Source organism: Melioribacteraceae bacterium, assembly GCA_030584085.1.
Lineage (GTDB): Bacteria > Bacteroidota > Ignavibacteria > Ignavibacteriales > Melioribacteraceae > SURF-28.
In genome coordinates this window covers 57,672-173,014 of the sequence record CP129490.1, presented here as the reverse complement: position 1 = coordinate 173,014, position 115,343 = coordinate 57,672, and the positions used below count along the sequence as shown (strand labels likewise).

Below are 115,343 nucleotides of genomic sequence, written 5' to 3'. Positions count from 1 at the left end.
AATTTATTTGTCAAGGAAGTTGTCAATGAAATGACTTCGAAAGCGGGACAAAAATGTACGGCTATACGCAGAACAATAGTTCCGAAAAATTTAATGCCTCAAGTGACTGAAGCAATAAAAGAAAGATTAATAAAAATAAAAATAGGTGATCCTTCAAACAGAGAAACCAGAATGGGCTCACTTGGCGGAAAAAGATATGTTGAACTGTTAAAAGAAAAAATCGAGTTACTTAAACAATCGATGGAAGTTTTATATGAAGGCAATGAAAAATTTCACAGCAAAGATTCATCATTCGTAAACCCGGTTTTGCTAAAGTGTAATGATCCGCATAACAATTCATCACCGCATGAAATTGAAGCGTTTGGACCTGTAAATACGATAATGCCATATAATTCGTTTGAAGATGCAATTAAAATTGTAAATCTAGGACAAGGCAGTTTAGTTGCATCTATATTTACAGCGGACTCTACGATTGCCGAAAAATTTGTACTTGGTTGCGGTTCATTTCATGGAAGAATTAATATTATAAACAAAGAATGCGCTAAAGAATCAACCGGGCATGGTTCCCCGCTTCCTCATATGACGCATGGCGGTCCTGGGCGTGCCGGCGGCGGTGAAGAACTTGGCGGTATAAGAAGTGTCTTAAAATATATGCAGAGAGTTGCTCTTCAAGGTCATCCGACAATGTTAACAAAGGTTAGCGGACAGTATTTAAAAGGTGCTGAATACAAACACGATAAAATTCACCCGTTCAGAAAATATTTTGAAGAATTGGAAATTGGTGAAACATTAATCTCACCAAGAAGAACTGTTACCGAAGCGGATATCGTAAATTTTGCCGGTGTAAGCGGAGATTATTTTTATGCCCACATGGATGATATTGCCGCCAAAGAATCTATGTTTGAAAAACGAGTTGCACATGGATACTTTGTGTTATCAGCAGCAGCCGGATTGTTTGTTCACCCGGCTAAAGGTCCTGTTCTTGCAAATTATGGTTTAGAAAATCTTCGGTTTATCAAACCGGTATACATTGGTGATACGATACAGGCGTATCTTACTTGTAAAAGAAAAACATATAAAGAAAAACGTCAACCCGAGGATACGCCAAACGGAGTTGTTGAGTGGTACGTTGAAGTAAAAAATCAAGAAGATGAGATTGTTGCCGTTTACACAATACTTACACTTGTGGAAAGAAAAGAAGATAACTAAATTGATTATTCAGTTTTCAATAGAATATGAACTATAAAGAGGAGTTAGATGAAAAATATAATAATAAATTTACTACTTGGAGTTTTTATTGTTTCATTAACTTATGCCCAAAACGATCAACCACGATTGAGTCCAAAAGCTTCTATCTCTCAAGTTATTGGATATACAGAAGTTACTATCAATTACAGCAGACCGGGTGTAAAAGAGCGTACTGTTTGGGGAGAATTGGTTCCCTATGATAAAGTTTGGAGAACCGGGGCTAATGAGGCGACCACTATAGAATTTAACAACGATGTAAGAATTGAAGGAAATGAAGTACCAAAAGGAAAATATAGCTTGTTTACAATTCCCGGGGAAATGGAATGGACAATCATTTTGAATAAGGAATGGGAACAATGGGGCGCTTTTAAATATAGTGAAGCCGCAGATCAACTCAGATTTAAAGTTAAACCGCAAAAAAGTGAATTCACCGAACGTCTGACATTCTCAGTAGATTACCTTTCGCCTTATTCGGCAAATATTGTTTTGGAATGGAACGAGATAGAAGTTTCGTTCAAAATAGAAACAAATTAAATATCTAATTTTCGGGACGAGTTACGGCTTGTCCCTATTTTATTTAATCCCTCCAAGTTGAACAATTTTTCGTAATTTTTGTTTAATAATATAAGTCATCATTAAACTCATTATAGATTAAAACAATTTTATGAAAAAATTTGATATACCCGATCATTATAGAAGTTCGATAATTTCCACAATTAAAGAACTGCGAAAGATAAACGATCCGCGCAAAAAAGATTTTACACCAACCGAATTAGATTTTGGTCCGATTAAATTTTTTATAGCTCGTCATTTCGGATTCTGTTACGGCGTCGAAAACGCTATAGAAATTGCATACAGAACAGTCGAAGAAAATCCCGACAAAAGAATTTTTCTTTTAAGCGAAATGATACATAATCCTGGGGTCAATGAAGATTTACAGAAACGTGGTATTAATTTTATAATGGATACTGAAGGAAATCATTATTTCAAATGGGAAGAAATTACAAGTGATGACATAGTATTAATTCCAGCATTTGGAACTACACTCGAAATTGAAAAGAAACTTAAACATATGGGAATTCCTACAGAACGATACGATACAACATGTCCGTTTGTTGAAAAAGTTTGGAACCGTGCTTATGAATTAGGAGAGAAAGATTATACAGTTGTAATTCACGGTAAACATAACCACGAAGAAACTCGCGCAACATTTTCACACTCAGTTAGAAATGCCAAGTCAGTTATTGTTAGAGATATAAAAGAAACTGAGATTTTAGCAAATATAATTCTGGGTAAAATTCCCCTATTGGATTTTTATACATTCTTCAAGGGAAAATATTCGGATGGATTCGATGTTTACAAAGATCTAATGAAAGTCGGAGTTGTAAATCAAACAACAATGTTAGCAACAGAAACTCAAGAGATTGCAGATTTACTGAAACGAACGATGTCGGATAAATATGGTGAGGAAAACATCAAAGACCATTTTGCGGATACAAGAGATACGTTGTGCTATGCTACCAATGATAATCAATCAGCAACTTATGGTTTGATGGAAACGAGTGCTGATTTGGCTATTGTTGTCGGCGGATATAATAGTTCCAATACATCACACATAGTAGAATTACTAGAATCCAAGTTTCCGACATACTTCATTAATAATGCAGCCAAAATTCTTTCGGAAAAATCTATTAGACATTTCAACATTCATTCAAAAGAAGAAAAGACAACCGGTAAATACCTTCCCGAAGAAGAACCGATTAAAATAGTTTTAACCAGCGGTGCATCTTGTCCGGATGCTTATGTTGATGAAGTACTTACCAGAATTTTATCTTTTTATAATGATGTAAAATCGATTGAAGAAGTTATCAAGAGCTTTAAGCAGTAATTCTTACATTTATTGGCAGACAAATCCAACGTCTTTACGATTAATTCAATAACCGGAATATTAACCTATCCGATCCCAAAGTTTAATGCTTGGAATCTTACGGAAGTGTGAATCGTAAGTTATTAATGTTGAACCGGTTTCAAAAACATGTGCGGCAATCCAGAGGTCATTAATGGGAATCGGAGAACCTTTCATTTTTAATTGATGCTTTACGTGTGCAAAGAATTCGGATGTTTCGATTGTTGCGTTAATAATCTCAACAGAGGGTTTTTCAAAAAAGCGAGTTAAAATATTTTTGTTTTCCTGCTCCTTACTACCACCCTTAAATCCACTTAGTAATTCGCCGATTACAAACACAGAAAAGAAAACGATATCCGAATTTTCAATTTCCTTCAAAACTTTTTCATCACCGGCGAGCAAATTACTATATGCATTTGTGTCCAACAGTACTTTTTTCACTTCCAATCGTCCTCGTTCACTTTACTAAATTCCTCGGTTCTTTTTTGGAATTGTTTTAGTTCCCGCTTATCCCAGACACCTAAAAACTCTTGAAACTCATTTCCCTTCTTATTTTGTTGGGAGCGAATTCCGAAGTGCTCTTCAAGAATTAACTTAATAGTCTGATTTAAACTTGTACCCTTTTCCTTTGCTCGTCTAGTTAGATACTGGTACAATTTATTATTCATGTTATGTAATGTTATCGATTTCATTTGGATAGTGAACCATTTATGGATCAATTTGGTTCAAAAGTAGTTAATTATTATTTAAAAATAAACGTAAATCGATGTGAACTAACCCAAATCTTCTTTGGTTAATTAGTGAATTTCCAATGTAAAACAATGGTTAAACCAAATCAGCCAAAGAACTATAGTTCGGATCAAACAATCTTCTGTAAGATCTCATCGCAAATGAATCAGTCATTCCCGCAATATTATCACAAATTAATCTGGCTCGTTCGAATTTATCTGAACTATTTACAACTATTTTGTGACTGAATTCGGGAATTAATTTCATGCCGGAAATTTTTTCAATATAATTTTCGCGCATTACACTAAAAAAGTTGGTTAACATGTAATCGCCTTTAGATTCCATTTGATGCAGTTGTGTTGACTTAAAAACAAGATCGACAGCAATATTTTTATAGAAGTTTGCTTTCTCTAAACAACTATTGTCAACTACTAAAACATATTTATAACGATTGGTTTTATCATCAAGAAAAGTTTTGCGTTCTTTGATTGAACATGCTTGTATAAAATCACCAACTTGCGAACCGAGTTTTGGTTTATACTTACTTTCTTTTATCCAATTAATCAGTTCTTCTAGATAATTAATTTCATTCTTATTTAGTGAAGTGCTGTTTCCATAATTAACTAGTTTTGCTATGTTAATAAATCCGCCGGTAATACTATCTTGAATATCATTAATAGCATAAGCGGTATCATCTGCCCAATCCATAATTTGGCATTCAATACTTCTGAATGAATCAGCTTCCTCGCCGTGAGCAAATTTTTCATGGATATCTATTCCACCGAATACAAAATTCAAGTACTCTTTGTGATTATCATATACATAATGATTGAGAGGATTTTCAAGTTCGCTAAATAAACTTTTATATTTTAGAATGCTGTCTAAAAAGGCACGGCATGGATTCATTCCTTTACGTGAATCTTCGGTTCTATAAAGCGTTTCCGTAATAATGCGAAGAGTTTGGGCATTTCCTTCAAAGCCGCCGTATTCTTTCATCAATTTATGAAGTGTTCGTTCACCGGCATGACCGAATGGCGGATGACCCAAATCATGTGCAAGACATGCAGATTCAACTAGGTCGGGATCAATAAAATAATCTTCACTAAAGAAATCTTTTTCATGATGTTGAATGAAATTGCAGATTGATCTTCCGATTTGTGCAACTTCAATTGAGTGAGTTAATCTCGTTCTATAAAAATCATATTCACCCGGCAAAAATACTTGGGTTTTACCTTGCAGTCGCCTAAACTCCGATGAATGGATGATTCTATCTCTATCAATTTGAAATGCATTTCTATAGTCATTTTCCCGTTTACTATCATACAGACGCTCAGTATCAAAATCAGTATAAAATTTGTTGTTCATATTTTACTCAATTGATATGATTAACTGATTTAATTTAAGAAAAGTCCATTTTATATTCATTTTTAATATAGATCGAGTCTAATTCGCACATCTTCGCCGAAAAGTGAATTCGTGTAGCAAAAACAACCACAAACCTAATCGTAAAATCTTTTCAAGTTAATCATAAGATTTGCTCTAACACATCGAAAACACACTACATAGATTTGTCTCAAGAAATTTAATAAATGAATTTTATTCCAAAAACAGAGAAGGAACAAATCAAATGAAGTCATTCAACAAATACTTACTTCTAATAGTAATGCTTCTGACAATAACGACTTATTCACAAGTAAGAAAGGAGTGGGGATTTGGTATTTCGATTGGTGATCCAACGGGATTAACTGCAAAGTATAATGTTAATCAAATAAACGCATGGAACTTCAATTTAGGTAGTTCATATTTCGGCGGGTTAAGAATCGGAGCTGATTATTTATGGCATTTCAACGCATTCAACTCCAGATACGTCGCAATGCATGCCGGATTTGGGGGAGTACTTGGGTTCGGAACTGGTAAATCATTTTTTTACAAAGATAGAGGAGATCTTTTCTATATAAGAGATCGCGGTGTTGGAGTTGCTGTCCGCGGTATTGTAGGTATAGATTTTTATCCTGGTTCATCACCTTTCGAGATTTACTTTGAATTAGGACCACTTTTAGGTTTTATACCTAAAACCGGGGGAGCATTAGATCTTGCTTTAGGATTTCGCTTTTATCCTTAAGCAATAATTATATAATGAAAACAAAAAAGGAGTATCACAATGAAAAAGCACATTAAATCATTGCTATATATAATATTAACTACGTTTATTCTTGTCGCTTGTAGTGAAGATAGCGATTCAAATCCGATTGATGGAAATGGAAATGAGACAATAGTAAAAGGTCGTGTAACTGATAATGACGGCTATGGAGACGGATTGAATAAAGTAAGTGCCGGAGTGGAAGGAGCAACAGTTACAACTGCTGAAATTACATCAAGCGGTACACTTGTGACAACATCCGAAACAAGTGTTCAAACCGACGCAAATGGAGTTTTTGAAATCAATACTAACTCGACAGGTAAATCAAATGTAGTTATCTACGCCACAAAAGGAAGTAGTGAATGGAAAGCTATCATTAGTTCTGAGTTATCAGCTTCAAATGATAACTATTGTCCTCCACTGAATACCGAAACAACAGCTGAAGCTGATGTTTACGCTGAGGTTGTTTCCGACAATAAGGCGAATGTAGTTAGTTATCATGACGTTGCTTTTCATATAAGTAGTGAGCTTGCAGCAAAAATTAAAAGCGGTGTAATAACAAACACTGAAGTAAAAAATGCAATAGTTGCAAAAGCCGAAGCGCGTGCTGCCGCTATAACAAACTCACATTATGGATACTCAAACGCACAATATGAAGAAGCAAAATCCGTAGATGAAAGCTCTCAAAAGGAATTTGAACGTGATCTTTATTTTAGCAGTGATACTGAAGCATCTTACAGAACTGCTTGGGAAAAATACTATAATGCAAGGGTCAATGGTTATATCAATACTTCTATTTCGATGACTCATTATGCTCAAACTGAGGAAATCTCAGGCAAGGCAATGTTGAAATTCAATAGCAACATTGAATCAAATTCACAATTTGAGATGGCAAAACGAAACGCATATTTTAAAGCGAAATTAATTGCCAAAGCAATGCTCGAAGAACATGAAAAAGCCGGTGCAAGCGAACAGCATCGTCAAAATGTTGAAGAAGAAAACAATAACTTATTGCTTGCTATAAGAAATTCAACTTCGATAAGCGGAATTTCACAAGCATACGCAGATTACCGATCATCAATTAAATCAAATGTTAAGTCATCATTCAGTTCGATTTCAACTTCCCTTACAGTTGTCGAAACTGCAATTGAAACCTCATTAAAATCTACATTTGATTCTTCGGTTGCTGCTGCGGCTAATATTCAAGCTTTGATTACTGCATATACTACATTTTATGCAAGTATAAATGCGACGGTCTCCAGTGAGCTATCATTACCAAATTCGACACAAATTCAAGCAATAGCAAATATCTATTCCATGATTTATATGCAATCATAAATTCTCATAAACCTCCCCCCTCTATAAGCCAAGCCCGTCACATGACGGGCTTTTATTTTTTCTCATCTTAAAATTATTTTCGTAAATTCACTCAGATATAGTTAATTGATTGGATTTATGAATATTTTTTCCATTATACCAACCATTGCTTTATTAATTAATGGATTTGTTGCGATTTATATCTTTGCACAAAAGAGAAAAAATCGAATTAATAGAGCATATATTTATTATTCGATAAATCTTTCGTTTTGGATTTTTTGCGAGATAATACTTCGGCAAGATATTCCATCAGATTATATTCCTCTTATTTTTAAATTAGCTTCAATTGCCTGGCTGTCAATTGGATTCTGGTTTCTAAATTTTACTTATGAATTCATCGATAGAAGAAAAGATTGGATTTTTTATTTTCTTCTCGCTTTAACTGTATCAGCGGTTGCACTTTCAATTCTTACAGATTTGGTATTCGACGGCTATAACAATTATTACTGGGGTCCTGATGAAGATATTGGTCCGATGTTTATCCCGCTTGTTATGTTGGTTATCACCTTTCCGGGCAGTTTTTCTTTATATCTCATTTACAAAAAGGCTGCTGATTCTAACAATGAACTGCTGAAAAAATCAGCTCCGCTTATCATAACAGGCTCTTTAGTTTCACTTATTATAGCATTAATTTCTAATGTACTGCTGCCTTACATATTACATCAAAGAACATCTTTTCAAATTGCCGAATCAATAAGCGTTATTCAATCTATCTTCATATTTGTTGCTGTTTATAAGTATAGATTATTTGGTCTGGGTATCGAAGACCTTTCCTATAACATTTTTAGTTCAATGTCGGACGGAATAATCATTACCGACTCAGCCAGAAAAATTTTACACATGAATAAAAGCGCTGAAAAAGTTTTTGATACTCAATTATCAAAAGTTCGTTATAAGGAAATTAGTTCTCTAATAAATGGATTAGAATTTCTCAATGATAATACAACGGAAGAAAGAGAGTTATTGTTTAATGACCAAATTAAACATATCGCGTTAACTAAAAATCATATATACCAATCGGAAGTATATATTGGATGTATGCTGTTAGTACAAGATATTACCGAAAGAAGAATTACTGAAAAAAAATTAATAGAAAGTGAAGCAACATTTTCAACTCTTTTTGAATCAGCCCCGGATGCTTTAATAGTTGTAGATGATGAAGGAATTATAAATCAAATAAATGAACAAGTTGAAAAACTGTTTGGATATTCCCGCGATGAGTTGATTGGAAATACTATCAATGTATTGATTCCGCCTAAATATCACGAGGTTCATACCCAACATATTAAAAATTATCAGCAGCAGCGTCGTAAACGAGAAATGGGAGCACATTTAGAACTATTCGGTTTGAAAAAGGACAAAAATGAATTTCCGGTTGATGTTATGGTTAGCCCAATTACGATATTTAATAAAAATTATACGCTGACTACAATCAGAGACATCACTGAACGCAAATTATCTGAAAAGCAACTTCTAGAAAGCGAAAAGAGGTTCAGAACAATTTTTGAATTACTTCCCCATGGAATAGTTAAAACAGATGTTGAAGGAACAATAGTAGTTGCAAATGCCGCTTTTGCCAGAATGCACGGATTTAACGTTGAAGAAATTGTCGGCACTAAAATCTGGGAACTTCAGGCAAAAGAAGATGATGTTGACTACATGAAATTATTTATTGAAAAAGCAATTAAAGGTAAGGTGAATCCGCAAACTGAGTTTGTAAAGCGAAGGACAAAAGATAATAATATTATTGATGTTCAAGTTGATTGGAGTTATAACAAAGATGAGGATGGAAATATAAATAGATTTATTGCAATAGTAACCGACATAACCGAAAGAAAAAAAATTGAAAATGACATTAGAAAGAAACGTTTATTACTAAGTCAGGCAGAACAACTTGCGCATTTAGGAAGTTGGGAATGGGATATCGCGAAAGATCAACTTTATTGGTCAGACGAACTCTATAGAATATTTGGTGTTGACAAAAACACATTTACTCCAACTTATGAGAAGTTTATAAACATGCTACACCCTGACGGGAAAGAGGAAGTTTTACAAAATGTTCAAAACTCAATCAAAACTGCGAGGCCTTTTTTCCATTTCGAAAAAATCGTTAGACCAAATGGGGAGATAAGAATATTATCTACAAGAGGAATTATACAAACTAATTCTAAAAATGAAGTGATTGGAATGTATGGTTCTTGTCTGGATGTAACCGAATTCAAAAAAATTGAAGCAGATCTTTTAAAATCACAAAAACAATTACGCGCTTTATCCGCAAGTTTACAATCTACAAGAGAAGAAGAAAGAACTAGAATTGCCAGAGAAATACATGACGAACTTGGGCAAGTTCTAACCGCAATTAATATGGATATCGGTCTATTAATTGATGATTTAGAAAATAATGTAAAACTCCCAAAGGAAGTCCTTCTTAATAATCTTAAACCGATTGAAAAATTAATTGAAAAGTTAATTAAATCTGTACAAGATATTTCAACAGAACTTCGTCCGGATGTGCTCGATCATCTAGGTTTAATACCCGCCCTTGAGTGGCACCTCAAAGAATTTGAAAGACGATTTAAGATTGACACAAAACTTGAAAAATTAATTGATGATTTAGAAATTGATAATGATAAAAAAGTCGGCATATTTAGGGTTTTTCAAGAAGCTCTCACCAATGTCGCCAGACATTCGAAAGCCACCGAAGTAAATGTAATACTTGAAGAAAATGATAATAAATTCAGCATGAAAATTATTGATAACGGAATAGGCATTAATGAAGAATCAATTGATGATGTTGCATCAATCGGAATTATTGGGATGAAAGAGCGAGTGAGTTTATTAAGTGGATCTATTTCGATAACCGAAAATTCTAACGGCGGAACATTAGTTGAAGTTCTAGTACCAATTAACTAAAAGGAAATTTATATGAGAATAATTCTCGTTGATGATCACGAATTAATACGTGAGGGACTTAAAAAGGTAATCGCAAAAGAATCCGATATTGATGTTATTGGAGAAGCTCAAAATGCTGACGAAATGTTCGAGCTTTTATCTAAAAATAAAATTGATATCGTCATTCTAGATATTACTCTTCCGGGAAGAAGCGGTTTAGATTTAATAAGTGAAATAAAAACACATTATCCCGACACCCGGATATTAATTTTAAGTATGCATCCGGAAGATAGATTTGCGGTTAGAGCACTTAGAGCCGGTGCTTTTGGATTTATAACAAAAGGCACCGCTTCAAAAATTTTAATAGAAGCCTTAAGAAAAATTGCTGACGGAAGAAAATATATCACACCGACACTGGCAGAACACTTAGCTTTGGAGTTGGATGTTGATCATGATAAACCCCTGCATGAAAATTTATCAAATCGTGAATTTGAAGTTATGCGTTTAATTGCCGAGGGGAAATCTGTAAGCGAAATTGCTGAAATGCTTTTTATAAGTGTGAATACTGTCACATCTTATAGATCTAGAATAATGGAAAAAATGAAAATGAAAACTAATGCGGAAATTATCAGATATGCGATTGAGCAAAATCTGATTACATAAAAATTATTACACTTCGGTAAAACTAATAAGTAGTCGAAATAACCGCATAATATTCGTTGTAATTACCGCAACTCACTTCTAAAAATCTCTACACAAAAACCAATAATTCGACACTAGACAGAGCCAAAGAAAAACCAATATCTTTATCAGTAATTTTTGGGGTAATTGATGAAAGTTTTAATAGCAGATAGATCTTCAAAAATAAGAGAGCGAATTAAAGAATTAGTAAATGATGCTTATACAAATCCCGAAATTTTCGAGACGAACTCTTTTCATGAAGCCATTAAAGAAATCAATTCTCAGAAACCGGAGATAATAATAACCGATATTGATCTTGAAAATGGTTCGGGTCTAAACCTACTCCGGTCTATACGAAATCAAGATTCAAAATCATTAAAAATTATTTTTACCAATCAGTTAAAATATAATTTCGAGGAAATCAGCAAGCAATTAGGGGCGGACTATTTCTTATACAAAGGGCATGATATTGTTAAGATAAAAAATGTAATTAATGATTTTAGATCAATTTTTTTTCAAACTTCATCCGAACAGAATATATCAACCAAATAGTTTTAATTTGTTAGCAAGGATTTTTAAATAGATTCTTGTCTCCCCCCAAATAAATATCTTCCAAAATTCCTTCAAAAAAGATTAAATAATCACTCGTTTTTTTCGATAATAAATGAAAGTATAAAGTAATAGAACGAAAAAGATGAAGAAACTTTTTAATATTGTGTTTTTAGTAATACTCACAAATTTAAGTGCTCAAGAAACGATAAAACTAATGACTTATAATTTGCTTAATTATCCGGGTAGTACTTCCGAGACAAGAAATCCATATTTTCAAAAAACGTTAAAATATGTACAGCCACAAATATTAGTCGTTCAAGAAGTTATTTCTCAAGAAAGTATTGATGAGTTTTATACTGAGGTATTAAAACCGATTCCTCAAAATTATAAGGCAGGGTCATTTATCAATGGACCGGATTCGGACAACGGTATTTATTATGACTCAACCAAATTTGAGTTTATTAGTAATATCCCGATTACAACAGAGCTTCGGGATATCAATCAATTTACACTTTATCATCCTCATAGTACCGATACTTTAATAATTTATTCGGTTCACCTAAAATCAAGCACAGGTTCAACAAATCAGCAGCAACGATTAGCTGAGGTTGACAGCTTAATTAAAGTAACTTCCACTTTTTCGTCAAATAAATATTACATGGTCGTCGGCGACTTTAACTTTTATTCATCAAACGAACCTGCATACGTTAAATTATTAGACCAATCTCAAACCGGATATTTTATTGATCCAATTACAGTAAGTGGAACTTGGAATAGCCCATTAAATGCTTCACAACATACACAAAGTACTCGAACTGCAGCATTTGGCGGGGGTACTATCGGTGGACTGGATGATCGGTTTGATCTTATACTATTTTCACAATCAATTAATGATTTTGGTGGCATTACATATGTCGATAATTCGTACGTTAACTTCGGAAACGATGGGAATCATTATGATCTTGAGTTAATTGATTTACCAAACTCAGCGGTACCCGATTCAATTGCTGAAGCACTTTATTATGCTAGTGATCATTTACCTGTAATTGCTGAATTTGTTTTTGAAAATGCACTCCCCGTTGAATTGAATATGTTCGAAGGATATGTGTCTAATAAAGATGTCATTCTTGAATGGGAAACGGCAACGGAAACCAATAACTACGGTTTCCAAGTTCAAAGGACAAAGGAAAAAGTCCAAAGTGAAAATCATTGGGAAGAAATAGGTTTTGTGCAAGGATACGGGACAACAAGTTCACCGAAGAGTTATTCATTTACTGATCCTCTTGATCTTAATCATAATCTTACTCGAATTGATTATAGATTAAAACAAATAGATAACGACGGAATATTTGCTTATTCAAAAATTGTAACTGTTGATTTAACTTCAATTACTTCTGTTGATGATGAAGTTATTTATGAGTTTGTATTGGAACAAAATTATCCGAATCCATTTAATCCAAGTACAACAATAAAATTTACAATCCCAAGCGTAGTGGACGCAAAATTTGCGTCCACTACAACAAAACTAGTTGTATATGACATCCTCGGAAGAGAGGTTGCAACGCTTGTAAACCAAAAACTACAGCCGGGCAATCACGAAGTACAATTTGATGCAAGCGATCTTTCAAGCGGAATGTATTTTTATAAGTTAACCAACGGTAAATTTTCCAAGATAAAAAAGTTGATGCTGCTAAAATAGTATCAAATGAACGGAATCCTAATTATCGATTTTTTCCTCAAATTATTTCTTTTCCTTTGGAACTCCAAATAGTATATTACGTCTTATTTGCCTAAAGTTTATAAATTTTTTAAGGTAATAAGATGTTTCGATTTATAATCGCAATAACGTTCTTAGGCATAATATCCCTTGCTCAAATCCAAAAAAGCGGCAATCTTCAGACTCATATCGACAGCATCATCACTAATATGCCGGATGTTGTTGGTGGAAATGAATATCAACATCCAACTATAGAACAATTAAGTAATTGGGGTGAAATAATTGACAGCATTTTAGCTACAAATTATGCTGATGCCCATTCATTAGCATCTAGTCTTTCCTATCGAATTACTGAATTTATTGATAATTCAGTTTCGCCAAATAAAACATATTATGTACTTCAAAACAATCCCAACGGAACAAATTACTGGGGCACTTATATTTTTAATCCCGCTCCAGATAGGGCACAACTAGTGATTCAAAGTCCGCATCCAAAAAAAGATTTCAATACAGGTAAACAAGGATTTTTTGTTTTTAGAGAAGTCGGAGCCCGTTCATTTTTCTTGAGCGGAACAAGTAGATGCAGTAGTACCGATACAACAACCTGTGATGGAAGAACATCCGTTTGTAATGGGAGCAATATCTTAGAAGCTTACAAAATATCTGATCAAGCCCATACAACAACTGGTACTTTCCAAAGAACAACCGAAAGATTGTTTAACGCTAATAATCAATTAATATTTATTCAACTTCATGGTTTCGGAAAAGGAGAGTCCGATCCGTACGTTATAATGAGTAATGGTGTTCAAGACGACACACCGCCGGATGATTATTTATCGGACTTAAAGGATAATTTGCTGATTGAAGACGATTCCCTAACATTCAAGATTGCACACATAGATACAACATGGGATAGGTTACTTGGAACTACAAACACCCAAGGGAGATTTATTAACGGAAGCGGTGATCCATGTGATGATAACGCAACTATCAATACCGGACAATTTCTACACCTTGAACAAGAAAAAACTAAACTAAGAGATAATCAAACCGGTTGGGCAAAAATGGCAAATGCGATAGCCGCAACTTTCCCCGAAGTTTCTTTACCTGTTGAACTAACTTCTTTTGAAGGATACCTTACGGAAGACAGAATATTACTTGAATGGGAAACCGCAACGGAAATCAATAACTACGGATTCGAAGTGCAGAAGTCAGAAGATAGAATCCAGAATTCAGAAGAAAGCTGGGAAGCTATCGGATTCGTTCATGGACACGGTACAACAAACTCGCCGAAGTATTATGAATTTACGGATTCCGAATTGCCGTATTCTGAAGAGGTACGTTATAGATTAAAACAAATTGATAATGATGGGACTTTTGATTATTCAAAAATTGTAACTGTTGATCTGACAACAATTACAGATATTGATGATGAACTGATTTATGAATTTACATTAGATCAAAATTATCCGAATCCATTCAATCCAAGTACAACTATAAGATTTACAGTGCCAAACGTAGGGACAAGTCGCGACTTGTCCCTACAGACAAGCTTAATCGTATATGATATACTTGGTAGAGAAATCGCAATATTATTAAATGAAAAACTTAATTCTGGGAATTATGAAGTAACCTTTGACGCCAGCCATTTAACGAGCGGAATGTATTTATATAAATTAATTCACGGTAATTTTGAAGCAACTAAAAAGTTATTATTTGTCAAGTAATTTGAGAATTTCATAAAATTTATTCCAATATTTTTAAATTTGCATTAGCTATTCCGCATAGCATTAACATGCGATTGCAAACAGCTTATAATTAAGACATATTGTCTCCAAAGAATCGTGAAAATAATTTTAGCATACAAAAATGGGTTGGAGGTTGCTTTGAAAAAAATAATAATTCCCGTTATTTCTGTTTTGCTCTTTTTGTTCACAGGATGTGGTCACACAAACGAACTTGCAAATTATGATTTGCAATCAAAAACATTTCACTTTGAAGATGGAATTGCAGGCGGTGCACAGCAAGTAGCGGTGGACTTTACAACTCCTTTAGGAACCAAAAAAAGTTTGTTCTCTTCCGGAGGATTCAGTGCAGCATTAGATGTAGCTGAAGCAATCGGTTCCGTTGCATCGGCAATTGTCTCATCAGAAACTTCCGAAAAACTACGTAATGCAATCGATATGAATCAAATGGCATATTACGTTTCTGAAGGTATTGAAAATACTCTTGTAAGATATTACGATATACAAAGTGTTGAATCGGTTAGCGAACAGCCAATGTTCATCGTCGAAACAATTCTAACAAAGTGTCAATTAGGTTCAAACGAAACCGGAGTTGGAGTTTTGGTCGAAGCAACTTCACGTATAATTGATAGAACCACAGCAACAGTTGTTTGGGAATATGAGGGAAGCAATGTAGTTCCGATCAAAGAATCGGGACATAGTTTCGATAGAACCGTGAATACTGTTTCAAGTGTTATAGGAGCCGCTCAACTATCAAATCTTTCCGAGGAAGAAATTCAAGCGAGTGTTTATGATGCTGCATCAGGAGCAGGGGCTTTAATTGCTGAAGTACTCAGAGAAGATATATCCGAAATTAGATCGAATAAATAGAAAAGAATATTTTTTATTTTGCCCGGGAGTAGTTAACTTTTCAACTAAAAATGAAAAAGATTCTACTCCTTTTATTATTTCTTAGCATATCTCTCCACGCGCAATACCAATTAAAATCAAAACACTTAATTGATCCGGCAAAAAACATCGGGTATGTAGATAGCTGTGCAAACTTTTGGATGCCCACCTGGGATTTAATTCGCGGCGGGTTTTATACAAATATTAGTAAATCAGGCGGAGTACTTTCTTCTTGGGGAACTAACAAAGACATGCTTACACAGTCCCGCAATGCATATGGTTTAACGCGAGCATATCAGATGACCGGGAAATTGGAGTACCTTAATCGAGCTAAAGAAGCGTTAGAATTCATGTACGAACATGCATGGGATGAAGATCATGGTGGCTGGTTTAATTCGCTTGATCGAGACGGAAATCCAAATAATATAAATCAAAATAAGACTGCTTTCTATCAACATTACGCTCTTCTTGGGATTGCAGCATATTACGAAGCAACAGGCGATACATCAGCTCTCAATTGGCTGATGAAGGGTTATCAAAACAACGAAGATAAACTTTGGGACGATGATCCTCAGTATTTCGGCTACTATGATACCGTATCTCGAAATTGGAATACCAAATCCGGTAAAAGTTTTAACGCCACAGTTGATGCAATTACAACACATTTGCTTCATTTATATTTAATGACAAACGATCAAAAATATTTAACTAAACTGGAATTGGTCGCTCAAAACATGCTTGAACATTTAGTTGAGAGCATGGATCAACAAGCTATTGGGTTTGCCGAAGAGTATAATTCAATGTGGGAAATAAATGAAAATGAAACTCTCACTTTGATGGGACATGTTCTAAAAACCGCTTGGTGCTTTGCGAGAATTTATCACTATAATAATAATGAAGAATATTTATCCGCCGCTGAAAAACTGATTGACGATGTATTAGCAAAGGGTTATGATAACGAACTTGGCGGACCATATAAAGATTATGATAGATTAACAGGTGAAATGCAAATGTGGAATAATCCAGATACCGCAAAAGCTTGGTGGCAAATGGAACAAGCGGTTGTTGCTGGATTACAAATGTATGAGTTAACAAATAATGAAAAATATTTACAAATGGCTGACGAAACAAATGACTTTTTTATGAAATATTTTGTTGATCATGAGTATGGCGAAGTATATGAAAATCGAACTCGTTATGGTGGTGAAACATGGGGGGAACACAAAGGAAGCGGAGGAAAAGCCGGGTATCATTCAATTGAACTTGGTTATTACAATTATCTTTACGGCAACTTCTTTCTTACACATGATTTAACTCCTCTCTACTATAATTTTGACCCTGTTGATTTTGAAAGAATAATTAATCTAAATCCTGTCGCCCTTACTTCAACAACATTGATGATATCTGATGTTTTTCTTGACGGACAGTTTTATTCTGATTTTGATCCCGAAAATAGAACACTAAAAATTCCCGCCGGAGTTGGTGGTGAGTTCGAAGTAATTTATGAAGCAACGATTCCGGTTGGTGTTGACGAACTGGAACAATTAGCAATAGAATTTGAGTTATTACAAAATTATCCGAATCCGTTTAATCCAACAACGACAATAAAATTTGCACTACCAAACGTAGGGACAAGTCGCGACTTGTCCCTACAGACGAATTTAATCGTGTATGATATTCTCGGTAGAGAAGTCGCAACACTTGTTAATACAAAGCTGCAATCCGGTAATCATGAAGTAAAATTTGACGGAAGTAATCTTTCAAGCGGAGTCTATTTTTATAAACTTGACGTTGATAATATTTATAGCGCAATCAAAAAAATGATGCTAATAAAATAGGTTAACACTTATTCAGGATCTAAGATATCTCCGGAATTAATATCCCGGTGGGAAGTCTTTTAATATTTTGATGTGTTTTAAAGTATAGTCTAAACCGAGTTTATCAACAACTCGTTTTATTCTTCTAAATCCCTCGCCGTAAGTTCGATTTTCATTTGTTTTTGTTTTATAAATAATAAATCGTGAATAATCATCATCAAATTGGTTGTGATACAGATAAGACGCCAGCTCCGCACTTCCTTCGGAGAATTGTGGTTTTAATTTTTGTTTAGCATACAAATATTGCCATACATGCATCAATTCATGTGCGGCAACTGCTTCAAATTCTTTTTTCGGCATTCCGTTAAGAATATAAATGGTAATCTCTCTTTCGATAATTTGATCATTCGAAGTAACAAATTTATATTCAGCAAATCCTCTCGGATCACTTCTATCGGCATCAATTTCGTTTGTAATTTTTTTCAACTCATTTTTATCAACAAGTTTTAAGTTGATTGACTCATACTCAATCTCTACTCCAAACTTCTCTAATGATTCTCGAACTTCCGCTAAAACCGATTTTGCTTTACCGGTATTACTTATAGCCGTTGACTCACAAATTCCACAAATAACTCTTCCGTCATTATACTTAGAACCACCGCCGGTCAGTTTGCCTGAAATATATCTGCCGCAATAATCACACTTCGATTCATTTAGTTGATGGGTTATATGATATTTATTCCCCCAATAATCGGAAATATAGCTCCCTTTAATCACTTCACCGCAAAGATCACATCGTAATGCGATGTTGTCTAGAAAACATTTTTCATGATACCTCTTTCCATCTTTCTCAATAAATTGACCTATTAGTGGTTTACTGCAAAACGAACATTTTTCGACTATAAAATTTTCATAACATTCGGGATGATAATTCTTCTCCTCTACAGAAACATACCGGTCTTCTATTTTTTTGCCACAATGATCACAATTAATTGTCTGTCCATCAACGGTGATAATAATCAAAAGGAGAATAAATATTTTAGAGAGGTTATTTATCATAAATGAAAATTAGTTTGATTAATCTATTATTGCAATTTTTGAGTGATAAATTAGAACTTTTTTAATACAGTTCATGTCTATTTGAAACCGGGAATTTGGACTAAAGTTGCTGCGGCTGGCTGGGGAGCTGCGGCTTCAGTGCTTTGGTCTGAAACCCTTCTCTAATTGATTCCCACCCAATTATCCATTATATTAACGAGTGTTCACAAACATTTGGCTAAAAAGATGAAAAAGGGCGAAAAAACAAAAGATATGATCCTTTCGGAATCCCTCAAATTGTTTTCACAGAATGGATTTGCAGGAAGTTCTGTACGGGATATTTCCTCTGCGGTCGGATTAAGAGAAAGCGCGATTTACAATCACTTCAGTTCAAAAAAAGCTATACTTACCGAAATTATTGAGAAGCTTGGTCGATCAACCGCAGGACTTAATTTGCTTGACGATGAACTTATTAATTTACTTAGTAAACCACAAAAGTTCATGCAAACTTTTTCTGAAGTGCTCTTAAGAAAGTGGAGTGCTATTGAAGAAATTCGTTTTTTCAATTTAGTGCTAAAAGAAAACGGAACCGAAAATAACGGAACAAGCATTTCAATAAATTCACTTATTGAAGATGCACAAAAAGTTTGGATAATGATTTTTACCGAAATGCAGAATCATAAATTCATTAAGAAAGGAAACCCGGAAATTTTTGCCAATGAATTTATAGCACCTTTATTTTTTATCCGCATGAAATTTTTATTGAATGAAGCTGATATTGATCTAAAATCTGCAATTAAAAATGCAAACGAACATTCCGAATTTTTCTGGGAAAGTGTTAAGAGATAATCATGAATTCAATTCCAACGTTAGAAGATATTAAAGAAGCCGTAAAAAGAATCAGTGTCGCGGTAAACTACACTCCGATCTTAACTAGTAAATTAATTGATGAAATTTGCGGATGTAAAGTATTCTTCAAGTGCGAAAATTTTCAGAAGGTTGGTGCGTTTAAATTTAGAGGAGCTTACAATACAATTGCTTCACTTTCAAAGGAAGAATTACAAAAAGGAGTTGTAACACATTCATCAGGCAATCATGCGGCGGCTTTAACATTAGCTGCTAAAATGAACAACACGACAGCTTATATAGTTATGCCAAAAACCGCTCCGGAAATAAAGAAGATAGCCGTACAATCATATGGTGGTAAAATTACCTTTTGTGAGCCCACTCTAAAATCACGAGAAGAAACTGCTCAAAAAATCATAGATGAAACAGGTGCTGTGTTAATTCATCCGTTTAATAATTATTCGATAATAGCCGGACAAGCAACATCAGCCTACGAATTAATCAATGATTCAAAATTACTTGATTATATTCTAACTCCGGTTGGCGGCGGAGGTTTATTAAGCGGAACTGCACTTTCAACAAATTATTTGTCGCCTAACACAAAAGTTATCGGCTGCGAACCGGAAGGCGCCGATGATGCTTTTCGATCGTTGCGTGATGGTAAAATTTATCCCTCTGAAAATCCCAAAACAATTTGTGATGGTTTGTTGACGTCTCTCGGCGATAAAACATTTGAGATTATCAACAAATTTGTGTACGAAATAATCACCGTAAGCGATGATAAAACAATTGAAGCAATGCGATTAATTTGGGAAAGAATGAAAATTATAATTGAGCCATCTTCTGCAGTACCGCTTGCAGTTGTTATGAACAACAAATCAAAGTTTGAAAACAAATCTGTCGGAATAATAATTTCCGGCGGCAATGTTGATTTGAATAACCTTCCCTTCTGATGAAATCTATAAAGCATTATAAAAACCAAACTGTTAGAGACCTTGCCTGGGTAATCGGTTCTCCTCCGCTAATAAGCAATGATGAGAATGATGCGTTTCTTGAAAAAGAATTCTTTACAATTGAATTTGAAAAGCTCATTCCTCATTTGAATGAACTTGATAACAATCCACTGAAATTAGTTGAGCATGTAAACAACGGGAACACACATTTACTTGGAAAATATTTTGAATCACTTGTAGAATATTGGTTGGAATACAGCGATTGCAAAAAACTACTTGCTCATAATCTTCAAGTATTCAAAGGACGAAGCACAATCGGAGAGTTTGATTTTGTTTATAGGGATCTAACCGACAATAAAGTTTATCATCTTGAATGTGCAGGTAAATTTTATATTGCTCAAAATAATGTTCCCGAGGATTCAAATTTTATCGGACCTAATTCAATTGATAATCTTGATAGAAAAATCAGCAAAATTGTAAACGAACAAATACTACTTGGTCAAACGGAAGAAGGAAGAGAAGCATTATTAATCGACGATATCGAGGAAGAAGTAATCCCCAAAATATTATTTAAAGGGTATATCTTTTATTATGCTGATTTATTTTTTAATAATTCATTTATAATTCCAAAACACTCAAATCCGGATCATCCGAAAGGTTGGTGGATTTATGCAAAAGATATTGACTATTTCCTATCACAAAAAAATAGCAATTGGTTGGTTGTAGATAGAGCTAATTGGATTTCGAAAGTAATTACATTTAATGATTCTTCGGTTTTTACAAATAATGAGTTGACGAATAAATTGAAAAATTACTTTTCAAAAAATACTTATCCTCTTCTTATCGCTGAATTAAATAATATTGGTAAGAATTATTATGAGGAAATCTCAAGAGGTTTTATAGTTCATGATACTTGGCCGGAAATAAATTTATAGCAAACTTTGCATCTCTGCGTCTTTTCGATTAAAAAAGTGAGAACATATTCCACGAAGAGCTAAACGACTTCCTTCCATGAGAAAAGTAATAGAGAACTCCGACCGAAAGCAAAAAATTATATACTGAATTTCCTATCTGCGAGATCGTTCTAAAATTTATTGGCACGTTAATCATGTAGAGGGTATGTCGAAAGTAGTTAATAAATTTATGAGAACTTAATTATCTTTAGCCTCGTCTTAATTGTGTCTTCTCAATATTGTATTGGTAGCGGTTTATGTCTTTTATAATGCAGTTAACTTTAGCTTTACTAATTTATTTTATCGTTGAGTTTTATTTCTACAAACGTTTTAAAAATTCAATTGCAAAACTCTTTCCCAATATAAACAAATCGAGACTTAAGAAAATCATCCGGACTATTATAATCTTTACAAATCTTTATCCGGTAATACTTGTAATTTATTTTGTTTATTTAATGATTTCCGGTGCCGAGAGAATGTCGGCAATTGAAAATTCGTTTTTCGATTGGCAGCTTGTTTATCCTTTTTGGACTTCCGTCTTAATAATTGTACAAAGTATTGTTTTTCTTCTGCCTATCGATATATTGAGAATTCTTGCGTTTCCATTTTATAAAAAAAACAGAGAAGCCGTCAGAAGAAAAATTTCAATACTGACATTATTTGTAATAATTGCAGCTATAATTTATGTTCCGTCAAGAATTGCCTACGATTATAATTTTGTCTCAACAAGAGTAACCACACTTAATGTTGAAAATTTACCCGAAAGTTTACGGGGATTTAAAATTGCTCTCATTGCCGATACCCAAGCTGATTGGTACACTGATGAAGCCCGGCTTAATAATTACATCGAAAGTGTTAATGATTCAAATCCGGATTTGGTTTTAATCGCGGGTGATATAATAACAAGTACTCCAAGATATATTCAACAAGGAGCTGACGCATTCAAAAGATTAACTGCTCAATATGGAGCTTATACATGTGTAGGTGATCATGATAATTGGGCATATAGAAGTGATCATCCGAGAAGTTTAAGAGAAATATCAGCCGCTCTTGAATTTGCCGGAGTTGAAATGGTCGATAATGATAGACGCGTTATTAATGTTGACTCTTCAACAATAGGAATTACATTTGTTACTTACACCTATTCAAGAAGAATAACTCAATCCGATCTTGAATTTTTAGTAAATGGCAACGGAAAGCATGATGTTGATATCTTCTTAACTCATCAACCCAACGAATCTCTAATCGAAATAACCTCAAAATTGGGTTATGATTTATTTGCTGCCGGACATACACACGGCGGGCAATTAACACTTCTATTTCCTTATATTAATTTAACACCAACATTAATCGAAACAAATTATGTAAAAGGTGACTTTTATTTGAACGATATGATGATTATTGTAAATCGTGGACTTGGTATGTCTGTTGCTCCGATTCGTTACAACTCAACACCGGAGGTAACAATTATAGTATTACAAAATAAAGAATAACACTGGGGGAATTGATGTTCAAATCTGTAAAATTATTTTTCGTTTTTTTATATGTAATAATTCCAAACTTTCTCTATTCACAAGCTGTTTCAGTACAAACAAAACCAAAATTAACGATTGAACAAATCATGCAAGACACGAAATGGACCGGAGAAGTTTCTAGTACAATCTGGTGGTCTGAGGATGGGAAACAAATTTATTTTAAGTGGAATCCCGGAGATGCCGAAGCTGAATCCACTTATGTTGTTGATCGAGACGGTAACGGATTAAGAAAATTATCAATAGAAGATCGAAAAAAAATAATCCCGGAAAGAGGCAGTTACAATAAAGACAGAACTAAAAAGGTTTACCTAAAAAATAATGATATATTTTTGTTGGATATACCATCAATGTATATTCGGCAAGTAACAAATACAACTGAACGCGAATCATCTCCCACTTTTTCGCATGACGAAACGAAAATTCTTTTTTTAAGAAACAGCAATTTATTTTCGATTGAACTTGAAAGCGGATTACTAACACAACTAACTGATTTTAGACAAGGAAATAAACCGAAAGATAAAGCCAAAACCGATAGAGAAAAATGGTTGGAAAAGGAAGAGTTATCTCTTATTCAAATTCTTAAAGAGAGGAAGGAAGAAAAAGAACAGAAGAAAAAGGGAGATCAGTTGTTGGCTCCAAAACGTCCGAAAGAAATTTTTGTGGGCAATAAATCGGTCGATAATGTTTTTCTTTCACCAAACGAAGATTTTATAACATTTGTTACAATTGAGTATCCAACCGATCATAAATACACGGACGTGCCTAATTATGTAACCGAATCGGGATACACAGAAGATATAAGCGCGAGAGCAAAAGTCGGATCACCGGAATCAAAATACGAACTCGGGGTTTACGATATTAAAAATGATACGGTTTATTTTGTTGATAGAAAACAGATTCCGGGTATTTATGACAAACCCAATTTCAAAAAAGAAAACAAAGATGATAAATATGATGAGACAAGAGAAGTTTATTATTACGGTCCATTCTATTCCGACGACGGCAAACATTCTGATGTTTTAATCCGTTCTATGGACAATAAAGATAGATGGATTATGCATTTTACTCCATCGAATGCTACACTTACTTTATTAGACAGACAAAGAGATGAAGCTTGGATTGGCGGTCCCGGTATTTCCGGTTGGAAATCGGGAGATACTCATCATGGTTGGATGCCGGACAGTAAACATATTTGGTATCAATCGGAAGAATCCGGTTACTCTCATCTTTACACAATTAACGTCGAAACAGGAAACAAGAAACAATTAACAGAAGGAGATTTTGAAATTACCGGAACCGCTAGAAGTAATGCAGCCGGAACCGGACCAACAATTTCAAATGACGGTAAGTGGTGGTATTTTATTTCAAGTGAAGTTAGTCCCTTTGTCAGAGATTTCTATAGAATGCCTATCAATGGCGGTGAACGAGAGCGAATAACTTACTTACATGGTAATCATCAAGTTTATATTTCTCCAGATCAATCAATGCTGGCAATCCGATATTCTGAATCCAATAAACCTTGGCAGTTATATTTAATGGAAAATAAACCCGGTGCGGAAATGAAACAAGTAACTTTTGGTGGAACCCAAGAGTTTCATTCTTATCCATGGATAAAACCTGAGATTGTTTGGTTTGATGCTGAAGACGGAAAGAAAGTACCGGGGAGAATTTACCAACCGAAGGAAGAAAATAAAAACGGTGCAGCTGTAATTTTTGTTCATGGAGCCGGTTACTTGCAAAATGTTCATGATTGGTGGAGCAGTTATTCACGTGAATATATGTTTCATCATTTACTCGCCGATGAAGGTTATACAGTTTTAGATATTGACTATAGAGGAAGCGCAGGTTACGGAAGAGATTGGCGAACCGATATTTACAGACATATGGGTGGAAAAGATTTATCCGATCAAGTTGACGGTGCAAAATTTTTAATTGAGAATTATAATATAGATCCGGATAGAATTGGAATATACGGCGGTTCTTACGGTGGATTCCTTACATTGTTTGCATTATTCAACCACGGGGATATATTTAAATCCGGTGCGGCGTTAAGATCCGTAACTGATTGGGCACATTATAATCATCCTTATACGGCAAATATATTGAACACTCCGCAAGAGGATACATTAGCTTATAAACGTAGTTCACCGATTTATTTTGCCGAAGGTTTGCAAGGGCATTTATTGATTTGTCACGGTATGGTTGATGTGAACGTACATTTTCAAGATGTTGTTCGATTAACACAAAGATTAATCGAATTAGGAAAAGATAATTGGGAGTTAGCAGTTTACCCGATGGAAGATCACAGTTTCGTTGAACCAAGCAGTTGGGTTGATGAATATAAGAGAATTTATAAATTATTTGAGAGAACATTGAGGTAAAAAGATTGTGCACCTCAAATCCTTTTTCAATAACTAACTTTTGTCATTCCGAAGGAGTCGTTTTTTACGAGTGAGGAATCTCTAGATAATATGTAAATGAAAGACTTGAGATTCTTCACTTAACTCCGTTTCATTCGAAATGACTAAATTAAATTATGAAATCACATCACATACAAACTACAAAAACAGCAAGATATTTTACTCTTGGCGAACTAAATGATTCGACGAGAGAAATTGTGTTTGTGTTTCACGGTTATGCACAACTTGCGGAAGATTTTATTCAAAACTTTACAACTATTCATTCGGACGATCGTTTTATAATTGCACCGGAAGGATTGAACAAATTTTATTTCAAAGGATTTCGGGGAAACGTTGGTGCAAGTTGGATGACTAAAGAGGACCGCGAAAACGAAATTAATGATTATATAAATTTTCTAAATAACATTTACTCAGAATATTCTTCAAACATTAACGCCAATACAAAAATCACTCTTTTCGGATTTTCACAAGGTTGCGCAACCGCTTCACGCTGGTTTGTAAATAATCATTTCAAAAATGCCGACTTGATACTATGGGGAAGTTTTATCCCACCGGATATAGATTATGATATACTACGTTCAAAACTGACAAGAAAATTAAAAATTGTAATTGGCGATGAAGATGAATTTATATCTGAAGAAAGGATTAAGCAAGGTGAAGAAATTTTAATTAAAGAAAACATCACTTTCGAAATAAAAAAATACCCGGGCAAACATGATGTTCAACCCGGGTTATTTAATGAGTTAAAACTATTTTAATAAACTATTGTTCGGCTAATGGTTTACTTTTCTTTTTCCACTTTGGAATAAATATTAACAAAAATACGATAACAATAATTGCAATTGCGACGTACCAATAGATCGGAGTTTCTGCTCCATACATACCTTCCCAATTATTAATTGCTGTTTGTATAGTATCTCTTTGTTCGGTGGTTATCATTTCATTATCAATAAGAACAGGTATCCAAGTTGTTCTTAATTGTTCCGTCCAAACTGAATCTTCGAATGTTATATAAGATTCTTGGCTGCCCGAAATTTTTTCATTTTCGATAAACTCTAAAACATTGTTGGTAAATTCATTTCCGTTGCTAAAAGGAGTTACCTTAAGATTGTTGGATCTAAATACTTGATAAACTCTCTCCCAAATCTCGCGATCAAGTCTTTGATTCCATTGTGCAAAAAGATTTGTGATATAAGCAACCTCGCCGGCTTTTTCACCTTTGTCCATATATACATCAGCTAACTTTGGACCTATCCTTTTCCACATGTTATGAAATTGTATTTGTTCTTCTTTTACTTCTCCTAAATCTTCAGCATTAAGTTGAGTTGCCTTTAGAAATTCCATGTTATCACGGATAGTCTTTTCGATATTATACAACAGATTTCCGGTTTCTACTTTTTCAAAAACTTGTTGTCTTTCTGCTTCGTTTAACGACATTGGACTTTTTACAAAGTCGGAAAGAAGACTATCAACAATACTTCTTACCAGTTCATCACGTTCCTTAAGCGATTGTCTAAGATTTGCTACTAGTCTTTTTAGTTCGTTGATAGATTGAGCATCTTTACCGCCAATAGATTGATACTCTTTTATTTTCGAAAGCAGTTCGGTGTTTTTTTCATTTAAAATTTCCAATTCACTTTTTAGAGTAACAACTTCCGTTTGAAGTGTTTCAATTTGTGTGAAGTCTTCTCTTCTTAAATCTATAGCCTCCTGAAGTTTTGAAAAGGTTGAATTATAGTTTTCCGGATACATACTTTTATCCAGAAGATCTTTTTCGGCAAGATGTTTTTGTTTAAGTGAGTTAATTGTATTCCTTAAAGAATCGAGTTCTGCTAAAGATTTTGCATTATGTATATCAAGACGCAACTGAGCTATTTCATCTTTAAAACTCTCAACTTTTTGATAATCAGATTGAGCAATGGCAACGCCGGTCATTACAAACAGCATCAAGATAATTTTTATAGTCTTCATATTATTTCCTCTTTGATCCTTTGCTATCGATGATATATGTAATTTCATTATCAACTAATTCTATATTAGGCGTGCGTTGATTAAAAGCTGGATTCGTCATTCCCTCTTTTGAAATAAAGATTTTATTTGTTTGAACAAATGCACCCTCGTCTATTATAAAAACATATACGTTCATAAAACCTTGTGAAGTCATTAAGTAATTACCGAGATTATCGCGTATTATTCTCAACTCTCTACCGGGAACAATAACCGAATCGCCTAGTTCGGTTCTAAATAACGCAGATGCATTGAACTCTGTTGAATATCTTTCAATAGCAACATTTCCGTTATCGTCTGTTGCAACAACGCTTTCGATAGGCCAAGCAAAATTAGCCGGCTCAAGCTTTATAGAGCTGCATGATGCTAATAAGAACACTAGCATCACTAAAAAAAACATTTTAATTGCTTTCATTTTTCTTCCCTTTTGAATGACACCGTTTTAATGTAATAAAGAAATTTCTATTTACAAACCTTCAAAATAGTTACGACTAATTCTTTCATTTAATAATCGACATTTTTTTCGTTTTCGTTTCACCATCCGCTTTAAGTTGATAAAAATAATTCCCGGATGAAAGATTTTCTCCGTTGAATTCTATTTTGTGATTTCCCGGTAAAGCATGTTTATCTATAAGAGTTGAAATTCTTTTCCCAAGAACATCATAAACTGTTAATGAAACATCACTTTCTTTTTTCAACTCGAATTCTATGGAAGTTTGTGGATTAAATGGATTTGGATAATTCTGTTTAAGATCAAAGCCAAGCGGAACAGAAACATCACCGATTATTGAAGTCGGAATATTTGTATTATATACCTCGTAGTTATAATTAACAAAAGTGGGATAGTCATAAACCGTATAACTGCACTCTAAAACTTGATCATTATCTGCATCCCAAATAACCGGATAGCTGTAATAATAATTCGCATTATTTCTCTCAAAGAGGATTTGCCCGTTTGTTATATCAAATATTTTAAAAGATTGACGGTAAAGTTCCGGTGAGCCATAATGTGATAGGACATAAAACTCAACTATATTATCTCCTGTTAAGTCAACACCTAAAGAATAAATTGAATATCCTGCTTGAATTTCTTCGGTCGTAAAACTGTACTGACATTGCGGTGTTGATGAATAATAACTATCCATAATTTTAAATGTGGATTCATCGATTAAATAAAACTTGTAATCCCACTCCCCGCCAATTTCCGAAAACGCAATCCATCCGGAATAAAAATAGACTGAAGTAGCGCTTGAACTCCATTCTTGCTGCCATTGGGCTTTAGTATTAAAGTATAAACCGGTAACTAATAATAAATAAAGGAACGTTTTCTTCATTTCATCACCTCTTGATGCTTTTTAGCATATACAAAACTACAAAAAAAAGCATCACCAAAAATTGATGATGCTTAATTATAAATCTTTATCTCAGATTTAGTATCTACAAATCAACAATTGCCATCAAGTAAAACCATGTCGAGTTATCGGGACCTAAATTTTGTTTAAAAATCTCTCCGGGTAAGAATAGTCCAGCACCGGCTTCAAAATCCAAATAGTCATTATAATTGTATGTCAGTACTAAATCTATTTCAGTACCAAATTTGTTAGAAGCTGAGCCGTCATTTAGAATATAATCTTCGGCAGAATTAAATAAATGTAAAGCTGTTTTGATTTTTAATTTTTCTACTTGTAAACCTGCTTTTAAGTGTAAATCCATTAAGCCGACACCAAAAGTATATCTGGGAAAGTAATCCATATAACCAAGATATTTATGTCCGGCACCAAACCATCTATTAAACTCTTTGTATTCATTATCGGTTGGATTATCATCGCCACTGTAGTAATCAATTCCAGCACCAATCCAAGGTTTAATTTCTGAGTCAAAGGTATAGTTTGCATTATAACCTATAAAGAATGCCGATAAACTTTGTAGTCCGTCTTCCCTTTCATCACCAAACTGTGAAATAAATTCTGCTTGATGTGAAAGACCGCCAATTCCGCCTATTAAATATGCACCGGCAGCAAAGGCATTAAACGGGTATGAAGTTGATGCCGAACTACGATAAATAAAAAACGGTTGCAACTTGTACCCTTCTATAAAATTAAATTCGCCAAAAGCGCCAATTACATTTTCATCAAGTGAATCTTCGGGAAAACCGCTTTCGGCTGTACGGAATGCAAACAAATCGAGTGTTGTTTTACATTTGGTGCAGAAATCAATTTGCAGAGTTAAGCCGTCAAAACTTCGTCCGATGTTATTCCAATTGTTTCTTGCCATTATTCTTTCAGTTCCGTAAGAAGCTTCCATTCTTCCAGCTTTAATGTTTAAAGGAAGATCAAAAAGCTTATCGACCTGAAGATAAACCTGATGGATATCAACATTTTTTGTATTCGAAATCGTACCGGGTTCTTCACCGAATGCTCTTGAATCTTGTAGTTGGAAAAATGCCGTTAAGTTTTCGATTGGCTTGAATTTTACACCCAATCGCGAGCGCATTTCACCGTAAGTTTGGAAATCCGTTGGGCTGTTGAAGTCTTTATTATCTAAGAAAAATCGAGGTCTAATTTGACCTGAAAATTGTAATGTTTCTTGTGCTGAAGCAGAGATATATAAAAGAAGTAAAATTAGATAGAAATATTTCATCTTTCTCCTTCATTTTAGAATTTGAAAGATGAAATATATCTATAAGGAGTCAGGAATAAAAATATAAGTTGTCTATTTTAGTTGCTATAGTCCTAATTTCAAACCGACAAAAAATTCTCTACCCGGCTGCGGGAATCCGTATTCTGTTTCGTAATAAATATCTGCTAAATTATTCACTCTAACGTACAAAGTATAGTTATCGAAAATTGTATGTGATGCTCTCACGTTTGCTAGCAGGTAATTATCCATCTCAACAAATTCTCTTGAATCAGCATCGACACCGTATTTTCCGCCGACAAAGAAAAGCTCCGCACGAAGTTCTGTTCCAAAACTAAATCGATAATTCGGAACAATTGACAACACGTGTTCCGGACGATATTCTAATATTTCATTTTGTGCATCATCGGAAACATTTTTAGCCGATAGATATGTATAAGCTAGATTCATACTCAAATTATCTACGTTAAGATTAAATCCAATTTCAGCGCCTTTCATTTCAGCTTTCCCGATGTTTTGATATTGTCTTAAACCATCTTCTAAGATCACTAGATTAATTAATTCATTTATTGAGCTATAAAAAATGTTTCCGTTCAATAATATATCGGTGCTTAATTTGTAATTGATACCGAGTTCGCTGTTTATACTTTCTTCAACATTTAGATTAGGATTTGATAAATCTCGTCCCACAGTTTGACTGTAAAATTCTTTTAATGTCGGAAAACGATTTTTCTTGGATGCGTTTATATGAAGTGATATATCATCATTTACTTTATAACTCAATCCGACAAAACCGTTAATTGATGAACCGGGTTCTCTTAAACCACTACCGTTAGAAAAAATAGGTGTAAGTAAATCATATCCAATAGCAGCAACAGCAGATACTTTTTCGCTAACATTTATATCTTGTTCAATTCCACCGCTGAAAAGAGATGCTTCATAACTTGAAAATCCTTCGTTAAAATTTCCTTCCTCTTTGTGAACATCTTTTTTCCAAGAAAGTGAGATTCTTGTCAGACCAAAATTCAAAGCATTAATATCATTAAGTAAATTTATTCCGAAAGAATGATCGTCATAAGTTGATTGAAAAGCATATTTCATATCTTGAGTTGTAAATGTATCATCATCATAAGAATCTAGAACATTTTTGTATGTATCGTAGAAAATATTTCCCTTAAATCTAAATGACGAACCGATGCCTGAACTGAACATTAAGTTATTTGTTGTTTTACGCCATTCACTATAACGCCAGTAACGCGGACGAGTTGTATAAACATCCGTCGGCACGCCTTTTTCATTATCTACAATCATTAATGAGTAAGCAAGATTAATATTATGAAAATTGTTTATACCAACCTTCAACATTCCACCGATATTTTCATAATCACTATTATTTCTTCTTCCCCCGTCTTCGTTTTGATAATTACTTTGTGTTTCGGGAATATCAAATCCATCTGATTTTGAATATCCGGCATTTATGGAGTAAAACATTTTTCCAAATCCGCCACTTAAACCGAATGATGTTCTGTGCGCCGCACCGGACTCTAATTCAAGTGAAACTGTTTTATCCATTCTATCTTTTGTGATAAAATTTACCGTGCCACCCATTGAGTTTGAGCCGTATGCAAGTGAAGGCATTCCTTTTGATACAGTAATTTTTTCGATTGAGCTTTTCGGTAAGTTGCTTAAATCAACCAAGCCGGAATATGGTTCATAGATAGGGACACCGTCTAAGAAAACTGCAACTTGTCGCTGATCATATCCACGCATATATATTCTTGATTCGTTTTTTGATGTAGTTGTGATATATAGTCCCGGTATATATTTAAGGGGATCAGTTGCGTTATAACCATCGGTTTGATTAATTTCGTTTAGCTTTACATCAACAATCGAAGATGAATTTACCAAACTGCTGTTAGATGATGTGACAATTACTTCTCCGAGATTATAATTCTTAAGTGAGTCTTGCTGCGCATACATAATTGTTATAAGTGAAAATAGTAAAATTAGTTTCTTCATTTTATTCCTCATTGATTCGATTATTAGTTACTAAGTTTTCTGGTTTTTGTAATAGTGGATAAATTATCTTTGCCATTTGTTCGGCAGGATTTTTTAATACACTTTTCATTGAATTGTTTTCTTTTCTTACTTTATTAAATTCTGTTTTTATATTCGGAAGTATCTCCTCGGCTTTACTAAAGACATTTTCAAATTCTTCTAATCCTCTTTTTTTCCAAAATGCTTTAACGTTCTCTCGGTCTGTCTTTCGGTTTAATAATGTAATGGAACTTATAATTACGACTGCTCGGCAAAACATTCCGAGTCCGTTTAATAATGCTTCTGCCGAATATGAAATCCCGAATAATTGATTGTTTTGTTCACCGATTATCATAGGTTGTATTACTACTACTATTGCGAACAAAAAGTATATCGACTTTCTTCCGAATAATCGAAGCAGACTTATATCAATTTGTGAATAGACAACCATTACAATTACCGAAAGCGGAATTACAAACTCTGCCGGAAGAATAATTGCAGATAACACAACTAGTCCGATCAAGTATTTCATTTTTCATTCTCCATTAAATTCTGTATTTGTCTGCCTACCGAGTAACCAAATGATGCCGATAGTCCACCAAGTGTTAAATGAACTAATGGCACTGACAACAATGCAATTAGAACAATATTTTCGGCTAGACCGATTTTGTTTGTAAAACTCAAAACAAGTTCATAGTAAACTTTATATATATCCATCCCGAGAAATACCGCTTGCATTATAAGTCCATGAAGCAAAGTATAAATCATTACGGCACCGCCGGTTATAATGCAAGTAACTCTGTTAAATCCGAATCTGTTTAATATAATTTCTGCTATAAGTGATTCTATTAATATTGCTACAAACGGAGTAATGTTAAAACCTACACCAAGAAATAATCTGAATGTTGCAGTAACAATACCGAGCAATATTAATGAACCTTTATAATTAAGAACTGATCTTGCGGAAACTAATACTAGTATGGCAACAAGTGACATTATTGCACCGCGGAAAGGTATTTTTGATGCATGAAGAAATGTGCCTATTGATATTTCGGCTAATCCCCATACAGCCGCAAATACAGCAGTATTAATCAAATTGCTTTCGGATAGTTTTTCTATTTTGAATAATTTTCGCATTCTCTTTTTCCATCATCTATTCCTCTTTTATGAGTATCCCCCTTCTCTTGCCGGTAGAGAAGGGGTTGGAGGAATGAGTTTAAAACAAAAAACCTCATCCGGAGATGAGGTTTAAATAGATTACTGATCAAATTGACCAGCTAATATTTCCTCTTTCTCCTTTCCAATTCATCCCTTATTATTGGGACTCGGGAGGTGTCATGATTTCTCATTACACCCTTACGGCTTTTAATCTTAGGAATGCTTCCCTTAGATCTTCAGCTCGGAGATAAAATTTATTTTCTACTAATTATTTATTAACGAGTTATTCCCTTAAAAATTATTCTAATTATTAACTTCTAAATTCCCGCTAAAACATTTGTGAATGACGAACACTTTTTAACTTTTCAATTCCTTTTCAATATCGATATCGTCATGTACTTCTTTCATCGAGGTTTTTAATTCTCTTATTCCTTTTCCAATACCTTTAGCAAGTTCAGGTAATTTCTTTCCGCCAAAAAGCAAAAGTAAAGCAAACACAATTATCAAAATTTCAGTAGCGCCAAATGATCCGAACATTTATACCTCTTAATTTTTAATTTTGTTATTGAATGAAAACGACAATGCTTTATTGCCAGTCAATTCACACACTTTTATACATCTACCACAATTGAAACAGTATGGATAAAGGTTTTTCTCTTTTGGGTTTAATTCAAGCGGACAATTATTACCGCATGGTTCAGCGTTAGCAGTACAATCACATGTGTCTGCATCATGATTTATATGCATGGTATATTTAGTTTTGAATAGCGCTAAAGTTGCACCAACCGGACAGAAATATTTACACCAATATCTTTTACCGATTATAACTTCCGTTAAAAATACAATTATGAAAACTATAGAACACACTCCAATTCCAAGACCAATTATTGCCGAGAATATTTCAGAAGAGATTATACCCGGCATTGAGATCCAAGTGAAAAGAGGAATTCCTATAACAAGAGTAATTAGAATAAGCAATGCATAAATAATCCAATAAACGTAAGGTTTCGGATTAACATTACTTTTTCTTTTTCCATTAAAAATTTTTCTTTGAATTTTCTTTAGCCAACGCGGTTCAAGTAATTCGAGCAGTGTGTTGTATGGGCACATCCAGCTGCAGAATACCCTTCCAAATACTAAAGCGAGACCAATTGGAATTAAAGCGGCAATTAATAATGGTAAATAAAACTCCTTTGAAAGTACAATAGTTTGAACCATCATAGCGGGATCAACAATATCCAAGTCCCAGAAACTTATCGAATACATATTCCCGATTATATATCGAATATCAAACAAAATTAATATTGGGATAGAAATCAGAAACAGTATTGAAAATATTTGAACTGATTTTCTGTACTTATTTAGATTTTTATAAAACTTTGTCGATTTAGACATTATGGTAACTCTTCACAATAATCGCCGAACCTTCAACAGGGCAAACTTGTTCACAAATACCGCAGCCAATACAATGTTCTTCAATTACTTTTGGATACATCTCATCTTCAAGAATAATTGCTTTACGGAAAATCGGACAATTCTCAAAACATGCTCTGCAAATTATTCCCACATATGGCATACAAGTGTTTTCGTTAATTTCCGCCATTCCCATTCTGATTTTTTCTTTTTCAACGAGATTATTATCCAATGCACCTGTTGGACATACGGGCGGACACAACATACATACATAACAAGGTATATCTCTTGCATTTATAATCGGGGTGCCGAAACTTTTTCCATATTCAATCCCAGCTGTAATAATGCTATCGTAAGGACAAACTTGCAGGCACTTATTGCACTTGATGCATTTATTTAGGAATTCTTTTTCCGGAACAGCTCCCGGAGGGCGAAGCGGTGAAACATCACTTACTGCTTTTTCAATATAGTTGAGAATGAAGTTCAGCATTTTGAAAATCTATATTAGTTCGCTCTTGCTATTTCAAATTCTTCATCAGCCGAAACGAAAGTTGGATATGTACCAATTACTCCGTCAAATGTAGAGTTAATAAATCTTCCCAAATCTCTTAACTGATCATTTGATTCGGCTTCAACAAGAACGATAATATTTTCTTTTTTATAAATACCGTGTGTTGTAACGTTTGGAATTTTTTGTAATTCTAAAACAACATCGTTAATTTTTTCTTCATCAACTTTTACGATCATACTTGCTATAATCATCACTTATACTCCTTACAATAGCGTGCCGGGATTGCTTGTAACAATCCCAGCACAAGGGTTAACTATACTTTTTCGAGTCTACAAGCAGCAACTTTATACTCAGGTTCTTTTGAACCAGGATCTACCGCATCGATTGTTAAAATGTTCGTCAAGCTTTCAGGCCAATGCCAAGGGACAAAAATTGTTCCTTTGCGTGGTCTGTCAATAACTTTTGCTTCAACAATCAGTGAGCCGCGTTTTGTAACCATTCTTACCTTATCTCTTGTAGCTACACCAAGTTCTTTTGCATCTTCAGGATTGATTTCTACATAAGGTCGGGGCGCTGCCCTCACTAACTCGGGAACTTGGCCTGTCATTGACATTGTATGCCATTGTTCAAGAATACGCCCCGTTGTTAATGCTATCGGATATTCAGGAGAGGTTTGTTCTTCGGGACCTTTATCCGGACGAGCAAATACTACTGCTCTGCCATCAGGTTTTGTATAGAAATACATACGTTTACCTGCTGCTTTATCTTTAGGGAAGTATGGATCACCTTCTGTAAATCTGTGAGTAGTACCAGGATGATCTTCCGAAGGAACCGGCCATCTTAAACCACGAACTTTTTTAAGTCGTGTATAAGTTGCACCTGTTAAATCCATATCCGTTCCTTTAGTTGTCTTCAGATATTCATTCCAAATTGCTTCGGCTGATGTAAAGTGTTCGAAGTTTTTACCATAGCCCATTCGTTTAGCAATGTCTGCAAGAATAAATGCATCCCATCTTGCTTCACCGGCTGGAGCTAATGCCTTTGCCATATGTTGTGATCTTCTTTCTGTACATCCGTAAACACCTTCTTTTTCTCCCCAGAAAGCAGCTGGTAGAACTACGTCTGCCATTTGAGAAGTTTCGGTCGGATGGAATGATTCTGCAACAACCATAAATGCGTCTTCCATTCCTTTTAGATACTTGTTTAGGTTTGGGAGAGATTGTGCCGGACTTGTGCAAAGAATATATATACCTTTTATTTCTCCTTTTGCTAACCCCTCAAACATTGCGACGGTATGTTTACCCGGAGCAGGCTGAATGTTTTCTGCGGGGACATTCCATATTTCAGCTATTTCTTTTCTGTGCTTTTCATTTGCGACAGCTCTATGTCCAGGTAAAAGGTGGCATAAACCACCGCCTTCTCTCACACCACCACATGCATTTGGTTGACCGGTTAATGAGAATGAATCGCAGCCGTCTTTACCGATCTTACCTGTTAGTAAGTGTAAGTTATGAATAAGGTTGTTCAGGAATACACCGGCAACTCTTTGATTAACACCCATACACCACATTGTCATAACACGAGGAGTTTCACCAAACAATTTAGCCGCTTTAACAATATCTTCAGCATTTACACCACATTGTTTTGCTGCATACTCAGGTGTGTATTTTTCTAAGAACTTTTTGTAATCTTCAAAAGTAATCGGGTTAGTGCCGTCACTAAAGTTTACGCTATCTTTAATGAATTGTTCATCTGTATAACCATTATCAATAAGTATCTTTGCTATGGCATTCATTATTGCAAGATCATAGCCCGGAATTACTTGTAAGTGTAAGTCTGCAATTTTGTTGGTTGGTGTTTTTCTTGGATCAATTATTACAACTTTTACATTCGGATTTTGCTTTTTACGAGCAACAAGTCTGTCATATATTACAGGATGTGCTTCGGCTGTATTACTTCCTACCAACAAAAACATATCGCATTTTTCAATATCATCATAAGTACCAACCGGTTCATCCGCACCAAATGTTGTTGTATAACCGCCAACAGCACTTGCCATACATAAACGAGGATTTCCTTCCACGTTGTTTGTTCCGATATGACCTTTGAATAATTTGTTTGCTACATAAGTTTCTTCTGTTTCTGCTTGACCTGAACCATAAAAAGCAAGCGCATCTGGACCATGTTTTTCTTTAATTTCAGTAAACTTTGATGCTACTAGATCTAGTGCTTCATCCCATGTAGCACGTGTAAGTTTACCATTTTTGCGGATCATCGGATAGAGTAAACGATTCTTTGCTGTAATCATTTTATTTAGATAAAATCCTTTCACGCAAAGCAATCCACTATTTACCGTATTTTCCTTGTCTCCTCTTATTCCGAAAGGCTGACCATCTTTGACGCCGAGCATAACACCGCATCCTACACCGCATAATCTACAAACGGATTTATGCCACATTACACCTTTGCTGTCTTGTACAAACTGATCTTTGTCGATTCCGGTTGCAGCAAAAACTTTGCTATTGAAGACTGAACCAACTCCGAGTGTTGTAGCAGCGGCAGTTAATGCAGATGCTCTTAAAAAATCTCTTCTACTTAAACTCATTTAGTTTCCTCCAATAAGGCTGTTAATCGTTGTGAAATTTTAAAGTGTGACCATTATGACAATCAAAACAACTTGTGAATTTAGAATTGTCAAAGGAATCAAGTTGCCCGGCATGACAACCGCCACATTGTGCATCTGTACCTTTTGGATAAAATGTTTCTTCTCCGTCACCATGACAAATGTAACATCCAAAATTTACTGTGCCATGTCTACTTGCTTGCCAATCTTCAAAAATATCAGGTGTTGTTTCTGCGTGACATTCTTGGCATCCGACAGTCCAATCAACATCAGCATGTTTTTCCGATTGTTGATTGTCCATAAAGCCAAGGGAAACAATCCCCAAAGCAAGTATGAAGAGAACTACTAAATAGACTTTTTTCATCTTTACATTCCTTTTTTATTAGAATACAAATGTTATTGTTGTTTTCAATTCGTATGCAGCTTTATCAAATTTATCGTTACCGTTAATTAAGTATTGTGCACCTGTTCCGGGAATAAAATAACCGCCCATAAAGGACAATGTAAGTTTGTCTAATAATTTATAATCTGTTTTGAAATCGATTTCCATACCTATGTCGTCAGCACTCTTTGTTAAATCAGGTCCGGCAGCAGTCCATGCATAAATTGGTTGAGTAGCTTTTAGATATGTAAATGAAGTGTAGAAATTCCATTTAGCAGTAATTTTGAACAATGCATTTACTTGTATTGCTGTTGTGTTTTCTAATTCTCTATATGCTCTAATGTTTGGAGCACCTAAACCTTGAGGAGTAATTCCTTCTTCATCAGGCATAATTGAATCTTCCCATACTTCGGTTAGGTTGAAGAAACCGGCTGTTCTAAGTTTATTTACGTTTCCTTTTCCGGATGTAGGATCATCATCACCGGAACCCATTCCGCCAACCAACCCAATTGTTACCGCATCGGATACGGCGTAATTCATTTTTAGATAGAAGTTATAACCTGCTAAATCACCATTGTTGATGTCATATTTAAGCGGATCAACACCACTGCCATTTGAAGTATTTAGGAATCCTTTGTGTGTTGTGTTAGCAATATCATCTTTACCGAATAAGTAGTTAGCTTCATACACTAAGCTGAGTTTATCTAGTTTTGAAGAACCGGAAACACCAATAATTCCCAATGAGGTAACTTGAGGAGTAAATCTTGGTCTGTTATAATTTAAGCCGTCGATTGTATATGTTGTTGAATCTGCAGTACCGGCATCATTATAATACATACCAAATATTTCAAGATTTGTAGTGCTGAATTTTGTTGTGTAAGATGCTAAAAATAAATTCGCATCTCTCGGATCGTTGTTACCATAAGGTAATGCACCATCAGGTTTTACATCCGAAATTCCGTTTACGCCTTCATAAATTTTTGCCCAGCCAAGTTTCAATTTGCTTTCGCCTATCGAAATATCACCGGTGATACCGTCATAATTGTTATCAAGTACTAATTTGTTACCTGCCGACCAGTTAAAACGACCAACTGAGAATGCAGTGCTAAGTGGATCTAAATTAAACCATAAGTAAGCTTGATCAACATGAAGCATGTAGTGAGTGTCTTTACCATCAAAAAGACCACTTGCACCACGATAAGTTGGTGGTTCATTATCAACTCCCCACCATCCTTGTCCTAAATCTAATCTTGTAACAGCTTTAATATCGGGACCATAGTTTGCGGCTAAGTTTAATCGTAGCATTTGTACAATGTAGTGATCTTCGTAAGGAACAGCGCCTAATCTAAAATCATTTTGAAATTGGCCCCATGCTGTGTAAACGCCATTAAGTTTGAATTCTACTTTCTTTTCATCCTGTGCTGATAAATTAAGTATCGTTAATGCGAAAAGAACTAAAGTTAGTGTAAGTACTCTTTTCATCTATACTCTCCTTATTTATAATGTGGTTAATTAAGTGAGCAAAAGAGACAATTATAATGCCATCTAAATTCGAGTCAAATATCTAGTTTTTAGTTAATTCTATCGATTTTACGATACCTTTAGCCTTTTATAGAGGGCGAAAAAACGTCAACAGACAAAAGTTCGTCAGAGCTAAATTATATCGTATTTTTTCATTTTGTCACGAAGAGTTGTGCGTTTGAGTCTCAAAAATTCGGCAGCTTTCGTCTGATTGCGTTCAGCCTTTTCAAGTGCCCAATTTATAGCTTCAATTTCGATATTATCAACTATTTGGGTTAGATCAACGGAGTCGTTGAAATTAAAGGACATCCCATTAGATCTTTTTTGTCCGCAAATCAGATCTTCCGGAATTATTGATTTGGTTATTACCTTTTCTTTTGTAAGAGCGGTTAATCTATAAATTGCATTTTCAAGCTGGCGAATATTTCCGGGCCAATCGAAACAAGAAATCAATTCAATTGCTTCAGGTGTAAATCTAAGATCACTTCTACCTGATTTTTTAACAAAGTGATCAACCAACAAAGGAATGTCTTCTTTTCTTTCTCTTAATGATGGAATTCTCATCGGTATTACTCTAAGACGGTAATACAAGTCTTCTCTAAATTGATTCTTTTTTACTTGTTCCCAAAGATCAACTTTGGTGGCACATATTACTCTAACATCTACTTTAATTGGTTTTGAACTGCCGACTTTTTCAAATTCTTTTTCTTGTAAAACACGCAATAGTTTTACTTGAGAACTCATAGGAATATCATCAACGTCATCAAGAAAAAGTGAACCGCCGTTTGCTAATTCAAAACGTCCTTGCTTTTCTTTGTACGCACCGGTAAAAGCACCTTTAACATGACCAAACAATTCACTTTCCAGAAGCGAATCATTTAATGCGGCACAGCTTAATTTTACAAATGGTTTCTCTTTTCTTGGGCTGTTATAATGAATTGCATTTGCTACAATTTCTTTTCCGGTTCCGCTTTCACCTTCTATTAAAACCGACATCTCGCTTGCACTTATCATCTCAATTTGATCGAACAATTCAATCATGGGTTTTGATTTGCCAACGAGGTTGTGAAAAGAATATCTTTCTTCTAACCGTTTTCTTAAAGATATGTTTTCATCGAGTAAGGATTTTACTTTTTCATATTTCTGGATGAGCAGAAGTAATTGTTCTGAAGAGAAAGGTTTTGTTATGTAATCGTAAGCACCTTTTTTCATTGCATCTACAGCCGATTCAATTGTTCCGAATGCGGTTATCATAATCACGGCTATATTTCTATTAATTGATTTTACTTTATCCAATACTTCAAAGCCATCCATTTCAGGCATTCGTATATCAGTCACGACTACATCAACGTTATTTTTTTCAATATAACTTAACGCTAAGATTGATGATGCAAAGGATTCTACATCATACCCGGCTTTACGCAGAGCATCGGTCATCGTTATTCGTTTTGTTTTTTCATCATCAACAACTACAATGTTCATCACTTCTCCATTTCAAGACTTTCTGCTTCTTGTTTTACGATCACATTTTCTTCATTAAAAAATGGCAGCATTATTGTTATTTCCGAACCTTCATCAAGTTTACTGTTAAACTCAATTTTACCGGCATGTTCACTAATTACGTTATAGGCAAGATAAAGACCCAAACCTGTTCCGTTATTTTTTTGTTTAGTTGTAAAGAAGGGATTAAAAACTTTTGCTTGGTCTTCTTCGGAAACCCCAACTCCGGTATCTTTTACAACAATTTTTACGTCTTTATTATTTTCTAAATAGGTTTCTATAGTTATGGAACCATCATGCTCAATAGCATCAAAAGAATTAAGAATTAAGTTCACAAATACTTGACTCAGATAATGAGTTTCACCATAAATAAAGAGTGGTTTGTGATTATATCTTTTTTGAATCGCCACACCTTTTTTCTTCAGCTTAAATTTTGTCAACTCAATTGCATCGTCTATTACATCGTGAATATTTACTTTTACTTTTTCATCAGAATGTGGTTTTGCATAATCGAGAAGTCTTCTTACTAGAACTTCTATTTTAAAAAGTCCCTCCATTGCAAGCGGAAGATATTCTTCTGCCTGATCTTTATTATCCAAATCACCCAATACCATTCTGATACAATTCTGAATTCCATCAAGCGGATTATTAATTTCATGCGCAACGCCGGAAACAAATTGTCCGATTGCCGCCATCTTTTCTGATTGCATTAATTGACGTTGTGCCATCTTCAATTTTTCGTATGCCATCTTGATTTCAATTGTACGCTCTTTAATTTTTTTCTCTAATTCTTCATTTGCTTTCTTAAGTTGTTTTTCTAGTTCTACTTTTTCTGTTACATCCTGGCTTACTAAAACAACTCCCTTAAAATTTCCTTCATCATCTTTCACAACACTGTAATTATTATCAAAGTATCTTCCCTTAGATTTTATCATCTTATGTCTTGTGGCGTATTCACCTGAGTGAAACGCTTTTAGATCATCTAGAACTTTCCCATGTATTCTTTCAGTATGACATTGCAAAATTGAAGTCCCAAGTCTTTCCTCACTACATATTCCTCGTATTTCTTCGCCCGCATTGTTTACAAAAGCAAATCTGTTTTCATGATCAACATATACAACACCAACTTCTAAACTATCAAGTATATCGACAAGGTTTCTTTTATCAAGAAATTTTGAATCGGGCATACAAACTCCTTATTTATACTGCAAGGTCTTATTATAAATTACAATTAATGCAAAATTTATTCCAAGTGCAATATACAAAAGTCTATAATGAGATAATAAATTCTGATTTGTAAGATGGTCTTCAGATTTAAATAATCTTAATCTAATCCCTATTCTAAAAGTTTTCTTAAAAGTACAAATTCAGCAATTTTTTCAACTTTCCCGAAATGTAAAAGCTGAAATAGCCAACAAGAAGTCCGATCAAAAGATTAAGTATTCCAAAAACTATCAGAATAAATTCTAGTGGTAGTTGAGAAATTGGATCGAGCAAAAATACTCCTCGCAGCATATTCTTATATGTGATAAAGATATGTGTGCCCCAGACAAATCCATGAGCTACTATACCATGTAGAAAAGTATAAAGCAATAAAACAATGCCCGTTGTAATGGAAGCTTTTTTAAAGTCTTTTATAGATGAGAAAATAATTTCAGCCAATATACCTTGCACGACAACTGCAATTAATGCCGAATGAAGTATCGTTCCGAAATAAGCAGCTTTTAGGATAGCGGCTATGAATACAAGAAAAAGTAATGATCCGAAGAAATTAGCTTCTCCTCTTGTTAACACAATAAAAAATACAGAAAAGGATGTTAACACTATTCCTCTTACCGGTAACGAGTAAACTGAAATGAAGTCGCCGATAAAAATTTCACTTACACCCCAAAGTATTGCAAAGATTATTACAAAGATAATTTGTTGATTTCTGTTCATGGCAGTAAACTCAATTTGTTAATAAACGAATTTTATTTTTTATTTTGCCATTCAAAATATAAGGCTCCCCGGCAGGAACTGGAGAGCCTTGCTTATCCCACAAACAGGAAGACGTGTTCTAGCCTAGTATTTCCAGAACGGTTCTCCCTTTAATTTTAACTCAACTGCTTGCTTTGTGAATGCTTCAGTATCTTTTTTGTTTCTATCAAGATAAAACTGATACAAACTATCATTTGCTTCTTTATACTTTGTACCTTGATAATGCTCTTTATCATTATATCGTTTTACCCAAAGCTGCCACTGTTTATCGGATAGTAATCCGGCTTGATAAGCTGTCTCAACATTTTGATAGATACGTTCCCAATAGTCAGGATTATTATTATATACAACTGGTGTAGTATTTGAATGTGAATTTATACCCCAGGCATTACCGGGAATATCATAAAGTGCAAACGGAATGAACTTTTCTGGATGATTTGATTCAACCCATCTTTTTGCTTCCGGATCACCTTTTTCTGCTGCCCAAGTTAACATTTCAACCATAGCTTCTTGCATTTCCCATACGCCATGCCATTGAGTATAATCCGCCCCCATCATTTCTGCACCATGTCTAAATCTTCTGCCTTCATGATGCCAAGCTTTATAAAGCATGTCTTCTGGAACTTCGTCCCAGCCATTAAGAACGGGATCTGAATAAAACTTATCGTTCAATTCAAGTCTATCAACTATTCCATTAGCAGTAAGTTTTTTATTCCATCTAACAAATTCTCTTCTCATTTCATTGTATTGTAGATTTACTAAATCTGCAGTAAGCAAATAGACTTCGACAAAATCCGATGAGTGACATTTCTTACATACTGATTCCATTCTACCTCGTTTCATTTGCCAATCACCAAGATTTTCATCATCCCAAACTGTTCTGTAACTCCATGGAGCTTGAGATTCCCAAGCTAAACGAGCACTAACGTTGTGAGTCATTGGTTGATTTCCATCCGAATCCATATGACATGTAGTACATACCGGAACATCGATTGGAATCTCATCATGATCATTCGATGTAAATGAAAGATCCATATTTTTCTCGGTAGCTCTAAAAATATTACCGTGTTTAGATTCAAGATAAATTTCTATGTGCGGGTGATCCGGGCCAACATGACATTCGCCACATGTTTCAGGCTGGCGGGCAACTGCTTTACTAAATGTATGTTTTGCATGACAAGCATCGCATTCGCCAACACTGCCGTCCGGCCACATATTACCTATATTATGGCATTGTTCACAACCATGTTTTGTTGCCATTGGGAATTCAAATACAGCTCTATCACCGTTGCTTATTAACCAAAATTGATGAGCATGTTTACTATTTGTGAACTCAGCAACTTCTGTTTCGTGACATTCGGCACAATCTTTTGGTGTTGGATGTTTTGCCACAAGAAGATCACTTTCGGGACAATAAAATGCATCAAACTCGCCTTCTTGTGCAGTGTGACAATCAATACAGCTTATATTCTGTTCGGCATGAACACTTTGTTTCCAATGTTCAATAGCTTTAACCGCAACACCTTTGCTGGTATGACAATCAACACATCTTTTGTTAACACCACTTATTTCAATAATCGGCTCAGCACTTACCGAATGTTTCATTTCAACACCGGCGACTATAATAAGAATTACTACAAGGAGAATACTAAAAATCCCCACTATCATTTTCTGTGTTTGCAATGAATCTTTTTCAGCCATGGAAGAACTCTCCGTTAATTACTTTTATAATTAATAAACTAACATTTCATATAGTGTGAAGAATATAAACAGTACAGCAAATAAACTTCCGAAGAAGTAATGCACTTTTACATTTGGCAGTTTCTTTCGTAGGAACTCATCTATAAATGGCCAGAATGTCCCGACAATTATGAACACTGCTATTAGATAAATGCCAAATTTGACAGGTAAAAATTTTAGTAAAGAATAAACACCGTAGAAATACCATTCGGGTTTAATATGGTTTGGAGTTACTGCGGGGTTTGCAGGTTCACCTAACCCGGGAGGCAGTATTACGGCAAGTGAACTTATTACTACCAAAATAAATAAACCCACTATCAGTGTATGATAAAAATGTTCTGGATAGAATGGATAAGTTTTTTCCTCTTCTTCTCTTCCTTCAAGTTTGGATACGCCATGAAGACGGACCATAACAATATGCACCATAAGTAATATGAATAGAATTATCGGGGCAAATACAATGTGAAGATTAAAGAAACGAGTTAGTGTATTAGCAGTTACATCAGACCCGCCTCGTATTAACTCAAGAATAGGCACGCCGATAAACGGAATTTCTTTAATCATATTAGTGCCGACTGTAGCGGCCCAATAAGAAAGCTGATTATATACAAGCGAGTAACCGGTAAAGCAAAGTGTAAGGGTTGCTAAAAAAATTAACACACCGATTACCCAATTAATCTCCCTTGGATTACGATAACCGCGTGTGAAAAAGACTCTAACCATATGAAGAAAAATGGCTATTACCATTAAGTTAGAACCCCATCTATGCAATCCTCTAACATAAAATCCCATTCTAACTTCTTCCGTAATGTATCGAACACTTTCATAAGCCATCTCAGGAGACGGTATATAATAAAACGTTAGAAGAATTCCGGTTACTACTTGTATAAAAAAAAGAATCAAAGGAGTGGCGCCAAGTGCATAGTACCAATATTTCATGTGGCTTGGAATCGGTTCACTAAAAATTTCTTTAACTACTTCAGAAGTCTTTTCGGTATCAATCGGTATTCGTTCTAAAAGCCAGCTTTTGAAATTTTTCATCATGATAATCCTCTACTAGTTTCTTCCATCCACATATAAACTAGATTACCATCTACTTCTACTTTAAATTCATCTAATGCTCTGGGTGGGGGTCCGCTTACCACTTCGCCGGCAGGACTGAATACGCCTTGATGACATGCGCAATAAAATCTATCACGATGTCCTTCCCATTTAATTTTACAGCCGAGGTGTGTACATATCGCGGAAAATACTTTGAAGCCATCGTTGGTTCTTACAAGAAATAAATCTTGAGTACCATAACTAACTTCTTTTGCTTCGCCAATTTTTAATTCATCAAGTTTTCCTACCAAAAGTTTGCGGAGCTTTTTGTCTTTCTGCTCAGGGAAAACAAATCTAAATCCATTAACCAGTAAAACGCCAAAACTTGCAACTAAGCCACCGCCAAAAAGAGATTTAGTTAGAAAATCTCTTCTGGATTTTTTCTTATCGTCATTATCCAACTTAAAATCCTCCGGATATTTTGAATAACCATTACTAAGAGATGTGAATATCCCAATATTTATGCCATGTGAGTTTTTAATCGAAAACGTTGGTTAAATAAAGTATTTGCACCGATTAGGAGAAAAAATGAATTTGTGGCATGATTAAAAATCGTCAGTTTACGGGTTTACGTCTATTTTCATGAAATACACATTTTCATATAAACACTACTAATACTTGTTCGATGATGTGGTTAGAAATTGGTGCGTTATATGCGCAATAATGTGTAACATAGTTAATTGGAGACAAAATGAAATTTAACAACTCAATTTATTTTTCGATTTTAAGATCATCATTAGTTCCAGTAGTTGTATGGCTAGTGTTAATTGGAACTTCCTTATATATGAATCTCAAGCAAACTGAAGATCATTTTTCTGATCTGGTTGAAGATCAAGCTAGAGTAATGTTTGAACATATAGAAATAACAAGAACGTGGAACTCACAACACGGTGGTGTTTATGTTTATGTTAACGACAAAATAAAGCCAAACGAATATTTGGAAGACCCTGCAAGAGATATTGTTACATCCGACGGAAAGCTGTTGACTAAAATCAATCCAGCGTTTATGACAAGAATAATCTCAAATGTTGCCCAAGATGAAGGGGCAACTGGTTTTCATATCACAAGTCTTAATCCCATTAGACCGGCAAACAAACCTGATGAATGGGAGTCTAGAGCTTTACAATCTTTTGAAGAAGGGAATGAAGAAAGTTTTGAGCTGATTGAAAATAAAAACGAATCCGTATTCAGATACATGAAGCCTCTACTAGTTAAACAAGGCTGTATGACATGTCATGAAAAACAAGGATACAAAGTTGGAGAAATAAGAGGAGGAATATCCGTCACGCTTCCGGCTTCAAGTTTCTTTGCAGCCGCTAACAGTCAAAAATATTCTATTGTATTACTGCATATAGGAATCTTCTTGTTTGGTTTTATCGGAATTGTGGTTTATCAGTTCAGATTGCATAAAACTACATTCGCTCTTGATAATCTTTTACTAAAAGGTATCAGCTCTGTTGCCGAACATGATCTTAAGGATTTAAAAAACGCGCTTCAAAGATTATCTGACGGAGACTTGACCGTGAATTTTGAAGTAACTGCAGAACCTTCCAAACTCAACTTAAAGGGTAATGAAAGCAAGATAGAAAACGCATACAATATGATGGTTTCCCAATTACAGGAATCAAGTGATTCATTCAAAAAGACTATGAGCAATCTTAGAAAGTTAGTTGAGAAAACAAGAATAAACGTTCACGAAGTCAACACTGGATCGGGTCAACTGAAGATCATTTCCGAGCAAACAAAAATAGCTTCCGATCATATAGCTGAAGCCGTAAACAGATTAACAATAGGAATCGGCAAACAGAACGAAGATATTTTGCTTGTTAATAATTCGGTCGATCAAATGTCCTCCGGCATAAACGGAATAGCCGAGGGAGCTAAAGATCAAGCCAATTCAATCAATACATCAAACAAGCTTGTCGGTGAAATGGAAAGTATCGTTCGGGTAGTAAATAAAAATGTACAAGAAGGTTATGAAAAATCCGATGAAGGTAAAACCGTTTCTCTTAACGGTGTTACAACTATAAAAGAAACAATTACCGGTATGAATAACATAAAAGAGAAAGTAGATTATTCTACTGAGAAAGTTAAAAAGATGAGCGAACACTCCGAACAAATTGGATTAATAATCGAAACTATAGAAGAGATAGCTTCTCAAACAAATCTGCTTGCCTTAAATGCTGCAATTGAAGCTGCCCGCGCCGGTGAGCATGGAAGAGGCTTTGCCGTGGTCGCCGATGAAGTTTTCAAATTAGCGGAGAAGTCTTCTAAAGCAACTAAGGAAATCGGAGAGTTAATAAAAGATATTCAAAAAACTATTGACGAAGCATTTACCGCGATGAACCAAGGACATAAAGAAGTGGAGAAAGGAGTTATCTTAGCTGAAGATGCCGGAAAAGCATTCTTCTCAATTAACGATGTTATGCAAAACTTAAGTATAAAGATGAAATTGATTCAGGATGATTGCCAGATTCTTTCTAAATCTTCTATAGAGCTAGTTGAAAATACCGAGAATGTTTCTGCCGTAGTTGAAGAATATTCCGCTTCCACAGTTCAATTAGTTCAAAACTCAGATTCTATTGAAAAGAATCTCCAGAGTATTGCTTATGTGAGTAAGGATAATAACACAAGCGTTTTGGAAGTAGCCTCGGCAACAGAAGAGATGAATAGTCAATTTGAAAAGATTACAAACTTTGTCGCATCATTGAACAATATGTCAAACAACCTTAACGAACTAATAGATAATTTTAAGATCGATGAAAACGAAACTCATGGTTTGAACAAAAGTGAAAAGAATTTTGTCGCTATTAAATCTGAACAAGTAGTTTAAAAAATTAAGTATGTTTCTCTTCAGTATTAAATTGCTGTAAAAGAAACATACTTTTTTCATTTATAATTCATTATACTATTTGCAATAACCACCCATTTTTCTGTCCCTAAGTCTCTCCCATTATATATTTTCTGCTTCAGTAGAATTCTTTCTTAATTCACGACATACTTGTTTTGCTAATTCACTTATTTCTCTTTGTAAGTTAAACTCATATAACTATTTTATGTTTTTTAAACCAACTCATCCTCCTTTTATTCCCCCTTCTCTTTCCAAGACTTGCCCGACGACAGGCGGGGAAGGGGGCTAGGGGGTTGAGTTTATTTCGACATCCTAAACATAATTGCGAATAGTAATTATTTCTACCCGCATTTAATCTCTACTTCTTATTTCACAGTCTCTGCTAGTAGCAATTAATTTTCTACAAACTCATCAAACAATTGCTGCAAGTATGCTTTATTATCATCAACAAATAAAATATTGTTCCGCGTGAAGTCTTCTTTTGATGTTCTCTCAGAACCCCAGTTCTCTTTAATATCATTGTATTTGGTAACCGATAAAATAAATGCGGAGAGCTCTATTTCAAGTCCTTTCTTCTCTTTTGCTATTTTTTCTTTCAGAGATTCGTTGATTTCCTTCACTTGTTTTGTGCAGAATAAAACCTTCGGGTGATTAAAATTCGTCATCATTCTTATTCCTTTCGGATCTAAGAAATAGATATACTGCTTTTTATCTTTCACTACCCATAAAATAAAATCGGGGAAAAACGAGGAACTTTCCAAAAAGAAACCAACTCCTCGCTGCGATAAGTTCCTCAATAAAAATATTTCAATCCCTGTTAATTTTTTGGAGTTGTCTCGAATAAAGTCTCTTATTTGTTTTACAAATTTTGTTTCACCTGCATTAAGTTTAACCGGGATTGTTTTAATTTGCTGATAAATTTCTCCTTTCCGGAATGTAGCTATAGGTGAGTATAAATGTTTATCAAAATGAATTGTTGGAATTTCATTTAAGTCATTTTCATAAAATTGATTCATGTCTTTAATTAGTTGATCTACTATCCTTCGGTGCTCTTTTGGGGCTTTGATAATCATTCTTTTGTCGGTAGGAAAAATATCTCGATATGAATCATAATTAATAAGATCAATACTAAGATTTCTTGTTAGGCTGTCTTTTTCTTTATCAGAATAAAATTTCTGCACATAATCTTTTAATGCCGCCTCTGCCACACGTTGTATTTTTCCTTCTATTGCATCTTTTATAGTAAATTGATCTTTACCGCAAAGAATCGATTCAGGTCTAAGTTTCAACAGTATTTCAACAACGGCTTCCTTTGTAATTACTAAATTTGTATAACCTCTAATAAGAGTATAGTTTTTTATCTCGGTTAATAGGTTTTCCAAATCGATGAAATCATAGAATTCTTTCAATAAACTGCCTGAGTATTCCTCAATATTTTCGGCAATTTGATTGTTGAAACCGCTTACGGCAGCCATAACTCTATTTCTTAAATCAATCGTTACACGCTTTGCGATTTCTTCGTTGTAATCCAGTACAACCAAATATTCTTTGAAGTTATGGTTATCATCTTTTTTAAAAGTAACAATCTTATTTGCCCATTTACCTTCGTAATTAAACCTTATCTCAACAGGGTACTCTTTATATTCCGGTGTTTCCTTTTCTATATTAGTCAAGAAGTTGTTCATATACGAAGCATTCAAACCAAATATCGAAATTGTCTGTAACGCTCTAACCGGGTAACCGGATAATTCATTTTCTCTTTTTAGAGAAAGTTCTTTCCCTTTTAAGCGAACCCCTCTTCCGAACAATTGAATTATCTGGGCGCCCTCACCTTTTCCCATATTGAGCAGTCCCATACAAGAAACCCGCCAGGAATTCCAACCTTCAATAAACTTCTTCGATCCGATTAATAAATTAACAGTTGAATCCGTTTCCGATAAATTATAAAAGAGCGACGATGTAAAATTATCCTCTTGTATTACAAGTTTGCCATCGGTGTCTTCTTCAAGTTTCTTGGAATACTTCGCAACATCACCGATATTAATAACAGCAAAATATTTATCACTCGTTTTAGTTTTTAACCCTATTTCACCTTCAGCGTTTTTTATTTGATAAGCTTCAATTTGTCCGCTGCCGTTAAATAATTTCGATAACACATCATCAATAGAAGGTCTATTTTCTTTCAAGTATCTTAACCTGTCTTCGAATATATCTACACCATCGGAATTCATTAACCCCGAACTACCGGATAAAATCTTATCCACATTTTGCTGCAGCAATTTTGGTGAAGACAAAATATTTTGTAAGAATTTAATTACACGTGTTACATCGGAAATGTTTTTCTTATCGGTTTGAGTTAGTGTTGATGAACCGTTTCCTATAACCTTACTTCCGACAAATATCCAAAGCGGTTTTTCAATTTCATACTGTCGTATTTCACTTTCAAACTTTTCAAATAGAATTACTTGCTCATAGTAGGTAAGCAAACCGGCAGTAAGCAGCAGATCGATCTGTTCATCGTTGTATTCCTCTTCGGCTTCAATGTTAAAAACCGCAAAATCTTTCCCGTAACCGTCAGCGTAAAAATGTCTGTATGAATAATCAAAAATAATTGATCGCCCGTATTCTTGGAGTAACTCATTGGTGCGCGAAGTAATTATTTGTCCGAATGTTGCGGAATATTCAAAAGTATAAGAATCATTGCTTCTCGTTATATGTTCGCGTAAAGATTTCCATTTCTTTTCTTCCGAACGCTGCCCTTTATGCCCTTCATCTATAAAGACTAAATTTTTGGTCTCTGCAAAATAGTCAACATCAACACTTACGCCTTCTCCCTCTTTTTCTTTAACTAACTTTGTTATCTCAATAATTAATATCTCACCTTCTTTAGTCTTCAAACTTTCTTCGCTGCCGGAATATATTTTCGAATCAATTCCGCTTGCGGTAAAACTTTCGTAATGCTGCTGACTCATTCCTTCATTCGGAGTAATGAGAATTATATTTTCCCAATCTTTGAAGTACTTTCTTATCTGCCAATAATTGCAGTGCATTATTAAAGTCTTGCCGCTTCCTGTCGCCATCCAAAAAGCAAGTTTTTTTAGATCGTTTTCATTGTAATTTTCAATCGCAGAGTAATCATCATAAGTATTTTTAAAGTTGTTCAGATCGGTAATAAGTTGATTTGTATCGGTAGTTAGTCTATCGAAATAATATTCTGTAAAAAGAAGTGCAAACCATTGAAAATACTTAAATGTAAGTTTCGGTTCGGCACGATTTGTTTTCAGTCTTTCTTCATAAGTTCTAATTGATTCATCGTAGCGAAATAAAGTTTCTTGCGGTATTCTAATTGGTTTCCATCCAAGCACTCCGGCAAATGAACTTCTGCCGGCTGAATCATACCCGGTTTGAATATTATTGAACTCTTCCCGGAGAGTTTCAAAATCATCATAACCGAATTGCTTTAGTATGTATCTGAATAAAACTAAGTGTTTTGTTAGCTGCATAGTCTTGGTTGTATTTGATTTTTGAACTCACCCTAAATCCCTCTCTTAAAAAGAGAGGGACTTTCCCCCCTTCTCTTTTCAAGAGAAGGGGCTGGGGGATGAGTTCATAAGTTTCTACATGTTACAATTTTCTTCAATCAACTTCAGAACATTATCTATATTGTTTAACACATCTTCATTAGAAAAACGTATCACTTTCAGTCCAAGCAAATTCAATATCTCCGTTCTTTCTTCATCTTCTCTTAATCTATATTTATGATAATGACCGTCAAGCTCAATTATCATTTTCTCTTCAAAACAATAAAAGTCAGCTACAAAAAATGATTCCCTCCCCTTTAAATCATAAAATATGGGATGCTGTCGTAAAAACTTTTTACCGTCTAGTTTTCGGTTTCTTAATTTATTCCATAGAATCTTTTCTGCTTCAGTAGAATTTTTTCTTAGATCACAACAGATTAACTTTGCAATTTCCGTCAGTTCTCTTTTTTTATTTAAACTCATAAAAATTATTTTATGAATATAACTCATCCCCCTTTATTCCCCCTTCTCTTACCAAGAGAAGGGGGCTAGGGGGTTGAGTTCAATAAACAATTTAGAAACCGTTAAAACGGTTCTAAGTAAACTTTACCTTCTCGCTAACCAACGGCTTAAGCCGTTGGTTAATAATACAGCCCCACATACATTCAACCGATTCATCGGTTTATGATACCATCTTACTCTTAAACACCTGCTCCACGGGCTGATAACCTTCCCAATGCGCCTGCCCGTTTATATAAAGCAGATCATATTCGTAATTTCTTAATTCTTCTTTAAGTGTTTCCCTGTCTTTTTCATAATCTTCTTTCTGCCATTCTTTTATGCTGCGCCAAACTACAAGTATCTTTTTGTTTGAATTGTTATTGCCGTAAACAAATTGATATCTCTTTCCGTCAATATCTTTAGTTATGTATTTTTGAACGTGCAGACCGATTAAGTAATTAAACGTATCTACCAAATCAACGGCTTTTTGTGTATCGTATGTGTAACCGTCCCATACTTTTAATCTGTAATCCCAAGGATTTTCCATCGCTTCGGTGTTGACGAGCGTACGGCTGTTTTTAGTCTCAAACTCTAAAAAGTACTTTGGAATGTACTCTTCAAACTCAAGCGCTTTCTGCTGTGCGTCTTCACTTAAGTTGAATGAAATGTTTTCTAATGATTCCTCGTACTGCTCAAGTTTTTGGTATTTAAGGAAAACTCCCAATCCGTTCATACTTCCGTTTTTCGGTTTCCCCTCTTTCCAGTCGAATGTGTATGCTATTTTTTTGATGCGGGGAAGGATTAGCTCATATACATAACCCCCTTGTTCAATTAAAATAGTTTTTCTAAAACCTTTATCTTCTCGATTTAGTTCCTGGGTAGCCATAAAGGTAGTTCCAGATCCAGGAAAATAATCCAATACAATATCATTTTGCTTAGTTTTTGCAACTTTCATACAATCTACAACAGCTCCAACCGCTTTAGGAAAATCAAAAATCTTTGAATTATTAAATTGATTTCCTAAATCTCTCGTACCGTTATCTCTCGCTGAATATTCTGGCTTATCCCACTAAGTTCTAGGTAGTAATCCTTCTTCGTTTAAATATTTTTTACGATAAATTTCTACTCTATCATTCACTATTTCCCATTTAAATCTATCAGGTTCATTTTCAATATTATCATGGCTATATCTCCAAACTTTTTCCTTTCCATTTGGATGTAATGGATATATCAATTTTTCTTTATCAGTTTGTTTTGTAGTAATTTCCCAAATTTCTTTAGTTTCATTCCATTCCATTTTAGGAAGTGCTATTTTGTTATCATTCTTTAAAAGTATCGGGAAGTATTGTTTGGGGCGATCCTCTCGGTTTGATTCAGGGCCATTTCTTCTTAAGTTTTCCCATTCAAACATTTTACCATTTTTATCTCTCTCAGTGTATCTTTTCTTTTGCTCTTCAGTATGAGGTAATTTACCAACTTCTTTTACTTTATCAGTATTGGAGACAAATAATGCATATTCATGATTAATCGAAAAACCTGTTACTGTTGATCGTCCGGAGGGATTATTTCGTATTACAACAGTAGCGTGAATAAGATCTTTACTAAACTGCTCTTCTAAAATTTGCTTTAGATTTTTAAGTTCGACATCATCTATGGTGATACAATGCATTCCATCTTCAGCTCCTAATAATTTGCCAACTTCAATTCTATTTTCAATTAATGAACACCAACTTGAATCTTTGAATCCATTCTTATAATTAATTTCGCTTGCAGATGTATTATACGGTGGGTCTAAATAGATACTTTTTATTCTAGAATTGTACTTATCATAGAGTAACTTCAACCCGTAAAAATTATCCGAATGAATAACGAGTCCGTCCGAGTTTTCTTCAATGTCTATTTTATCGGAGAGTTTGTTTAGCAAGTTCCACTTAAAGTCATCATCAAAATGTACTGTGTCAACCGGAAGTTTTTTCCAGACTTTTTCTTCGCTATCGTCTTTACCAAGTTCCCCCTGTTCGGCAATTGTGTAAAGATTATCAATTTTTAATTTCTTCCAATCCTCAAAAATCTCTTCACCAAACAGCTCTTTCCATTCTTCAAGTTGGATTTTGTTTTTAAGTACTTCTTTTAATATTGGTTCGGCTTCTTTTTCACCAAGCCAGCCGGTAAGTTTATCAATTGTAATTATCCATTCGGTAGAGAGAACAAACTTTTTCTTTTCCCAAAGTTTCTTTTGGAAGTCTTCAATCTGTGCGAGGAATTCTATAATCGTATCGGCAACATTTTTAAAAACTTTTATCGACTTCAAATTATGCTTAACCCTGCTGAAATGAGTTTCTGTTTCCTGAACGTAAAGGTCGTCTACATTTATCAATTCGCTTTTAATATAAAAGTCGAGTTCTCTCCCCAAAAAACCTTTGAGGTTTTTGTGAATGAAAAAATCGTAGTTGTTCTTACGTGTGTAGTGATTCAGCTTTTTGAGCAGGTAGGTTTCATCATCTTTCTTTTCCCACAAAAACGCTGCAGCCGGTTTTTTACTTAACTTTTTCTGCAGTTTTACAGATGCAGATTCGTTCAATTTTTCCTGCTTATTCTGTGTGCCGACTTCTTTCTTTTCGTCTTCGGTTAAAGCACGGTACTCAAAGAAAATTGAAAGCTCGTTATTTTCCAACTCCGGCTCTTTTTCCGAAAGAACGAAATACTTGTTTTCATCCTCTTTAACGTTACCCTGCTCAACCTGTGCCTCGGTAAGTTTGAAATGTACTTTAAGGGGGTCGCTCGGCTTTGGACTTGTAAACGAATACTTCTGAAAATGCTCCGATGATTTTATATAGTATTGATCGTGATTAGCCCAATAGAAATGCGTTTCCTCACCGTTATAAGGCACAACATATTTTTCATTTTTTCCGAACCGGCGTTTGCTTATAAAATCGCCTTTATCGTAATACCGTGAAAAGAACAAAGTAAGATGATTGTAAATTTGGTTTTGTGTTTCAATAGATACATCGGCGCTTTCGGCGGCAGCTTTAGTTTCGTTATATAGTTCAATATCTTTTTCAAACTTTTTCTCTAAAAATTCGAGAGTTTCTTTATCCTTTTCCTTTTTTGCTTTCAGCCATTCTTTTATAACCGAATTTTCTTCTAACTCTTTCAGTTCTTTTTTTGCTTTTTTGACTTCCTCTTCGGTCAAAATTGTTAATTCTTCCTTTACTTTATCGACAAGCAGTTCATCGATAAATTTCTTTATCTCTTTCCTCTTATAATGCAGAATTTTGTAGACCCCGAAGTCTAAGTCCTGGCTTTCAAATTGAAAAAGTTTGTTGAGGAAATCTTTTAGTTGGTCAAGGGGAGCTTTAACTAATTTTGACATAGGCAGTAATTAATTGTTTTCTCAATTTTACAAATATATGTAAATCAGAATGTAATAAATAATATATATTAAGAATTTCAAGAACATCAAAATACATTAACAACGTTGTGAGTCTATTAAGTATCTAATTAAGATATTAATAAAATCACTGTGATTGAGATCTTACAAACAGAAATATGAGATTATCATGTGTATTTCTTGATGTTTTAAAATGATATCATTAGATTATAATCGGCATCCTTTAGAATTAAAAAGAAAATACTCTTACTACGGCTACCGATACCTTAAATTAAATTGCGGGTAAAATGGGGCATAAAAGATTAGGAGTTCTACCCAAATCTAAAAAGTGGCGGGATATTGTCAGGGCTATTGAAGCCTGTACAAGCGGTAAAGTCCCAGTAGAAGAAGTCGCTAAAAACACCCTCTCCAATGTCAGAAATTTATATAACGAACTCGAGAAAGATCCTTCCGTTAAAGCTTCATTATCTTTTTTAGTGGAGTTTTCATACGCTTTCAAAACTCAAAATCCCGGTAAGTATCTTGTAGAAAACGGAATCCTTCCAACCGATAATCTTTCCCCTATGTCGCTTGCCGTAGCTATCAATTATTATAAACAGGAATCGTTTCATTCAAAAGAGTATCAATCAATTGCAAAGCAGGCAACAATAGATGCGCTCAACCATTGGTATCATTCAAATATAGATCATGGTAAAAATTTCTTTTCGGCAGAAATTAAACCCGAAAACGTATTTGCAAAAGCTGCAAGCGGCGGCGGCTTCTCCGAAATCTCACGGCTCTTTTTCGCTAAGTTTACCGAAAGATATCTAAAATATTTTCTTGAACGCGAAGCAGCACCGCGCATAAAGGATATAAATCTAATCAACAATTTTACCGAAGCAATTGAAACCTTCACCGATGAAGTATCCAAACACGCTTACCAAACTTCAAAGATCACTCAGTCCTACGCCGCGGGGTGGTACAACAAACATTCCAAAGAAAATAAACCTTCGGGTAAAGATATCAACAAGCTCATTCGCAATACCTTCAAGAAAATGAGAAGTGAAATTCTGTTTGAGGAATTGAAATGAGCAATAGTAAAAAACATATTGTCTCATGCGGTGGTTTTGGTGCGGCTGTAAACTATCCGGATTCTAAGAAAATCATACTTGAACACAGAAAAGAATTACCTGAGTATAATACAAGAATAAAACTTGATAAGTTGATTGATGCAGTACTAACCGTTAAACCACGTCACAAAGATTTACTTAACATTGCGGGCTATCTCTTTGCCGCCGACCGAAAAATAAAACGTGGAAGTCCCTCAGCGCAGGAGTATCATTCATGGAGCCGTCATATCGTGTTTCATATCGGAGTTATCGACTATGCTTTTTGGGTACGACCCGATATTCAAAAACTTTTAACCGACGCGCTCGAATTTATGACCGGTGACAGCAAGTATGAATTTTCTTTCTATCAGTCCGATGAAGATTTTCCTTCATCAATTTTCGATAACGATAATTTCAATATGCAGAAAGAAGATCAATTAAAAGTTCTTCTCTTTTCGGGCGGTATAGATTCACTCGCCGGTGCGGTTGAAAGTCTTCAGACAAACCACTCTCACGTTTGCTTGGTTAGTCATCGTTCCGGTCAAAAAACTACTATTAGTGTTCAGAACAAACTCTTTAACTTACTCCAGCAAACTTATCCTGGCCGAGTAAGTCATTACAAATTTGAATGCGGTTTGAGTAATGAAAGTTCCGCCGAAGAGAGTCAGAGAACAAGATCATTTCTATATACATCAACAGCTTTTGTTGTGGCGGAAGCTTACGGTCAAAAGGAAATATACGTTCACGAAAACGGCATGACCTCTCTTAACTTTGCAGAAACTCAAGATCTTATGAATGCACGTTCAAGCAGAACAACCCATCCTAAAACCCTCGCTCTACTTGGAAGCCTATTCTCAGCAATTGCGGAAGAACCTTTTGTTATAAAAAATAAATTTTTCGATAAAACAAAAACCGATGTTATAAAAATTTTGAAAAAACACGAAAGTGCAAATCTATTTATTAACTCTATTTCATGCAGCAGTACGCGTGATAATACAAGTTCAAAACCTCATTGCGGCAAATGCTCACAATGTGTAGATAGAAGATTCGCTTCATTCTCTGCCGAAATAGACAAATGGGATGATCAGAATAACTATGATTTCGATTTTCTTAAGGACAGCTTAACCGATGACCTTGTTCTCAAAACACTTTTGGAATTTATACGCATGGCTCAAAACTTTAGAGGTTTTACCCTCGACGGCTTTTTCTTAAAATATGGTCCTGAGCTGGCAGATATAATTCCTTATATAAACGGTAAAAACGATGAAGAAAGAGTAAAGAAAATTTATCAACTATGTCAAAATCACTCGACCGATATTGAGCACGCAATTAATCAAATGCAGATCAAGTACGACAAACCGTTGGCACCGGCAAAACCCAACTCATTTTTCACACTGATAATTCGTCCCAGGGCATATCAGAAAACTGCAAATCCAATAAAGATTCATAACACGGTTAAGGATACAACTCGAGAAGAGAGAGAAAGAAATATTACCGAGCATGAAGCTGCGAATAATCTAATTAAGAAACTGAAAAAGAAAAATTACTTGCAGAAACACGGACTTACAAAAGATAAACTATTAAAAATTATCAACGAAAAATGTAGAAAGAATAATGGTACAATTAACTTTAAAAAGCTTGGTGATGAATTAGGCTGTTCAAACCACACCGCAAAAAGACGCTGCATGGATTATAACATCCTCTAATTTTGGAAATCACTTCCAAATTTAAACTTCCAAAAATACCTCCATAATTGGAAATGGAAATGGCATCCATTTTTCCTCTCGTGTTCTAAAAGTAATTAAAACTGCTTCGAGCACTAATCAAAAAGGGAAAACGATGTACAATTTCATAAATCAATACACCTCACTCCATACCCGATTCATACTAATTTGTCGAATAGTTCTCGAATACTTGTCGAATAATTCTCGAACAATACTCGAAGAGTTGCCGTTACAGTGCCGTCATAGTGCCGTAACAGTACCGTCCCATTCTCGAACAACCACCAATCCCCGCTCACCCCCCATCTTTCCATTTCTGTCATTCCGAAGGAATCGCCTCTTGATTACTGAGGAATCTCAAACAACCGGTCATTCCGGCAATCATTTAGCCGGAATCTAAGAAGCCTTAGCGTAGGCGGGCTCAAAACAAAATAAATATAATTGACTAATAATTAGGAGAAACAAAAAATGGCTTCATTCAAAGAGAAATTTTTCGGAAAACTCTCCGGTACGTTCGGTGATTACATCGGCGTCATTAAAGGAGATGATAACTTTGTTATGCGTAAAACTTCCAATAGAAAAATCGATACTTCCCCTGAAGGCGTTGAAAGGAGAAACAGATTTCTTACGGGTATCAAAGCTTCAAAAAAAATAAACTCGATTAATAGTCTGAGATATTTTTGGAAAGAAGCGGCAGGACCAAAACAATCCGCTTACAATTACTGCATCAAAAAGAACTATCCTTACATTACAGGCAGCGGTACTGTGGATGGTTTTTCAATTGTTCCGGGTTTTGGTTTTGCATTTTCAATTAATACTTATGCAAGAGATGAAAACGGGATTAACCTTTCATTAATGCAGTTCTCAAATCCTACTCTGTTTAATACCGAAGTAGAAAAGAACATAGAAGCATACTTCATTATTGAAGTGAACGATCCAGAAAAAGCAAATAATGAGAAGGTACATTTCTTTCCCTTAACTACCGTAGCTCAACCACTCGATCTCGAGAATCCGCTTTCATTCAGCGTCACTTTCGAGGAAACCGATAATACGCTATTCTCATTATATCCCACCATAAAAGTGCACATTGCATTCTGCACTTTGGATGATGATGGCTTACCAATTCAATATTCGTCTTCATTAGTGCAGCAGTAAAAAAAAGCCCGTCGCATGACGGGCTATTCTATACTTAACTGCTATTAGTAAATATCAGATTAATATTCTTTTAACGTACCTTGTCTTTCCTTAGCAATTTTATCCCAATCTTTTGCAGTAGTGTTAAGGAAGTTTTCTTTGTCTTTTTTCAACATTTCCATATCAAGACCGATATACTTTTGAGCTTTTTCTTTTGTTGAAATATCCGGCATTGCAATCGGGTAACTCACTCCGTGCTTTACAAGAACTAATGCTAATTCTTTTCTGGCTTGTTCTGCTTTTTGGATACCGGTACCAAGAACTCGCAATGATTCATCAGGTGAGTGGAATCCGGCACCGTTAGCGGCAGCAACCCAATCCCATCTCCATTGTGCATGACGGATTAGTTTTAATGCTGCTTCCATTTCATTTTGTTGTGCGCCGTTATCCCAAGCTGTTTTAGCTTCAATATGTGCAGCTGCTAATGCTTCTTCCAACAAACCTCTTAATTCCATAATTCGATCTTGTCTGCTGTAAACTTTTTGAATCATTTTGTCTGTCTCGTCTCTGTGACAAACAAAGCAAGAATTCTCGACATTGTTAAGTGGTGATTGAATATGATGATCAGTAAACTTAACTCCCCCTTCTGTTCTATAAGGCATATGACAATCAACGCATGATACTCCTTGTTCGGCATGAGTTCCTGTCATATAAAGTTCGAAATCCGGATGCTGTGCCTTTAACATAGGAGTCTTACTTAATGAATGTGTCCAATCAGTAAAATTGATTTCGTCGTAGTATTCTTCCATATCATCAGCGGTAAATCCTTTATCCCATGGGAATGTTAAATAATTTCCTTCTCCTTTGAAATAATATTCAACGTGGCATTGTGCACAAACAAGTGAACGCATTTCGTTGTGTGAAAATTCCGAAATCTTTTTACCTTGTCTTTCGAAAGCTTCAATTAATGCGGGACGTGTTATTCTTAAATTCATTGTGTTGGGATCGTGACAATCCTGACATCCGATTGGATTTACAACTTGATGACCTTTATCAAACCAATTTCCTTTGTAAAATTCTTCAACACCTTCTTCCGCCATTAATCTTGGAACATCTGTACTTTTACAAGTCCAGCAAGTTGAAGGCATTGGACGAACATCGTTTCCACCGGTTCTTAAAATTTCTCTTATATCCTCAATTGCGTGGGCGTGTCCTCTTCCTTGATTATATTCTTTCGAGAATCCGTAACCTGCCCACATAACTACAAGTTCGGGATATTCTTCTAAATAATCTCTGAATGCCGAACCGCCGTATTTACTTACAAAATTTGTATCAAGTGTCTTCAAATAAGTCTCGTATTCTCGGGGATAATTTTCGCCCCAAACTTCGTTTCTAGGTTCCCATTCGGCAATTGGTTTTACCGTTTGCAATGTTAACGCTTCACTTCTTCTTTCAACAATAGAAGATGCGAATAACCCGATTAAAAATACAATTACCACGGTAGCAAAAAATAAAAACCACCCAACCCATGGTTTTTCTTTAATGATGTCTTGAATTGGTCTCATCAATAAACCCTTCTTTTGTTATTATTAATTTTCTTTTGCAAAAAACTTTTGCATCCATTCCGGTGTAATAGGTTCATATTGTGGAGTTTGTGCATACGGTGTTGTTGATAAACCTTTTACTTTTCCGTGAGGGACTTCTCTATGACAATCCCAGCAGTAACCGGGTCGTTGATCTTCTACATTTCTATTATTGATTGCTCTTAATGCGATCGGGTGAATTTGGTTTGAATGACATCTAATACAATTTTCTTGAACAGCTTCTCTTCCCGCACTTTTAATTCTTATTACTTGTGGTTCTAGTCTGAATGTAAACATAGTTGCGTGTCGTAATCCGTCCATCGCTTTAAAGTAATAAGTTCTTACAATGTGGTCTTGCGGAACGTGACAATCATTACATGTTGCAACTTTAGCGTGACTGCTTCTTTCCCAAGTTGCGAATTGAGGGGTCATAACGTGGCAATTTATACATGCTTGCGGGTCATCTGAAAGATATGATACGGCATTCGAGATATAAAAGATGTGAACACCTATTCCAAAGAAAATTCCAAGCATAATTATTACCGGGAACCTCCATTGAGGCGGTGGAGTAAGGAAATTCAGTATTTTCTTAATTAGTCCTCTTTTCTGATTTTCTTGAGACATTATTATCCCCTGTTTCTGTAATTTTGTTTAACCTTTCGATGTCGGCTGTACTTCTTGGATGTCCTAAGCTTTGTATATTTTTTTGATGTAGAATATATTGTTCATTCGAAATATTATTTTGCCAGTTGCCCGTTAACATTCCGAGACCAATAATTAGAATATAAAGACCCACAACTCCAACTGCAACAAATTTTTTATTGATTTTATTTTTTCCAAATTGAGGTCTTAATTGTAGAGTATCCTCAACAGGACAAGCATCAACACAACTCATACATGTTGAACATTCATCCGACCAAACTGTTTTTACACTATCGACTTTAATAAATGACGGACAAGCTTTGTTGCATAAACCGCAATCAATGCATGAAATTGGATCACGTTTGATTTTGTTTGGGCTTAGCAAACTAAAAACACCAAGCAAGGCCCCGTACGGACAAAGGTATCTGCACCAGAAGTTTCTAAAGATAATCGACAATCCAAATAACACCGCAATAACAATTAATGCAAATCGAGAAATATCTGCAAAAAATCCATACATCTTAACATCGGCAACCATATTATACGGGCTATCGAGAAAGTATTTCAACGAGGCGGCGGTCATGGCAAAAAATATTGAATAAACAAAGAACGCAAGCAAAAGGTATTTTATACTTCGAAGCGGATAATCCAAAATCTTCGGCATTTTAATTCTTTTCTTAAATAATTTCTTGGCAACTTTGTCTCCAAAATCACCAATCAATTCAGACAAGAAACCGATCGGGCACATCCAACTGCAAAAAGCCTTACCGAAGATAAATGAGACAGAAACTATGCCAACGAGAATTACGAATCCCGCCGGATGTGCTTGATGAATTTCGCCCGTTAAAAAGAAATAATATAAACTCATTAATGCACTGATAGGTAAAAATCCTTCAACTCCGGGTGGGCGATATCCGACATCTGACGGGTTTCCGCCTTCTAATGACTCAACAAAAAGATGAAACTCAATACCAATCCAAATGCAAATCAGTACTACTGCTGATTGAACCCAAAATCTATGTTTCTGTATCGATTTTTCTGTATTTCTTATGAACTTCTTTTTTTCCTTCATTTTACTTCTTTCATTTAATCAGAATTATATTTCTGATTAAAAATTAGCAGAATTTCATTTATTTGTCAATTGAAATCGTTTATTTTGATCTGCTTTCCAAGGACAAACTGTATTGTTTTCGATTCCCCTTGCAAGAGACACGCATGTTCTTTATTTTATAATCAGAATATTTTTTCTTTTTATAAATGAGATAATATGCAAAGAGAAATAATAAAAATAGACGAAGAACTTTGCGATGGCTGCGGCGAATGTGTTCCCTCCTGTCATGAAGGTGCTCTTCAAGTAATTGACGGTAAAGTCAGACTTATTAGCGATCTTTTTTGCGACGGTCTAGGTGCGTGCATCGGTCATTGTCCTCAAGGTGCTTTGACAATTGAAAAGCGTGAAGCCGAGCCGTATAATGAATCTAAAGTTATGGATTATATTGTAAAAGGCGGACCAAATGTAATCAAAGCGCATCTTGAACATTTGATTGATCATAATGAATTGGACTTTGTAACCGAGGCAATTGAATACTTGAATAAATATAATATTCCGATCCCCGAGTTACGAAAGGAAAAGGTTGAACATACAAGTTGTCCCGGCTCAAAAGAAATGTCATTCGAAGCAGATGATTATTCTGAAAATGAATCCGGATCAAGACAATCACATTTAACACATTGGCCAATTCAATTACATCTTGTTTCCCCTCAAGCTCAGTATTACAGAGATGCACATTTACTACTCGCGGCTGATTGCTGCGGATTTTCCTATCCCGATTTTCATAAAGATTTTCTCAAAGGGAAAAGTCTCGCAATTGCATGTCCAAAACTAGACACCAACAAACAAGTTTATTTTGATAAGTTGATAACTATGGTCGAACAAAGCAGACTAAAAGCTATCACAGTTTTAGTTATGCAAGTCCCATGTTGCGGCGGTTTAGTTCAAATGGTTCAGCAAGCGATTGAAATGACCGGAAGTGACATTGTAGTCGATGTAAAATTAATCGGTATAGATGGAAAAGTTTTAAAAGAAACACAAATAAATTAAAATAATCGAATGGGGCTAAAGCCCCAATCATATTTACTTTTTTAGTCCGTCCGCTAAAGTGGACGGCAATTTATACATAAATCATTTTTCATTGCCGATAATTTGATTCATAATTATACTGGGCTTCAGCCCTATTAAAATATAAGGTAACAACATGAGTGAATTTATAAACAACAGCGAACAAAGAGTAAAAAACTTAAAGACCCTTATTCTAAAACTTCACGCTGGTGAAACCGTAGAAGAGACACAAAAAGAACTCAAAAAAATTATGGGTGAAGTCCCTTACGGTGAAGTGGTGCAAGCAGAAGAAGAACTAATTAAAGAAGGATTGGATAGAGAAGAAGTCTTAAAATTCTGTGATCTTCATTCTGATGCTCTTAAAGGAAATTTAATGAGTAAGTTTTCAAAAGAAATTCCGGAAGGGCATCCGGTTGATGTTTTCATAAATGAAAATCGTGAAATAGAAAAAGTAATCGAAAGCATTCGTAAACTTTATCCAACTGAAGATTATAACGGATCACCGGCGGAGACACTTAACGAAATCAACAAACAATTTAATTTGCTGATGGATATTGAAAAGCATTATGTAAGAAAAGAAAACTTAGTGTTTCCTTTTTTGGAAAAACACAACATCACGGGACCACCGATGGTTATGTGGGGGAAGCATGATGAAACGAGAGGTTTGTTAAAATCTGCCTTTTCTGTGTTCGAGGAAAAAGAAAATATTGATTTAGAAACCTTGAACGGATTCATTGAATTTATGTTTGAACCGACGCTTAAATCGATCGAAGAAATGATTTACAAAGAAGATAATATTTTGTTTCCTATGTGTATCGACACATTCACAGATATCGAGTGGTATGAAATTGATCAACAGAGTGATGAAATTGGTTTCTGTATTTTTTATCCCGATAAAAGATGGCAGCCCGAGTTTGATACAAAGTTGGATCCATTGGGGAAAGAAGAAACAAAATTCAAACTCTCAACAGGAAGTTTATCGCCTGAAGAATTGGAAGGAATTTTTAATTCTATTCCACTTGATATAACATTTGTTGATAAAGAAGATAAAGTTCGTTACTTCTCACACGGAACAGACAGAATATTCCAAAGAAGTAAAGCAATACTCGGAAGGGAAGTTCAATATTGCCATCCTCCGTCAAGCGTTCATATTGTTAATCAAATTTTAGATGATTTTAAATCCGGCAAACAAGATGCAGCAAAGTTCTGGATAGATTTTCACGGTAAGTATGTTCACATTTCTTACTATGCGGTGAGAGACAAAGAAGGAAAATATTTAGGAACACTCGAACTAACACAAGACATAGCCGAGTTTAGAGAATTAGAAGGTGAAAGGAGAATTTTGCAGTATGACAATTAAAGAAGATATTAAATTAGATATAACGCCGAAAACTTTAGTTGGTGATTTACTTAAAAATTATCCGCAGCTTGAAGATAAACTTATTGAGATCGCACCGGTTTTTAAGAAATTAAAAAATCCTGTATTAAGAAGAACCGTTGCAAAAGTAACAACTTTGAAACAAGCCTCTGTTGTCGGCGGTGTTTCATTATCTTTGTTAATAAACGAGCTTCGTAATGCTACGGGATTAGATGATATTGAAGTCGAAGAAGATATTTTTGAAAAAATAAAACCAAAACCGGTTTGGGTTGAAGAAAATCCTATTAAAAAAAAATACGATGCACGGGAAGATTTGGAAAACGGAAATCATCCAGCGGTAAAAGTCACGAAAGAGATACTTGAATTAAAAGAAAATGAAAATTACTTATTAATCACTCCATTTATCCCGGCGCCGCTACTTAAAATTATGGAAGACAAAGGATTCGAAACTTTCACCGAGAAAGCAGAAGAAGAATTAATCAAAACGTATGTGCGCTTGAAGTAAAAAATCTTTAGCACCTAATTCATTAATTTGTGGCTAAAAAAGGAAAGCTACTTCGCGGGACTCTGCTGTTATTCATACAATTCAAAGTCAAAAACGCAAGCCATTAATGCACGAATAAAACAGAAGAGTTGAATAAAAACATTTAAGAAACAAACTCTTTCAACGCAACCGCATTATTTTTTTCTTCTTCCTTCGATGAATAAACAAACGTTACAATCTTATTTTTCTTAATCAATTGTTTTAATTCGGCAACTGTTTCCGTTTTATCTTTTAACTCATTTTTGTATTTCTTTTTAAACTCGTTCCACTCATCAAAATTATCGTGATACCATTTTCGTAATTCGTTGCTTGGTGAAATTTCTTTAAGCCACAAATCAACTTTTGCTTTCTCTTTAGTTAATCCTCTCGGCCAAAGCCGATCGACTAAAATTCTCAATCCATCATCTTTTGATGGTTCTTCGTAAACTCGTTTTACTTTGATCATTGTTGTGCCTTGATTAAGTTATTGTAGAATAAATTCTTATTTATAATATCATTATTTCACAAACAAAATTCTAATCTTCCACTTGAGATTGAGTTGCTTTATTTGTTAGCTGCTATACTCGTCTATTATATTTCGAGTAAACGTAAACAAATTTCAAGGTGTTTTTCATACATGTGATTTTTAAAGAAACTTATTATCCGCTTTAGCGTCATAATTACGTTTCAAAACCAACGTAATTAAAATGAGGCGAAAATGGATCGTATTTTAATCAATTACCTACACTTACTTGGTTCTATCGTTTGGATTGGCGGTGCAATTTATATGCATTTGGTATTGCAGCCTTCTCTAAAATCAATCGATGCTCGTGAAAGCGGCAAATTGCAAGGGATTATCGCAAAAAGATTTTCAATCGTTGCCTGGTCAAGTATAATCGTACTGATCATAACCGGTTTTCTAAAAACACCATCTTCTTTATTGCTTGATACAACTTCAAATTTTGGTGTTATCTTATTGATAAAACATGTATTTATTCTTTTGGCGATAATTGTCGGATTGACTATTGCCCTATACGTTGTTCCAAATCTTCAAAAGTATGCACCTAAACCCGGCGAAAGTCCGGTACAAGAATTCTTTAGATTTCAAAAAAGACTAAAAACATTGGCTGCTACTAATCTAATTTTTGCTTTGATTATATTAGGCATGGCTTCAATGTTGTGGTAAGATCTGAAGACAAATATGGATAAAGTTCAACTAGACAAGTATCTTGAGCGTATCAATTTTAGAAACAAAATTTGCAATAATCTTGATACGCTTAGTGCATTGCAAAAGTCTCATTTATTGAATATTCCATTTGAGAATTTAGATATTCATCACAAGATTCCTATCTCGATTAATCTCGAGTACTTTTACAATAAAATTGTAGAAAATAAACGTGGTGGATTTTGTTATGAATTAAATGGCTTGTTTAATGAGCTTCTAAAAAGTCTTGGATTTAAAACACATTTAGTCTCGGCACGGGTTTTTAACACACAAGAAAAATATGGCGATGAATTCGATCACCTTGCTATTATTGTAAAAATAGATAATGACAATTGGATTGTGGATGTCGGCTTCGGAGAGTTTGCCTTTTCTCCTCTCAAAATTATAACCGGAATTGAACAAAAAGATGAGCGAGGAATTTTTAGAATAATCTCTTTCAATAAAGATTATTTGGCTGTTCAGAAGAAATCTTCGGATGGTTGGAAAAATGAATATCTCTTTTCTTTAAGACCAAGAAATATTTCAGAGTTTTCGGATAAATGCAATTATCACCAATCTTCTCCCGATTCAACTTTTACACAGAAAAAACTATGCAGTATTGCAACTTTAAACGGACGCATCACACTCACAGATAAATCTCTTAAGATTACAAGTAATGATACGGTTCGGGAAATAGAAATTGTAAACGACAAACGCTTTTATCAACTATTGAAAATATATTTTGATATTGAATTTAAGGCAGATATATAGCACTGGCCTTCAATCGGAGAAGTTGTTGTGTATATCATCTAACAAATTATTATTGACAATTATCTTCATTTTACTATCTTCATAAGTTTTGATTGCCGGTTATTCGAAATGAAAAAATTGTTTCTATACATATTCTTGCTATTCTTAACTATTAATGCAAATGCAAATTTAGATTCATTAAAAATTCAGCTTGTCTTAAAAGAATCAATACGCATTTCCAAATCTTACTATGCAACCGCCGGCGAAATGTTAAAAGAACCATTTACCGTATTTATATTAGACAGCGCGAAACATCCAATTCCTAACATCCCGGTTGTTTTTAATATTGTTTCACATCCCGAAAAAGAGAAACACACATTTATTGAACAGAATATTGTTTACAGTGATTCAACCGGAAAAGCTGAAACAAATATTCGTTTGGGATCATCGCAAGGCAATTACATCTTTTCTGCTCATATTAAAAATTATAGCGGCGAGATAGACCCAATTTATTTATCCGTCATAGCTCGAAAAGATAATTGGGTAGCAATGTTAATAATGGGTGTGATTGGCGGACTTGGTTTATTCCTTTACGGCATGCATATGTTAAGTAACGGTCTTAAGAAAACCGCGGGCAATAAAATGCGTTCAATTCTCAACACGGTTACTACTAATAGATTTGTCGCAGTCGGAATCGGTACAATTGTTACAATGATTACCCAAAGTTCAAGTGCAACTACTGTTATGCTTGTAAGCTTTGTTCAAGCAAAACTAATTTCGTTCACACAAACAATGGGAATTGTTCTAGGTGCGGGAATCGGAACAACTATAACATTACAGTTAATTGCCTTCAAACTTACCGATTATTCTTTATTGATTATCGGTATAGGTTTTATGTTATATTTTTTCTTTTCTGCCAAAAAAATTAAAAATGTCGGTGAATCTATTTTCGGCTTCGGTATTTTATTTTTTGGAATGTATATCATGTCGGACTCTATGGAACCGCTTAGAACATTCCAGCCGTTTATTGATATTGTTCTTCAACTTGAAAATCCTATTCTTGGAATTCTTATCGGGACACTTTTTACTGCCTTGATACAAAGCAGTGCGGCTTTCCTCGGTATTGTTCTAGTCTTTAGTATGCAAGGATTAATTTCATTGGAAGCTTCAATTCCGTTAATCTTCGGTGCAAATATCGGGACAACTGTTACGGCTTTATTGGCAACAATTAATTCAAATCGTGATGCTAAACGTGTAGCTCTCTCACATACATTCTTTAAAGTTTTTGCCGTTATACTTTTTGTTTGGTGGATTCCAACATTTACCGAATTAATCAAATCAATCCCACCTACAATTAATGGTAATGAAACGTCGGCTGAGATGATGGATGTAATAATACCTCGACAAATTGCGAATGCACACACAGTCTTCAATGTATTATTTACTTTGGCATTTCTTCCTTTCTTAAAACCAATAGCTAATCTGCTTTATAAAATTTTACCCGATAAGGAGGAAGAAGAAATAGCACCATACAAAACAAGATTTTTAGAAGATTCGTTGATCTCAACTCCAACGCTTGCATTAAATTTAGCAAAGGCTGAGGTACTGGAGTTTGCCGAAAAAGTAAAACGAATGTCCGAAATTATTATTATCCCGTTCTTCGAAGATAACGAGCAAGTTCTTGATGAAGTAAAAGAATTAGAAAAAGAAGTGGATTATTTACAACACAAAACGGCAAAGTACCTAACAAAAATAAGTCAGCAGGACATAGACGAAAATACAGCGGAGGAATCATTTCAAATTTTACAATGTTCAGCTGAGTTTGAAATCATTGCAGATCTCATTTCAACTCGACTAAGGAACTTAGCAAAAAAACGTATTCGATTTAATTTAGCATTTTCAAATGATGGTAAAGCTGAGTTAACAAAGTTTCATTCACAGACAGTTAAACAAGTTGCCCGCGCAATTGATGTTTTCAAGGATACAAAATTCGAACGCGGTAAAAAGCTTGAGCAGAAATACCAGAAATATAAAGCCGGTGAGCTTAATCTGAAACGTTCACATTTTGACAGACTTCGACAAGACATTCCCGAAGCTATTCAAACAAATGAAATGCATCTTGAGCTTATTGATATACTTCTTCGAATTAATAGACATGCAGCACTTATTGGAAGAATTATGATGGGCGCTCTAGAGGCCGAAGATGAAAACGAAGTTGAACAAAATAACAAGTAAAATACAGAGGCTGTCTTACAAGGTCATTTCGATACTTCGACAAGTTCAGTACAGGTACGTCCGAAAAATTCCGGACTACTTAATGACCGTTGAATTTCTGCGGTTTTCGAGTGTTCCGACGTAGTATGTCGGAATGTATCGAGAAAACTAAGGGTTTTGAAACAGCCTCTTTGTTTGTTAATTATCCTTTAACTTCTCAATCATAATTTTCACTTTTTCTTTTTTTCCGCCTAACTTATCAATTTGAAGAATTCTAATATCACCTTCTTCCTCAAGTTCCTTTAGATATTCGTCAGCTTCATCGCCTTCAAATGTTTCAGTAATTTCTTCTCCGTTTTCATCAATTTTTGTTACGGTAACTTTTTTGCTTCCTTCCTCTACTTCAATTTGAAATTTTTTTGATGCACCTTTCATTTTCTCAAGAAATATCAAATTACCGCTGCTATCACCGCCGGAAGTTACCCAATTGATATTACCTTTTGAATCCCCTTTCCTAAGAATAAAGATTTCCTCTTTATCATCATCTGATTTTATCTCGAAGATCCAATCCTTTTCACCATAAAAATTGGTCAGTCGCTCACCGATTTCTTTTGCTTCTTCTCCTTCGAATGTAACTGCTCCCTCATCGGTCGATATTACTATTTTCTCAATTTCACCTTTCAATTTTGCAAGTTTTTCTTTTATTTCTTTTTTTGATTGTGCATGTAACATTGTAAATGTAAATGCTGTTAAAGCTAGAACGATAAATATGAATAGTTTGTTTTTCATTAGAACCTCCTTTTGTGTTTAGGACAAACATATAAAGCAGATCCCAAAAGAAATATTTAATAGTTGTTAACAAGTGTTAAAAAATGTTAAAAGGTGAGTATCTTTACAAAAGAGGCGGTAAATTTACGGTATGAAAGAGCGACGCATAAAAATTATAATTGGATTAATGACTGTTGCATTACTCGGATTATTAGGTTTTCAATACTACTTGATTAAAAGTTTGGTGAAAGTAGAACAAGAAAGATTCGACCGTCTTGTTAGTGAAGCTCTTAATTCTGTAGTAACTAAAATTGATAGGAAAGAAGCGTTAAGTGCAGTCCAAAATAAAATGGCTCAGAAAATAGATACCATACGTCATGCAAATGGTATAACAATAAAAAAAGTGACAAATGATTCATTGGTCGATGTTGAACAGATAATGGAGAACCAGGACGGTTTTAGATTTGTTGTTAAATCAAATGATGCTTCATCAACAAACAAAGTTGTAATTTTAGAAGAAAAAGTAAGAGGATTAACGGGAGAGGAAATTTTTATCGACGAAAATCAAGACACAGTTCTTATATCAAAATTTAACTTGGTTACTGAAGTAGTAACTGATCTTCTCACAAAAAAAATAGATCTTGAAACACGCTTGAGTTCACTTTCTTTAGATTCACTTTTAAGCCAAGAATTAGTCAACCGCGGAATAGAATTATCACATGAATATGGAGTAGTCAATAAAGAAAGCAAATTTATTTTCGTTTCCGAAGTCAGTGATAGTAACAAGGTTGTTAATTCGGAGTACAGTGTTACGTTATTTCCGCTGGATTTAACCGGAAACCGCAATCAACTCAAAGTATACTTTGCTGATACTTCGACATACATCCTTGGTAATATCACATGGATGCTACTATTATCGGGATTGTTTATTCTGACCATCGGAATAATATTCTTTATAACAATTCAGATGCTTCTTCGTCAGAAGAAAATTACAGAAATTAAAAATGATCTGATTAACAATATCACACACGAGTTTAAAACACCGCTTTCAACTATTTCAATTGCCACAGAAACTCTAATCGATCCGGATTTTAACAACGACTCAGCTCAACTTAAGAAATATACTTCGTTGATTTCAACCGAAAATAAGCGCTTAACCGCAATGGTAGAAAGTTTACTAAGTGCAGCGGCTTTTGAATCAAACGACTATAAACTAAAATTAGAGAAGTTAAGCATTCATTCGATAATTGAAAAAGTTGTCGAGGATAACTCAACATTTTTTAAAATGCATTCTGCTGAAGTAACTTTATTCCTTAATGCCGCAAATAGCTTTTCATTAGTTGATAAGTTTCATCTTTCAAATGTTTTTAAAAATATTTTAGAGAATGCCGTTAAGTATAATGAAGCAAAGCCTAAACTTGAAATCAGCACGGTAAATAAAAATTCGTCAATATTAATTTCGTTCAAGGATAACGGTATTGGAATTTCCAAGGAACATCAAGCAAAAATATTCGAAACTTTTTACAGAGTACCTACCGGAAATATTCATAATGTAAAAGGAAACGGAATTGGTCTTAGTTACGTTAAAAAAATGGTGACCGCGCATAATGGTAAAATTGAACTGATTAGCAAAGTAAATTTCGGAAGTACATTTACAATCACTTTACCGGTAGTCGATAATGAATAAAAACATTTTACTTGTTGAAGATGATGAAAATCTTGGAATAGTTTTAACCGATTATTTATCAATGAAGGGTTATAAGGTAACCTTGGCAAAAAACGGTGAAGAAGGATTTCAAAAATATTCACAAACAAAGTATGACTTGCTAATTCTTGATATTATGATGCCTAAATTAGACGGATTTTCACTTGCGAAAAAAATTCGCTTGAATGATAAGTCAACACCAATAATATTTTTAACAGCCAAATCAATGACCGAAGATAGAGTTGAAGGATTAAAAATCGGTGCAGATGATTATTTAACTAAACCCTTCAGCACAGAAGAGTTATTATTGCGGATGAAGAATGTTTTAAAGCGTGTTGAAAATTCTAATTTACTTTTCGAAGATAACAGAACTGAATATATAATTGGCAACTTTCGATTTGATTATAACAAAAGAGTTCTTGCTTCTAAAAACTCTGAAATCAAATTGACTTCCAAAGAAGCTGAATTACTTAAGCTGCTTTGCATAAACAGAAATCAATTGTTGGATCGAACGGCTGCTTTAAAACATATCTGGAAAGATGATAATTATTTTACATCCAGAAGTATGGATGTTTACATCAGTAAGTTAAGACGATACTTAAAGGATGATAGTAAAATCGAGATAGTAAATTTACATGGCAGCGGGTTTAAACTTATCTGTCCGGATTAATATTGTTTAACTTCTTTTAAAAACGGTTTCATCAAGTAAATATTTGCGGCAAGTCTTCCCAACACAAAAGCAGAAGTGGCGGCAATAACTCCAACCCAATCTAACCATTTAATTGTAACAAGTAATATTAATAAGATGCTTGATACTTCTGTGATTGTTGCAATAGTAATTGGTTTCGTTTTTTTAGAACTCACCAAAACCGATCTTTGAAATGAAATTAAAAATGTTAGTCCCGGCATTAATGCCATTATCATTAACGGCGGAATAGAAAATTCTGAAAGATCAATTGTTAAACCGGCAACACCTTCAAACCAAAAAGTAGAAAGTGGAGTGAATGCAACAATTGCTAAAGTGAGAACAACGATTGTCCCTCCTAATGCCGCAAAATTTCTCAACTTTTTATAGTTGTGTAATTTCTTTTTTGTATCAAGCAACGCAATACCAACTTCTTGAAAAGAAAGTCCGATTCCTCTAAAGATAAATACAAATCCATTTAATACGGGAAGAACCGCTAACGATTCCAATGCCATTCTACTCTGTCCGAGAAAAAATGTTACCATCGGATGAACGCCGAGCGCAATAACTGAAGTCAATGCAAGAGGATAATAAAACTCAAATATTTCTTTAAAACTAAGTTCATTGACTATATCTTTTTCATGAATCAAATATTCATTCAAAATACTTTTCGTCATAAACTTGCTTGCAACAGCCTCCATCATTACTCCGGCTGATAGTGCACTTGCACCGACAATTACGCCATGCAAATCGAAAAAGAAATAAAGTACTAATGCGGTTCCGGTCATCGAGATTAATCGAACAACTGTTCCATACGCTACTTTTCTTGTTTGGTTGGAATTGATTAGAATCCCTTGATAGAATCTTCTATAGCCAATTGATCCCGGCCAAGGTACAAGAATAGCCATCGCGATATATGTCAAGTCGGCAACTTCTTTCGGTAAAGCGATCAAATCGTACGCAATAAAATCAAAGATAACCGGGACGAGTATCAGCAGCATGATTGCGGTTAGAGAGAAATTTAATATGTAAGTAAACTTCTTTAGTTTTAGATATGATTGATAATCTTTAACAAGTGCCGTTGAAGCGCTCATCATCATAATAACAGGGGACTCGATTAACAAAGCAAAAGAGAAAGCAACACCGTAAGCTGCAAGATTATATTTAGGTTCTGCCATTCTCGCAATAATTGCCGTAAGTATAGGGTTTTCGATTGACATCATTAACCATGTGGCAGCTAACGGTATCCAAAAGATTAGTATTTGTCTGTATGTAAGTTTTTCTTCGGTCATTTTACTTACAAAAATAGATTAAATAATCGACAAAATTTTTTAATGTTCGTGTCTGTTTTTTCCATTTTGATTATATTGAAGAAGTTTCGAAAAAATTGAGAGCAAAAAGTGATTTCAAAAAACTACTTAGCATTCCTCATTTTATTTCTATCTACAACTTCATTATTTGCACAGACTGATTTAATACTAACGGAAATTATGTTCTCGCCAAGTGTTAATGGAACTAGAAATGAGTTTGTGGAAATATATAATCCGACAGCTCAAACAAAAGACTTGCTTGATTATCAAATTGGTGTGGCCGGTGTTTCTGATTTCATATTAGTCTTTAGCGGCTCAACATTATTGGCTCCTAATAGTTATGGTGTTATTGTTGAGGGTGACTATGATTCTAACGATACTCCCTATTCAATTCCCGGTTCGGCAATAATTGTAAAAATTGACGATAATGCTTTCGGAAGCAGCGGGATGGCCAATACTTCCGATAGAGAAGTTTATCTGATCAACGGAGTCGGTGATACAGTTTCAACATATACATATTCTGCAAATAACAGTGCCGGAATTTCAGATGAAAAAATAATTTTAAATAACGATAACACTTCATCTAACTGGGCAAATTCATTAGTATTAAACGGAACACCCGGCTCTAAGAATTCTGTTGCACCAACAGAATTAGATGTCGCAGTTACAAACATTACAACAAGTCCTTCGCCTGCAGTTGAAGGTGATTTGTTAACCGCAGATGTAAAAGTATTGAATAACGGAACACTTACTGCTTCCTCATTTGATTTAAAACTATATAATGACGCTAACTTGAATTCTATTGGCGAAGCCGGTGAATTAATTGATGATTTCACAATAACCAATCTTGCTTCCGGTGATTCAATTATTCAACAGTTTGACATTGGTTCTCTTGCTGAAGGAAATTATCAACTCATTGGTATTGCAGATTTAGTTAATGACGAAGCTGCATTCAACGATACACTGCTTTATAATTTCGATGTGCTTCCACCTCCACCGCCGTTTAATTCTGTAATTATAAATGAGATTATGTATGCACCTTCAACAGGTCAACCGGAATGGATTGAGATCTATAATCGTTCTACGAATACTTACAACCTTGCTGGATGGAAATTTGCCGATGCCGTTTCTGAGGTAACAATTACAAATGATCCGATCACAATTGCTCCGGATGAATTTATTGTTATCTCTGCAAATTCCTCAATAGAAGATTTTTTTGATATAAGTTCAACAATTATAGTGACTTCATTGCCTGCGCTGAACAATACTGGTGATCGGGCTGTTTTGAAGGATAACAATTCTTTTATTGTGGATTCGTTAACCTACACAAGTTCATGGGGCGGAACTAGCGGTAGATCACTAGAAAGAATTGATTATGATTCACCGAGTCATGATCAAACAAATTGGGGAACTTCTGTCAGTCCGAACAATGCGACACCCGGTGATGTCAACTCTCTTGCACCCAAGAATTTTGATCTTTCCGTTACTTCATTAAATGTAACTCCTTTTCCCTTGATTGAAAACACTACTCTAACATCAAATATTACTGTAAAAAATATTGGTAAAAATACTGCCGATACATACACGGTAAGAATTTATAACGATGAAAATTTCGATTTAACTCCTCAAGCTGGGGAATTAATTGCTTCAGCTAATTTAAGTAATCTTGCAAGCGGAGATTCGGTAATACAAAATTTAAATATAGGATCATTTTCTGCCGGAGCGTTGCAGCTAATCGCTCTGGTTGTTTATGCTTCCGATGAAAACAACGATAACAATGAACTCATTGAGGAGTTTACTGTAAATTATCCTCCGCCTCCTTTCAACTCTGTAGTTATTAATGAAATTATGTACGCTCCGGCTTCAGGTCAACCGGAATGGATTGAAATATATAATAGATCTCCAAGCACCTATAATATGGCAAATTGGAAATTTGCAGATGCCGGCACTACAGTTAATATCACGGTGGATCCAATTACAATTGCACCGGGAGAATTTATTGTATTAGCACGAAGTGAAACAGTTTCTGATTTTTTTGATATTAATTCTACCATTATTGTTTTCAATCTGCCCGCACTAAATAATACTGGTGATAAAGCAATACTAATGGATGGCACTTCTTTAATAATTGATTCACTAACTTATACTAGTTCCTGGGGCGGAACTAGCGGTAGATCACTAGAAAGAATTGATTATGATTCACCGAGTCATGATCAATCAAATTGGGGAACGTCTGTTAGTCCAAACAATGCAACGCCCGGTGATGTTAACTCTCTTGCACCAAAAGATTTTGATTTGGCTGTGACTTCCTTAACCGTAACTCCTTTTCCTTTAATTGAAAACACAAATCTCACTTCTCAAGTTAAGGTAAAAAATCTTGGAAATAATTCAGCAAATACATTTGTGATAAGATTATATAATGATGAAAATTTTGATTCGACACCACAACCGGGTGAACTAATAAATTCATTTAACCATACAAACCTTGCTGACGGTGATTCACTTACACAAAACTTTAGTATCGGTTCTTTTTCTGCCGGAAATTTACAATTAATTGCACTTGTCGAATTTGCTGCGGATGAAGACAATACAAACAATGAATTAATCGCAGAATTCGACGTTAATCAACCCCCTCCGCCCTTTAATTCCGTTGTTATAAATGAAATTATGTACACACGCCCTAGCGGTTCTGAGGAACCGGAATGGATTGAAATTTATAATAGATCAAGCAACTCCTATAGTTTAGCAAATTGGAAATTTTCCGATGCAAGCTTAGTTGATCCGGTAATTATAACAGTCGATCCAATAATTATAGAACCGGGTGAATTTGTTGTCTTAGCAAAGGATGAAACCATTTCTGATTATTTTGATATTGATGCTAAAATTATTGTGTTCAACTTGCCGGCATTAAATGATCCGGGAGATAGAGCAGTTTTACTTGATGGAACATCTTCTATTATTGATTCACTCACCTTCAAAAGTTCTTGGGGTGGAACAGGAGGACGGTCACTTGAAAGAATTAAATACGATTCTCCAAGCCATGATCAAGAAAACTGGGGAACATCAGTCAGTTCAAATAGGGCAACACCCGGTAATGTTAATTCTCTTGCACCAAAAGAATTTGATCTTTCTCTTAGTTCGATAACGATTTCTCCGCAACCGGTTATTGAAAGCAACGAACTGACGGCAAATGTGTTAGTTGAAAATCGTGGACAGAATTCAGCAAACTCATTTATTGTGAGATTGTACAATGATATTAATTATGACTCAACTCCTCAGCCCGAAGAATTGATTCAATCATTTACTAGAGGAAATCTGGCTTCGGGTGATTCACTTGTTGAGCAATTCAATCTTGGTGCTTTTAATGTAGGGAATGTTCAGTTAATTGGGTTGGTTGTTTTCGGTGCAGATGAGGATAACTCTAACAACGAATTAATTTATGAGTTCACTGTATTCCCTCCACCTCCGGACTATAATGATATAGTTATTAATGAAATTATGTATGCTCCTTCAAGCGGACAACCTGAATGGGTTGAGATTTATAATAGATCAGAAACTTCTTATTTGTTAACTAACTGGCAATTAGGTGATGCGACAAGTTCTTCGGTTATAACAACATTACCTACAATAATTGAACCGGGTGAATATATTGTATTGACTAAGGATTCCTCAATTGTAAATTTTTATTCTATCCCATCAAAAATTATTGAAATGAATTTACCTGTTTTAAATAATCCCGGCGATGACGTTCTGTTAATGAACGAAAATATGTTTGTAATCGATTCACTATCCTATACAAGCTCTTGGGGCGGATCAAGCGGTAAATCATTGGAAAGAATAGATGTTAATTTGCCAAGTACTTTACAAAGCAATTGGTCTGAATCGATTGATCCGAAAGGCGGAACTCCCGGTAAAGTTAATTCAGTTATACCGAGAGAATTTGATTTAGCAATTACATATTTCAATTCAACTAGTTCATTTCTTTTTGTAGATGAAATTTCTTCATTCGAAGTAAATATAGTGAACTTAGGAACAAGCAGCCTACAAGATGCGAACTTAAATGTATATCTCGATTCTAACAATGATGAACTTTTTACCGAAGATGAAATTATTGCACAGTTTACCGAAATTGATTTTGAATCGAATCAAGAAATATCCAGAGAATTTAATTATACTTTTAGTTCAATCGGTAACATTAGCATGCTTGCGGTAATAAATCATCAAGAAGATACTTACCCAACAAATGATTCTCTATTTCTGCAAAAGGAGATTGTTAAACCTAACGTTGAACGCGATCAAATTGTTATTAATGAATTTATGTATGCTCCAACCGCTCCTTATCCGGAGTGGATTGAAATCTATAATTCCTCTGCAACAGCTTTTCAATTGCGGGATTTTAAAATTGCCGATTTAAATGATACTGTAACGATTAGTACACAAAACATTTTATTGCAGCCGGATTCATATCTAGTCATTTCGCGCGACAGCATAATAACTCAGCTATATGATATTCCATCGCAAGTAATTGTTCGTTCCTTCCCTACGCTAAATAATTCAGATGATAGAATTATGCTGCTCGATAATTATACAAGAATTATAGATTCTCTTGAATACTCATCCACTTGGGGAGGAACCGGAGGAAAATCTCTAGAACGAATTAATCCTTTTGGTAATTCTTCCGATCAATCAAATTGGGTAACATCAACTGATCCCAGCAACGGGACTCCGGGCAGATTAAATTCTTCGGCACCTAAAGATTATGATGTGGCTGTAATTGATTTTTACAGCAATCCCCAGCAGCCAATAATTGGCGAACCGGTTACATTTTCAATTGATCTAGCTAACCTTGGACTAAACATTGCTTCCTTTGTTGTCAGCCTCTATGAATCAAATACAGAAGGTGATAAACTTAATTTGTTGGAAACTCTGCAAGTAGAAAATTTAATTGCCGGAAATTGGCAGACATATAATTTCAATTATAGAATTGAATCTTTTGAAGGAGAAAAGTTTTTTATCGCTGAAGCTAATTATGAAGTTGATCAGGATTTTTCTAATAATTCATCTTTGTTATTTGTTTCATCTGCAGCGGCACCGCTTTCTATTATTATAAATGAAATAATGTTTAATCCGCAAGATGACGAACCCGAATGGATCGAACTTTATAACAACTCGACTAACACTATTAACTTAAGAGATTGGCAAGTATCTGATGTGATAACTAATCCGGTTTCTACAACAATCATTAGAGAAAATTTTTACATCGAACCGGGTAAGTTTGTCGTGCTATCGAAAGACTCGGGGATTTTTGGTTATCATCCCAATTTGTCAGAAGATGTAATTTTATTAAACTTTGCGACACTTAATAATACTGATGATGGAGTTGTTATTTATAATCGTTTCGATGAAACAATCGATTCGGTTTTTTATAATAATCAATTTTCAAAACGAGCGGGACACTCTATCGAAAGATTAGATTATGACGGCAGTTCCATTGATCCCGCGAACTGGAATTATTCAATTTCACCGCAACGAGGAACTCCCGGATTTATCAACAGCAGAATCCCCAAAAATTATGATTTGCTCGTAGATGATATTTTCATTCAACCAAGTTTTCCGGAACTCGGTGATGAGATTTCCATATCCATGTATATCACAAATAACGGTTTGTTCGAAGCAAATCAGTACACTGTAATTTTCGAAGCGGACTTTGGAGTTTATGAAGAGTTTCAAGGTCAAACACTAGCTGCTGGACAAACAGATTTGATTACTGTTTCTTCGTACTTCCAAATGCAGGAAAGCTTTACTGCAAAAGCAACGATTGTTTATGCTTTAGATGAAGACCAAGCAAATAATAGTTTAACAAAAACTTTTTATTCGGGTTATTCTCCTTCATCGGTCCTCATTAATGAAGTATTGTATGCCCCGACTAGCGATGGCACAGAGTGGGTTGAGCTTATAAACGCGACCAACACGAGTATTAATATCAAAGATTGGAAAATTGCCGAAGGAAGTACTTACAATTCACCAAGAACAATAACCGATCAAGATATTACTATTCTGCCGGGTGAATATATAATTGTTGCAGATGATACCTCAGGCGGTAAATTTCAACCAATGCCCGGTGTACATATTTTTCAAGTCGATTTCGGAACGATGAACACTACGGAAGACATTGTAACAATTTTTGATTTTAGAGGTGCCCTCATAGATAGTCTGAAATATTTTTCTTCTTGGGGTGCAGGAGCCGGAATTTCTTTAGAAAGAATTTCTCTGGCATTACCAACAAACGATAGATCAAACTGGCTTCCTTCAATTATGCTTGGTGGTTCTACACCCGGGATTTCAAACTCAACTGTAAATGTGACTCCAATTGATGAAAAGAAAATTGTAATTAATGAAATTATGTTTAACCCGGAAACCGATAATTCCGAGTTCATAGAATTTTTTAATACCTCTGATGAATTCATAGAAATTGCAAATTGGATTGTTGCAGATGAATCAAACAATAGGACTAATCTAAGTAGAACGAGCTTCGTGGTTTCTCCTAAATCATATTTTATTGTTGCGGGAGATTCTTCAATACTAATTAATTATCCCGAGCTAAGTGCTTTTAATCAGCTAATAATTGCGAACAGAAATTTAAGTCTCAACAACTCGGATGATTTAGTTATCATTACCGATGCATTCGGAAATACTGTTGATTCTGTTCATTACGAAAATTCTTGGCATAATCAAAAAACAATTTCAACACGAAATAAAAGTTTGGAAAGAATCAATCCTTTCTTGGATGGAAACGATAACAACAATTGGTCAACATCGGTTGCAAGTGAGGGCGCAACTCCGGGTAAATCAAATTCAATTTTTATTGACAACAAATCATCTAATAAAACTATTTCCGTCACACCAAATCCATTTTCTCCCGACGGAGATGGATATGAAGATTTCGTAATTATAAATTACAATCTTCCGCGCGAGGTAACTTCAATTCAAATAAAAGTGTTTGATTCAAAAGGAAGAAAAGTCCGGACAATAAACGAAGACAATATTTGGGGAAGTCAAGGTTCAATTATATTTGATGGTTACAGTGATGACGGTCAACCGCTTAAAATAGGAATATATATTTTGTTTATCGAAGCTTTGAATAGTGCAAGCGGAACAACCGATACATTTAAAGAAGTTGTTGTTGTTGCAAGAGAATTATAAAAAGTCATTCTTGTCTTTATTTTTTAGTTGTGTTATTTTTGTTTAGTAAATTGATAAAGACAAGGTGAACTTATGAACAATGAATTCGAAAATGAAATACTAATTCTTAATGATGTTTATTCTGATTTGATTGATGCAATCGAGCATAAACCGGCAACTCAGGATTTTGAACAATCGAGAATTTATACAGAGAATTTAATCTCTTATTTAAACAAGTGGGTGCTCGATATCAAAAATGTCAAGAATTTACTTGAAGCCAGAGAACCAATAAAAGATTTATCCGCAGACAACAGACCGGCATAAAAATGAATCCAATTAATGAAAGAATCCAAAAGTTTATTTCACTAAAAAATATTGCCGTCGCCGGAGTTTCAAGAAAACCCGCGACCGAAACAGGGAACATCATCTATAAGAAATTCAAAGATAACGGGTATAATGTTTTTGCCGTTAATCCTAATGCGGTTGAGATTGAGGGCGATAAATGTTATCCTAATTTAAAATCAATTCCTTCACCTGTTGATGGAGTTTTCATCAATACGTCTCCTTCGGTTACGATGAGTGTTTTGAAAGATTGCAAAGAAGCCGGAATCAAATATGCGTGGATCCATAGTTCAATCGGTAACGGAAGTTATAATAGTGAAGCTGAGAGATACTGTAATGAAAACGACATTGAATTAATTCCGCGCGGATGCCCGATGATGTACGTTGGTAAAGTTGATTTCCCCCATAAATGTTTAAAGGGAGTTCTAAAACTTACCGGTAAAATTCCGTTTGGATTATAACTACCCCATTCGGGTGATTCATTTTTCATTCTAATGCTTTATATTATTGCCATAATTAACACATTATGGACAATGAATAAAATCACTTTAGTATTTCTATTTATCATCCTCGCAATTTTTCTTACTGCAAAAAATGATCATGTCTTTCAAAATCTACAGGTCTCGTCATTTTCATTTGAAGAAGGCATCTCTCACCAAACTGTATATAATATTTATAAAGATAGTAAAGGTTTTCTTTGGTTTGGAACCATGTACGGTTTAGTCCACTACATGGGTGCTCACACAAATGTTTACCGTCACGAACCGAACAATAAGAATTCATTATCAAACGATGATGTGACAAAAATTTTCGAAGATAGAGATGGAAATTTTTGGATTGCAACTTTTGGAGGCGGTTTTAACAAATTCGATATAAAGAAGAACAAGTTCACAAGGTACACCCCTTCCTCGCTGAATTTAGTTGATGAATGCAATGGAATTGTCTGGGATATAAAGCAGTCTGAAAATGGGAAAATATTGATTGCTACAGATAATTATGGAATAATAGTTCTTGATCAAAAAAATGGTTCTTCCATTTTCGTAAATGATTTTGAGAACAACGATGAGGTAAATGGAGAAAAAAAGTTTGCAATAAACTCTTCCGGCGAGATTTTCTTAATTTCAAAATCTTATACGCTTTACAAATACAATGACATCTCAAATTCATTCAGCAAATATTCCTTTGAAGTTTTGGATTTAGACAAAGTTCGTTCAGTTTACTTTAAAAATCATATTGCATGGATCTACTCTGACGGAAAAATAATTCGCTATGATGAAAGCACTCACGAACATGAAGTAATTTCCGATAAGTTCCCCGAAATAAACTCAATTCAAAATATTACTGAAATTTTTGTCGATTCTAAAAACAATGTATGGTTCGGTTCGCTTGGAATTGTTGCAGTATTAAACTACGAATTAGAGCAAGTACATATATTTTCTTCTTCCGATACGGGAAAAAATAAAATTCATAGAGGGGCGGTAGTTTCTATAGTTGAAGATCGCGAAGGAACAATTTGGATTGGATCATATACCGGTGGAATAAATAAAATATTTTCCCGTGAGAATGTTTTCAAATCAATTAACTATAATGAACATGACTTAACTAAATTGCCCGGTAATATTGTCAGCTCAATATTACCGGTTAATGATAATGAATTATTAATCGGTACAAATGCAGGTTTATCAAAGCACAATAAACAAAACAATTCCTTCGAGAACTACTTCTTAAACAAATCGATTTTTTCGATTAAGCAAATTTCTGAAACCAACTTTTTAATTGGTACAAATTCCGGTTTATATTTGACGGATAATTCTCTCAATATTGAAAAACATTTTACTCATAATCCCCAAGAAGAAAATTCATTAACAGCCGGACCAATAATTTGTTTATTGATAGATAGCTCAAACAATATTTGGGCAGGAACAAATTTCGGATTAAACAAAATTGACAAAACAACTGATAAAGTTATACGGCTTACTGATGATCCCGCAATCAATAATGATATTACCGGCAATACAATTTTATCTCTCTATGAGGATGCAAAAGGTTATATCTATGCCGGGACATATAACGGTTTGAATCAATACGATCCAAAGACAAATACGTTTAGGATTTTTAGAAATGATCCGGAAATCCCTAATACAATATCAAACAATTATGTTTTTAGTTATTGCGAAGATGCTTATGGAAATCTATGGATTGGAACCGGCGGCGGATTGAATAAATTTAATCGTGATGATGGGACTTTCGAATTAATATCGGAGCAGCACGGACTTGGTAATTCTGTGATATTCGGTATCGTTGAATTTAACAATCATCTTTTTCTCAGCACGGCAAATGGTATTTCTGTTTTAGATTTAGAATCCGGACAAATAAATTCATTTACTTCCGAACATGGTTTACACGGAAATATGTTTACAGCTCGATCGTATTCAGTTTCTGGAAATGAAATTTATTTCGGAGGTGTAAATGGTCTGAGTATAATTGATACCGAAAATTATCTTAAATCTTCTGTAACCACACCAATTAAAATTTTATCCGTAACTAGTGCTGAAGAAAATCTCTTCCCGAATTTTGCTTATAACGAAGTTGCGAAATTGAAATCCCTTATAACACAAATTATCTCCGGTTTTATTTCACTTCTATGGATTTTATATCAGCGGAAAACATCAACTTTAAATACAAACTCGATGGCTTTGATACAACTTGGATTAATTCTTACAATAAACCATTTGCCGAATATGCTGTTCTTCCACCGGGGAAATATCAATTGATTGTTAAGGCAACAAATTCCACAGGATTTGAAAGTAGTGAAAGTTCATCATTATCTGTAATCGTAACTCCGCCTTTTTGGCAAACTTGGTGGTTTATACTGTCTATCTTAACTGTAATTGGAATTACTATATATTCTCTTCACAAATTTAAATTGGCGAGAGAACTAAAATACGCTGAAGAGATTGAAAGGATTAGAGCGGAAGAAGAAATAAAACTACGCAAAAAAGCTGCGGAAGATTTCCACGATGAACTTGGTCATAGAATTACAAAAATTTCACTCTATAATGAGCTATTGAAGAGAACTCTCAAAGATCAAGAATCAGGTAGTTTAACTTATATGCAAAAGATAAGTGAGTTATCGTCGAATCTTTCTTCCGGGGTTAAAGATTTTATTTGGACTCTGGATCCCGGCAAAGATACTCTTTATGATGTTGCAATCAGATTAAAAGATTTTGGTGATGATCTTTTTGATAAATCTTCAATATCGTTTAGAACAAGCGGGGTTGAAGAGAGATATAGTAATATAACTATGCCAATGGATTGGCGGCGACATACAATGCTCATATTTAAAGAAGCTATGAATAATATTCTTAAATATTCCAATGCAAAAAATGTTCTTTTAACTTTTTCGATTCACGAAAACGAAATTGATATTTCACTTACCGATGATGGTGACGGCTTTGATCTAAACAAAATTAAGCAAGGCAGAGGATTAAAAAATATTCGTATGCGAGCGGCTAGTTTAAACGGCAAGGTTGATATTGAAAGTACAAAAGGAGAAGGAACAAGCATACGACTTCATTCACAATTATCATAATACGGCTTTATTTTATCTAGTCATATTTATAACTTTCCCTCACTCAAAAACTATCCGGCTTATTTTAATGATATCAGTGATCATTGTTGAAGATGATTCCGAGATCCGTGAAAGTTTACAATTACTAATTAACGGAACAGTGGTTTACGAATGTCTTCAAACTTTTGAAGATGCCGAATCTGCATTAATATGGCTTGATGATGAAATCCCCGATGTTGTATTGATGGATATTGGTTTACCGGGTATGAGTGGAATTGATGCTATAAAAAAGATTAAAACAAAATATCCAAATTTGGATGTCCTGGTTTTGAGCATTCATGAAAATGACGAATACGTTTTTGATGCACTTTGTTCGGGAGCTTCAGGGTATTTAACTAAAGATTCTTCACCGCAAAAAATATTAGAAGGAATTAAAGAAACCCACAACGGCGGTGCGCCAATGAGCTCACAAATTGCTCGAATGGTTGTTGGTTCTTTTAAAGTCCAACCCGCTCCCGAACAATTAACCAAAAGAGAAACAGAAGTCCTTACCGAATTATGCAACGGTTCAAGTTATAAAACAATTGCCGATAAACTTTTCATAAGTGAAGAAACCGTTCGTAAGCATCTTAAAAATATTTACAAGAAGTTGGAAGTTCATTCAAAATCCGAAGCTGTCGCAAAAGCAATTCGAGAAAGACTAATCTAAAAATTCATTTCAAAATACCCCGATTGGGTAATACAACCCTTGCCAATTCATTAGTATCATTGCATTAGAATTCTTTCAATCAAAAGGGGGTAACATGAAACTATTCGATATTCTAATCGCCATTGTTGTTGCATTGATAAGTCAACTTCTGATTAACGCGCAGACTTTTAACAGAGATGCCGCAAATATAATCAACCAAACAAGCACAGATGTAAATTATGCAGGTGCCGCATGGATTGATTTTGATAATGACGGTGACCTCGATCTCCATGCAACAAAAAATCATTTGTTCATAAATAACGGAGACGGGACTTTTATTTATGATAACAGCAGTATTCAAGCAAACAACCCCGGAAATGCTAACGGCGTGAGTTGGGCTGATTATAACAATGACGGAATTTTAGACTTTGCAATGGCCGGCTCACCTATATTTCTATTTAAAGGAGAAGGTTCCTCTTTCGAAAGGATAACTAATACGGTTTTTAATCCCACCAACGATTATAGAGGTTGGGCACCTGCTTGGGCAGATTATAATAACGACGGCTTCATTGATCTTGTTGTTACACATGCTGTTGGTTTTCATAATGGGGGAAATAACCCCACATTTCTTTTTATGAACAACGGCGACGGCAGATTTACACGTATAGAAGATTATGAATTCACACAAAACCTTGCACCTTATACAATTCCGACTTGGACAGATTATGATCAGGACGGAGATTTAGATTTGTTCATTGGTAGCGGACCGGCAGGAAGTGCAGCACGTGATTATATTTACATAAATCAACTTATTGAAACCGGTTCAGTCGATTTCATTCGATTGGAAGATGGTCCATTAGGTACTGATTTACAAGATGGTCAAACTTATAACACTATCGATTATGACAACGATGGCGACTTTGATATTTTCTTAACTAATTATAGTGCTGTCCCTGATCGATTTTATATTAACGATAATGGAACTTACGTTTCAACATCAACAGCATTTACTGTCACAGGCTCAAACTTGGCAAACAATTGGGGGGACACTGATAACGACGGAGATCTTGATTTACTTGTAACAAGTGAAAACGGGAACTCTTTTTACAGAAATAACGGTGATGGTACTTTTACAAAAATTACCGACAATGGTATTAGCCCAACCGGTGCAACACGCGGAGCTTCTTTCGGTGATTATGACGATGACGGTGATCTCGATCTTTTCATTTCCGGTAATTCATTGGGAAGAGGTTTATACATTAATGAATTAGACAACGACAACAATTGGGTAAAATTTATTCTTCAAGGAACCGTATCAAGCAAAACCGCAATTGGCGCTAAAGTGAAAGTGAAAGCAATAATTGACGGCAATGAAACTTGGCAAATCAGAGAGTTGCTTGCTCAAAATAGTTTCGGCGCTCACAATAGTTTGGTCGTCCATTTTGGTTTGAAAGACGCTTCCGTAATTGAACAAGCAACTATTGAATGGCCATCGGGTCAAACAAGTGAATTATCTAATCTTACGATTAACGAAACTCATAATGTAACCGAGACTATACCAAACGGTTTTATGCGAGCAAATTTTTCCGCTGATGAAATTGAAGATTTTGGTGAAATAACTGTGCAGTTTGAAGACTTAACTTTTACCGATCCCGCCAACCCTATTACAAATTGGGAATGGGATTTAAACAATGACGGTACAATTGATGCTACCGAGCAAAATCCACAATGGACATATAGCGAAGTCGGTATTTATACCGTAAAACTGATCGTTACTAATTCAAGTGGTAGCCAGGAATTAACTAGAGAAAATTATATTGAAGTGAAAGTAGAACCCGGAATACCGGTAATTCTAAGTTCTAATCCATCGGCTTCCTATACATTAATTGCCAAAAACGGATCGGTTGGATTCAGTGTTACCGCCGAAGATCCAACCGGATATGAGCTAGATTATGCTTGGACAAAGAATGGCATCAGCGCTTCAACAAGTTCAACATACAATTACAGTTCATCATTTATTTTACCGACACCAAGAACAGATACTGTTTCTGTTACAATTTCTAATCCGATGAACTCAATTTCAAAAACTTGGTTCGTAAATGTTGTGGACGATCCCACAAGTGTTGAAGATGAATCAATTCCAACGGAATATAGTTTAGCGCAAAATTATCCTAATCCGTTTAATCCGTCAACAACAATTAATTACTCGATTCCAAAACATTCACATGTCACATTAAAATTATTTGATGTACTTGGAAATGAAATTGCAATTTTAGTTAACGAGCAAAAATCAACCGGGACTTATTCAGTCGATTTCAATGCTGATCAATTTTCAAGCGGAATATATTTTTACAGTTTGAGAGCCGGAAATTTTTCAACGGTTAAAAAAATGACTCTCATAAAATAATCACCTCCTAACAATGCCGTGTTCATTTAGCAATGGGGGGATGGACACGGCATCTATTCAAGGATAACATTATGAAACTAATATATCTGTGTATCTTAGTGCTTACTTTTACTTTATCAAGCAAAGCACAAACTCAAAAATCTTGTGAATCGTTAAACTTCTCCCAATTTGATTTTTGGATTGGTGAGTGGGATTTAACCTGGTATGATTCTGATGGAAACGAGTATAAAGGTCATAACTCTATTTCTAAAATTTTAGACGACTGTGTTATCGAAGAAAATTTTGAAGATTATAATTCGGGATTCAGAGGTAAAAGTGTTACAACTTATTCTTCTCTGAAAAATAAGTGGCTTCAAACATGGGTCGATAATACCGGAAACTTTATGGTCTTTGGAGGCGGTGTTGATAAAGAGAATATGATCTTGTCGAGAAACTTTATAAACCCCGAAGGAAATGAGATCTATCAGCGAATGATTTTCCACTCAATTGAAAAAAACTCGTTGATTTGGAATTGGGAGATGTCCCTAGATGGCGGACAAACTTGGGAGTTGCGCTGGCAGATTTTTTATAAGCGAAAATAACTGAAGTTTCACAATCTCATCGATTACCCGCTTTAAATGTGATATTATGTCAACATATCTTTTAATATATTAAATAATTTTATTGTGTATTAAAATATAAAAGTATAGTTTATTAGCGTCTTTTTTCTCACATAGACTCCATATACACATTATCATATAAATCCACCAATGGGTGCGAACGTATTACTGAACATTCCGAGTAAATGTTATTGACCAGCCACAATAGCATCATGATATGATGTTCTTTTGAGTGTTATCAAATTCAATCAAATTAACAATCATATTCATACTTAGTATTATTTCTTTAGAAACATAAATACGAGGGTGCTCTAATGAAATCTTTACGAGGATTCCTACCTGTATTTTTGCTATTTGTTTTTTCTACATTAGCAATAAATGCTCAGATAGGTACGCCGAACCTTTCCGCACCAATTAACGGTGCAACTTACATTACTACTTCACCAACGCTTAGTTGGTGGTATGTCGCTTCTGATTACTCGCCGGGTCCTTTTACTTTCTCGGTGGAAATCAGTACTAGCTCAACTGATTTTTCAGGTTCAAATTTAGTTTACATCACTTCAATATCTACTTATGGTGCGGGTTATTTAACTGTTCCTTCCAGTGCAGGATTAGTCGTCGGTATAACATATTACTGGAGGGTTGGAATTGGAACTACTTATTCAGCCATCTGGAGTATGACTCCTTCATCGGGCTATACTGATCCAACAGGTTATTCACTCGCTGTGAGTGTTGTCGGAAACGGAACTGTTACAAAAACTCCCGACTTAACATCTTATATAACCGGATCAACCGTAAGCTTAAATGCTGTTCCAGCCAGTGGATGGATTTTCAGCGGTTGGAGTGGCGATGCGAGCGGTACTTCAAATCCTCTATTAGTTACAATGAACAGTAATAAATATTTCACTGCAACCTTCACACTTCCAGCAAGCCCGATTCTAGTTTCCCCAGACAATGAAGCTGATGAAGTGACATTATATCCTAGGTTTTCATGGAATGCCTATATCGGTGCAACATCTTATAATTTACAAGTTTCTACAGAGGATACTTTCGCAACAACCATAATTGACTTAGTTAAACAGGCAAGCGATATCGATGCACTTTACCATGATGTCACAGGTGCTGCATTAGTTCCGCTAACACAATACTTCTGGAAAGTAATTGCAACCACTGCAACGGGCTCTATTACTTCCGACACGTGGAGTTTTACCACAAAAGAGATTTTACCACCGGAACCTTTCAGTCTTCTATTTCCTTATAACGGATTTAACATTTCGGGTATAAATACCCCCTTTTCTTGGGAAGCGTCACAAAATGCATCAAGTTATAATCTGATAATCGTAGATATAACAAATCCTACACCTGATACCTTAATAAATATTATTACTACAGACATCCAATATGTTGTTCCTGAGCTTCCCGGGTCAAGTCATTTCCAATGGAATGTTATTGCTTCCAACGATGGAATTAAGCTTGACGCTGCAACATCCTTCAATTTTACATCTGGAAATACATACTATGTAGCAACAACAGGAAACAATAGTAATCCCGGAACTGAAGCATCACCATATTTATCTATTAACTATGCAATAGATAATGTTCCGCCTGGAAGTCTTATAAAAGTTAAAAACGGTGTATACTATGAGTTGGTTGAAGTTGAAATACCTTTAACAATAATTGGCTACGGTAGTTCTTACCCAAGCATAGTTGGATTACGAATAACTTCTTCCTTTGTGAATATCGCGAATTTCAAACTACTGTCATCAAATCCTTATGGTGTTTCTATTGGGCCGTTTCTACCTATTTCAAACATTTCATTAGATAACATACAAACGGTAAGTGGAAGTACATTCACTAATGGCTTTGTAGCTTATCTTGTTGATTACCTGACAGTTACAAACTGTAATTTCTCAAATAATTCTAATATTGGCATTGAGCTGTTGCAATGCAGTAATGTTTTATTTGATAACGTTATTGCAAATGAAAATCTCTTGGGTATGTCATTCTACTCATGCAGTAATTCTACATTTAATTATGTCACAGCGAAACAAAATGAGGCAATTGGCTTTGCGCTAACAGATAATGTGGACTTAGGATTCAACAATATAAAAGCAGGATTAACTACTGATGAGTTTAATAATCTTTTGGGTGGTATACCAACTCAAGAAATTGGTATTTCTTTAGGTGCAAACGAAAATATTTCATTTAATGGCGGAATTATTGGTTACAATACAAATTTTGGAATCTATATGACTCAAAGCAACTTTGTTGCAAACCCCATAAGTATATTGGGACCACAAATGTTGCATGAATTACTTGATATAACATTTTCTGGTGATTTTGAAATCTTTCGAAATTCATTCGGAGTATTTCTGTCTTCACAATATAGCGGTCTTGAGATGAAGAATATTTCATTCCTATTTGGTTCTAAATTTATAGATAATTGGACTGCTGAAATCTATTTAGAAGGAAATATAACCGGAACCCTATTTGATGGAATAGAACTCTCTACCTCAGTAGCAGGGAGAGGTTTTGCAATCGGAGGCTATGGGGGTTTCCCTGGATTACAGCCGGAGAACATTAAAATTAATAATTCACTCTTTTCAGGTTATTTGGATCAATCAGCTATTTCCCTAACAAATATGTCTTCTGCTGCCATTAATAATGTCGATGCTCGTAATAATATTTTCCTTGATGCTGTTGATTATAATGATATTGAGAGATTGATTTATCACAAAGTGGATATGAATGAACTTGGTTTAGTGGACTTCTCGGGTTCCAGTGTTAGTCTAAATCCGGAAATTACTGTGGAAAGTGTAAACCCTGCATATACCGGTGCTACATATCTTTTAGATGTTTATTTCAATCCTAAACTTGAAGGTTATGTTCTACTTACCGGAGAATTCACTTATGATAATACTAAGTTAGAATATCTCGGCTACTTGAATGACGGATTAATTAATGATGCTACTTGGTCTTACTTCTCTGTTTCAAATACAGTTACCGGAGGTATCGGCGAACTAACATTCGCCGGTTGGGGGTTATCAGCAATTGATGAACCGGGTAAACTCTTTACACTGCAAATGAAAGTCCGTGGTGACGCAGCTGCTCCCGGCACTGCGGTAATCGAGGGAAATTCATTTGACTTTACCGCGTTAAATACCAACGCGATTGACTATACTGTTAATGTCACCAACGGAATTATAGATTACTTTGCTCCAACGGGCATAGTAGCAGATAAAGGAGACGTAACACTCGACAAACAAGTAACAATGGACGATTTCTATCTGCTTCTTTTATACTTAAACGGCAGCAGTAATCTTATAACCGATCCGCAAGCTTTGGATAACGCGGATTTCAACGATGACGGTGTTATTAATCTTACCGATCTTAATGAACTTTATGCATTCATAACCGGCGAAACTCCGAGTTCTGTTATAGCTAACGGTGGATTCAATTTAGCAAATGCAGTAATTATGAAGGAAGAAAAACTCGTTCAAATTCCTTTAGAAATTATTAACGCCGAGCACTTATTCAACATAACTGTTGAATTTGAATATGACCCAGCTATACTGAATTATCAATCATTTTCTTCTCTATATAAAATTGATGGGTATACAGTACTAGGTTATGAAAAGCAGCAAGGTATTTCAGTCTTTACATTCTTTTCGAATAAGGAATTAAATGGCACAATAACTCCGGGTGAAATCTATTTTAGAATTAATGAAATGAGCTTTACCGAAACAAATGTTAAAACAAAATATACTCTCAACGGAAAAGAAACACTCTCTGGACCAACTCTAACAGTTTCACCAAATGGTGTAACTGAAGTTGTGGATGAAGAAATGCCTTCGAAATTCGAAGTCTATCAAAATTATCCGAATCCGTTCAACCCGACAACAAAGATTAAGTATACAGTACCGGATGCCGGCTTTGTAACAATAAAGGTTTACAACATACTTGGTCAACTGGTTAATACATTGGTAAATACTGAAATGAACTCAGGTGTTTATGAAATTGTTTGGAACGGAAAGAATAATTATGGTTCGCAAGTTTCGGCAGGTGTTTATATTTATAGAGTTACGGCAGGTAAAAATATTGCAGTTAAAAAAATGATTCTCATAAAATAATACTGTTTGTTGAGTTGCACTTTTGGTATCAAGCAATCAACATAAATTGGGAGATGAGAAAATGCGAAAAGCATTTTATTCGAATAATCACTAACACTACTTAGCATGGCTGTAAAAACGAATCACTCTTTTTAGCTATAGTGTTAGATAATAAGCACCCTAAAAAAACGGTCTCTCATTGGGAGACCGTTTTAATTTCCTCATCATTTTTTTTGATCTGTTATTTCAACAGCCTTTTTTATTTTGTAATTTCAAATAAAAAATTATTCGTAAATGATCTCAGCCTGGCAAGAATATTTATCTAACAAACGAAACGTTTATAATCTCACAACAACATTTTCAGTTCTCATTCCGGTTTTAATTTTCCTACCAATGTATCTGACACATATTGAAACTCGTGATGGATTTGCCTTCACCGATCCTTTACTGGATTTATTCAGCCCGGTTGATCTTACATGGTGGACGTTTATAATTATTTATCTCGGATTAATACTTGCGGTTTTTCATCTTCGCAATTATCCCGGGATATTATTGCTCGCTCTTAAAGCTTATACAATTACCGCAATCTTCAGAATTATTGCGATGTATTTTCTTCCGTTAAATCCTCCTTCAACCATAATTCTTCTGAATGATCCATTTGTGCAGTTTTTTGGAACGGGAGAAATACTAACCAAAGATTTATTTTTTTCGGGTCACACATCTACGATGTTTATATTTTATTTAACTGCAAGAAATCGAGTTTATAAAAATTTATTTTTAGTCGGAACAATATTCGTTGGAGCTTTTGTATTGCTTCAGCATGTGCATTACACAATAGATGTTATTGCTGCTCCGTTTTTTGGCTATGGTGCTTTCGTATTCTCAAAATGGATCAATAATAAATTTGAAAAGTAATTTACTTGTAATGGAATTTTCTATGTCATATTTTTGTTTGGAATTGTGTTCAACTTGGGAGATGTTATGATTTCTGACGCAGTTTATTATCATTACTTAAACGCACTACTTGAAGGAAATAAGGCAGAGTGTGTAAAAATTATAGCCGATTTGCTTGAAAGAAACGAAAGTGTTAAAGATATATACACGAAAATCTTCCAAAAATCGATGTATCGTATTGGCTACCTTTGGGAACATAATCGTACATCAGTAGCAAATGAACACCGCGCCACAAAAATTACCGAAAGTCTATTAAACCTTGTTTATCCTAAAATTTTAGAGACCGAGAAAAATTCGAAGAAAGTAATAATTACCTGCATCGATAAAGAATTTCATGAACTTGGTCCCAAAATCGTCTCGGATTATTTCGAACTGATGGGTTGGAATTCAATTTTTCTTGGAGCAAATACTCCCCAGGATGATATCCTCAATTTAATAAAAGAAGAAAAACCCGATCTTGTAGGTATTTCTAACAGTTTCTATATAAATGTTGCCAGACTTCTTAAAATGATTGAAAAAATTAAAGCTGAGTTCCCAGAACAAGAAGTTATAATTGGCGGACAAGCTCTCGATGAAGAAGTAACCAAGTCTTTATCACAATTTGATAAAGTTCATTTCATTTCTTCTCTCGATGTTTTGGAAGAATTCATAAAAGAGAGAACCAACTGATCCCATTAGTACTTCATTAAATAAATTCATATTTGTATTTTTCCTTCATAACTATTTACCGAAGGAATTTCTATGAAACTATATTCAAATGTGATATTTCTATTAGGACTATTTTTCTTTCTCGGTTGTTCGCAAAAAACTAATTCCGACATTAAAGATGTAATTCCCGTAGTAAAATTACTTGCCGGACAAACTGATTCTATTCTTGTAAGTGATTTGTTTTATGCGGAAAATTATGATCTTACCTTTAAGAAAAATCCCAACATCAAAATCGATTACTTAAAAGAGTCGAAAACCTTAGTTCTTCAAGCCGGAGATGATTATGAGGGAATGACTTTGGTTGATTTTGATTATAGTGGTCAAACTTATTCAATTCCGGTTACGGTTGAACTTCTACAGTCACACACTTTTAGTTTTGCACCAAATAAAAAATACAATTCAATTAATCTCTTTGGTAGTTTCAATCAATGGAACAGACAAAATTTACCGATGACAGATGAAGATGGAAATGGAACTTATGAAATTACTCTTCCATTTGAGGCCGGAGTTTATGAATACAAATTTTTTGCAGATGGAGAAGAGTTATTAGATCCTTCCAATCCTGAAAAACGACCCAATGGAATCGGTGGTGAAAATTCAATTATAAAAATTGAACCTCGCCATACAGATGAAATTTATCTTCATCAACTAAAATATGAAGAGGAATTTAACCAGTACATTTTTGAATTTGAGAATAAGAGCAAAGAAACATTTATCAACACGGATAATGTTGTTGCTTTGGTCAACAATAAAAAAGTTGAGTCAACGAATTTATCGGTTAACGGTTCTATCGTTAAAATAAAATTGGATAAACCAAATGGAGAAAATTTAATACGGGTCGGTGTAACAAATAACGGACAAGTTTCCAATATTCAATATGTACACACTTACGACGGTAAACCTATTGATAACAATTACTGGACTTGGTATGATGGTGTGATTTACTCATTAATGGTAGATCGTTTTTATGACGGTGATCTTTCATTAAATAATCCCATTAAACATGATTCACTTGCGGATAAAGCGAATTACATGGGCGGAGACTTACAAGGTATAATTAATAAAATTAACGCCGGCTATTTCGATTCATTAAGCGTAAATGTAATATGGATTTCCCCGGTTTACGATAATCCAAATGAAGCATATAGAGAATATCCCGAACCGCATCGTTACTTCAGCGGTTATCACGGCTATTGGCCGATTCATCATTTGAATTTGGAAGAAAAATTTGGATCGATGGATAAGCTTAAAGAACTTATAAAAACCGCTCATAGCAAAAACATAAAAGTACTTTTAGATTTTGTTTCGAATCATGTTCACAAAGATCATCAGTTTTATAAAAATCATCCCGAATGGTTTGGTCAGCTTGAACTGCCGGACGGAAGATTGAACTTAAGATTCTGGGATGAATTCAGATTAACAACATGGTTTGAACCTTACCTCCCATCTTTTGATTATATAGGTTCTCAAGAAGCATTGGATGTAATGACCGAAAATGCTGTCTGGTGGTTGAAGAGTACCGGAGCCGACGGCTTCCGTCACGATGCAGTCAAACATGTCCCAAATGAATTTTGGAGAGAACTTACCAGAAAAATAAAAAAGGAAATTTCCGATCCGGAAAATAAATACGTTTATCAAATCGGTGAAACGTTCGGTGATTATGAACTTGTAAGTTCATATGTAAATAATGGTCAGCTTAGTTCTCAATTTAATTTTGAACTCTATAATACTGCACAAGCCGCATTTATTGATCCCGACTATTCATTTAAAAATTTGGATGATGAAATAAAAAAGACATCCGAAGTTTACGGCACAATTCATTACATGGGCAACATAATGGATAGTCATGACAAAAATAGATTTATGGCTTATACCGATGGCGATTTGGAACTTGCACAATGGAGTGCTGTTGAAGAAGGATGGAATAACCCACCGCGAGTTGATGATCCAAAAAGTTATGATAAAATGAAATTGTACATGGCTTACATGAATTCGATTCCGGGATTACCGGTAATTTATTATGGAAGCGAATTTGGAATGACCGGAGCATCTGATCCCGATAATAGAAGAATGATGCGATTCGGTAATGAACTTAATGAATACGAAAAAGAAACTTTACAAGATGTAAGAGAAATTGTTAATCTAAGAAAAGAACATCCCGCCTTACGCTACGGAGATTATTATAACATAAAAGCTGATGAAAATATTTTTGCTTACATCCGTTCATATATGAATGAAAGAATACTCGTAGTAATAAATAAAAATGAAAATCCACAAAATGTTGAATTGAATTTGCCACCAGTTTATAACGCTAATGAAATTGTAAACTTAACTTCGGATGAAGTTATTCGTTTAAGTAATTCTGTTAGCAATTTCAACATGGATGGAATTAGCTGGAAGATGTTTTTGATAAAGTAGTCGGTAGTCAGAATTCAGAACACAGAAGCCAAAATAAGGGTGAGTTTAATACTCGCCCACTATTTCTTATATACAGCTTTTCTATGCCCTACTTTTAGAATTACAATAATTAACTCGTTTTTTTCTATCCTATATATAATTCTATAATCTTGGATCCGAATCCTAAAGAGGTCCGTTGAGCCTGCTAATTTTCGAACTTTTTTAGGGAGGGGATTTTTTGACAAATCTTCAACTTTTTTGACTACCCTTTGAATAATATTGTGAGGTAGTTTTTTAAGCTCTTTAAGCGAAGAACTTGTCCATTTTATTTTATAATAATCCATCTTTTCTGAGTTGTTCTAAAACTTTATCGTGATCAACTAAGACATCTTTTTCTCTAGTCGCGGCAATTGCTAAATCTTCGATATCTTCAAGAAGTTGGTTGTAATCATTTATACTCAGAATGACTTCCTTTTTATTTCCCTTTTTATCGGTAATATATTTTATTCTATGTTTCTTCTTATCTTTTAACATCACAATCCCTTTCGAATTAAAACTTAATATAATATGTAGAGACTTGATTAATCAAGTCTCTACAAAAATTTTATTATGATTTCACTAGGTAAATATGTTCTTGTCTTGGTGAAATAAACTCACAACCATCTTTTGTAATTACAACTTCTTCTTCAATGGTTGCAATTCCGTAACCGTCGATTGTTAGTCGCGGTTCAATTGTAAAAACTTGGTTTTCTTCAAGTGGTAGATATGGTAAATTACCATATCGCTCCCATCTTGGAGAAAGCAATGCACCGCCGTCATGAGCAACTCTTCCTAACTGATGACCGAGTGCATGAGGATATTCTTCGTAACCGCTGTTTACAATATAACCTCTTGCAATGTCATCAATTTCGCATCCTTGTTTTCCCGGTTTAATTGCATTTGCTGACTGAGTTATTGAATCACGAATTACATCAAATCCTCTTTGAACAGGATCGGGAGCTTTATCTTCGCCGGGTTTTAGAACATACCATGTTCTTTGTAAATCGGAGCAGTAACCTTTGTAATTTATACCGAAGTCCATATTAATAACATGTCCCGGCTCAATTTTTTTATCGGTTGGACCGGCATGCGCACCTGCGGTATCGGGACCGGTAAAAACAGACGGACAATATTCTTTATCCCATGCCAAACCGAATCCTTTTTCTTCAACAATTTTATGAACAAACTGAGCGACTTCTTTTTCACTTATTCCGGGTTTTAAGTATTCCGTAACTTGATCAAATATTTTTAAGGTTTCGGTAATTGCTTCTTTCATGATTGCAATTTCTTTATCGGATTTTCTTCCTCTTAAAGCAGCGACAATTTCTTCCGATGAAATCAATTTATCTTTATGAGGTGTTCCGTTAAGATGTTCCATAAGTTCCAGATACATTCCGTGAGTTAATCCGTCCGCCAAAGTTGAATTACGTGAATAATTGATAGCGATTTTATTTGGTTTAATTTCGTTCAAGACTTCAAGGAGTTTATCTTTTACATGCTTAAGATACCCTTCAACTCTTTGGAAAGTACCGACAAGTTTCATATTAGCAATTTCAAGCGAACCGACAATTGCTATTGTTTGTCCGGTTTTTGTAATTATAAACGCACTCTGCCACGTACAATTTGTCCCGGCAATCATATCCATCATCGGATCGTTAATGTTTCCGCTTTCACGAACAAAAGTCATCCACATATCAATATTTTTTTCTTTTAAAATTTCTACGGCTTGTTTTTGTTTTTCGAGAATCATTGCTTTATCCATTTTGTATCCTCATTAGATCTTTATGTGAGAAAATAATTGATAGGAATAAACTTAGCCAAACTGATTCATCCGTGCAAGATTTTTAGAATTAATCCTTATTTTTATGAACGAATCTATCAAGTAAGACGTCTAAAAAACATTCTGTAAAAAACGAGGGAATAATGAAAACAATATTCACTTTTCTATTTCTCACCTTTTCACTTTTTGCTTCCGATACTTATTTCACAACTGATCCAACACTTTCACCCGATGGTTCACAAATTGCATTTTGTTATGACAATGATATCTGGGTCGTCAATTCAAATGGCGGACAAGCATTCCGATTAACCGGTATGGATGGTCGTGAATCCGAACCGGCATATTCACCCGATGGGGAATGGATTGCTTTCACCGGAAGACAGGACGGGAATCCGAACGTTTACTTGATGCCCGCATCCGGCGGTGAAATTGTTCAACTCACTTTTCATGATGATAATGATTACGTTGATTCTTGGTCATGGGATTCAAAGTACATTTACTTTTCTTCTAGCCGATATAATTATAAATCGACCTATAAGATTTCCATAAATGGCGGAACGCCCGAAAGATTATTTGATCACTATTTTAATTGGCCTCATAATTTAGTTGAAGATCCCAAGGAAAATATAGTTTACTTTAATACATCCTGGGAAAGCTATAATTTCCCTATGAGGAAGCGTTACGTCGGTGCATTTAATTCTGATATACAATCCTATAATTTCGATACTGGTGAATATAAAAAGCTTACTACGTTTGAAGGAAAAGATACCTGGCCGACAATTGATAGAAACGGAAATCTTTATTTCGCATCCGTTCAATTCAATAATGAATATAATCTTTATAAGTATGAAAATAATAACATCATTAGACTAACTGATTTTGAAAGGACAATTAAAAGACCCCGAGTAAGTGCGGACGGCAGCGTTATTGTCTTCGAAAAAGATTATCAGATTTACAAATACAATGTAACCGACGGTTCATCTCAATTAGTTGATATCTCTTTATTTCGGAATAATACATTATCTCTTAACAAAGAATTCAGCACAAACAGTAAAATTTCTTCATTCGATGTTTCATCCGACAATAAAAAAATTGCATTCGTATCGAGAGGAGTTTTGTTTGTATCTGATATTGAAGGAAAATTTGTTAAAAAATTAAATACAAATTCTTCCGAAAGAGTCGTTGATGTTTTCTGGCTTTCGGACAATGAAACAATTCTATTTACACAAACCGTTAGAGGTTGGCCTAATATTTTTACAATTAAAGCCAATGGCAACGAAAGTGCGGTTCAAAGAACTGAAGGCGCGGCAAGTCATCAATCAATCACTTTTAACAGCGATAAAAGTAAAGCTCTTTATTTAAGCGGCTCTCAAGGATTATACATGCTTGATTTGAAAAGTTTTGAAAGCGAACAATTAATCGAAGATGAATTCTGGGCAGTCTATCCCTCGACAGCATACTTTTCACCCGATGATAAATATGTAGCATATTCGTCTTATAGAAACTTCGAACAAGATATTTTCATATATGATCTGGATAAAAAAACCACACAACATTTAACAAAAACCGGAGTTAGTGAAACAAGTCCTTATTGGTCTCCCGATGGAAAGTACCTTTATTTTACAGCCGATCGTTTTAATCCAACTTACCCTTCCGGATTTAAGGATTCAGAGATATATCGAATTGCACTCCAAAATATTGACGATGACTTTAAGTCCGATGAATTTGAAAAACTTTTTACGAAGGAAGAAAAAGACACAAGCAAACCGATTGTAAAAATTGATTACACCAATATTGAAAATCGTTGGGAAGAAATTGTAACATTTCCACAAAATCAATTTGGAACTCATGTTATTCAAGAAAACGGTGCAACTTATGTTTTTTATACATCCAACCATGATAATGAAGGATGGAATTTATGGAAAACAACTATTAAACCTTTTGAAAAAACAGAACATAAAAAACTCGATGGCGCAAAAGGAAACGGTTTTAATATAGTTGAAGCCGATGGGAAATACTATGTTATGATGGGAAGCGATATTTACAAACTAAACCTTTCGGGAAATAAGGTTGAGAAAATTTTGGTCGATTTTAAGTTCACCAGAAATCTTCAATCGGATTTTACGCAGATGTATTATGAAGCGTGGGCAAAGCTAGCGGAAAATTTTTATGACGAAGATTACCATGGCGTAAACTTTAGTGAACTTCGCGATTATTATGCACAATTTTTACCGTACGTAAAAACGAGGATAAACCTAAGAGTTATTATGGATGATCTTCTGGGTGAACTAAATTCCTCTCATCTTGGTTTTTACAGTACCGGCGATGAAGAAAAAACATTTTATGATAATAAATCCGCTAACACGGGAATATTATTTTCTAATAGCAATCCATTTGTAGTTGAAAGAATAGTTAATCAATCTCCCGCAAGCAAAGGAAATAAGGATATTCGCAAAGGTGACAAACTTATAGCCGTAAATGGTGTGCGTATCGATGAATCAAAAAACCGGGAAAGTTATTTTATCTCACCTTCTCTTGATGAAGAAATAGAACTAACCTTTGAAAGATCCGGTTCAGAATTTTCAGTGAAAATTAAGCCGCTGAATAGTTCCGACTTCGAAGTTCTACTGTACGATGAGTGGATGGATGGAAACCAAAAACGTGTTGACGATAAGAGTAAAGAAAGAATCGCTTACATTCACATGAAAAACATGGGACAAAGTGAATTGCAAAGATTCAAAAAAGAAATTGCCGATGAATGGCATTATAGAGATGCATTAATTTTGGATCTCCGTTACAACCGTGGTGGGAACGTACATGATGAAGTTTTACAAATGCTAAGTCAAAAATCTTATCTGCAATGGAAATATAGAGACGGTAAACTTACTCCGCAACCAAATTTTGCGCCGTCAGACAAGCCAATAGTTTTATTGATTAATGAACAATCTTTAAGTGATGCCGAAATGACTGCCGAAGGTTTTCAAACTTTGAAATTGGGAACAATAATCGGTAACGAAACTTATCGTTGGATTATTTTTACAACAAATCTCCCATTACTTGACGGAACAATTTTCCGACTTCCTTCGTGGGGTTGCTACACTCTTGAAGGAGAAAACATTGAGAAAGTTGGCGTTGCACCGGATATTCTCGTTATAAATACATTTAAAGACCGGCTTGAAGGAAATGATCCACAGCTCGATAACGCAATTGACGAAATCTTAAAACAATTGAAATAATCTTGTTTATTTCCCGAAGGTATTTATATTGCCTTCGGGAATAATTATTTACTATTTGATTTATGACACTGTTAATTCTATATCTGGCTATTGCTATATTCTTTTCATTCCTTTGTTCGATGCTGGAAGCAATAATTCTTAGCTCCAATTCGACGTTTATTGAAATAAAATTGGAAGAAGGAAAAAAATACGCAGCCAAGCTCAAGCGTTTAAAAGAAAATATCGATCAACCGCTTGCTGCAATCTTAACTCTTAATACATTTGCTCACACAATTGGTGCTGCCGGCGTTGGTGCACAAGCACAACTAATTTGGGGAGATGAATATCTTTCCGTAGTATCGGTTGTCCTAACATTATTAATTCTCTTCTTTTCGGAAATCATACCTAAAACAATTGGGGCAACATACTGGCAGGAGTTGATTCCTTTTGCAACCTATGCAATTAGATGGATGATTTTAATTCTATACCCATTCGTGTTTATTAGTCAACAACTAGCCAGAATTACAGGAAAGGGGAGTGAAGAGACATTCTTTTCACGCAATGATTTTTCAATAATGGCAAAAATCAGTTCCAAGAAAGGAGTTTTAAATAAAGACGAATCTAAAATGCTTATTCATTTGATCGATTTTAATAAGATACTTGTCAAAAAAATATTAACCCCCAGAACAGTAGTGCAATCAGTAAGTGAAGATATTACCGTGGAACAATTTCATAAAATGTTTGAAACCAAGATATTCTCAAGGATTCCTATTTACAAAGCTCATCGCGAAAATATTACCGGGTATATTTTAAAAGATGAAGTTCTTTTAGAGATGATAGAAAGAAACTACAGTAAAAAACTTGTTGAGTTAAAAAGAGAAATTACAATTGTATTTGAAAACTATCCCGTCTCCAAACTTTTTAAAGATATGATTGATAACAAAGAACAAATTGCACTTGTTATTGATGAACATGGAGGGATGGAAGGAATTGTTACAATGGAAGATATTATAGAAACACTTTTAGGACTTGAGATTGTTGACGAAACCGATACTTATAAAGACATGAGATTTTTGGCAAATAGAATTTGGAATGAAAAACGACTTCAACAAGGAGACTAATAAATTACGGCCGATAAATATCCAACGACTTCAGATGTATCTCCGCTAGTCTCACTCGAATCACTTCTATGTATTATTTGTGAGTTTGTTTTCCCAAGTTTTTGAGCCGCACTCATTAATGAAACAATACATCCACCGCCGCAAGCTTCGCAATTCCTTTTTTCCAAATCTGTTTGAAGCTCTTTAAATTCAAAAGAGGAAATTCTATCGGAAATAATAGAATCAAGCTGATTAGCTTCTACTCTTGAATAGAAATGTGAAAGATCGCTGCTTGCAATTATAAGAGTGTGTTCATCACTAACTTCCGATAACTTCTTCGCTAGTTCATCTAGATATATTTTAGATTGATCGCCGATAACAATCGGTACAATTGGAATATTACCGTAAAGATATTGAATAAATGGTAGATGGACTTCAACGGCGTGTTCGGCTATGTGTCCTTTCGTACTTGAGAAGATAAACTTACTATTCATCTCAAACCTTTTTCTTAGCTCTATATCTATTGGCATATTTCCCAAAGGTGTTTTATATGCATCTCCATCGAAAACCGAAATACCGGGAAAGTATTCTCTATGACTTGGTGAAATAATAATCGCGCGTTCGTAAATTTTTCGGGAAACAGAATGATATCCGAAAGCTGCTGTTTTGCCTGAATATATATATCCGGCATGGGGTGCAACTAATCCGTAAACATTATTATACTTTTTTTGCAAAGATGTTAAATCAAACAAATATTCTAATTGTTCTTTTAATTTCTTTTCACTTGCGGGATAAAACATTCCGGCAACAGCCGGTTCTCTAATCAATTGCATTTTCATCCACCAAATCTTTTTCGCTAAAAACTGTGGCGGTAAAAAGAGAGATATTCAACAATTTCTTCCGCCATAAGTTTTGAGGAACTCCGGTTTTTCTACAGATGGCATTTAAAAATTGTTCTCTGTCCATTCCATGTTCAATTGGGACTTGCGGAAGTAATAAACCGCGCTGACCGGCTTCTTCTAATATTAATCCATGAAGACCAACAATAATATCATCATAGTTTTTCATCGGAAAGGGTTCAGATAAGACGGAGATTTCCACTTCTATCTGCTCATACTCTGTTTCGATTAAAGGGTAAAACCGAGGATCGTTGAATGCCGCACCGATTGCAGCATCTTGAATTGTTTTATATAATGGGGAAGTTGAGGTTATGTAGCCGATGCATCCTCTTAGTTGATCTTCTATTGTTAATGTAACAAACGCTCCACACTTTGATTTTAGAACAGGATCTTTTTTTGTGTTAATGTTGAGAGATTTTTTCTTCTTAAATAAACGTTCTTCAATACTTTCTCTTGCGAGTCTAATTAACAGTTTCTTCTGTTCAATGGTAAATTCCATTTTGTGACTCATACAATTTTATAAATCAGCAACTCATCTTTTCCTTTTAAGAGAAATAGAAAATTCTTGTAAACAAAAAAAGAATCCGTCATTAATGATGCAGTATTTGGAGAAAGAACTTCTGTGAATGTTTCTTTACCGGAATCAAGATCAATTACTGAAAATCTGTTTATCATACTATTTTCAAATGCTTTTGTATGATAGCTTGCAAAAAGATAATTTCCATAAATATTATATTCAACTTGATCCACAATAGCAAGATTGGACTTCAGCTCTTTTATTATTTCGGTTACTTTTTCATTCTTTGATTCAATCGTTTCCGGGAATATGTAATCCTTGTATGACTCTTTTTCTCTTGCCATATCATAAATCGAATTTACTTTTTGAGTGTCGTTCCCAAGTTCTTCTATAAGTTCACCGGATAAATAATCCAAAGTAAAAAAGTTTCGTCCTTCAAATTGCTGTTTGTAACAATATACTTTTTCGTCATGGACAAACAAGTAAGCGTAATCTTCATTGCGCCAAAGTATTTTTCCGGATTTAATATCATAAGCAATAATTTCTTTATGTCCCGGCATATCCGGCTTGGAATATTTGTGAAATAAAATTACTCCTTTATATACTTTCTCAATTCCAATCCAGAATTTTTCATCAAGTTGTAAATTGGAAAAAATGACTTGGTTGGATTCTAATTCAAAACTATCGAAATACACTTGTTTATCCGATGTATCTCGTTTTTCAATAACAACACTTTCATCATCTGTAATTATAATCCGCCAGATTTGCTTGCTTGGTCTGTATTCTATATGTTTTTCAAATTTCATTTTATAATCTTTCTCTGTGGCTCTCCGTGTCTTCTCAGTGGTTTTCTGTGTAAAAGCTTTTTGGACACAGAGGTAGCAAAGTTTTAGTGTACCGGTTTAAACTTTGCCGTAAAGTGACGAAGCATCGGGGCTTCGTATGTTATTTCGTAACCTCTTAGTTTATTTTTGTTTTTGAATACTTCAATCACGACTTCAGCTACAAAATCAATATGACTTTGAGTATAAACTCTTCTTGGAATTGCTAATCTTACAAGTTCCATGGGTGGTGAAATTAACTCTCCGGTTTTCTTATCATACTTACCGAACATAACACTTCCTATTTCTACCGCTCGAACTCCGCCTTCAATATATAGTTCACAAACAATTGATTGTCCCGGATATTGGCTTGGTGGAATATTCGGTAAAAATCTTTTTGCATCGATATAAATTGCATGTCCGCCCGGCGGTTCGATAATCGGAACACCGGCATTAACAACTTTCTCACCCAGATATTCCGTACTTCTAATTCTGTACTGTAAATAATGTTCATCAACGACTTCTTCCAAGCCTTGCGCAACGGCTTCCAAATCTCTTCCGGCTAATCCGCCGTATGTAGGAAATCCTTCTGTAACTATTAAAAGATTTCGACATTTCATTGCAAGTTCTTCGTCGTTTAGAGAGAGAAATCCGCCGATATTTACAAGCGCATCCTTTTTTGCGCTCATCGTTGCGCCGTCACCGTATGAGAACATTTCTTGACAGATTTCCAAAACAGATTTATTCTCGTAACCTTTTTCTCTCTTCTTAATGAAGTAAGCATTTTCTGCAAAACGGCAAGCATCAAAGAAAAGAGGAATGTTATATTTTTTACAAACAGAACTAACGTCTTTAACATTTTGCATTGAAACCGGTTGACCGCCGCCGGAATTGTTTGTAACTGTCAACATTACAACCGGAATATTTTCAGCGCCTGTTTCTTTGATAAAATTTTCAAGTTTTTCTACGTCCATATTTCCTTTGAAGTCAGCTTTTTGTTCGGGGTGTTTACCGACTTCACAAAGAAGATCAACAGCTTCTGCACCGCTGAATTCAATGTTTGCTCGTGTTGTATCAAAGTGCGTGTTGTTAGGAATATATTTGCCCGGTCCGCCGAGAATGGAAAACAATATTTTCTCAGCTGCTCTTCCTTGATGTGTTGGGATTATAAATTTATCACCGGTAATTTTTCTAACCGCGGCTTCAAATCTATAAAAGCTTCTTGAACCGGCATATGATTCATCGCCGTCCATGATTCCCGCCCATTGTTTAGAACTCATAGCAGAAGTTCCGCTGTCGGTTAATAAATCAATAAGAACATCATCGGCGTGGATTAAAAATGGATTATAACCGGCATCCTCCAATACTTTTATACGTTCTTCTTTTGTAGTAAATCTAATTGGTTCAACTGATTTGATTTTGAAAGGTTCGATAATAGTTTTCATTCAATCTCCATAAAATTTTAGTACAGAAACTTACCTCAATAGTGAAAAAGAGGCAAATAAATCTAATTTTACTTGAATAAAACAACTTGCTTTGTGTATAAATATTGGGTTTCACCACAAAGAGCACAAAGGAACACTAAGTTTATAAAGCTAAAAAGAGTTCTTGCTCGGCGATATGAAAAATTAGTAATTTTAGGACAGGCATCTCACTTTAACTAATTGTTTGGAGGGTTAATGGACGAATTAAAAGACCAAGAAGTTCAACCACAAGAGGAAACTTCCGAAGAGGATTTTGAATTAAATCATACCGATAAACTTGTCGGTGTTTTTTCAGAACCGGGTAATACTTTCAAGCGTATGTCAAATGTCGGAGTTAAGACAACCGACTGGCTGATTCCGATTTTTGTTGTGATAATTGTTTCGATCATTTCTAATTACGTTATGATGAGTAATCCAACCATCAAATATTCTATCATGGAAAAGCAGATGACCGCAATTGAAGAACGATTTGATGAAATGGTTAAATCCGGACAAATGACCGAAGCTCAAAAAGAACAGCAACTTCAGCAGACTCGTGATTTTATGGAGAACCAAGGAAACACACAAATGATATTTTCTACATTAGGTATTTTGATTTTTACTTTCTTGATGTTCTTCATTGTATCGGGAGTGTTCTTTGCAGTTACAAAGTTCGGCTTAAAAGGGGAAGGAGTTTACAAAGGCGCAATGGGTGCATATGGATTACCGCATTACATAATTGTTATTCAAGTTATTGTTATGGTAATTCTTGCGTTTGTACTCGATCGCTTTATTCAAGGAACAAGTGTCGGTGCAATCTTAGACGGCGATAAAACAACATTTGCCGGATGGGCTCTCGCAAAACTTGATATTTTTTCAATTTGGTTTTATGCGGTTGTTGCAGTTGGTTTCGCTAAAATGTTTAAGTCCGATAGTTACGGTAAATATTTCGCAATGGTTTTCGGATTGTGGCTCGGTGTTGGATTTATATTCTGGCTTCTCGCAGATGCGCTTCCGTTTTTACGTTGGTTTGGAGTTTGATATTTTTAGAGTGCACTTAGGTGCACTCTTTATTTTTTCCTCATGATTCACATCACTTTTCAATCTTTCATAAACTTTATAATCGATTTTTAATGCTTCTTATTTTTTGAAATACTAATTTTCTAATAGAAATAAAACTTTTTAGTCGGATTCTGTCATTCGCTCTGCGTGGTGACAAATGTTTACTAAAAGCCATTCAACAAAGACATATCAAACAAAACTTTTCAGTTTCTCTCCATGGATTATAATCTTAATATTCTTTTTTGCTTCAATCAATATTACAGCTCAACAAGTTTTTGAAGAAGGCGGTATCAACTTTTCAATTGCAAAAGGAAATGGTTTGAGCAATGATGTAATCAACGATCAAATTTTGTTCATGCTCAAACTTCCGAAGTTCGGCAAACTTGCTGAAAATATTTCCTATGAAAACGACTTTACGTTCGAATATTTCTCGGGAATCGGAAGGTCAAACTTTTTACTTGGTTTAACTCCACTATTAAAATGTGATGTAACTCTTTTAGGATTTCCGTTTTTCTTTAAAGGCGGTATTGGAATTAACTATATCAGCATGCCGGAAATTGCGGGAAGAAATTTAGGCGGGAATTTAATCTTCAGCGATATGATTGGTATTGGCATTGAACTTTTTAATATATCCGATATATGCGTTGAACTTTCTTATTTATTCAGACATATTTCAAACGCGGGATTATACAGCGGTAACGAAGGTTATAATTCTCAGTACATTATGCTTTCGTTTAATTTGCTGTGATTGTTTTTGAAGTGTAAAAATCTTTTCGAGTAAAAAGTCTACAACATTCCTTGCGGATCGATATCAATAATAAGTTTAACATCTCTAAATCGAGAAACTCTATTAAATTCAATAAAAGTGTTTAATACTGCCTCGCGCAATATTCTTCCGTTTGGATCGGTTTCACGCTTACTTTTTATCAATAGGTGATATCGGTATTCGCCTTTAAGTTTATGAATGATTGCTTCTTGCGGAGGCGTTATCATTAATCCTTTACTTTTCTTTTGTAATATATCATAAAATTGTTTGATCGCATTTTTAGATCGCGGATCATTTCCGTCTTTTGTTTCTATTAAACACAATCTAGTAAATGGAGGATAATCACCTTGTTTACGTAACCCGATTTCTTTTTCGTAAAAACCTTCGTAATCTGTTTGTAAAACTTTTTGAAGTACAAAATTACTTTTGTTCGCGGTTTGAATTAATACTTGTCCAGGCGCGCTGCTTCTGCCGGCTCTTCCGGCGACTTGAGTCAATAATTGAAATGTTCTTTCATCGGCACGGAAATCGGGAATCCACAAAGTTGTCTCCGCGGAAATAACTCCTACCAAAGTAACATCCGAAAAATCCAATCCTTTTGAAACCATTTGAGTTCCAACAAGAATATCAATCTCACCCTTTTTAAAACTATTAAGAATAGAACTTAGTTTTCCTTTTTTGTTAATGCTGTCGGAATCAATTCGTTCAATTTTTGCATCTGGAAAATAGTAATCGATTTCGTCTTCAACTCTTTGTGTACCGGTACCAAAAAATTTAATTTTAATAGACCCGCAAACCGAACAAGCTTTGGGAACAGGTTTAACATTTCCGCAATAATGGCATTGCATAATGTTTTTACTTATGTGATAAACATTCGGAACCGAGCAATCATCACACATTTCAATATTTCCGCAGTCTTCACAAAAAACTTGAGTTGAAAAACCGCGTCTGTTTTGTAAAATAATTACACGTTCATTCTTTTTTAATTTTTGATTTATTGCGCTCAATAAATCTGATGAAAAAGATCCTTCCAATTTTTTCTGCTTCTTAGCCGCGGAAATATCAACAAGTTTAATCTCCGGCATCTTTGCGTTATCGATTCTATAAAGCAACTCAACTAGTTTGTATTTACCTTGTTTCGCATTGTACATGCTTTCAATTGAAGGTGTAGCCGAACCAAGTAGAACCGGACAATCATTAAACATTGCCTTAATAATTGCGGCATCGCGAGCATGATACTTTGGAACCATTTCAAACTGTTTATAGCTTGAATCGTGTTCTTCATCTACGACAACTAATCCCAAATTTTTAAGTGGTGCAAATAATGCTGAGCGCGGACCGATGACAATGCTGTATTTTTCAGCGATGATTCCGCGCCAAGTATCATATCTTTGTCCAAGCGACATACGACTGTGCATAACGGCAACTTTATCACCGAACGTGTTAAAAAACCGACTTGTAATCTGAGGAGTTAAAGAAATCTCCGGGACTAAAACGAGAACGGTTTTCTTTTTCTTGAGCGCTTCTTTTGCAAGGTCAATATAGATTTGAGTTTTTCCGCTGCCGGTTACACCGTGAAGAAGATATGAATCAAATTTATTTTTTTTTATGTTCTTGGTAACAATCTCAATAATTTCTTTTTGTTTTTCTGTGAGTGAAAAGTTCTTAATTTTTTCAGTGTATAATTCTTCGTATGTTCTTTCGACTTCTTTTTCGAAAACCTCTATCAATCTTTTTTGTTCAAGTGAACGAATTGAGCTGTGTGATGTTTTAGTTTTTTCGATCAATTCACTTTGCTGAACTTCTTCGTCTTTACGTGAAAGCAGATCGAGAAGAATGACAACTTGTTTAGGCGAACGAGATTCTATTTCCGGAAGGAATTCATAAATTTCATCTTTACTTTTAGCAAGTTTAACAAACTTTACTTTTCTTACTTTTACTTTTGCATCGTCAATTAAATCTAAAATTGTAACAACGCCGTTTGCCTGAAGTGAATTTAATATCGAATAAATATTTTTTTTCTTTACGGCTTTTTGTAATTGCGAGATGCTGTGAGATTCTTTTTGCGCAAGTTCAAAAAGTAATTTTGCTTTAATCGTACTCTTTTTCTTTTCGTAATCGTATAATTTTTTACAAAGTTCAACCTCGGCTACAATTCTTCGTTTTGATTCAACATCCGATCCGTAAGGAACAGAATTTCGCAATGCTTCACCGAGCGAGCTTAGATAATATTCCGCAATCCATTCATAAAATTTAAGAGACTTTTTATCGAATATAGGTTTATCATCCAAAACATCTCGTATTGGTTTAATTTTTTCTTTTATTTCCGTGTTTTCCGTTAAATCGATTACGAATCCGGTTAAAACTCTTCTGCCAAAAGGAACAACGACGCGTTTACCTATTTCAACTTCAGCCCGTAATTCTTTTGGAATTAAGTATGTAAATGAATTTCTAAAGGATTGCGGAAATACAACTTGTGCGTACATTTCTCTCTTAATTTTTACGAACTAAATATACTCTAATATCAAATTAAAATTCTTCATCAAGAAATTATTGCAAATATTCATCTAATAGGCTAACTTTATCTTTTAAAGATAAACCAAAAGAGGAAACAATGAAAAAAATCAAAATCATCGTTACAATGTTAATTTTTGTATCGCTTTTTATAAATGCTGAAGATAAAAAATTCGGAAGCGATGTTACTCTAACGGACAAGACAGAAGTAAAAGCAATATTAGAGAATCCCGCTGAATATGAAGGTAAAAAAGTATTAGTTGAAGGAACAATTGTCGGCGTGTGCGAATCAAGAGGTTGTTGGATTGAAATTGCCGCAGCAGAAGGATACGAAAAAATTAGAGTTAAAGTTGATGACGGAGTAATTGTATTTCCTATGGAAGCAAAGGGAAAACAAGCTTTGGTTGAAGGAGAAGTTTACGCGGTAACACCTGCAACTTCATGTTCGGGAACATGTTCTGATCATGAGAAAAAAGAAGGTGATGAATGCGAACACGAGACAGCAAAAGTTTACCAAATTAAAGGTCTTGGCGCTGTAGTTAAAATGTAATTTTATGTTTTTTATTTTTAATATAGCCTTCGCGAAAACTCGTGAGGGCTTTTCTTTTAAATATCCCAGAGGTTTAATTGAAAGTTAGAAAGTGGGTGAGAATTCTTCATCGCGATATTGGTTATTTAAGCGTTGGTTTGATAATTGTCTATGGTATTTCCGGTATTGCGGTAAACCATATTAATGATTGGAATCCCAATTACATTATTGAAAAAGATTCGGTTAACATCAATATACTGAGTGACTCTGTTTTAACTGATGATGCGATGATTACTCATATAAAAAGTGAACTAAATATTTCTGACAGCGTAAACAGCTTCTTTAGAAACGGACCAACTTCAATTCAATTATTTTTCAACAGAAAAACTGTTAGTGCAAATGTTGAACTCGGTAAAGTAGAAATAGAAACAGTTAATGACAGAACCGTCTTTCGCGAAACAAATTTTCTTCATCTTAATAATCCTAAAAAAATTTGGACATATGTAGCAGATCTATTCGCGGTTGGACTTGTATTTTTAGCTATCAGCGGTATGTTTATGATTAGAGGCAAAAACGGAATTACCGGAAGAGGGAAATATCTAGTCGCAATCAGTATTCTAATACCAGTTCTATTTTTGATAATATATTTTTAGTGATTTTTTAATACATAGATTTTACCAGATTTTTTACGTTAACTATAAGTCCACACTACGGGAGAAACATGAAAAAGTATTTTCCTTTTATTCTATTTCTATTATCAATAACCACAGGTTATCTTTTATACGAATTTGTATTCGAATCGACAAACGATGCCAAGAATGTGAAAACATCCGGGGCAATGAAAGCTTTACAATTTTGGACTGCCCAAAGAGCCTATCCAAATAGTGATATTCCGGCCGATAAATATTACGCGGCGTTTCAGCAAAAAAAATTAAAAGCTAACAAAGTTCAAACAGAACAAAGTTGGAAAGCAATCGGACCAAAAAATATTGGTGGAAGAACAATCTCAATCGCTATCGATCCGGTGAACACAAATACAATTTATGCGGGTTCTGCCAGCGGTGGATTGTGGAGATCTGTTACAGCCGGAATTGGGGAATCGGCTTGGGAACATATTGAACCCGGATTTCCTGTACGAGGAATAGGTGCAATTGTAATTAACCCGGAGAATCCTTTTGAAATTTACATCGGAACCGGCGAAGTCTATAATTATGGAAATACATTGGGCGGAGTTGCAATACGCGAAACTCGCGGAAGTTATGGTATCGGAATATTGAAAACAACCGACGGCGGAGAAACATGGATTAAAAGTTTGGACTGGAGTTACAATCAGCAAACCGCAGTCCTGTCAATGGAAATTGATCCATCAAATTCTTCGATAGTTTGGGCAGGCACAACCGAAGGAACTTTTAAAAGCACGAACAGCGGTGAAGATTGGGAACTTGTTAACGAAACTTTGATGGTAACCGATATCGTAATCAACCCTAGCAACACTGATCTCGTTTACATAGCTTGCGGAAATATGTCATCAACCGGTAACGGTATTTATCGAACTAAAGATGGCGGAGAAAATTGGACTAAATTAACCGCCGGTTTACCAGCTAGTTATGGCGGCAAAGCATTGCTTGATATATATCATGATGATCCCAATTTATTATACGCCAGTATTGGTGACGGTTATTCTTCCGGTGATCCATCTTGGTTATGCAAAACAACTGATGGTGGAGATACTTGGACAATTGAAAGTCAGACAAACTATACAACTTATCAAGGATGGTTTTCACATTTTGTAGTTATTAACCAAAATGATCCTACACAAATTTTAGCCGCCGGTGTAGATGTTTGGAAATCAACTAACGGTGGAAGTAATTTAATAAGAAAATCAAATTGGGCGGCTTGGTATCTTGGACAAACATATGCCGGTGAACCGGAAGGTCCGCCAAATTACTCACATGCAGATCATCATGCTTTTGCTGTTCATCCAAATGATCCGGATGTAGTTTATTTTGGAAATGACGGCGGTGTATTTATTACTGAAGATTTTGGTGAAACTTATGAAGGAAGAAACGGTGGTTACCAAACCACGCAATTTTACGGTGGTTTTTCTGTTGCGCTAAACGATAGCAACTTGGCAATCGGTGGAATGCAAGATAATGCAACGGCAATTTATCTTGGTGAAGATTCATGGTATCGTGTAATCGGCGGTGATGGCGGTTGGGCTGCAATCAATGAACAAGATGGTTACCTTTACGGTTCAAGTCAATATTTAAGAATATATAGAAGTAACGATCTATTTAATTCTTCGTTTGATTTTGTATCGCCATCTTCACTCAATCCACCTTTTATTGCACCGTATGTCGTTGCTTATGGTGACCCAACTGTAATGTATGCTGCTTCACAAAGAATCCACAAATCAACTAATGGGGGAAGCAACTGGTTTAATACTGCGACAAATCTTGTAATTTCAAATAATCTTCCAGTATCACTTGCTGTATCTCCGCATAGCGATGATTTTGTAATGGCAGGATATGCTCCGGTTAACAGCCGTG

90 protein-coding genes and 1 riboswitch (2 of these 91 cut by a window edge) are annotated in these 115,343 nt (G+C 34.8%); of the genes, 49 read left to right on the top strand and 41 right to left on the bottom strand.

The window, feature by feature from the left end; translation table 11 throughout:
- From paaZ to QY331_00710, 3 genes are all read left to right on the top strand, one after another.
- Nucleotides 1-1,209 carry the 3' portion of a phenylacetic acid degradation bifunctional protein PaaZ gene (gene paaZ, locus QY331_00720; GenBank protein WKZ69771.1) on the top strand. 828 nt of this gene lie to the left of the window's left edge, so 1,209 of the gene's 2,037 nt are visible here — the last part of the coding sequence; the start codon falls outside the window, past its left edge; the stop codon is at nt 1,207-1,209.
- Between the two features lie 48 nt (nt 1,210-1,257).
- On the top strand, nt 1,258-1,782 hold the full coding sequence (locus tag QY331_00715; GenBank protein WKZ69770.1) for a DUF2911 domain-containing protein: 525 nt from the start codon (nt 1,258-1,260) through the stop codon (nt 1,780-1,782).
- Between the two features lie 130 nt (nt 1,783-1,912).
- Entirely contained in the window at nt 1,913-3,136 is a 1,224-nt protein-coding gene (locus QY331_00710) for a 4-hydroxy-3-methylbut-2-enyl diphosphate reductase (protein WKZ69769.1), read from the top strand.
- A gap of 60 nt (nt 3,137-3,196) precedes the next feature.
- Here the strand turns inward: QY331_00710 and QY331_00705 are convergent, their stop codons facing one another.
- The 3 genes from QY331_00705 to dgt form a co-directional block, all read right to left on the bottom strand.
- Entirely contained in the window at nt 3,197-3,595 is a 399-nt protein-coding gene (locus QY331_00705; GenBank protein WKZ69768.1) for a type II toxin-antitoxin system VapC family toxin, read from the bottom strand.
- Entirely contained in the window at nt 3,592-3,846 is a 255-nt protein-coding gene (locus QY331_00700; GenBank protein ID WKZ69767.1) for a hypothetical protein, read from the bottom strand. Before QY331_00700 ends, QY331_00705 begins: the two co-directional genes overlap by 4 nt.
- A gap of 133 nt (nt 3,847-3,979) precedes the next feature.
- The gene (dgt, locus tag QY331_00695; GenBank protein ID WKZ69766.1) at nt 3,980-5,248 is read right to left on the bottom strand and encodes a dNTP triphosphohydrolase; all 1,269 of its coding nucleotides are present in this window, start codon (nt 5,246-5,248) and stop codon (nt 3,980-3,982) included.
- Between the two features lie 262 nt (nt 5,249-5,510).
- Between dgt and QY331_00690 the strand changes: the two genes are divergently transcribed.
- From QY331_00690 to QY331_00650, 9 genes are all read left to right on the top strand, one after another.
- Nucleotides 5,511-6,005 carry a hypothetical protein gene (locus QY331_00690; protein ID WKZ69765.1) on the top strand — a complete coding sequence of 165 codons (495 nt, stop codon included), beginning with the start codon at nt 5,511-5,513 and terminating at the stop codon, nt 6,003-6,005.
- A 39-nt stretch (nt 6,006-6,044) separates the two neighbouring features.
- Nucleotides 6,045-7,361: a carboxypeptidase-like regulatory domain-containing protein gene (locus tag QY331_00685; protein ID WKZ69764.1), complete on the top strand. Its 1,317-nt coding sequence runs from the start codon at nt 6,045-6,047 to the stop codon at nt 7,359-7,361.
- A gap of 117 nt (nt 7,362-7,478) precedes the next feature.
- Entirely contained in the window at nt 7,479-10,313 is a 2,835-nt protein-coding gene (locus tag QY331_00680) for a PAS domain S-box protein (GenBank protein ID WKZ69763.1), read from the top strand.
- 12 nt (nt 10,314-10,325) lie between these two features.
- Entirely contained in the window at nt 10,326-10,955 is a 630-nt protein-coding gene (locus QY331_00675; GenBank protein ID WKZ69762.1) for a response regulator transcription factor, read from the top strand.
- Between the two features lie 168 nt (nt 10,956-11,123).
- Nucleotides 11,124-11,525, top strand: coding sequence for a response regulator (locus tag QY331_00670; GenBank protein WKZ69761.1), 402 nt, complete (start codon nt 11,124-11,126; stop codon nt 11,523-11,525).
- 142 nt (nt 11,526-11,667) lie between these two features.
- On the top strand, nt 11,668-13,224 hold the full coding sequence (locus QY331_00665) for a T9SS type A sorting domain-containing protein (protein ID WKZ69760.1): 1,557 nt from the start codon (nt 11,668-11,670) through the stop codon (nt 13,222-13,224).
- A 122-nt stretch (nt 13,225-13,346) separates the two neighbouring features.
- Nucleotides 13,347-14,969: a T9SS type A sorting domain-containing protein gene (locus QY331_00660; GenBank protein WKZ69759.1), complete on the top strand. Its 1,623-nt coding sequence runs from the start codon at nt 13,347-13,349 to the stop codon at nt 14,967-14,969.
- A 159-nt stretch (nt 14,970-15,128) separates the two neighbouring features.
- Nucleotides 15,129-15,857 carry a hypothetical protein gene (locus tag QY331_00655; protein WKZ69758.1) on the top strand — a complete coding sequence of 243 codons (729 nt, stop codon included), beginning with the start codon at nt 15,129-15,131 and terminating at the stop codon, nt 15,855-15,857.
- Nucleotides 15,858-15,907: 50 nt separating this feature from the next.
- Entirely contained in the window at nt 15,908-17,713 is a 1,806-nt protein-coding gene (locus QY331_00650) for an AGE family epimerase/isomerase (GenBank protein WKZ69757.1), read from the top strand.
- A 36-nt stretch (nt 17,714-17,749) separates the two neighbouring features.
- On the opposite strand, the gene QY331_00645 is transcribed toward QY331_00650, so the two are convergent.
- Nucleotides 17,750-18,751, bottom strand: coding sequence for a protein DA1 (locus QY331_00645; protein ID WKZ69756.1), 1,002 nt, complete (start codon nt 18,749-18,751; stop codon nt 17,750-17,752).
- Nucleotides 18,752-18,976: 225 nt separating this feature from the next.
- Here QY331_00645 and QY331_00640 point away from each other — a divergent pair, with 225 nt between their 5' ends.
- The 6 genes from QY331_00640 to QY331_00615 all read left to right on the top strand — a co-directional run bounded on the left by QY331_00640 (nt 18,977) and on the right by QY331_00615 (nt 26,195).
- Nucleotides 18,977-19,579, top strand: a complete 603-nt coding sequence (locus tag QY331_00640; protein WKZ69755.1) for a TetR/AcrR family transcriptional regulator — start codon at nt 18,977-18,979, stop codon at nt 19,577-19,579.
- A 2-nt stretch (nt 19,580-19,581) separates the two neighbouring features.
- A complete protein-coding gene (locus QY331_00635; protein ID WKZ69754.1) occupies nt 19,582-20,529 on the top strand; it encodes a pyridoxal-phosphate dependent enzyme in 948 nt (315 codons plus the stop codon).
- The gene (locus QY331_00630; GenBank protein ID WKZ69753.1) at nt 20,529-21,464 is read left to right on the top strand and encodes a DUF1853 family protein; all 936 of its coding nucleotides are present in this window, start codon (nt 20,529-20,531) and stop codon (nt 21,462-21,464) included. Before QY331_00635 ends, QY331_00630 begins: the two co-directional genes overlap by 1 nt.
- 275 nt (nt 21,465-21,739) lie before the next feature.
- Nucleotides 21,740-22,975 (top strand): metallophosphoesterase, encoded by a 1,236-nt coding sequence (locus QY331_00625; GenBank protein ID WKZ69752.1) that lies wholly within the window; start codon nt 21,740-21,742, stop codon nt 22,973-22,975.
- Between the two features lie 14 nt (nt 22,976-22,989).
- Nucleotides 22,990-25,398, top strand: coding sequence for a prolyl oligopeptidase family serine peptidase (locus QY331_00620; protein WKZ69751.1), 2,409 nt, complete (start codon nt 22,990-22,992; stop codon nt 25,396-25,398).
- A 155-nt stretch (nt 25,399-25,553) separates the two neighbouring features.
- Nucleotides 25,554-26,195, top strand: a complete 642-nt coding sequence (locus QY331_00615) for a dienelactone hydrolase family protein (protein ID WKZ69750.1) — start codon at nt 25,554-25,556, stop codon at nt 26,193-26,195.
- 4 nt (nt 26,196-26,199) lie between these two features.
- On the opposite strand, the gene QY331_00610 is transcribed toward QY331_00615, so the two are convergent.
- The 20 genes from QY331_00610 to QY331_00515 all read right to left on the bottom strand — a co-directional run bounded on the left by QY331_00610 (nt 26,200) and on the right by QY331_00515 (nt 46,445).
- Entirely contained in the window at nt 26,200-27,408 is a 1,209-nt protein-coding gene (locus QY331_00610) for a hypothetical protein (protein ID WKZ69749.1), read from the bottom strand.
- A 1-nt stretch (nt 27,409) separates the two neighbouring features.
- On the bottom strand, nt 27,410-27,859 hold the full coding sequence (locus QY331_00605) for a hypothetical protein (protein ID WKZ69748.1): 450 nt from the start codon (nt 27,857-27,859) through the stop codon (nt 27,410-27,412).
- A gap of 85 nt (nt 27,860-27,944) precedes the next feature.
- On the bottom strand, nt 27,945-28,778 hold the full coding sequence (locus QY331_00600; protein ID WKZ69747.1) for a T9SS type A sorting domain-containing protein: 834 nt from the start codon (nt 28,776-28,778) through the stop codon (nt 27,945-27,947).
- A gap of 103 nt (nt 28,779-28,881) precedes the next feature.
- Nucleotides 28,882-30,084 carry an alginate export family protein gene (locus QY331_00595; GenBank protein WKZ69746.1) on the bottom strand — a complete coding sequence of 401 codons (1,203 nt, stop codon included), beginning with the start codon at nt 30,082-30,084 and terminating at the stop codon, nt 28,882-28,884.
- Nucleotides 30,085-30,168: 84 nt separating this feature from the next.
- Nucleotides 30,169-32,100, bottom strand: coding sequence for a TonB-dependent receptor (locus tag QY331_00590; protein WKZ69745.1), 1,932 nt, complete (start codon nt 32,098-32,100; stop codon nt 30,169-30,171).
- A 1-nt stretch (nt 32,101) separates the two neighbouring features.
- On the bottom strand, nt 32,102-32,650 hold the full coding sequence (locus QY331_00585) for a hypothetical protein (GenBank protein ID WKZ69744.1): 549 nt from the start codon (nt 32,648-32,650) through the stop codon (nt 32,102-32,104).
- A complete protein-coding gene (locus tag QY331_00580; GenBank protein ID WKZ69743.1) occupies nt 32,647-33,255 on the bottom strand; it encodes a hypothetical protein in 609 nt (202 codons plus the stop codon). The genes QY331_00585 and QY331_00580 overlap by 4 nt, the downstream gene beginning before the upstream one ends.
- Before the next feature lie 140 nt (nt 33,256-33,395).
- Nucleotides 33,396-33,535, bottom strand: a riboswitch (molybdenum cofactor riboswitch).
- A gap of 98 nt (nt 33,536-33,633) precedes the next feature.
- Entirely contained in the window at nt 33,634-33,813 is a 180-nt protein-coding gene (gene tatA / locus QY331_00575; GenBank protein WKZ69742.1) for a twin-arginine translocase TatA/TatE family subunit, read from the bottom strand.
- Between the two features lie 9 nt (nt 33,814-33,822).
- Entirely contained in the window at nt 33,823-34,671 is an 849-nt protein-coding gene (locus QY331_00570; protein WKZ69741.1) for a 4Fe-4S binding protein, read from the bottom strand.
- The gene (locus tag QY331_00565; GenBank protein WKZ69740.1) at nt 34,664-35,179 is read right to left on the bottom strand and encodes a 4Fe-4S dicluster domain-containing protein; all 516 of its coding nucleotides are present in this window, start codon (nt 35,177-35,179) and stop codon (nt 34,664-34,666) included. The genes QY331_00570 and QY331_00565 overlap by 8 nt, the downstream gene beginning before the upstream one ends.
- A 14-nt stretch (nt 35,180-35,193) precedes the next feature.
- Nucleotides 35,194-35,451 (bottom strand): chaperone NapD, encoded by a 258-nt coding sequence (locus tag QY331_00560; GenBank protein ID WKZ69739.1) that lies wholly within the window; start codon nt 35,449-35,451, stop codon nt 35,194-35,196.
- A gap of 62 nt (nt 35,452-35,513) precedes the next feature.
- Nucleotides 35,514-37,805, bottom strand: a complete 2,292-nt coding sequence (locus QY331_00555; GenBank protein ID WKZ69738.1) for a nitrate reductase — start codon at nt 37,803-37,805, stop codon at nt 35,514-35,516.
- 22 nt (nt 37,806-37,827) lie between these two features.
- A complete protein-coding gene (locus tag QY331_00550) occupies nt 37,828-38,187 on the bottom strand; it encodes a cytochrome c3 family protein (GenBank protein WKZ69737.1) in 360 nt (119 codons plus the stop codon).
- An 18-nt stretch (nt 38,188-38,205) separates the two neighbouring features.
- Entirely contained in the window at nt 38,206-39,687 is a 1,482-nt protein-coding gene (locus QY331_00545) for a hypothetical protein (GenBank protein WKZ69736.1), read from the bottom strand.
- 171 nt (nt 39,688-39,858) lie between these two features.
- Complete coding sequence (locus QY331_00540; GenBank protein WKZ69735.1) at nt 39,859-41,208, bottom strand: sigma-54 dependent transcriptional regulator; 1,350 nt, start codon at nt 41,206-41,208, stop codon at nt 39,859-39,861.
- On the bottom strand, nt 41,208-42,413 hold the full coding sequence (locus QY331_00535) for an ATP-binding protein (GenBank protein ID WKZ69734.1): 1,206 nt from the start codon (nt 42,411-42,413) through the stop codon (nt 41,208-41,210). The genes QY331_00540 and QY331_00535 overlap by 1 nt, the downstream gene beginning before the upstream one ends.
- Before the next feature lie 166 nt (nt 42,414-42,579).
- Nucleotides 42,580-43,164 (bottom strand): hypothetical protein, encoded by a 585-nt coding sequence (locus QY331_00530; protein ID WKZ69733.1) that lies wholly within the window; start codon nt 43,162-43,164, stop codon nt 42,580-42,582.
- Between the two features lie 123 nt (nt 43,165-43,287).
- A complete protein-coding gene (locus QY331_00525; protein ID WKZ69732.1) occupies nt 43,288-44,904 on the bottom strand; it encodes a multiheme c-type cytochrome in 1,617 nt (538 codons plus the stop codon).
- 30 nt (nt 44,905-44,934) lie between these two features.
- On the bottom strand, nt 44,935-45,984 hold the full coding sequence (locus QY331_00520; GenBank protein ID WKZ69731.1) for a cytochrome bc complex cytochrome b subunit: 1,050 nt from the start codon (nt 45,982-45,984) through the stop codon (nt 44,935-44,937).
- A complete protein-coding gene (locus tag QY331_00515; GenBank protein ID WKZ69730.1) occupies nt 45,984-46,445 on the bottom strand; it encodes a Rieske (2Fe-2S) protein in 462 nt (153 codons plus the stop codon). Before QY331_00515 ends, QY331_00520 begins: the two co-directional genes overlap by 1 nt.
- 290 nt (nt 46,446-46,735) lie before the next feature.
- Here QY331_00515 and QY331_00510 point away from each other — a divergent pair, with 290 nt between their 5' ends.
- Nucleotides 46,736-48,877: a methyl-accepting chemotaxis protein gene (locus tag QY331_00510; protein WKZ69729.1), complete on the top strand. Its 2,142-nt coding sequence runs from the start codon at nt 46,736-46,738 to the stop codon at nt 48,875-48,877.
- Between the two features lie 410 nt (nt 48,878-49,287).
- On the opposite strand, the gene QY331_00505 is transcribed toward QY331_00510, so the two are convergent.
- The 4 genes from QY331_00505 to QY331_00490 form a co-directional block, all read right to left on the bottom strand.
- The gene (locus QY331_00505) at nt 49,288-52,398 is read right to left on the bottom strand and encodes a DEAD/DEAH box helicase family protein (protein WKZ69728.1); all 3,111 of its coding nucleotides are present in this window, start codon (nt 52,396-52,398) and stop codon (nt 49,288-49,290) included.
- 114 nt (nt 52,399-52,512) lie between these two features.
- Nucleotides 52,513-52,926 (bottom strand): endonuclease domain-containing protein, encoded by a 414-nt coding sequence (locus tag QY331_00500; GenBank protein ID WKZ69727.1) that lies wholly within the window; start codon nt 52,924-52,926, stop codon nt 52,513-52,515.
- 172 nt (nt 52,927-53,098) lie between these two features.
- Nucleotides 53,099-53,872 (bottom strand): DNA methyltransferase, encoded by a 774-nt coding sequence (locus QY331_00495; protein WKZ69726.1) that lies wholly within the window; start codon nt 53,870-53,872, stop codon nt 53,099-53,101.
- 114 nt (nt 53,873-53,986) lie between these two features.
- A complete protein-coding gene (locus QY331_00490; GenBank protein ID WKZ69725.1) occupies nt 53,987-56,290 on the bottom strand; it encodes a hypothetical protein in 2,304 nt (767 codons plus the stop codon).
- A gap of 305 nt (nt 56,291-56,595) precedes the next feature.
- On the opposite strand from QY331_00490, the gene QY331_00485 reads away from it, so the two are divergent.
- From QY331_00485 to QY331_00475, 3 genes are all read left to right on the top strand, one after another.
- Nucleotides 56,596-57,378 (top strand): hypothetical protein, encoded by a 783-nt coding sequence (locus tag QY331_00485; protein ID WKZ69724.1) that lies wholly within the window; start codon nt 56,596-56,598, stop codon nt 57,376-57,378.
- Nucleotides 57,375-59,102 carry a 7-cyano-7-deazaguanine synthase gene (locus tag QY331_00480; GenBank protein WKZ69723.1) on the top strand — a complete coding sequence of 576 codons (1,728 nt, stop codon included), beginning with the start codon at nt 57,375-57,377 and terminating at the stop codon, nt 59,100-59,102. Before QY331_00485 ends, QY331_00480 begins: the two co-directional genes overlap by 4 nt.
- Nucleotides 59,103-59,585: 483 nt before the next feature.
- Nucleotides 59,586-60,272, top strand: a complete 687-nt coding sequence (locus tag QY331_00475) for a hypothetical protein (protein WKZ69722.1) — start codon at nt 59,586-59,588, stop codon at nt 60,270-60,272.
- Nucleotides 60,273-60,331: 59 nt separating this feature from the next.
- On the opposite strand, the gene nrfA is transcribed toward QY331_00475, so the two are convergent.
- From nrfA to QY331_00460, 3 genes are read right to left on the bottom strand one after another with little or no spacing between them, the layout of a single operon-like run.
- Nucleotides 60,332-61,816: an ammonia-forming cytochrome c nitrite reductase gene (gene nrfA, locus QY331_00470; GenBank protein ID WKZ69721.1), complete on the bottom strand. Its 1,485-nt coding sequence runs from the start codon at nt 61,814-61,816 to the stop codon at nt 60,332-60,334.
- 24 nt (nt 61,817-61,840) lie between these two features.
- Nucleotides 61,841-62,458 carry a cytochrome c nitrite reductase small subunit gene (nrfH, locus tag QY331_00465; protein WKZ69720.1) on the bottom strand — a complete coding sequence of 206 codons (618 nt, stop codon included), beginning with the start codon at nt 62,456-62,458 and terminating at the stop codon, nt 61,841-61,843.
- Entirely contained in the window at nt 62,424-63,548 is a 1,125-nt protein-coding gene (locus tag QY331_00460) for a 4Fe-4S binding protein (GenBank protein ID WKZ69719.1), read from the bottom strand. Before QY331_00460 ends, nrfH begins: the two co-directional genes overlap by 35 nt.
- Before the next feature lie 195 nt (nt 63,549-63,743).
- Between QY331_00460 and QY331_00455 the strand changes: the two genes are divergently transcribed.
- The 3 genes from QY331_00455 (at nt 63,744) to QY331_00445 (ending at nt 66,478) form a co-directional block, all read left to right on the top strand.
- The gene (locus tag QY331_00455; GenBank protein WKZ69718.1) at nt 63,744-64,577 is read left to right on the top strand and encodes a 4Fe-4S binding protein; all 834 of its coding nucleotides are present in this window, start codon (nt 63,744-63,746) and stop codon (nt 64,575-64,577) included.
- Between the two features lie 154 nt (nt 64,578-64,731).
- Entirely contained in the window at nt 64,732-65,955 is a 1,224-nt protein-coding gene (locus QY331_00450; GenBank protein ID WKZ69717.1) for a DUF438 domain-containing protein, read from the top strand.
- The gene (locus QY331_00445; GenBank protein WKZ69716.1) at nt 65,945-66,478 is read left to right on the top strand and encodes a DUF1858 domain-containing protein; all 534 of its coding nucleotides are present in this window, start codon (nt 65,945-65,947) and stop codon (nt 66,476-66,478) included. Before QY331_00450 ends, QY331_00445 begins: the two co-directional genes overlap by 11 nt.
- 142 nt (nt 66,479-66,620) lie before the next feature.
- On the opposite strand, the gene QY331_00440 is transcribed toward QY331_00445, so the two are convergent.
- Nucleotides 66,621-66,962, bottom strand: coding sequence for a DUF488 family protein (locus tag QY331_00440; GenBank protein WKZ69715.1), 342 nt, complete (start codon nt 66,960-66,962; stop codon nt 66,621-66,623).
- Nucleotides 66,963-67,214: 252 nt separating this feature from the next.
- On the opposite strand from QY331_00440, the gene QY331_00435 reads away from it, so the two are divergent.
- The 3 genes from QY331_00435 (at nt 67,215) to QY331_00425 (ending at nt 70,685) form a co-directional block, all read left to right on the top strand.
- A complete protein-coding gene (locus QY331_00435; protein ID WKZ69714.1) occupies nt 67,215-67,682 on the top strand; it encodes a CopD family protein in 468 nt (155 codons plus the stop codon).
- Between the two features lie 15 nt (nt 67,683-67,697).
- Nucleotides 67,698-68,471 (top strand): arylamine N-acetyltransferase, encoded by a 774-nt coding sequence (locus tag QY331_00430; protein ID WKZ69713.1) that lies wholly within the window; start codon nt 67,698-67,700, stop codon nt 68,469-68,471.
- A gap of 108 nt (nt 68,472-68,579) precedes the next feature.
- A complete protein-coding gene (locus tag QY331_00425) occupies nt 68,580-70,685 on the top strand; it encodes a Na/Pi symporter (protein ID WKZ69712.1) in 2,106 nt (701 codons plus the stop codon).
- A gap of 177 nt (nt 70,686-70,862) precedes the next feature.
- Here the strand turns inward: QY331_00425 and QY331_00420 are convergent, their stop codons facing one another.
- Nucleotides 70,863-71,453: a hypothetical protein gene (locus tag QY331_00420; protein WKZ69711.1), complete on the bottom strand. Its 591-nt coding sequence runs from the start codon at nt 71,451-71,453 to the stop codon at nt 70,863-70,865.
- 130 nt (nt 71,454-71,583) lie between these two features.
- Between QY331_00420 and QY331_00415 the strand changes: the two genes are divergently transcribed.
- Together QY331_00415 and QY331_00410 are read left to right on the top strand one after the other, a co-directional pair.
- Nucleotides 71,584-73,119, top strand: a complete 1,536-nt coding sequence (locus QY331_00415) for a HAMP domain-containing sensor histidine kinase (protein ID WKZ69710.1) — start codon at nt 71,584-71,586, stop codon at nt 73,117-73,119.
- Nucleotides 73,112-73,807, top strand: coding sequence for a response regulator transcription factor (locus tag QY331_00410; GenBank protein ID WKZ69709.1), 696 nt, complete (start codon nt 73,112-73,114; stop codon nt 73,805-73,807). The genes QY331_00415 and QY331_00410 overlap by 8 nt, the downstream gene beginning before the upstream one ends.
- On the opposite strand, the gene QY331_00405 is transcribed toward QY331_00410, so the two are convergent.
- Nucleotides 73,804-75,114 (bottom strand): hypothetical protein, encoded by a 1,311-nt coding sequence (locus QY331_00405; GenBank protein ID WKZ69708.1) that lies wholly within the window; start codon nt 75,112-75,114, stop codon nt 73,804-73,806. The genes QY331_00410 and QY331_00405 overlap by 4 nt on opposite strands.
- Nucleotides 75,115-75,222: 108 nt before the next feature.
- On the opposite strand from QY331_00405, the gene QY331_00400 reads away from it, so the two are divergent.
- The 12 genes from QY331_00400 to QY331_00345 all read left to right on the top strand — a co-directional run bounded on the left by QY331_00400 (nt 75,223) and on the right by QY331_00345 (nt 98,110).
- Entirely contained in the window at nt 75,223-82,335 is a 7,113-nt protein-coding gene (locus QY331_00400) for a lamin tail domain-containing protein (protein WKZ69707.1), read from the top strand.
- Nucleotides 82,336-82,407: 72 nt separating this feature from the next.
- The gene (locus QY331_00395; GenBank protein WKZ69706.1) at nt 82,408-82,638 is read left to right on the top strand and encodes a hypothetical protein; all 231 of its coding nucleotides are present in this window, start codon (nt 82,408-82,410) and stop codon (nt 82,636-82,638) included.
- 2 nt (nt 82,639-82,640) lie between these two features.
- The gene (locus tag QY331_00390; GenBank protein ID WKZ69705.1) at nt 82,641-83,117 is read left to right on the top strand and encodes a CoA-binding protein; all 477 of its coding nucleotides are present in this window, start codon (nt 82,641-82,643) and stop codon (nt 83,115-83,117) included.
- Nucleotides 83,118-83,189: 72 nt separating this feature from the next.
- Entirely contained in the window at nt 83,190-85,430 is a 2,241-nt protein-coding gene (locus QY331_00385) for a two-component regulator propeller domain-containing protein (GenBank protein ID WKZ69704.1), read from the top strand.
- Nucleotides 85,325-86,248, top strand: a complete 924-nt coding sequence (locus tag QY331_00380) for a triple tyrosine motif-containing protein (protein ID WKZ71311.1) — start codon at nt 85,325-85,327, stop codon at nt 86,246-86,248. The genes QY331_00385 and QY331_00380 overlap by 106 nt, the downstream gene beginning before the upstream one ends.
- Before the next feature lie 67 nt (nt 86,249-86,315).
- Entirely contained in the window at nt 86,316-86,936 is a 621-nt protein-coding gene (locus tag QY331_00375; protein WKZ69703.1) for a response regulator transcription factor, read from the top strand.
- A 94-nt stretch (nt 86,937-87,030) separates the two neighbouring features.
- Nucleotides 87,031-89,322 carry an FG-GAP-like repeat-containing protein gene (locus tag QY331_00370; GenBank protein WKZ69702.1) on the top strand — a complete coding sequence of 764 codons (2,292 nt, stop codon included), beginning with the start codon at nt 87,031-87,033 and terminating at the stop codon, nt 89,320-89,322.
- Nucleotides 89,323-89,393: 71 nt separating this feature from the next.
- Entirely contained in the window at nt 89,394-89,903 is a 510-nt protein-coding gene (locus QY331_00365; GenBank protein WKZ69701.1) for a DUF1579 family protein, read from the top strand.
- A 332-nt stretch (nt 89,904-90,235) separates the two neighbouring features.
- Nucleotides 90,236-94,051 (top strand): FlgD immunoglobulin-like domain containing protein, encoded by a 3,816-nt coding sequence (locus QY331_00360; GenBank protein ID WKZ69700.1) that lies wholly within the window; start codon nt 90,236-90,238, stop codon nt 94,049-94,051.
- 273 nt (nt 94,052-94,324) lie between these two features.
- Nucleotides 94,325-94,945, top strand: a complete 621-nt coding sequence (locus QY331_00355) for a phosphatase PAP2-related protein (protein WKZ69699.1) — start codon at nt 94,325-94,327, stop codon at nt 94,943-94,945.
- Nucleotides 94,946-95,011: 66 nt separating this feature from the next.
- Nucleotides 95,012-95,653 carry a cobalamin-dependent protein gene (locus tag QY331_00350; protein WKZ69698.1) on the top strand — a complete coding sequence of 214 codons (642 nt, stop codon included), beginning with the start codon at nt 95,012-95,014 and terminating at the stop codon, nt 95,651-95,653.
- A gap of 72 nt (nt 95,654-95,725) precedes the next feature.
- Nucleotides 95,726-98,110 (top strand): alpha-amylase family glycosyl hydrolase, encoded by a 2,385-nt coding sequence (locus tag QY331_00345; protein ID WKZ69697.1) that lies wholly within the window; start codon nt 95,726-95,728, stop codon nt 98,108-98,110.
- 309 nt (nt 98,111-98,419) lie between these two features.
- On the opposite strand, the gene QY331_00340 is transcribed toward QY331_00345, so the two are convergent.
- Nucleotides 98,420-98,623, bottom strand: coding sequence for a hypothetical protein (locus QY331_00340; protein WKZ69696.1), 204 nt, complete (start codon nt 98,621-98,623; stop codon nt 98,420-98,422).
- 73 nt (nt 98,624-98,696) lie between these two features.
- Nucleotides 98,697-99,890 carry a Xaa-Pro peptidase family protein gene (locus QY331_00335; GenBank protein ID WKZ69695.1) on the bottom strand — a complete coding sequence of 398 codons (1,194 nt, stop codon included), beginning with the start codon at nt 99,888-99,890 and terminating at the stop codon, nt 98,697-98,699.
- 161 nt (nt 99,891-100,051) lie between these two features.
- Here QY331_00335 and QY331_00330 point away from each other — a divergent pair, with 161 nt between their 5' ends.
- Together QY331_00330 and QY331_00325 are read left to right on the top strand one after the other, a co-directional pair.
- Nucleotides 100,052-103,144, top strand: a complete 3,093-nt coding sequence (locus QY331_00330; GenBank protein ID WKZ69694.1) for a S41 family peptidase — start codon at nt 100,052-100,054, stop codon at nt 103,142-103,144.
- Between the two features lie 62 nt (nt 103,145-103,206).
- A complete protein-coding gene (locus QY331_00325; protein WKZ69693.1) occupies nt 103,207-104,244 on the top strand; it encodes a hemolysin family protein in 1,038 nt (345 codons plus the stop codon).
- Here QY331_00325 and amrB read toward each other — a convergent pair.
- From amrB to QY331_00305, 4 genes are all read right to left on the bottom strand, one after another.
- Nucleotides 104,241-105,056 carry an AmmeMemoRadiSam system protein B gene (gene amrB / locus QY331_00320; protein WKZ69692.1) on the bottom strand — a complete coding sequence of 272 codons (816 nt, stop codon included), beginning with the start codon at nt 105,054-105,056 and terminating at the stop codon, nt 104,241-104,243. The genes QY331_00325 and amrB overlap by 4 nt on opposite strands.
- A complete protein-coding gene (amrA, locus tag QY331_00315; protein ID WKZ69691.1) occupies nt 105,043-105,621 on the bottom strand; it encodes an AmmeMemoRadiSam system protein A in 579 nt (192 codons plus the stop codon). Before amrA ends, amrB begins: the two co-directional genes overlap by 14 nt.
- An 8-nt stretch (nt 105,622-105,629) precedes the next feature.
- Nucleotides 105,630-106,445 (bottom strand): DUF4905 domain-containing protein, encoded by an 816-nt coding sequence (locus QY331_00310; GenBank protein WKZ69690.1) that lies wholly within the window; start codon nt 106,443-106,445, stop codon nt 105,630-105,632.
- A gap of 83 nt (nt 106,446-106,528) precedes the next feature.
- The gene (locus QY331_00305) at nt 106,529-107,905 is read right to left on the bottom strand and encodes a tryptophanase (protein WKZ69689.1); all 1,377 of its coding nucleotides are present in this window, start codon (nt 107,903-107,905) and stop codon (nt 106,529-106,531) included.
- 234 nt (nt 107,906-108,139) lie between these two features.
- Here QY331_00305 and QY331_00300 point away from each other — a divergent pair, with 234 nt between their 5' ends.
- Together QY331_00300 and QY331_00295 are read left to right on the top strand one after the other, a co-directional pair.
- Entirely contained in the window at nt 108,140-108,964 is an 825-nt protein-coding gene (locus QY331_00300; GenBank protein ID WKZ69688.1) for a YIP1 family protein, read from the top strand.
- Between the two features lie 178 nt (nt 108,965-109,142).
- Nucleotides 109,143-109,733 carry an acyloxyacyl hydrolase gene (locus tag QY331_00295; protein WKZ69687.1) on the top strand — a complete coding sequence of 197 codons (591 nt, stop codon included), beginning with the start codon at nt 109,143-109,145 and terminating at the stop codon, nt 109,731-109,733.
- A gap of 38 nt (nt 109,734-109,771) precedes the next feature.
- Here the strand turns inward: QY331_00295 and priA are convergent, their stop codons facing one another.
- Nucleotides 109,772-112,237, bottom strand: a complete 2,466-nt coding sequence (priA, locus tag QY331_00290) for a primosomal protein N' (protein ID WKZ69686.1) — start codon at nt 112,235-112,237, stop codon at nt 109,772-109,774.
- Nucleotides 112,238-112,365: 128 nt separating this feature from the next.
- On the opposite strand from priA, the gene QY331_00285 reads away from it, so the two are divergent.
- The 3 genes from QY331_00285 to QY331_00275 all read left to right on the top strand — a co-directional run.
- Nucleotides 112,366-112,815, top strand: coding sequence for a DUF4920 domain-containing protein (locus QY331_00285; protein WKZ69685.1), 450 nt, complete (start codon nt 112,366-112,368; stop codon nt 112,813-112,815).
- 77 nt (nt 112,816-112,892) lie between these two features.
- Nucleotides 112,893-113,447: a PepSY-associated TM helix domain-containing protein gene (locus tag QY331_00280; GenBank protein ID WKZ69684.1), complete on the top strand. Its 555-nt coding sequence runs from the start codon at nt 112,893-112,895 to the stop codon at nt 113,445-113,447.
- Between the two features lie 68 nt (nt 113,448-113,515).
- Nucleotides 113,516-115,343, top strand: partial view of a T9SS type A sorting domain-containing protein gene (locus tag QY331_00275; protein ID WKZ69683.1) — the 5' portion only. It continues 731 nt past the right edge of the window; only the first 1,828 of its 2,559 coding nucleotides appear in the window; the start codon lies at nt 113,516-113,518; its stop codon lies off the right edge, out of view.

What these genes read in the sequence shown, in the direction of transcription:
- QY331_00715 (WKZ69770.1), top strand. Translation starts at nt 1,258, where the DNA reads ATGAAAAATATAATAATAAATTTACTACTTGGAGTTTTTATTGTTTCA.
- QY331_00710 (WKZ69769.1), top strand. Translation starts at nt 1,913, where the DNA reads ATGAAAAAATTTGATATACCCGATCATTATAGAAGTTCGATAATTTCC.
- QY331_00700 (WKZ69767.1), bottom strand. Translation starts at nt 3,846, where the DNA reads ATGAAATCGATAACATTACATAACATGAATAATAAATTGTACCAGTAT.
- dgt (WKZ69766.1), bottom strand. Translation starts at nt 5,248, where the DNA reads ATGAACAACAAATTTTATACTGATTTTGATACTGAGCGTCTGTATGAT.
- QY331_00690 (WKZ69765.1), top strand. Translation starts at nt 5,511, where the DNA reads ATGAAGTCATTCAACAAATACTTACTTCTAATAGTAATGCTTCTGACA.
- QY331_00685 (WKZ69764.1), top strand. Translation starts at nt 6,045, where the DNA reads ATGAAAAAGCACATTAAATCATTGCTATATATAATATTAACTACGTTT.
- QY331_00680 (WKZ69763.1), top strand. Translation starts at nt 7,479, where the DNA reads ATGAATATTTTTTCCATTATACCAACCATTGCTTTATTAATTAATGGA.
- QY331_00675 (WKZ69762.1), top strand. Translation starts at nt 10,326, where the DNA reads ATGAGAATAATTCTCGTTGATGATCACGAATTAATACGTGAGGGACTT.
- QY331_00670 (WKZ69761.1), top strand. Translation starts at nt 11,124, where the DNA reads ATGAAAGTTTTAATAGCAGATAGATCTTCAAAAATAAGAGAGCGAATT.
- QY331_00665 (WKZ69760.1), top strand. Translation starts at nt 11,668, where the DNA reads ATGAAGAAACTTTTTAATATTGTGTTTTTAGTAATACTCACAAATTTA.
- QY331_00660 (WKZ69759.1), top strand. Translation starts at nt 13,347, where the DNA reads ATGTTTCGATTTATAATCGCAATAACGTTCTTAGGCATAATATCCCTT.
- QY331_00650 (WKZ69757.1), top strand. Translation starts at nt 15,908, where the DNA reads ATGAAAAAGATTCTACTCCTTTTATTATTTCTTAGCATATCTCTCCAC.
- QY331_00645 (WKZ69756.1), bottom strand. Translation starts at nt 18,751, where the DNA reads ATGATAAATAACCTCTCTAAAATATTTATTCTCCTTTTGATTATTATC.
- QY331_00640 (WKZ69755.1), top strand. Translation starts at nt 18,977, where the DNA reads ATGAAAAAGGGCGAAAAAACAAAAGATATGATCCTTTCGGAATCCCTC.
- QY331_00635 (WKZ69754.1), top strand. Translation starts at nt 19,582, where the DNA reads ATGAATTCAATTCCAACGTTAGAAGATATTAAAGAAGCCGTAAAAAGA.
- QY331_00630 (WKZ69753.1), top strand. Translation starts at nt 20,529, where the DNA reads ATGAAATCTATAAAGCATTATAAAAACCAAACTGTTAGAGACCTTGCC.
- QY331_00625 (WKZ69752.1), top strand. Translation starts at nt 21,740, where the DNA reads ATGTCTTTTATAATGCAGTTAACTTTAGCTTTACTAATTTATTTTATC.
- QY331_00620 (WKZ69751.1), top strand. Translation starts at nt 22,990, where the DNA reads ATGTTCAAATCTGTAAAATTATTTTTCGTTTTTTTATATGTAATAATT.
- QY331_00615 (WKZ69750.1), top strand. Translation starts at nt 25,554, where the DNA reads ATGAAATCACATCACATACAAACTACAAAAACAGCAAGATATTTTACT.
- QY331_00610 (WKZ69749.1), bottom strand. Translation starts at nt 27,408, where the DNA reads ATGAAGACTATAAAAATTATCTTGATGCTGTTTGTAATGACCGGCGTT.
- QY331_00605 (WKZ69748.1), bottom strand. Translation starts at nt 27,859, where the DNA reads ATGAAAGCAATTAAAATGTTTTTTTTAGTGATGCTAGTGTTCTTATTA.
- QY331_00600 (WKZ69747.1), bottom strand. Translation starts at nt 28,778, where the DNA reads ATGAAGAAAACGTTCCTTTATTTATTATTAGTTACCGGTTTATACTTT.
- QY331_00595 (WKZ69746.1), bottom strand. Translation starts at nt 30,084, where the DNA reads ATGAAATATTTCTATCTAATTTTACTTCTTTTATATATCTCTGCTTCA.
- QY331_00590 (WKZ69745.1), bottom strand. Translation starts at nt 32,100, where the DNA reads ATGAAGAAACTAATTTTACTATTTTCACTTATAACAATTATGTATGCG.
- QY331_00585 (WKZ69744.1), bottom strand. Translation starts at nt 32,650, where the DNA reads ATGAAATACTTGATCGGACTAGTTGTGTTATCTGCAATTATTCTTCCG.
- QY331_00580 (WKZ69743.1), bottom strand. Translation starts at nt 33,255, where the DNA reads ATGCGAAAATTATTCAAAATAGAAAAACTATCCGAAAGCAATTTGATT.
- tatA (WKZ69742.1), bottom strand. Translation starts at nt 33,813, where the DNA reads ATGTTCGGATCATTTGGCGCTACTGAAATTTTGATAATTGTGTTTGCT.
- QY331_00570 (WKZ69741.1), bottom strand. Translation starts at nt 34,671, where the DNA reads ATGTCTAAATCGACAAAGTTTTATAAAAATCTAAATAAGTACAGAAAA.
- QY331_00565 (WKZ69740.1), bottom strand. Translation starts at nt 35,179, where the DNA reads ATGCTGAACTTCATTCTCAACTATATTGAAAAAGCAGTAAGTGATGTT.
- QY331_00560 (WKZ69739.1), bottom strand. Translation starts at nt 35,451, where the DNA reads ATGATTATAGCAAGTATGATCGTAAAAGTTGATGAAGAAAAAATTAAC.
- QY331_00555 (WKZ69738.1), bottom strand. Translation starts at nt 37,805, where the DNA reads ATGAGTTTAAGTAGAAGAGATTTTTTAAGAGCATCTGCATTAACTGCC.
- QY331_00550 (WKZ69737.1), bottom strand. Translation starts at nt 38,187, where the DNA reads ATGAAAAAAGTCTATTTAGTAGTTCTCTTCATACTTGCTTTGGGGATT.
- QY331_00545 (WKZ69736.1), bottom strand. Translation starts at nt 39,687, where the DNA reads ATGAAAAGAGTACTTACACTAACTTTAGTTCTTTTCGCATTAACGATA.
- QY331_00540 (WKZ69735.1), bottom strand. Translation starts at nt 41,208, where the DNA reads ATGAACATTGTAGTTGTTGATGATGAAAAAACAAAACGAATAACGATG.
- QY331_00535 (WKZ69734.1), bottom strand. Translation starts at nt 42,413, where the DNA reads ATGCCCGATTCAAAATTTCTTGATAAAAGAAACCTTGTCGATATACTT.
- QY331_00530 (WKZ69733.1), bottom strand. Translation starts at nt 43,164, where the DNA reads ATGAACAGAAATCAACAAATTATCTTTGTAATAATCTTTGCAATACTT.
- QY331_00525 (WKZ69732.1), bottom strand. Translation starts at nt 44,904, where the DNA reads ATGGCTGAAAAAGATTCATTGCAAACACAGAAAATGATAGTGGGGATT.
- QY331_00520 (WKZ69731.1), bottom strand. Translation starts at nt 45,984, where the DNA reads ATGAAAAATTTCAAAAGCTGGCTTTTAGAACGAATACCGATTGATACC.
- QY331_00510 (WKZ69729.1), top strand. Translation starts at nt 46,736, where the DNA reads ATGAAATTTAACAACTCAATTTATTTTTCGATTTTAAGATCATCATTA.
- QY331_00505 (WKZ69728.1), bottom strand. Translation starts at nt 52,398, where the DNA reads ATGCAGCTAACAAAACACTTAGTTTTATTCAGATACATACTAAAGCAA.
- QY331_00500 (WKZ69727.1), bottom strand. Translation starts at nt 52,926, where the DNA reads ATGAGTTATATTCATAAAATAATTTTTATGAGTTTAAATAAAAAAAGA.
- QY331_00495 (WKZ69726.1), bottom strand. Translation starts at nt 53,872, where the DNA reads ATGAAAGTTGCAAAAACTAAGCAAAATGATATTGTATTGGATTATTTT.
- QY331_00490 (WKZ69725.1), bottom strand. Translation starts at nt 56,290, where the DNA reads ATGTCAAAATTAGTTAAAGCTCCCCTTGACCAACTAAAAGATTTCCTC.
- QY331_00485 (WKZ69724.1), top strand. Translation starts at nt 56,596, where the DNA reads ATGGGGCATAAAAGATTAGGAGTTCTACCCAAATCTAAAAAGTGGCGG.
- QY331_00480 (WKZ69723.1), top strand. Translation starts at nt 57,375, where the DNA reads ATGAGCAATAGTAAAAAACATATTGTCTCATGCGGTGGTTTTGGTGCG.
- QY331_00475 (WKZ69722.1), top strand. Translation starts at nt 59,586, where the DNA reads ATGGCTTCATTCAAAGAGAAATTTTTCGGAAAACTCTCCGGTACGTTC.
- nrfA (WKZ69721.1), bottom strand. Translation starts at nt 61,816, where the DNA reads ATGAGACCAATTCAAGACATCATTAAAGAAAAACCATGGGTTGGGTGG.
- nrfH (WKZ69720.1), bottom strand. Translation starts at nt 62,458, where the DNA reads ATGTCTCAAGAAAATCAGAAAAGAGGACTAATTAAGAAAATACTGAAT.
- QY331_00460 (WKZ69719.1), bottom strand. Translation starts at nt 63,548, where the DNA reads ATGAAGGAAAAAAAGAAGTTCATAAGAAATACAGAAAAATCGATACAG.
- QY331_00455 (WKZ69718.1), top strand. Translation starts at nt 63,744, where the DNA reads ATGCAAAGAGAAATAATAAAAATAGACGAAGAACTTTGCGATGGCTGC.
- QY331_00450 (WKZ69717.1), top strand. Translation starts at nt 64,732, where the DNA reads ATGAGTGAATTTATAAACAACAGCGAACAAAGAGTAAAAAACTTAAAG.
- QY331_00445 (WKZ69716.1), top strand. Translation starts at nt 65,945, where the DNA reads ATGACAATTAAAGAAGATATTAAATTAGATATAACGCCGAAAACTTTA.
- QY331_00440 (WKZ69715.1), bottom strand. Translation starts at nt 66,962, where the DNA reads ATGATCAAAGTAAAACGAGTTTACGAAGAACCATCAAAAGATGATGGA.
- QY331_00435 (WKZ69714.1), top strand. Translation starts at nt 67,215, where the DNA reads ATGGATCGTATTTTAATCAATTACCTACACTTACTTGGTTCTATCGTT.
- QY331_00430 (WKZ69713.1), top strand. Translation starts at nt 67,698, where the DNA reads ATGGATAAAGTTCAACTAGACAAGTATCTTGAGCGTATCAATTTTAGA.
- QY331_00425 (WKZ69712.1), top strand. Translation starts at nt 68,580, where the DNA reads ATGAAAAAATTGTTTCTATACATATTCTTGCTATTCTTAACTATTAAT.
- QY331_00420 (WKZ69711.1), bottom strand. Translation starts at nt 71,453, where the DNA reads ATGAAAAACAAACTATTCATATTTATCGTTCTAGCTTTAACAGCATTT.
- QY331_00415 (WKZ69710.1), top strand. Translation starts at nt 71,584, where the DNA reads ATGAAAGAGCGACGCATAAAAATTATAATTGGATTAATGACTGTTGCA.
- QY331_00410 (WKZ69709.1), top strand. Translation starts at nt 73,112, where the DNA reads ATGAATAAAAACATTTTACTTGTTGAAGATGATGAAAATCTTGGAATA.
- QY331_00405 (WKZ69708.1), bottom strand. Translation starts at nt 75,114, where the DNA reads ATGACCGAAGAAAAACTTACATACAGACAAATACTAATCTTTTGGATA.
- QY331_00395 (WKZ69706.1), top strand. Translation starts at nt 82,408, where the DNA reads ATGAACAATGAATTCGAAAATGAAATACTAATTCTTAATGATGTTTAT.
- QY331_00390 (WKZ69705.1), top strand. Translation starts at nt 82,641, where the DNA reads ATGAATCCAATTAATGAAAGAATCCAAAAGTTTATTTCACTAAAAAAT.
- QY331_00385 (WKZ69704.1), top strand. Translation starts at nt 83,190, where the DNA reads ATGAATAAAATCACTTTAGTATTTCTATTTATCATCCTCGCAATTTTT.
- QY331_00375 (WKZ69703.1), top strand. Translation starts at nt 86,316, where the DNA reads ATGATATCAGTGATCATTGTTGAAGATGATTCCGAGATCCGTGAAAGT.
- QY331_00370 (WKZ69702.1), top strand. Translation starts at nt 87,031, where the DNA reads ATGAAACTATTCGATATTCTAATCGCCATTGTTGTTGCATTGATAAGT.
- QY331_00365 (WKZ69701.1), top strand. Translation starts at nt 89,394, where the DNA reads ATGAAACTAATATATCTGTGTATCTTAGTGCTTACTTTTACTTTATCA.
- QY331_00360 (WKZ69700.1), top strand. Translation starts at nt 90,236, where the DNA reads ATGAAATCTTTACGAGGATTCCTACCTGTATTTTTGCTATTTGTTTTT.
- QY331_00355 (WKZ69699.1), top strand. Translation starts at nt 94,325, where the DNA reads ATGATCTCAGCCTGGCAAGAATATTTATCTAACAAACGAAACGTTTAT.
- QY331_00350 (WKZ69698.1), top strand. Translation starts at nt 95,012, where the DNA reads ATGATTTCTGACGCAGTTTATTATCATTACTTAAACGCACTACTTGAA.
- QY331_00345 (WKZ69697.1), top strand. Translation starts at nt 95,726, where the DNA reads ATGAAACTATATTCAAATGTGATATTTCTATTAGGACTATTTTTCTTT.
- QY331_00340 (WKZ69696.1), bottom strand. Translation starts at nt 98,623, where the DNA reads ATGTTAAAAGATAAGAAGAAACATAGAATAAAATATATTACCGATAAA.
- QY331_00335 (WKZ69695.1), bottom strand. Translation starts at nt 99,890, where the DNA reads ATGGATAAAGCAATGATTCTCGAAAAACAAAAACAAGCCGTAGAAATT.
- QY331_00330 (WKZ69694.1), top strand. Translation starts at nt 100,052, where the DNA reads ATGAAAACAATATTCACTTTTCTATTTCTCACCTTTTCACTTTTTGCT.
- QY331_00325 (WKZ69693.1), top strand. Translation starts at nt 103,207, where the DNA reads ATGACACTGTTAATTCTATATCTGGCTATTGCTATATTCTTTTCATTC.
- amrB (WKZ69692.1), bottom strand. Translation starts at nt 105,056, where the DNA reads ATGCAATTGATTAGAGAACCGGCTGTTGCCGGAATGTTTTATCCCGCA.
- amrA (WKZ69691.1), bottom strand. Translation starts at nt 105,621, where the DNA reads ATGGAATTTACCATTGAACAGAAGAAACTGTTAATTAGACTCGCAAGA.
- QY331_00310 (WKZ69690.1), bottom strand. Translation starts at nt 106,445, where the DNA reads ATGAAATTTGAAAAACATATAGAATACAGACCAAGCAAGCAAATCTGG.
- QY331_00305 (WKZ69689.1), bottom strand. Translation starts at nt 107,905, where the DNA reads ATGAAAACTATTATCGAACCTTTCAAAATCAAATCAGTTGAACCAATT.
- QY331_00300 (WKZ69688.1), top strand. Translation starts at nt 108,140, where the DNA reads ATGGACGAATTAAAAGACCAAGAAGTTCAACCACAAGAGGAAACTTCC.
- QY331_00295 (WKZ69687.1), top strand. Translation starts at nt 109,143, where the DNA reads ATGTTTACTAAAAGCCATTCAACAAAGACATATCAAACAAAACTTTTC.
- priA (WKZ69686.1), bottom strand. Translation starts at nt 112,237, where the DNA reads ATGTACGCACAAGTTGTATTTCCGCAATCCTTTAGAAATTCATTTACA.
- QY331_00285 (WKZ69685.1), top strand. Translation starts at nt 112,366, where the DNA reads ATGAAAAAAATCAAAATCATCGTTACAATGTTAATTTTTGTATCGCTT.